This is a genomic window from Bradyrhizobium sp. PMVTL-01 (assembly GCF_051861855.1).
In the GTDB taxonomy this organism is placed as follows: Bacteria; Pseudomonadota; Alphaproteobacteria; order Rhizobiales; family Xanthobacteraceae; genus Bradyrhizobium.
Window position 1 is genome coordinate 7,287,765 of record NZ_CP193982.1, and the last position, 112,857, is coordinate 7,400,621.

108 protein-coding genes and 2 pseudogenes (2 of these 110 running past the window's edge) are annotated in these 112,857 nt (G+C 64.7%); 40 read left to right on the plus strand and 70 right to left on the minus strand.

The genetic code is table 11. The annotated features are described in order from the left end of the window. On the minus strand, positions 1-145 hold the 5' end (the start) of the coding sequence (locus tag ACRQ5Q_RS35095; protein WP_439370183.1) for a hypothetical protein. The gene continues 275 nt to the left of window position 1, outside the view; 145 of the gene's 420 nt are visible here — the first part of the coding sequence; its start codon is at positions 143-145; its stop codon lies off the left edge, out of view. 579 nt (positions 146-724) lie between these two features. Here ACRQ5Q_RS35095 and ACRQ5Q_RS35100 point away from each other — a divergent pair. Further along, positions 725-1,021 (plus strand): hypothetical protein, encoded by a 297-nt coding sequence (locus tag ACRQ5Q_RS35100; protein ID WP_439370184.1) that lies wholly within the window; start codon positions 725-727, stop codon positions 1,019-1,021. A gap of 214 nt (positions 1,022-1,235) precedes the next feature. Continuing rightward, complete coding sequence (locus tag ACRQ5Q_RS35105; RefSeq protein WP_439394484.1) at positions 1,236-1,451, plus strand: hypothetical protein; 216 nt, start codon at positions 1,236-1,238, stop codon at positions 1,449-1,451. 97 nt (positions 1,452-1,548) lie between these two features. Here the strand turns inward: ACRQ5Q_RS35105 and ACRQ5Q_RS35110 are convergent, their stop codons facing one another. The 5 genes and pseudogenes from ACRQ5Q_RS35110 to ACRQ5Q_RS35130 all read right to left on the minus strand — a co-directional run. Next, entirely contained in the window at positions 1,549-2,805 is a 1,257-nt protein-coding gene (locus ACRQ5Q_RS35110; RefSeq protein ID WP_439394485.1) for a trypsin-like peptidase domain-containing protein, read from the minus strand. A gap of 164 nt (positions 2,806-2,969) precedes the next feature. After that, positions 2,970-3,305 (minus strand): hypothetical protein, encoded by a 336-nt coding sequence (locus tag ACRQ5Q_RS35115; protein ID WP_439370188.1) that lies wholly within the window; start codon positions 3,303-3,305, stop codon positions 2,970-2,972. Between the two features lie 88 nt (positions 3,306-3,393). Then, the gene (locus tag ACRQ5Q_RS35120; protein ID WP_439394487.1) at positions 3,394-3,885 is read right to left on the minus strand and encodes an Hsp20/alpha crystallin family protein; all 492 of its coding nucleotides are present in this window, start codon (positions 3,883-3,885) and stop codon (positions 3,394-3,396) included. 75 nt (positions 3,886-3,960) lie between these two features. Continuing rightward, a complete protein-coding gene (locus ACRQ5Q_RS35125; protein ID WP_439370190.1) occupies positions 3,961-4,422 on the minus strand; it encodes an Hsp20 family protein in 462 nt (153 codons plus the stop codon). A 367-nt stretch (positions 4,423-4,789) separates the two neighbouring features. Then, positions 4,790-4,834, minus strand: a pseudogene (locus ACRQ5Q_RS35130) (hypothetical protein); the annotation flags it as partial. A 156-nt stretch (positions 4,835-4,990) separates the two neighbouring features. Between ACRQ5Q_RS35130 and ACRQ5Q_RS35135 the strand changes: the two are divergent. Beyond that, a complete protein-coding gene (locus ACRQ5Q_RS35135) occupies positions 4,991-6,514 on the plus strand; it encodes a hypothetical protein (RefSeq protein ID WP_439394488.1) in 1,524 nt (507 codons plus the stop codon). A 9-nt stretch (positions 6,515-6,523) separates the two neighbouring features. Here ACRQ5Q_RS35135 and ACRQ5Q_RS35140 read toward each other — a convergent pair whose 3' ends face one another. Further along, positions 6,524-7,822, minus strand: a complete 1,299-nt coding sequence (locus ACRQ5Q_RS35140) for an MFS transporter (protein WP_439394490.1) — start codon at positions 7,820-7,822, stop codon at positions 6,524-6,526. Positions 7,823-8,187: 365 nt separating this feature from the next. Here ACRQ5Q_RS35140 and ACRQ5Q_RS35145 point away from each other — a divergent pair, with 365 nt between their 5' ends. Genes ACRQ5Q_RS35145 through ACRQ5Q_RS35155 form a run of 3 tightly spaced genes read left to right on the plus strand, consistent with a single transcriptional unit; the run spans position 8,188 to position 11,959 of the window. Continuing rightward, on the plus strand, positions 8,188-9,402 hold the full coding sequence (locus ACRQ5Q_RS35145) for an ABC transporter substrate-binding protein (RefSeq protein WP_439370193.1): 1,215 nt from the start codon (positions 8,188-8,190) through the stop codon (positions 9,400-9,402). 8 nt (positions 9,403-9,410) lie between these two features. Continuing rightward, positions 9,411-11,144: an FAD-dependent oxidoreductase gene (locus ACRQ5Q_RS35150; protein WP_439370194.1), complete on the plus strand. Its 1,734-nt coding sequence runs from the start codon at positions 9,411-9,413 to the stop codon at positions 11,142-11,144. 20 nt (positions 11,145-11,164) lie between these two features. Then, positions 11,165-11,959, plus strand: coding sequence for an IclR family transcriptional regulator (locus tag ACRQ5Q_RS35155; protein ID WP_439370195.1), 795 nt, complete (start codon positions 11,165-11,167; stop codon positions 11,957-11,959). A 27-nt stretch (positions 11,960-11,986) separates the two neighbouring features. On the opposite strand, the gene ACRQ5Q_RS35160 is transcribed toward ACRQ5Q_RS35155, so the two are convergent. From ACRQ5Q_RS35160 to ACRQ5Q_RS35190, 7 genes are all read right to left on the minus strand, one after another. Further along, entirely contained in the window at positions 11,987-12,166 is a 180-nt protein-coding gene (locus ACRQ5Q_RS35160; protein ID WP_439394492.1) for a hypothetical protein, read from the minus strand. A 127-nt stretch (positions 12,167-12,293) separates the two neighbouring features. Next, entirely contained in the window at positions 12,294-12,998 is a 705-nt protein-coding gene (locus ACRQ5Q_RS35165) for a GntR family transcriptional regulator (RefSeq protein WP_439370196.1), read from the minus strand. 108 nt (positions 12,999-13,106) lie between these two features. Then, positions 13,107-13,850, minus strand: coding sequence for an aspartate/glutamate racemase family protein (locus ACRQ5Q_RS35170; RefSeq protein WP_439370197.1), 744 nt, complete (start codon positions 13,848-13,850; stop codon positions 13,107-13,109). Between the two features lie 10 nt (positions 13,851-13,860). Further along, positions 13,861-15,126 (minus strand): NAD(P)/FAD-dependent oxidoreductase, encoded by a 1,266-nt coding sequence (locus ACRQ5Q_RS35175; RefSeq protein WP_439394494.1) that lies wholly within the window; start codon positions 15,124-15,126, stop codon positions 13,861-13,863. Positions 15,127-15,129: 3 nt separating this feature from the next. Next, a complete protein-coding gene (locus ACRQ5Q_RS35180; protein ID WP_439370199.1) occupies positions 15,130-16,791 on the minus strand; it encodes a thiamine pyrophosphate-binding protein in 1,662 nt (553 codons plus the stop codon). Between the two features lie 129 nt (positions 16,792-16,920). Beyond that, positions 16,921-17,274, minus strand: a complete 354-nt coding sequence (locus tag ACRQ5Q_RS35185) for a RidA family protein (protein ID WP_439394496.1) — start codon at positions 17,272-17,274, stop codon at positions 16,921-16,923. A 141-nt stretch (positions 17,275-17,415) separates the two neighbouring features. Continuing rightward, positions 17,416-18,333 carry an NAD(P)-dependent oxidoreductase gene (locus ACRQ5Q_RS35190; protein ID WP_439394497.1) on the minus strand — a complete coding sequence of 306 codons (918 nt, stop codon included), beginning with the start codon at positions 18,331-18,333 and terminating at the stop codon, positions 17,416-17,418. A 199-nt stretch (positions 18,334-18,532) separates the two neighbouring features. Between ACRQ5Q_RS35190 and ACRQ5Q_RS35195 the strand changes: the two genes are divergently transcribed. Further along, on the plus strand, positions 18,533-19,369 hold the full coding sequence (locus ACRQ5Q_RS35195) for a transporter substrate-binding domain-containing protein (RefSeq protein ID WP_439394499.1): 837 nt from the start codon (positions 18,533-18,535) through the stop codon (positions 19,367-19,369). A gap of 12 nt (positions 19,370-19,381) precedes the next feature. Here ACRQ5Q_RS35195 and ACRQ5Q_RS35200 read toward each other — a convergent pair whose 3' ends face one another. Further along, positions 19,382-19,843: a hypothetical protein gene (locus tag ACRQ5Q_RS35200; protein WP_439394500.1), complete on the minus strand. Its 462-nt coding sequence runs from the start codon at positions 19,841-19,843 to the stop codon at positions 19,382-19,384. A 361-nt stretch (positions 19,844-20,204) separates the two neighbouring features. On the opposite strand from ACRQ5Q_RS35200, the gene ACRQ5Q_RS35205 reads away from it, so the two are divergent. The 4 genes from ACRQ5Q_RS35205 (at position 20,205) to ACRQ5Q_RS35220 (ending at position 23,378) form a co-directional block, all read left to right on the plus strand. Further along, a complete protein-coding gene (locus ACRQ5Q_RS35205) occupies positions 20,205-21,290 on the plus strand; it encodes an AraC family transcriptional regulator (protein ID WP_439370204.1) in 1,086 nt (361 codons plus the stop codon). A 384-nt stretch (positions 21,291-21,674) separates the two neighbouring features. Then, positions 21,675-22,103 carry a universal stress protein gene (locus ACRQ5Q_RS35210; protein ID WP_439394502.1) on the plus strand — a complete coding sequence of 143 codons (429 nt, stop codon included), beginning with the start codon at positions 21,675-21,677 and terminating at the stop codon, positions 22,101-22,103. Positions 22,104-22,178: 75 nt separating this feature from the next. Then, positions 22,179-22,571, plus strand: coding sequence for a hypothetical protein (locus ACRQ5Q_RS35215; protein ID WP_439394504.1), 393 nt, complete (start codon positions 22,179-22,181; stop codon positions 22,569-22,571). A 156-nt stretch (positions 22,572-22,727) separates the two neighbouring features. Further along, positions 22,728-23,378 carry a TetR family transcriptional regulator gene (locus ACRQ5Q_RS35220; protein ID WP_439370208.1) on the plus strand — a complete coding sequence of 217 codons (651 nt, stop codon included), beginning with the start codon at positions 22,728-22,730 and terminating at the stop codon, positions 23,376-23,378. 150 nt (positions 23,379-23,528) lie between these two features. Here ACRQ5Q_RS35220 and ACRQ5Q_RS35225 read toward each other — a convergent pair whose 3' ends face one another. The 6 genes from ACRQ5Q_RS35225 to ACRQ5Q_RS35250 form a co-directional block, all read right to left on the minus strand. Continuing rightward, complete coding sequence (locus ACRQ5Q_RS35225) at positions 23,529-24,314, minus strand: ABC transporter permease (RefSeq protein WP_439370209.1); 786 nt, start codon at positions 24,312-24,314, stop codon at positions 23,529-23,531. Next, positions 24,311-25,123: an ABC transporter permease gene (locus tag ACRQ5Q_RS35230; RefSeq protein WP_439375680.1), complete on the minus strand. Its 813-nt coding sequence runs from the start codon at positions 25,121-25,123 to the stop codon at positions 24,311-24,313. The genes ACRQ5Q_RS35225 and ACRQ5Q_RS35230 overlap by 4 nt, the downstream gene beginning before the upstream one ends. Before the next feature lie 70 nt (positions 25,124-25,193). Beyond that, positions 25,194-26,240 (minus strand): ABC transporter substrate-binding protein, encoded by a 1,047-nt coding sequence (locus tag ACRQ5Q_RS35235; RefSeq protein WP_439394506.1) that lies wholly within the window; start codon positions 26,238-26,240, stop codon positions 25,194-25,196. 21 nt (positions 26,241-26,261) lie between these two features. Next, positions 26,262-27,566: an NAD(P)/FAD-dependent oxidoreductase gene (locus ACRQ5Q_RS35240; RefSeq protein ID WP_439394508.1), complete on the minus strand. Its 1,305-nt coding sequence runs from the start codon at positions 27,564-27,566 to the stop codon at positions 26,262-26,264. 14 nt (positions 27,567-27,580) lie between these two features. Then, entirely contained in the window at positions 27,581-28,297 is a 717-nt protein-coding gene (locus ACRQ5Q_RS35245; protein WP_439370212.1) for an HAD family hydrolase, read from the minus strand. A gap of 33 nt (positions 28,298-28,330) precedes the next feature. Beyond that, positions 28,331-29,413 carry an ABC transporter ATP-binding protein gene (locus tag ACRQ5Q_RS35250; protein WP_439394510.1) on the minus strand — a complete coding sequence of 361 codons (1,083 nt, stop codon included), beginning with the start codon at positions 29,411-29,413 and terminating at the stop codon, positions 28,331-28,333. Positions 29,414-29,624: 211 nt separating this feature from the next. Between ACRQ5Q_RS35250 and ACRQ5Q_RS35255 the strand changes: the two genes are divergently transcribed. Then, positions 29,625-30,563, plus strand: a complete 939-nt coding sequence (locus ACRQ5Q_RS35255) for a LysR family transcriptional regulator (RefSeq protein ID WP_439370214.1) — start codon at positions 29,625-29,627, stop codon at positions 30,561-30,563. A 223-nt stretch (positions 30,564-30,786) separates the two neighbouring features. Here the strand turns inward: ACRQ5Q_RS35255 and uxuA are convergent, their stop codons facing one another. From uxuA to ACRQ5Q_RS35285, 6 genes are all read right to left on the minus strand, one after another. After that, positions 30,787-31,977 carry a mannonate dehydratase gene (gene uxuA, locus ACRQ5Q_RS35260; RefSeq protein ID WP_439370215.1) on the minus strand — a complete coding sequence of 397 codons (1,191 nt, stop codon included), beginning with the start codon at positions 31,975-31,977 and terminating at the stop codon, positions 30,787-30,789. A gap of 71 nt (positions 31,978-32,048) precedes the next feature. After that, positions 32,049-33,098, minus strand: coding sequence for an L-idonate 5-dehydrogenase (locus ACRQ5Q_RS35265; protein WP_439370216.1), 1,050 nt, complete (start codon positions 33,096-33,098; stop codon positions 32,049-32,051). After that, the gene (locus ACRQ5Q_RS35270) at positions 33,095-34,501 is read right to left on the minus strand and encodes a TRAP transporter large permease (RefSeq protein WP_439370217.1); all 1,407 of its coding nucleotides are present in this window, start codon (positions 34,499-34,501) and stop codon (positions 33,095-33,097) included. Before ACRQ5Q_RS35270 ends, ACRQ5Q_RS35265 begins: the two co-directional genes overlap by 4 nt. Before the next feature lie 4 nt (positions 34,502-34,505). Then, a complete protein-coding gene (locus ACRQ5Q_RS35275; RefSeq protein ID WP_439394512.1) occupies positions 34,506-35,084 on the minus strand; it encodes a TRAP transporter small permease in 579 nt (192 codons plus the stop codon). A gap of 190 nt (positions 35,085-35,274) precedes the next feature. After that, a complete protein-coding gene (locus ACRQ5Q_RS35280; RefSeq protein ID WP_439375681.1) occupies positions 35,275-36,234 on the minus strand; it encodes a sialic acid TRAP transporter substrate-binding protein SiaP in 960 nt (319 codons plus the stop codon). A gap of 89 nt (positions 36,235-36,323) precedes the next feature. Then, the gene (locus ACRQ5Q_RS35285; protein WP_439394514.1) at positions 36,324-37,130 is read right to left on the minus strand and encodes a FadR/GntR family transcriptional regulator; all 807 of its coding nucleotides are present in this window, start codon (positions 37,128-37,130) and stop codon (positions 36,324-36,326) included. Between the two features lie 142 nt (positions 37,131-37,272). On the opposite strand from ACRQ5Q_RS35285, the gene ACRQ5Q_RS35290 reads away from it, so the two are divergent. The 4 genes from ACRQ5Q_RS35290 (at position 37,273) to ACRQ5Q_RS35305 (ending at position 41,845) form a co-directional block, all read left to right on the plus strand. Next, positions 37,273-38,742 (plus strand): mannitol dehydrogenase family protein, encoded by a 1,470-nt coding sequence (locus ACRQ5Q_RS35290; protein ID WP_439394516.1) that lies wholly within the window; start codon positions 37,273-37,275, stop codon positions 38,740-38,742. Between the two features lie 110 nt (positions 38,743-38,852). Next, entirely contained in the window at positions 38,853-39,260 is a 408-nt protein-coding gene (locus ACRQ5Q_RS35295; RefSeq protein ID WP_439394518.1) for a nuclear transport factor 2 family protein, read from the plus strand. 347 nt (positions 39,261-39,607) lie between these two features. After that, positions 39,608-40,456 (plus strand): SDR family oxidoreductase, encoded by an 849-nt coding sequence (locus ACRQ5Q_RS35300; RefSeq protein WP_439394520.1) that lies wholly within the window; start codon positions 39,608-39,610, stop codon positions 40,454-40,456. A gap of 120 nt (positions 40,457-40,576) precedes the next feature. After that, the gene (locus ACRQ5Q_RS35305) at positions 40,577-41,845 is read left to right on the plus strand and encodes a serine hydrolase domain-containing protein (RefSeq protein ID WP_439394522.1); all 1,269 of its coding nucleotides are present in this window, start codon (positions 40,577-40,579) and stop codon (positions 41,843-41,845) included. A gap of 448 nt (positions 41,846-42,293) precedes the next feature. Here the strand turns inward: ACRQ5Q_RS35305 and ACRQ5Q_RS35310 are convergent, their stop codons facing one another. Together ACRQ5Q_RS35310 and ACRQ5Q_RS35315 are read right to left on the minus strand one after the other, a co-directional pair. Continuing rightward, complete coding sequence (locus ACRQ5Q_RS35310; protein WP_439394524.1) at positions 42,294-42,479, minus strand: hypothetical protein; 186 nt, start codon at positions 42,477-42,479, stop codon at positions 42,294-42,296. A 272-nt stretch (positions 42,480-42,751) separates the two neighbouring features. Then, positions 42,752-44,335 carry a porin gene (locus tag ACRQ5Q_RS35315; RefSeq protein ID WP_439370225.1) on the minus strand — a complete coding sequence of 528 codons (1,584 nt, stop codon included), beginning with the start codon at positions 44,333-44,335 and terminating at the stop codon, positions 42,752-42,754. Positions 44,336-44,839: 504 nt separating this feature from the next. On the opposite strand from ACRQ5Q_RS35315, the gene ACRQ5Q_RS35320 reads away from it, so the two are divergent. Beyond that, positions 44,840-45,319: a MarR family winged helix-turn-helix transcriptional regulator gene (locus ACRQ5Q_RS35320; protein ID WP_439370226.1), complete on the plus strand. Its 480-nt coding sequence runs from the start codon at positions 44,840-44,842 to the stop codon at positions 45,317-45,319. A 134-nt stretch (positions 45,320-45,453) separates the two neighbouring features. On the opposite strand, the gene ACRQ5Q_RS35325 is transcribed toward ACRQ5Q_RS35320, so the two are convergent. After that, the gene (locus tag ACRQ5Q_RS35325; protein WP_439370227.1) at positions 45,454-46,524 is read right to left on the minus strand and encodes an alpha/beta hydrolase; all 1,071 of its coding nucleotides are present in this window, start codon (positions 46,522-46,524) and stop codon (positions 45,454-45,456) included. An 896-nt stretch (positions 46,525-47,420) separates the two neighbouring features. Here ACRQ5Q_RS35325 and ACRQ5Q_RS35330 point away from each other — a divergent pair. The 3 genes from ACRQ5Q_RS35330 (at position 47,421) to ACRQ5Q_RS35340 (ending at position 51,225) form a co-directional block, all read left to right on the plus strand. Then, positions 47,421-48,485 (plus strand): ketopantoate reductase family protein, encoded by a 1,065-nt coding sequence (locus tag ACRQ5Q_RS35330; protein ID WP_439394526.1) that lies wholly within the window; start codon positions 47,421-47,423, stop codon positions 48,483-48,485. A 301-nt stretch (positions 48,486-48,786) separates the two neighbouring features. After that, positions 48,787-49,605: a YkgJ family cysteine cluster protein gene (locus ACRQ5Q_RS35335; RefSeq protein ID WP_439370229.1), complete on the plus strand. Its 819-nt coding sequence runs from the start codon at positions 48,787-48,789 to the stop codon at positions 49,603-49,605. 105 nt (positions 49,606-49,710) lie between these two features. Beyond that, positions 49,711-51,225, plus strand: a complete 1,515-nt coding sequence (locus ACRQ5Q_RS35340; protein ID WP_439370230.1) for a helicase HerA domain-containing protein — start codon at positions 49,711-49,713, stop codon at positions 51,223-51,225. 56 nt (positions 51,226-51,281) lie between these two features. Here ACRQ5Q_RS35340 and ACRQ5Q_RS35345 read toward each other — a convergent pair whose 3' ends face one another. The 8 genes and pseudogenes from ACRQ5Q_RS35345 to ACRQ5Q_RS35380 form a co-directional block, all read right to left on the minus strand. Continuing rightward, positions 51,282-52,019 carry an ABC transporter ATP-binding protein gene (locus ACRQ5Q_RS35345; RefSeq protein WP_439370231.1) on the minus strand — a complete coding sequence of 246 codons (738 nt, stop codon included), beginning with the start codon at positions 52,017-52,019 and terminating at the stop codon, positions 51,282-51,284. Beyond that, positions 52,016-52,864: an ABC transporter ATP-binding protein gene (locus ACRQ5Q_RS35350; protein ID WP_439394528.1), complete on the minus strand. Its 849-nt coding sequence runs from the start codon at positions 52,862-52,864 to the stop codon at positions 52,016-52,018. Before ACRQ5Q_RS35350 ends, ACRQ5Q_RS35345 begins: the two co-directional genes overlap by 4 nt. Continuing rightward, entirely contained in the window at positions 52,864-54,687 is a 1,824-nt protein-coding gene (locus ACRQ5Q_RS35355; RefSeq protein ID WP_439394530.1) for an ABC transporter permease, read from the minus strand. The genes ACRQ5Q_RS35350 and ACRQ5Q_RS35355 overlap by 1 nt, the downstream gene beginning before the upstream one ends. A gap of 139 nt (positions 54,688-54,826) precedes the next feature. After that, positions 54,827-55,984, minus strand: a complete 1,158-nt coding sequence (locus ACRQ5Q_RS35360; protein ID WP_439370234.1) for an ABC transporter substrate-binding protein — start codon at positions 55,982-55,984, stop codon at positions 54,827-54,829. 53 nt (positions 55,985-56,037) lie between these two features. Next, on the minus strand, positions 56,038-56,613 hold the full coding sequence (locus tag ACRQ5Q_RS35365; protein WP_122401784.1) for an alkylhydroperoxidase domain protein: 576 nt from the start codon (positions 56,611-56,613) through the stop codon (positions 56,038-56,040). A 12-nt stretch (positions 56,614-56,625) separates the two neighbouring features. Next, complete coding sequence (locus tag ACRQ5Q_RS35370; RefSeq protein ID WP_439394532.1) at positions 56,626-57,225, minus strand: CMD domain protein; 600 nt, start codon at positions 57,223-57,225, stop codon at positions 56,626-56,628. A gap of 33 nt (positions 57,226-57,258) precedes the next feature. Then, positions 57,259-58,297, minus strand: a pseudogene (locus ACRQ5Q_RS35375) (putative FMN-dependent luciferase-like monooxygenase). Between the two features lie 140 nt (positions 58,298-58,437). Then, positions 58,438-59,232 (minus strand): MetQ/NlpA family ABC transporter substrate-binding protein, encoded by a 795-nt coding sequence (locus ACRQ5Q_RS35380; RefSeq protein WP_439375682.1) that lies wholly within the window; start codon positions 59,230-59,232, stop codon positions 58,438-58,440. 187 nt (positions 59,233-59,419) lie between these two features. Here ACRQ5Q_RS35380 and ACRQ5Q_RS35385 point away from each other — a divergent pair, with 187 nt between their 5' ends. Continuing rightward, positions 59,420-59,554, plus strand: a complete 135-nt coding sequence (locus ACRQ5Q_RS35385; protein WP_439394534.1) for a hypothetical protein — start codon at positions 59,420-59,422, stop codon at positions 59,552-59,554. A gap of 7 nt (positions 59,555-59,561) precedes the next feature. On the opposite strand, the gene ACRQ5Q_RS35390 is transcribed toward ACRQ5Q_RS35385, so the two are convergent. Continuing rightward, a complete protein-coding gene (locus tag ACRQ5Q_RS35390) occupies positions 59,562-61,007 on the minus strand; it encodes an MATE family efflux transporter (protein WP_439394535.1) in 1,446 nt (481 codons plus the stop codon). A 140-nt stretch (positions 61,008-61,147) separates the two neighbouring features. Between ACRQ5Q_RS35390 and ACRQ5Q_RS35395 the strand changes: the two genes are divergently transcribed. After that, on the plus strand, positions 61,148-61,726 hold the full coding sequence (locus ACRQ5Q_RS35395) for a TetR family transcriptional regulator (RefSeq protein ID WP_439370239.1): 579 nt from the start codon (positions 61,148-61,150) through the stop codon (positions 61,724-61,726). Positions 61,727-61,947: 221 nt separating this feature from the next. Here ACRQ5Q_RS35395 and ACRQ5Q_RS35400 read toward each other — a convergent pair whose 3' ends face one another. Beyond that, positions 61,948-63,135: a CaiB/BaiF CoA transferase family protein gene (locus ACRQ5Q_RS35400; RefSeq protein WP_439394537.1), complete on the minus strand. Its 1,188-nt coding sequence runs from the start codon at positions 63,133-63,135 to the stop codon at positions 61,948-61,950. 166 nt (positions 63,136-63,301) lie between these two features. On the opposite strand from ACRQ5Q_RS35400, the gene ACRQ5Q_RS35405 reads away from it, so the two are divergent. After that, positions 63,302-64,186 carry a VOC family protein gene (locus ACRQ5Q_RS35405; RefSeq protein WP_439394539.1) on the plus strand — a complete coding sequence of 295 codons (885 nt, stop codon included), beginning with the start codon at positions 63,302-63,304 and terminating at the stop codon, positions 64,184-64,186. Positions 64,187-64,198: 12 nt separating this feature from the next. Here ACRQ5Q_RS35405 and ACRQ5Q_RS35410 read toward each other — a convergent pair whose 3' ends face one another. The 3 genes from ACRQ5Q_RS35410 to ACRQ5Q_RS35420 form a co-directional block, all read right to left on the minus strand. Continuing rightward, entirely contained in the window at positions 64,199-65,854 is a 1,656-nt protein-coding gene (locus ACRQ5Q_RS35410; RefSeq protein WP_439394541.1) for a copper resistance D family protein, read from the minus strand. Position 65,855: 1 nt separating this feature from the next. After that, complete coding sequence (locus ACRQ5Q_RS35415) at positions 65,856-66,218, minus strand: copper resistance CopC family protein (protein WP_439370242.1); 363 nt, start codon at positions 66,216-66,218, stop codon at positions 65,856-65,858. A gap of 173 nt (positions 66,219-66,391) precedes the next feature. Continuing rightward, positions 66,392-67,489 (minus strand): HoxN/HupN/NixA family nickel/cobalt transporter, encoded by a 1,098-nt coding sequence (locus ACRQ5Q_RS35420; RefSeq protein ID WP_439394543.1) that lies wholly within the window; start codon positions 67,487-67,489, stop codon positions 66,392-66,394. Positions 67,490-67,687: 198 nt separating this feature from the next. Between ACRQ5Q_RS35420 and ACRQ5Q_RS35425 the strand changes: the two genes are divergently transcribed. Further along, positions 67,688-69,481: a peptide ABC transporter substrate-binding protein gene (locus tag ACRQ5Q_RS35425; RefSeq protein ID WP_439394545.1), complete on the plus strand. Its 1,794-nt coding sequence runs from the start codon at positions 67,688-67,690 to the stop codon at positions 69,479-69,481. Between the two features lie 251 nt (positions 69,482-69,732). On the opposite strand, the gene ACRQ5Q_RS35430 is transcribed toward ACRQ5Q_RS35425, so the two are convergent. From ACRQ5Q_RS35430 to ACRQ5Q_RS35450, 5 genes are all read right to left on the minus strand, one after another. Continuing rightward, positions 69,733-70,680, minus strand: coding sequence for an ABC transporter substrate-binding protein (locus ACRQ5Q_RS35430; protein ID WP_439394547.1), 948 nt, complete (start codon positions 70,678-70,680; stop codon positions 69,733-69,735). Between the two features lie 100 nt (positions 70,681-70,780). Beyond that, positions 70,781-71,821, minus strand: a complete 1,041-nt coding sequence (locus ACRQ5Q_RS35435; RefSeq protein ID WP_439394549.1) for an ABC transporter permease subunit — start codon at positions 71,819-71,821, stop codon at positions 70,781-70,783. Then, a complete protein-coding gene (locus ACRQ5Q_RS35440; RefSeq protein ID WP_439394551.1) occupies positions 71,814-73,337 on the minus strand; it encodes a sugar ABC transporter ATP-binding protein in 1,524 nt (507 codons plus the stop codon). Before ACRQ5Q_RS35440 ends, ACRQ5Q_RS35435 begins: the two co-directional genes overlap by 8 nt. A gap of 128 nt (positions 73,338-73,465) precedes the next feature. After that, positions 73,466-74,911, minus strand: a complete 1,446-nt coding sequence (xylB, locus tag ACRQ5Q_RS35445) for a xylulokinase (RefSeq protein ID WP_439394553.1) — start codon at positions 74,909-74,911, stop codon at positions 73,466-73,468. A gap of 13 nt (positions 74,912-74,924) precedes the next feature. After that, positions 74,925-75,848 carry a LysR family transcriptional regulator gene (locus tag ACRQ5Q_RS35450; RefSeq protein ID WP_439370249.1) on the minus strand — a complete coding sequence of 308 codons (924 nt, stop codon included), beginning with the start codon at positions 75,846-75,848 and terminating at the stop codon, positions 74,925-74,927. A gap of 106 nt (positions 75,849-75,954) precedes the next feature. Between ACRQ5Q_RS35450 and ACRQ5Q_RS35455 the strand changes: the two genes are divergently transcribed. The 12 genes from ACRQ5Q_RS35455 (at position 75,955) to ACRQ5Q_RS35510 (ending at position 87,079) form a co-directional block, all read left to right on the plus strand. Beyond that, the gene (locus tag ACRQ5Q_RS35455; RefSeq protein ID WP_439370250.1) at positions 75,955-76,278 is read left to right on the plus strand and encodes a Dabb family protein; all 324 of its coding nucleotides are present in this window, start codon (positions 75,955-75,957) and stop codon (positions 76,276-76,278) included. Then, the gene (locus ACRQ5Q_RS35460; RefSeq protein ID WP_439370251.1) at positions 76,275-77,354 is read left to right on the plus strand and encodes a maleylacetate reductase; all 1,080 of its coding nucleotides are present in this window, start codon (positions 76,275-76,277) and stop codon (positions 77,352-77,354) included. Before ACRQ5Q_RS35455 ends, ACRQ5Q_RS35460 begins: the two co-directional genes overlap by 4 nt. Before the next feature lie 4 nt (positions 77,355-77,358). After that, entirely contained in the window at positions 77,359-78,723 is a 1,365-nt protein-coding gene (locus tag ACRQ5Q_RS35465) for an amidohydrolase family protein (RefSeq protein WP_439394555.1), read from the plus strand. Positions 78,724-78,743: 20 nt separating this feature from the next. Then, the gene (locus ACRQ5Q_RS35470; RefSeq protein ID WP_439394557.1) at positions 78,744-79,646 is read left to right on the plus strand and encodes an NAD(P)-dependent oxidoreductase; all 903 of its coding nucleotides are present in this window, start codon (positions 78,744-78,746) and stop codon (positions 79,644-79,646) included. A 15-nt stretch (positions 79,647-79,661) separates the two neighbouring features. Further along, a complete protein-coding gene (locus ACRQ5Q_RS35475; RefSeq protein WP_439370254.1) occupies positions 79,662-80,546 on the plus strand; it encodes an intradiol ring-cleavage dioxygenase in 885 nt (294 codons plus the stop codon). 60 nt (positions 80,547-80,606) lie between these two features. Next, positions 80,607-82,001, plus strand: a complete 1,395-nt coding sequence (locus tag ACRQ5Q_RS35480; protein WP_439394559.1) for an FAD-linked oxidase C-terminal domain-containing protein — start codon at positions 80,607-80,609, stop codon at positions 81,999-82,001. A gap of 10 nt (positions 82,002-82,011) precedes the next feature. Continuing rightward, positions 82,012-83,535, plus strand: coding sequence for a sugar ABC transporter ATP-binding protein (locus ACRQ5Q_RS35485; protein ID WP_439370256.1), 1,524 nt, complete (start codon positions 82,012-82,014; stop codon positions 83,533-83,535). Next, on the plus strand, positions 83,528-84,478 hold the full coding sequence (locus ACRQ5Q_RS35490) for an ABC transporter permease (RefSeq protein WP_439370257.1): 951 nt from the start codon (positions 83,528-83,530) through the stop codon (positions 84,476-84,478). The genes ACRQ5Q_RS35485 and ACRQ5Q_RS35490 overlap by 8 nt, the downstream gene beginning before the upstream one ends. Next, entirely contained in the window at positions 84,475-85,452 is a 978-nt protein-coding gene (locus ACRQ5Q_RS35495; RefSeq protein ID WP_439370258.1) for an ABC transporter permease, read from the plus strand. Before ACRQ5Q_RS35490 ends, ACRQ5Q_RS35495 begins: the two co-directional genes overlap by 4 nt. Positions 85,453-85,493: 41 nt before the next feature. Beyond that, positions 85,494-86,468 carry a sugar ABC transporter substrate-binding protein gene (locus ACRQ5Q_RS35500; RefSeq protein WP_439394561.1) on the plus strand — a complete coding sequence of 325 codons (975 nt, stop codon included), beginning with the start codon at positions 85,494-85,496 and terminating at the stop codon, positions 86,466-86,468. Between the two features lie 77 nt (positions 86,469-86,545). After that, the gene (locus tag ACRQ5Q_RS35505; RefSeq protein ID WP_439370260.1) at positions 86,546-86,833 is read left to right on the plus strand and encodes a YciI family protein; all 288 of its coding nucleotides are present in this window, start codon (positions 86,546-86,548) and stop codon (positions 86,831-86,833) included. Between the two features lie 123 nt (positions 86,834-86,956). Next, entirely contained in the window at positions 86,957-87,079 is a 123-nt protein-coding gene (locus tag ACRQ5Q_RS35510) for a hypothetical protein (protein ID WP_439370261.1), read from the plus strand. A gap of 108 nt (positions 87,080-87,187) precedes the next feature. On the opposite strand, the gene ACRQ5Q_RS35515 is transcribed toward ACRQ5Q_RS35510, so the two are convergent. The 10 genes from ACRQ5Q_RS35515 to ACRQ5Q_RS35560 all read right to left on the minus strand — a co-directional run bounded on the left by ACRQ5Q_RS35515 (position 87,188) and on the right by ACRQ5Q_RS35560 (position 96,365). After that, complete coding sequence (locus ACRQ5Q_RS35515) at positions 87,188-88,201, minus strand: formate dehydrogenase subunit gamma (protein ID WP_439370262.1); 1,014 nt, start codon at positions 88,199-88,201, stop codon at positions 87,188-87,190. Between the two features lie 38 nt (positions 88,202-88,239). Further along, the gene (fdh3B, locus tag ACRQ5Q_RS35520) at positions 88,240-88,836 is read right to left on the minus strand and encodes a formate dehydrogenase FDH3 subunit beta (protein ID WP_011088224.1); all 597 of its coding nucleotides are present in this window, start codon (positions 88,834-88,836) and stop codon (positions 88,240-88,242) included. A 12-nt stretch (positions 88,837-88,848) separates the two neighbouring features. Next, positions 88,849-91,791, minus strand: a complete 2,943-nt coding sequence (locus ACRQ5Q_RS35525) for a formate dehydrogenase subunit alpha (protein ID WP_439394563.1) — start codon at positions 91,789-91,791, stop codon at positions 88,849-88,851. 2 nt (positions 91,792-91,793) lie between these two features. Further along, positions 91,794-92,012: a twin-arginine translocation signal domain-containing protein gene (locus ACRQ5Q_RS35530; protein ID WP_183244631.1), complete on the minus strand. Its 219-nt coding sequence runs from the start codon at positions 92,010-92,012 to the stop codon at positions 91,794-91,796. Between the two features lie 30 nt (positions 92,013-92,042). Next, complete coding sequence (locus tag ACRQ5Q_RS35535) at positions 92,043-92,825, minus strand: molecular chaperone TorD family protein (RefSeq protein ID WP_439394565.1); 783 nt, start codon at positions 92,823-92,825, stop codon at positions 92,043-92,045. Between the two features lie 121 nt (positions 92,826-92,946). Continuing rightward, positions 92,947-93,561, minus strand: a complete 615-nt coding sequence (locus ACRQ5Q_RS35540; RefSeq protein WP_439394567.1) for a DUF3306 domain-containing protein — start codon at positions 93,559-93,561, stop codon at positions 92,947-92,949. After that, the gene (locus ACRQ5Q_RS35545) at positions 93,558-94,073 is read right to left on the minus strand and encodes a DUF3305 domain-containing protein (protein WP_439394569.1); all 516 of its coding nucleotides are present in this window, start codon (positions 94,071-94,073) and stop codon (positions 93,558-93,560) included. Before ACRQ5Q_RS35545 ends, ACRQ5Q_RS35540 begins: the two co-directional genes overlap by 4 nt. Next, positions 94,070-95,077: a DUF6352 family protein gene (locus ACRQ5Q_RS35550; RefSeq protein WP_439394571.1), complete on the minus strand. Its 1,008-nt coding sequence runs from the start codon at positions 95,075-95,077 to the stop codon at positions 94,070-94,072. Before ACRQ5Q_RS35550 ends, ACRQ5Q_RS35545 begins: the two co-directional genes overlap by 4 nt. Then, complete coding sequence (locus ACRQ5Q_RS35555; protein WP_439370268.1) at positions 95,074-95,613, minus strand: DUF6505 family protein; 540 nt, start codon at positions 95,611-95,613, stop codon at positions 95,074-95,076. Before ACRQ5Q_RS35555 ends, ACRQ5Q_RS35550 begins: the two co-directional genes overlap by 4 nt. After that, positions 95,610-96,365: a biotin/lipoate--protein ligase family protein gene (locus ACRQ5Q_RS35560; protein WP_439394573.1), complete on the minus strand. Its 756-nt coding sequence runs from the start codon at positions 96,363-96,365 to the stop codon at positions 95,610-95,612. The genes ACRQ5Q_RS35555 and ACRQ5Q_RS35560 overlap by 4 nt, the downstream gene beginning before the upstream one ends. Before the next feature lie 151 nt (positions 96,366-96,516). Between ACRQ5Q_RS35560 and ACRQ5Q_RS35565 the strand changes: the two genes are divergently transcribed. After that, the gene (locus ACRQ5Q_RS35565) at positions 96,517-98,487 is read left to right on the plus strand and encodes a 4Fe-4S binding protein (protein ID WP_439394574.1); all 1,971 of its coding nucleotides are present in this window, start codon (positions 96,517-96,519) and stop codon (positions 98,485-98,487) included. A 158-nt stretch (positions 98,488-98,645) separates the two neighbouring features. Here the strand turns inward: ACRQ5Q_RS35565 and ACRQ5Q_RS35570 are convergent, their stop codons facing one another. Beyond that, positions 98,646-99,938 (minus strand): c-type cytochrome, encoded by a 1,293-nt coding sequence (locus ACRQ5Q_RS35570; protein ID WP_439394576.1) that lies wholly within the window; start codon positions 99,936-99,938, stop codon positions 98,646-98,648. Positions 99,939-100,081: 143 nt separating this feature from the next. Here ACRQ5Q_RS35570 and ACRQ5Q_RS35575 point away from each other — a divergent pair, with 143 nt between their 5' ends. Beyond that, on the plus strand, positions 100,082-100,315 hold the full coding sequence (locus ACRQ5Q_RS35575; RefSeq protein WP_439370272.1) for a hypothetical protein: 234 nt from the start codon (positions 100,082-100,084) through the stop codon (positions 100,313-100,315). A gap of 604 nt (positions 100,316-100,919) precedes the next feature. Here ACRQ5Q_RS35575 and ACRQ5Q_RS35580 read toward each other — a convergent pair. After that, the gene (locus ACRQ5Q_RS35580) at positions 100,920-101,168 is read right to left on the minus strand and encodes a hypothetical protein (RefSeq protein ID WP_439370273.1); all 249 of its coding nucleotides are present in this window, start codon (positions 101,166-101,168) and stop codon (positions 100,920-100,922) included. Between the two features lie 260 nt (positions 101,169-101,428). Between ACRQ5Q_RS35580 and ACRQ5Q_RS35585 the strand changes: the two genes are divergently transcribed. Continuing rightward, positions 101,429-101,593: a hypothetical protein gene (locus ACRQ5Q_RS35585; RefSeq protein ID WP_439370274.1), complete on the plus strand. Its 165-nt coding sequence runs from the start codon at positions 101,429-101,431 to the stop codon at positions 101,591-101,593. Between the two features lie 1,262 nt (positions 101,594-102,855). Beyond that, positions 102,856-103,074 (plus strand): hypothetical protein, encoded by a 219-nt coding sequence (locus ACRQ5Q_RS35590; RefSeq protein WP_439370275.1) that lies wholly within the window; start codon positions 102,856-102,858, stop codon positions 103,072-103,074. Between the two features lie 113 nt (positions 103,075-103,187). On the opposite strand, the gene ACRQ5Q_RS35595 is transcribed toward ACRQ5Q_RS35590, so the two are convergent. The 10 genes from ACRQ5Q_RS35595 to ACRQ5Q_RS35640 form a co-directional block, all read right to left on the minus strand. Beyond that, the gene (locus ACRQ5Q_RS35595) at positions 103,188-103,397 is read right to left on the minus strand and encodes a PRC-barrel domain-containing protein (protein WP_439394577.1); all 210 of its coding nucleotides are present in this window, start codon (positions 103,395-103,397) and stop codon (positions 103,188-103,190) included. Between the two features lie 806 nt (positions 103,398-104,203). Continuing rightward, a complete protein-coding gene (locus ACRQ5Q_RS35600) occupies positions 104,204-104,611 on the minus strand; it encodes a DUF2934 domain-containing protein (RefSeq protein WP_439394579.1) in 408 nt (135 codons plus the stop codon). Positions 104,612-104,640: 29 nt separating this feature from the next. Beyond that, complete coding sequence (locus ACRQ5Q_RS35605; protein WP_283024385.1) at positions 104,641-104,826, minus strand: hypothetical protein; 186 nt, start codon at positions 104,824-104,826, stop codon at positions 104,641-104,643. Further along, a complete protein-coding gene (locus ACRQ5Q_RS35610; RefSeq protein ID WP_439370277.1) occupies positions 104,823-104,984 on the minus strand; it encodes a DUF2934 domain-containing protein in 162 nt (53 codons plus the stop codon). Before ACRQ5Q_RS35610 ends, ACRQ5Q_RS35605 begins: the two co-directional genes overlap by 4 nt. Before the next feature lie 417 nt (positions 104,985-105,401). Next, positions 105,402-107,630, minus strand: a complete 2,229-nt coding sequence (locus ACRQ5Q_RS35615) for an EAL domain-containing protein (RefSeq protein WP_439394580.1) — start codon at positions 107,628-107,630, stop codon at positions 105,402-105,404. Position 107,631: 1 nt separating this feature from the next. Next, positions 107,632-108,987, minus strand: a complete 1,356-nt coding sequence (locus tag ACRQ5Q_RS35620) for a protoglobin domain-containing protein (RefSeq protein WP_439394582.1) — start codon at positions 108,985-108,987, stop codon at positions 107,632-107,634. A gap of 405 nt (positions 108,988-109,392) precedes the next feature. After that, a complete protein-coding gene (locus ACRQ5Q_RS35625; RefSeq protein ID WP_439370280.1) occupies positions 109,393-110,388 on the minus strand; it encodes a PAS domain-containing protein in 996 nt (331 codons plus the stop codon). Between the two features lie 145 nt (positions 110,389-110,533). After that, positions 110,534-110,800, minus strand: a complete 267-nt coding sequence (locus tag ACRQ5Q_RS35630) for a DUF3551 domain-containing protein (RefSeq protein ID WP_439370281.1) — start codon at positions 110,798-110,800, stop codon at positions 110,534-110,536. Between the two features lie 80 nt (positions 110,801-110,880). Further along, positions 110,881-111,249: a hypothetical protein gene (locus ACRQ5Q_RS35635; RefSeq protein WP_439394584.1), complete on the minus strand. Its 369-nt coding sequence runs from the start codon at positions 111,247-111,249 to the stop codon at positions 110,881-110,883. 138 nt (positions 111,250-111,387) lie between these two features. Further along, on the minus strand, positions 111,388-112,857 hold the 3' portion of the coding sequence (locus ACRQ5Q_RS35640) for an efflux RND transporter permease subunit (protein WP_439394586.1). 1,680 nt of this gene lie beyond the right edge of the window; only the last 1,470 of its 3,150 coding nucleotides appear in the window; its start codon lies off the right edge, out of view — the gene reads right to left on this strand; it ends in the stop codon at positions 111,388-111,390.

Below are 112,857 nucleotides of genomic sequence, written 5' to 3' on the forward strand. Positions count from 1 at the left end.
GCGCGCCGGCGACGGCGCCGATCGGCCCCAGCACCACGGCGCCTGACACGGCTCCGATTGCCGCAGCGCCGGCACGCTCCTGTGCGGCGGCGCCCGCAGGCACGCCAGCTAACAGAACGACGGCAGTGATCAGAGCTTTCTTCATCGGAGCGCCTCCCTCGAGGGGAGATCACTCTTACTCAAATATGGCCAGAGGACGTTTGTCCGTTGCCCAACACGGGGCAATCGCCGATGGAACTCCGGCAATTCGAGGGCCGCAGCCGAAGCGATCAGCGCAACCACGGCGCGACGCCGGCAGTGAGTTACCTCGCACAGCTTGTGGGGCCGCGGAGCTTCGCTCACGCTGTGAGGGCCGGGAGCAAGCCTCTCTCCACACGCGAGATCGTCGATAGACCTGTACCCCCTCATCCGGATCGCGCCGGAGGATGTTTCGCATCGCCGGGGGCGATCCGCCCTCTCCCCCATCCGGTTCGCTTTAGCTTCGGCGGACAAGCGCAGGGAGAGGTGAAGAAAGAGCCTCAGCGGCCGCGGCGCCCCGATTGAGCTTTCCTGGCGTGTATCGCGGAGGTGGTCAAAAATATCCGAAGCCCGACTGCGTCCACCCATCGCGCGGCGGGTCCGACATTGCTTCGTTTTTGATCCATTTCATAAGTACGGCCTAGTCCGGCACCGGCCCGGTATGCTTTGATGTGTCGAGCAGGAACCGAGACGCAAGGGTGGCCTGATGTTCATACTCATTCGAAAGTACACCAAGGTTCGTTCGGTCGCGGATGCTGCCCGCCGCGCGAAGAGCGGCGTCGGTCAGATCCTGAGGGAGTCGCCCGGCTTCAAGTCATATTATGTGTTGGACGGGGGCGAAGGCGTTGGTGTCGCGGTGACCATATTTGAGGACCGCGAAAGCGCGAATGCGGCGAACGCCAAAGTGATGGGGTTCATTCAAGCAAGCTTGCATGACCTCGATCTTGGCGATCCAGAAATCATGGCCGGAGAAGTTTTGGTGAATATAGAGTCTGCTGCATAGATACGCGCATGGCTCCTTGTCAGCTCGCTGCGCAAGCGCCGCGATTTCGCCCGCGGCGCACCGATCGAGCTGTCGTGACTCCTGCGACAGGTGGTCGACGACGCGCCGCAATCCTCTTGACACGGAATTCCGGCTGCATATTTTTTCGCACCGAGAAGCTCTTTCTCGGCCTCAAAAATCGAAGGACTCAACGCGACCGTCTGGAGAGACGACGATGCTCGATGAGAATTTGGCCCGCATTCGTGCACACCGTAACAACATCCAGCGCTACCGGCGTCTCCTGAAGACCAGGCTGTCGGAGCTTGAGCGCCAGTTCATCGAAAGACGTGTCGCAGAAGAACGCAGCGCGCTCGATAGCCTGACCGCGGCGATCTTCCCGGTTTCCTTCGGCTGCGCGAATACGCCGGCCGAGATCAGGGCGGGGCAATGAACGGCTACCGGGAGCTGCTCATTCGGGGCAGCGAGAAGGTGATCGGTCACTACGAACTGCTCCTTGCAAGCGCCAGGACCGAGCACGAGCGCGAGTTCTACCGCCAGCGCATCGAGCGCGAGCGGCGATTGATCAGGGACTTGCAGGGCGAGTTGGACGACCGCGCGGCGTGAGCCGGAAAGCCACGCGGCCATAACCTTCGCAGGCGACTGAACCACCGATGTTTCGGCAGCCCCTGCGTGCGGTTTAGCGGACCAGGCGATTCGGGGCCCGCAAGCGCACTGCTGGATTCACTCGCGGGCGCGATTCTCACGCTGACGCTGAGCGGCGCACCGTTGCGCAGGACCGAGAGCCTCACATCCTCGCCGACCCGGGCAAGACCAATCGTGTTGCGGAGCTGGGCGGCGGTGCGGATCGGGCGGTCGTCGGCTCCGGTGACGACATCGCCCTTGCGCAAGCCCGCCCTTTCTGCGGGCGAATCCGCGGCGACATCGGCGACGAGGGCGCCCTGGATCAACCCCTTGTTGACCGACGGATGCGGGTCCTTCAGCGAGATGCCGACACGGCCCCGCTCGACGCGGCCGCTCACGATGATCTGCTCCATCACCTTGCGCGCCATGTTGACCGGAATAGCAAAGCCGATGCCGACGTTCCCGCCAGCGGGCGAGATGATGGCCGAGTTGATGCCGATCAGCTCGCCGCGCAGGCTGACCAGCGCGCCGCCGGAATTGCCGGGATTGATCGCGGCATCCGTCTGGATGAAATCCTCATAACCCTGCTTGCCGATGCCGGTGCGGCCGAGCGCACTGACGAGGCCCGATGTCACGGTCTGGCCGAGGCCGAAGGGATTTCCGATCGCAAGCACGAAATCGCCGACTTCGAGCGCGTCGCTGTCGCCGAAGGGAAGCGCCCTGAGGCCGGCCGGGTTCTGGATCTGGAGCACGGCAACATCGGTCGGCGGATCACGCCCGACCACCTTGGCGGAAAACTGCCGGCCGTCCTTGGTCGTGATCTGAACGGCGGCGGTGCCTTCGACCACGTGATTGTTGGTCAGCACGTAGCCGCGCTGGGCATCGACAATCACGCCGGAGCCGGTCGCGTTGACCTCCTTCTCGATCTGCCGGGGAACGTCGAAGAATTCGCGGAAGAGCGGATCGCGATAGAGTGGATTGTCCTCACGCACGCGGCCGTGCACGGAGATGTTGACCACCGCCGGCGTCACCTGGCGCACCAGCGGCGCCAGGGTCGCCACCGAGCCGCCGGTCTTCAGATCGGGGATTTGGCCTGCGGCAGGCTGTGATGCCGGGAGGGTCAGCAGCAGCAGCGCCAGCAAGAGCAGACGCACAGCATTCATGTTCGTTACCTGCCGCTATGTCTTGGATGGGAAATCGGACAAGTCGGGGCTTCACTCTACGTCGCGTGCCGCGACGATCCGGCCCTGCAGGGCCAGGAACGGAACGGTGCAGGCCGCCGCGGCCTGACCGAGCAGCACGAGCCCCAAGACGGTCTGCGTGAACATCATGCACCTCGCCCCTCTGCGGCGGCCCAGGGCCGCCGCAGCCGCATCGGGACGCCGCCACCCCGCGGCGGGTCGTCATTGTCATTGTCGCCGTCGAGCTTGCGCAAGGAGGCCAGGATATCGGCGAGCCGAACCGTGTGGCTCATGCCGGGGATTTCGCGCAAGGCTGGATAAGACTCGACCGCGTACATGTCGGACGCCCAGGACGACAGAATAATCCGCTTCTCCGGCGCAGAGAGTTCTGTCGCATTCAGGACGTCGGCAGGCGAGTCGTAGTGGGCGGCGGGATGAAACAGCGGATCGAGAGTAACGGCATTGGCATTCACATTGGTCATTGATGGTACCTCCCCTCATGCTCCTTTCCAAGGGACGGGCTTGTTGACGATGAGACGGCGGCGGCATTCGCCGCCGTCGCGCTCGACGCTAATGGGTGTTGATCGCGATGCGCTTGACGCCCTCGCGCGCCTTTTCGGATTTCGGCAGCGACACCGTCAGCACGCCGTTGGCGAACGACGCCTCGGCCTTGTCCTCTTCAACGCCCTCCAGCGGGATCTGCCGCTCGAAGGCGCCGTAGTAGCGCTCGGTGAAGTACCTGCCTTCGCCGTTGCGCTCCGCCTTCTTCTCACCGCGGACGGTCAGGACGCCATTGGCGATCTCGACCTGCACGTCCTTCTCCGTCAGGCCGGGAAGCTCCGCCGAGACGGTCAGCGTCTTGTCGGTCTCGCCGAGCTCGACCTTCGGCCAGCCGAAACGGCCCTCCATCAGCGGCGACAGGCTGGTCCCGCCGAAGCCGCGGAAGACATCGTCGAACAGACGGTTCATCTCGCGGTGAAGCGTCAGGAACGGATCAAAATTCTCGCGCGCCGGCGCAAGATCCTGGTTTCTCGACCAGGGAATGAGATCACGAAAAGCCATGATTCCCTCCTACATGCATCGGGAGCGCGGCCCGCGCATCCGCGCGCCGCGTTCCGCATTGGATCGATCGAGCGCTCAGGCCGCTTTCTTCTGCTCGATCTGCGATGCCGCAGGAGCGCCGTTCGTGATTGCGATCCGGCGCGGCTTCATGGCTTCCGGGACCTCGCGGACCAGATCGATGATCAGCAGCCCGTCCTGGAACGAGGCCTGCTTCACCTGGACATAGTCGGCGAGATTGAACACGCGCCGGAACGGACGCGCGGCGATGCCCTGGTACAGATATTCATGCGCAGCAGTCTCGGGCTTCCGGCCCTCGATGGTGAGCGCGTTCTGCTCGGCCGTCACCGTGATGTCGCTGGCGCCGAAGCCCGCCACCGCAAGGCTGATGCGGTAGTGGTCCTCGCCGGAACGCTCGATGTTGTAGGGGGGATAGTTGTCCTCGGTCGCCTGGCGCAGCGTGCTGTCGACGAGGTCGGCCAGATGATCGAAGCCGATGGTGGAGCGCCACAGGGGCGCGAAGTCGAAACTGGTCCTCATAACCAAGTCCTCCAAAGAGCAAGATGGATACGAAGGAGCGCGGACAGGGTATCAGACAGATCCGACGACCAGTCCGGCGCCCGCGCCGGACCCGATCTGGCGCCCGGCACACCGCTCTCGCGGCGAAAAACGACTTAGAACAACCGATATCGATTTCAAGGGGGCGGCCCGAAAAAAAATTTCGCCGCGGGACGAGGCCGTCCGGTTCCGGCCCCCTAAGCTTTTGCCCGTGCTCGATCAAGGCCATCGACGGCCGGAACTTCGCCCAGGGCTGCGCCTGCTTGAACGCTGCCGCGATGCGGAAGATCGCGGGCTCGTCCAGCCATGGCGCGACGATGTGCAGGCCGATCGGCATGCCGTCGCGGTCGAAGCCGCATGGCAGCGTCGCGGCCGGAAGCCCGGCGAGATTGATCGGCCAGGTGAAGGGCGACCAGCCGAGATGCGCGGCCGTCGATTATGCCGACGCCGATCTGGCGCGCCTCGAAGGCAGTCACCGCGATATAAACGCGGCCAATGGATCAGACCGCTGCATTTGGTTTTGGCCGCGCGCGTAAGAAGGTGTCAGGACGTGCATACAAGGCTGGCGGTTGGACGATGCGGCAACGTCCGCATCGTCAGCATGATCGGTGTCGCAGTGCTCGTCGCAGCGACAGGTCGCGCAGCGCGGGCGAGCGAAGCCGCGATCGCGCCGCCGCGCATGACGGCGATCGGCACGATCGACGCGCGCTTCCAGTCCTACAATGTCGAGATGGTGGAGGTGACGGGCGGGCGCTTCTGGAGACCTTACGCGCAAGGCGGAATGCAGCGCGATCGCTACAGCGACAGGCCTCCGATCGATCTCGCCACCCCTCGCCTGCGCAAGCTCGCGGCGGCGCTGTCGCCGGCCTATATCCGCATCAGCGGCACCTGGGCAAACGCGACCTATGTCGCGGACACCGAGACCGCGCCGTCCGCAGCGCCTCCTGGCTTCAACACCGCGCTCGGCCGCGCGCAATGGCGCGGCGTCGTCGATTTCGCCCGGGCGGCCGATGCGGAGATCGTGACGTCCTTTGCCGTCAGTCCCGGCAGCCGCGACACAAATGGCGTGTGGATGCCGGACCAGGCGCAGCGCCTCATCGATGCCACACGCGCATTCGGCGGCCGCATCGCCGCCGCCGAGTTCATGAACGAGCCGACGCTGGCGAACAACGGCGCGCCGCCGGGATATGACGCGGACGCGTATGGCCGCGACTTCAGGATCTTCCGCGACTGGATGCGGCGTTCGTCCCCGGAGACGTTGATCCTCGGCCCAGGCTCCGTCGGCGATTCTCCGTCTCCGGCAATGGGCGGCATCCGCACGCGCGATCTGCTCGCAGCAATGGGACCAGGCCTCGATCGCTTCTCCTATCATCACTACAACACACTCTCGCCCCGCTGCGGCGTCCATGACGATCCGATGCAAGCGCTGTCGGACGGCTGGCTGGCCCGCACCGGTGCGGCACTCGCCATCTATCGCGCGGTGCGCGACGCGTTCGAGCCGGGCAAGCCGATCTGGCTGACGGAGACGGCGGATGCCGCCTGCGGCGGCAATCCTTGGGATGCGACCTTCCTCGACACTTTCCGCTATCTCGACCAGCTCGGCCGCCTGGCAAAAGCCGGCGTGCAGGTGGTGATGCACAACACGCTCGCGGCCAGCGACTACGGCCTGCTCGACGAGCGGTCGTTTCGTCCACGGCCCAACTATTGGGCCGCCCTGCTGTGGCGGCGCCTGATGGGCACGACCGTTCTCGAGGCAGCAACGACCTCGATGCGCGGCCTGCGCACCTATGCGCATTGTCACCCCGCGACAAAAGGCACAGTCACCGTGCTCCTCATCAACAATTCGCGAAACGCACCGCATGTCGTGACCTTGGCGGGCCCTGCCGAGCGCTACACGCTGCAAGCCGATCGCCTGCAAAGCGCGACCGTCCGGCTGAATGGCAAGCCCCTGCAATTGGCCGCCGACGACGATCTGCCGCGCCTCGTGGCGCGTAACGCGCCGGCAGGCCGGCTCCAGCTGCCGCCGGCCAGCATCACCTTCCTGGTGATGCCGGACGCCGCTGCCTGCGGCTGAAGCAACCCGCTATTTCAGGCCGTCGCGCGCCGTCTCCGGCGCCAGCAAGGTCGCGATGATCGTGATGATCGAGAGCGCGATGATGTAGACCGACACCGGCCAGTACGATCCGGCAAATGCCAGCAGCGCGGTTGCGATCAACGGCGAGAAGCCGCCGCTCAGCGCGGCCGCGACGTTGGCGCCGAGCGATGCGCCGCTGTAGCGTACCTGGGTGCGGAACAGTTCCGGCATGAAGGCGGCCTTCGGCCCGAACAGCAGCGCATGGGTCAGCGTCATCGTGACGACGAGCGCGAGCGTGATCAGCGCCGGCTCCCTGGTGGCGAGGAACCAGAACAGCGGAAACGCCAGCGCCACCGAGAACACGCCGCCGGCGAGGTACAGCGCCCTGCGGCCGAAGATGTCGGACAGCCAGCCGGCGAGCGGCAGCGTCGCGAACTCGACGATCGCGGCATAGACCACCGCGTTCAGGATCACCTGGCGCGGCAGGCCGAGTTTCGTGGTGGCATAAACCACCGTGAAGACGGTGAGGAGATAAGCAAGACCCACCTCCGAGACCGTGATGCCGATCGCCAGCAGAAAGCTGCGCCAGTCGCGCCGCAGCACCTCCAGCACCGGCTGCGCCAGCACTTCCTTGCGCTCCACCACCTCCTTGAAGTGCGGCGTCTCCGCAAGCTTGAGCCGCACGATGAAGCCGACACCGACCAGCAGAATGCTGAGCCAGAACGGCACGCGCCAGCCCCAGCTCAGGAAGTCGGCCTCGGGTAGCTGCGTCATCAGCGCAAAGATGCCGGTGGAGGCGGCGACGCCGACGGGAAAGCCGATCTGCACCAGGCTGCCGTAGAAGCCGCGGCGGTTACCGGCATGCTCGATCACCATGACGACCGCCCCGCTCCATTCGCCGCCGAGCCCGATGCCCTGGACGAAGCGCAAGGCGATCAGCAGGATCGGCGCCCAGGCGCCGATCTGGCTGTAGCTCGGCAGGCAGCCGATCAGGAAGGTGCCGAGCCCCATCGCGATCATGGTTGCAACCAGCATGGTCTTGCGGCCGAGCCGGTCGCCGTAATGCCCGATGATCGCGCCGCCGATCGGCCGTGCCACGAAACCGACCGCATAGGTCGAGAACGCGACCAGCGTGCCGACGAACGGATCGAAGCTCGGAAAGAACAGCTTGTTGAAGACCAGCGCGGCGGCCGTGCCGTAGATCAGGAAATCGTACCACTCGATCGCGGTGCCGAGCGCGCTCGCCCACACCACATGCGCCGTCGTCGATCTCTCCGTCGCCGCGGAGACGCCCGTTGCTGCCGTCATGCCATGCCCCAAGATTCCAGGCGGCATCATGGCCAAGAAGGATGAGGCTTGCAACCTGCGGACGTGGAAGCTCTCACAGGACAACGACGCGAGCTTCGCGCGCTGCTCTATCAACACCGTCATCGCGAGGAGCCCTTGCGACGAAGCAATCCAATCTGCCTCTGCGGAGAAAGTCTGGATTGCTTCGCTTCGCTCGCAATGACGGCGTTTAGGCAGTTGTTTGCGACTCTGCGCGACGGCGCCTCGGCGATCACGGAACTCGTCCATCTGGCCTCATTCGCTATTGACAAACTAATTTGCTAATATCTAACTTATGTCCGAACAGCCCGCCGCACCTAGCGGCCCATAAAAGCGAGGGAACGACGATGAGAGGGTTTCTGGCCCGCGCCATGCTCGCGGCCATGACTTCGGCCGCCATGACCACAATTGCCGCCGCTCAAGTCTCCGACGATGCCGTGCGGATCGGCGTGCTGACGGATCTGTCGAGCTGGGGCCGCGACAACAGCGGACCGGGATCGGTCGAGGCCGCGAAGATGGCGGTGGAGGAATTCGGACCGACGGTGCTCGGCAAGCCCATCGAGATCATCAGCGCCGATCACCAGATGAAGACCGATGTCGGCGTGCAGATCGTGCGAGGCTGGTTCGACAACGGCAAGGTCGACGCGGTCGTCGACATCCCCAATTCCGGCATCGCGATCGCCGTGCACAACATGGTGCGCGAGCGCAACAAGATCGCCCTGCTTTCCGGCCCCGGCGCGAGCTCGCTGACCGACGAGCTGTGCAGCCCGAACACCGTGCACTTCACGTACGATACCTATGCGCTGTCGAAGGTGACGGCTTCCGCCGTGATCAAGGAAGGCGGCAAGTCCTGGTACTTCATCACGGCGGACTACGCCTTCGGCCAGCAGCTCGAGAAGGACGCCACGCGCTTCATCAACGAGATGGGCGGCAACGTGCTCGGCGGCGTCAAGCATCCGACCAACACCGCCGACTTCTCCTCCTTCGCGCTGCAGGCCCAGAGCTCGAAATCCGACGTCGTTGCTTTCGCCAATGCCGGCCAGGACACCGACAACGCCATCAAGCAATCCGGCGAGTTCGGCCTCGTCCAGGGCGGCCAGAAGCTGGTGGGCCTGTTGATGTTCGACACCGACGTGCATGCGATCGGCCTCAAGGCCGCGCAGGGCACCTACATGACCACGGCCTCCTACTGGAACATGGACGAGGCGACGCGCGCCTGGTCGAAGAAGTTCTACGAGCGCACCAAGGTGATGCCGACCATGATCCAGACCGGCGTCTATGGCTCGGTGCTGCATTATCTGAAGGGCATCAAGGCGGCTGGCACCGACGATCCGGCCAAGGTGATGGCCAAGATGCGCGAGCTGCCGATCGAGGATATCTTCGTCCACGGCGGCAAGTTGCGCGAGGACGGCCGCGTCATTCGCGACATGTATCTGGCCAAGGTGAAGACGCCCGAGCAGTCGAAGGAGCCGTGGGATTATCTGGATATCGTCAAGACCGTGAAGGGCGAGGACGCCTTCCGCCCGGTCTCCGAGTCCAAATGTCCACTCCTGAAGAAGTGAGGTGAACGATGACGGGCAACGAGCACAGCACGATTGAGACCTACGAGTGCGACGTGCTCGTGGCCGGATCGGGTTGCTCCGGCATGTCGGCCGCGATCACCGCGCGCTATCGCGGCCTCGACGTCCTGATCGTCGAGAAGGAGCCGCGCTTCGGCGGCACCACCGCCCGCTCCGGCGGCTGGCTGTGGATTCCCGGCACCTCGCTGGCGAAGGCCTATGGCATCGAAGAAACGCCGGAGCAGGCGCGCACTTACTTGCGGCACGAGGCGGGCAACAACTACGACGCCGCGCGGGTCGACGCCTTCCTCAGCGCCGGCCCCGAGGCGGTGGATTTCTTCACCACCAGGACGGCACTGCGCTTCGACATGCCGCTGGTGTTCCCGGACTATCATGCCGAAGCGCCCGGCGGCGCGCAGGGCGGCCGCTCCATGGTGACGCGCCCGTTCGACGGCCGCGAGCTTGGCGAGCAGATCAAGACGCTCGGCATGCCCCTGCCCGAGCTCACCGTGTTCGGCATGATGCTCGGAAGCGGCAAGGAGATCATCCACTTCATGCGGGTGACGAAGTCGCTGACGTCGGCGGTTTACGTCGTCAAGCGCCTGTCGCGTCACTTGATGGACGTGCTGCGCTACGGCCGCGGCATGACCTTGACCAACGGCAATGCGCTGGCCGGGCGTCTCGCGAAGTCCGCGCTCGATCTCAAGATTCCGATGTGGCTGTCCTCGCCGGTTCGCGAGCTGACGGTCGAGAGCGGCACTGTCACCGGCGCCATCGTCTCGCGCGAAGGGCGCAATGTGCGCGTCCGCGCGCGACAAGGCGTCGTGCTCGCCTGCGGCGGATTCCCGCATGATGTCGAACGTCGCAGGAAGATGTTCCCGCACGCACCGACCGGCAACGAGCACTTTTCGCCGGGACCGACCGGCAACACCGGCGACGGCCTGCGCCTTGCGGAAAGCGCCGGCGGACGCATCGAGGATCGCCTGCCGAATGCGGCGGCGTGGGTGCCGGTGTCGCTGACCACGCGCAAGGACGGCTCGAAGGGCGTGATGCCGCACTTCATCGACCGCGCCAAGCCCGGCGTGATCGCGGTGATGCGCGACGGCAGGCGCTTTGCAAACGAGGGCAATTCCTATCACGACTTCGTCCAGGCCATGATCAAGGCCGCCAGGCCCGGCGAGGAGATCGCAGCGTATCTCGTTTGCGATCACCGGACGCTGCGCAAGTACGGCCTCGGCTGCGTGCCGCCCTTCCCGATGCCGCTGGGTCATCACCTCGGTACCGGCTACCTCTTGCGTGGCGACACGCTCGAGGCGCTGGCGGCGAAAGCCGGCATCGACGCAAAGGCATTCGTCGAGACGGTCAAGCAGTTCAACGCGACCGCGCCGCAGGGCCAGGACGCCGCCTTCGGCAAAGGTTCGAAAGCCTATAACCGCTACCAGGGCGATGCGCTGCATGGCCCGAACCCCTGCATCGCGCCGATCGAGAACGGCCCGTTCTACGCCATCAAGATGGTGGTCGGCGATCTCGGCACCTATGCCGGCATCGTCACCGACGAGAACGCGCGGGCGCTCGACGGCGAAGGCCGGGTGATTCCCGGGCTCTATGCCGCCGGCAACGACATGGCGAGCATCATGGGCGGCAATTATCCCGGTGCAGGCATCACGCTTGGGCCGGCGCTGACCTTCGGCTACATTGCGGGCCGTCATCTCGCCGACAGCGCCGCGAGGCGCAACGCGGCGTAAGCCAAGCGCATCGGAGGCGCATGAAGAGAGAAAGCCGCGGCATCCAGTCGATCGAGGTCGGCGGAGAATTGCTCCGCGCGCTTGCCCGCAGCGGCGAGCCGATGATGCTGCGCGATCTCGCGCGCGAGGCCGGCATGACGCCGGCCAAGGCGCATCCCTATCTCGCCAGCTTCTCCCGCATCGGCCTGATCGAGCAGGACGAGATCACCGGCCGCTACGAGATCGGCGCACTCGCGCTGGAGCTCGGCCTGATCAGCCTGCGCCGTCTCTCCGGCGTGCGTATCGCGGGACCGAAGATCGCTGGCCTCGCGAGCCAGATCGGCCACGCCGTGTCGCTCGCGGTGTGGGGCACGCATGGCCCGACCGTCGTGCAGCTCGAAGAGCCGGGCCAGCCCGTACACATCGTGATGCGTGCGGGCTCAGTGATGGCGCTGCTGGAGACCGCCACGGGGCGCGCCTTCGCGGCCTTCCTGCCCGAGAAGACCATCAATGCCGCACTCGAAAGCGGCCTTGACCGCCATGGCGTCGGCTACAATCCGAAGCGGGCGATAAAGGGCCCGAAGGTCGCCGACATGCTCGCCGAGGTCCGCAAGCACGGCCTCGCCCGTGCGCTCGGCGATCCCCTGCCCGGCGTCAACGCGTTCTCGGCGCCGGTGTTCGACCATTCCGGCCACGTCGCGCTGGTCATCACCGCGATGGGGCCGGAAGGCACTTTCGATGTGCGCTGGGACAGCCCGATCGCACATGCGCTGCGCGACTGCGCCGGCGGTATTTCGAAGCGGCTGGGCTACGGGATGACGGTCGCCGCGGAGTGAGTTCGCAGCCCAATACGAACACCGCTGTCATCCCCCGCGCAGGCGGGGCATCCAGTACGCCGCGGCGAATGTGGCGAGAGCGAGCTCTCCAACGCCCGCCGCTGGAATACTGTCGAATTCCGCTTCGGTAATCTCGAGGATGTCCCGGTTGCGAGCGACGCCGGCGTTGTTGACCCTGATGTCGAGCCGGCCGAATTCCCTCACCACGGTGCGGGCTCACCTGGGTGAGGGTCTGTCTCGGCGCATTTCATAGGCATCTTTGCACGCGGACGGAGGCCCCTCATCCGGCGCTTCGCGCCACCTTCTCCCACAAGGGGAGAGGAAGAAGAGAGCGTCAATTCGCCGCCGTTCGCGCCGCCGCCGGCATGTAGATCTGCGCGTAGCCTTCCTTGATCGCGGCGGTGATGCGGTCGAGGCGGCGGTCGATGTGCTTTTCCAGCACCGACACGCAGGTCTCCTCATTGCGCGCCTTCAGGCCCTCGACCACGGCGCGGTGCTCGGCCTGCGTGTTGGAGCGGTTGATGCGGTCCATGTCGATCCAGCGCACGAAGCGGATGCGGGCGTTGACGTTGCGCAGCACGCGCAGCATCTCGGCATTGTTCGACATGCCCATCAGCCGCTCGTGAAAGGTCTCGTCCAGCTCGACCAGCTCCACCGAGGTGCGCTCGCCGGGATCGGGGCCGGTGGCTTCGAGGAATTTCAGCAGCGCGTCGATGTCCTCGTCCCTGGCGCGCCTGATGGCGAGGCGGATTGCGGCGACCTCGATCGACTTGCGCAGCTCGTAGAGGTCGAAGATCTCGTGCGCGTCGAGCTCGCGGCAGAAGAAGCCCTTGCCCGGCGTGAAGCGCAGGAAACCTTCGGTGTTGAGGCGGTTGAGCGCCTCGCGCAGCGGCGTGCGGCTGACGCCGAGGCGCTTGGCCAGCTCGCCTTCGTTGAGCCGCTCGCCCGGCTTGAACTCGTAGCTCACGGCCATCGCCTTGAGCTGCTCATAGACGCGATCGACAATACTGTCGGAAGCCAGTTCCACGTTGCTCATCATCAGCTGCATTCATGCCCGAACACAGCTCAATATACCGGGGCGGCTTGGCCGATGGCAATGTAAACCACGGTCTGGCCGAGCTTGTTCAGAGCTTTGCGACCGCCGGAATCAGGCGAAGACGCGCGGGCGCAGTCCAGCATGAAACCATGTGATCATGGAATAGATGTCGTAGACCGGCAAGCCGACCTCGGCCTGCAAGGCCGCCGCGTAAGGCGGCATGTTGGTGCATTCGAGCACGATGGCGCCGACGTCAGGGTTTTTCGCGACAAGCTCCTTGCCGGCCTCGACCACGTCGCGCTCGGCCTGCGCGACGTCCATGTCGTCCTTCTCGGCCTTGATCAGGACGCGGAAAAATTCCTTGCCGTGCTCGGTGCCAACCAGCGGCGTATCGAGCGGCACGCCGGCGCCCTCGAGATGGGCCGGCGTCAGGGTCGAGCCCGAGACCGTGACGAGGCCGACGCGTTTGCCGGGAGGCAGCGTCGCTTGCACCCACGGCACCTGCATCAGTGACGAGGTCGCGACGGGCACGCCGACGGCGGCGGCGATCTCCTTCTGGAACAGCGAGAGGAAGCCGCAATTGGTGGTGATGGCCTCCGCCCCCAGCCGCACCAGATCCTTCGCGGCATCGATGAAGTCGGGCAAGAGGCCGGCCGCGCCCTTCAGCACAACCTTCTCCGGCGAGGCGCCGCTCACGACGCGATAGAGCACCGGGAACGGCCAGGTCGTGCCATTGCCCATATCGCCGGGAATGCGGGGAAAGCGCGCCTCCAGCATCAAGATGCCGAGCGGCGCGCCGTAGATGGCCTTGCCGCCGCGGGCAATACGAGAAGGCGAGTTGGCAGGATAGGTCATGGGTGCGATCTCAGAGGAAACGATCAGGAGAGAACGGCGCGAGCGGGATTTCGGGCGGCTTGCCGCTCAGGAGCTGGGCGACGAGACGGCCGGTGCGGGCCGAGCCGACCAGGCCGACATGACCGTGGCCGAAGGCATAGACGATGTCGCGCGAGGCGCGCGCATGGCCGATGCAGGGAAGTCCATCAGGCATGCTCGGACGATGGCCGAACCATGTCTTGATGCGCGAGGCCGGAATGTCCTTGGGCAGTTTCGGGAACATGCCGAGCAGGTGGTTGCGCAGGATCTCGGCGCGTTTCCAGTTCGGCGCGGCCTCTAGGCCGGCGATCTCGACCGTGCCGGCGGCGCGCAGGCCCTTGTTGGTCCAATTCACCACCATCTTGGCGTCGGACGCCATCATCGAGCTGCACGGACCTGATTCCGGATTCTCGATCATGACGTGATAGCCGCGCTCGGTCTCGAGCGGCAGGGGATCGCCGACCGATGCGGTGAGCTGCTTCGATCTAGCACCAGCTGCGACCACAGCAGCATCGCAAGCGATCTCACCGGTTTCGGTGAGCACGGCCACGAGCTTGTTGCCGGACAGTTTTAGGCCGGTCGCCTTGGCTCGCACGTGCTTCGCCCCGTTCGCCAGCGCATGATTGGCGAGGGCCGCAACGTAAGCGCCGGGATCGCGGCAGCGGCCGGCCTCCTCCACCACGACACCAAAGGTGTAGCGCGGATGCAGCTCCGGCTCGCGCTGCCGCATCTCGTCGGCATCGAGTTCCAGCCACTCGACGCCGACCTTCCTGCGCAGGCGCCAGCCGAGATCGCTGTCGAAATTGCCGCGCGACGGGAACACATGCATCACACCGTTGCGCTCGATCAACTCAGGCACGCCCGCTTCTTCCGCGAGCTTTCGATGCAGCAGCGGCGCGTCCTTGAGGAGATCGCGCAGCGCAAAGGCCGTCTTCTCCACGCGCGCCGCGGTCCAGCCCGAGAGCAGATACTTGATCAGCCACGGCAAGGCCTTAGGCAGATAAGACCAGCGGATCGCGAGCGGGCCGAGCGGGTCCATCAGATAGCCCGGCACCTTCTTCCAGACGCCGGGCTCGGCCGGCGGGATTACCGAATGCGAGGACAGCCAGCCGGCATTGCCATAGCTCGCCGCCTGTTCGCCGCCTGGCTCGCCCGGATCGATCAGCGTGACGCGATGCCCCTCGCGCAGCGCCTCGATGGCGCTGATCACGCCGACCGCGCCGGCTCCGATGATGGCGACGTGGCGGCCTTCGGGCATCGCTTACGCCTTCACCGCTGGCGTGAAATCCTTGCCGACCGAGATCGCGCGCGGATCGATGATGCAGTGGAGGATCGACGGCTTGCCCGAAGCCAGCGCGCGCTCGAAGGCCGGCGCGAACTCTTCGGTGCGCTCGACGCGCTCGCCATGGCCGCCGAACGCCTTGGCGTACATCGCAAAGTCCGGGTTCTTGAGCTGGGTGCCGACGACGCGGCCGGGATAGTCGCGCTCCTGGTGCATGCGGATGGTGCCGTATTGCGAATTGTCGACGACGATGACGACCAGCGGCGCGTCGTATTGCACGGCGGTCGCGAATTCCTGGCCGTTCATCAGGAAACAGCCGTCGCCGGCAAAGGCGACGACGACGCGATCCGGATATTGCCGCTTGGCCAGCACGCCTGCCGGCACGCCATAGCCCATCGAGCCCGAGGTCGGCGCGAGCTGCGACGCAAAGCTGTGGAAGCGGTGATGGCGATGGATCCAGCCGGCATAATTGCCGGCGCCGTTGCAGACGATGGCGTCCTTCGGCAGGCGGTCACGCAGCCAGGTCATGACCTGGCCATACTGGAACGTGCCCGGCAGCTCGCGCGCCTTGTCGGTCCAGGCGAGGTAATCGGCATGCGCCTTTGCTGCCTCGCCCTTCCAGGCAACGGCACCGGGAGGCTTGAGCGTCGCGACGGCCGCCGCGAAGGCGGCGGGCGTCGCCTGGATCGCCAGCGCCGGCTGATAGACCCGGCCGAGCTCTTCCGAGCCCGGATGGACATGGATCAGCTTCTGCTTCGGCGATGGAATGTCGAGCAGCGTGTAGGACGAGGACGGCATCTCCGACATGCGGCCGCCGATGAGCAGGATGACATCCGCATCGTCGACGCGCGCCTTGAGGCCCGGGCTCGGCCCGATGCCGAGATCGCCGGCATAGTGCGAATGATCGGCGTCGATCAGCGAGGCCCGGCGGAACGAGGTCGCGACCGGCAGATCGAAGCGTTCGGCAAAGCGCGCGATGCTCTTGGTGGCCTCGTCGGTCCAGCGCGAGCCGCCGAGGATGACGAGCGGCGCCTTGGCGCTCGCGAGCATCGCGCCGACGCGCTCGATGTCGGATGGTGCCGGCCAGCTCACCGCCGGCTCGATGCGCATCGCGTCGGCAACGGCAGCGGTCTCGGTCAGCATGTTCTCCGGCAGTGCGATCACGACGGGACCGGGACGGCCCTGCATGGCGACGCGGAAGGCGCGCGCGACCAGTTCCGGAATGCGGTCGGGACGATCGATCTCGACCGCCCATTTCGCCATGGAGCCGAACACCGCCTTGTAGTCGAGCTCCTGGAACGCCTCGCGCTCGCGCATGCCGGTGTCGACCTGGCCGACGAACAGGATCATCGGCGTCGAGTCCTGCATCGCGATGTGAACGCCGTGGCTGGCATTGGTGGCGCCGGGTCCGCGGGTGACGAAGCAGACGCCGGGCCGGCCCGTGAGCTTGCCATAGGCCTCCGCCATCATCGCCGCGCCGCCCTCGGCGCGGCAGATCACGACGTCGATCGGGCTGTCATGCAGCGCGTCGAGTGCCGCGAGATAGCTCTCGCCCGGCACGCAGGTGACGCGCTCGACGCCTTGGGCGACGAGCTGATCGATCAGGATCTGGCCCCCGGTGCGGGTGTTGCGAACGGTCATGACGGCTCCCTGCAGGCTTTGGCGATGCGCTTCAAGGCCTCGCGCAAGTTTTGTTCCGGGGTGGCGTAGGACAGGCGGACATAAGGTGCAAGGCCGATGCAAACAGTGCAGCCGGCATCGGCACGCATGTCAGCCGCGCGCGGCAATCGCGATCACCTCGATGCGATAGGCGGGATCGGCGAGCTCGACCTTGCCGCAGGCGCGCGTCGGTGCGTTGCCCGGCACGACCCAGGCGTCATGGACCGCGTTCATGGCGTCGAAATCGTCCATCGTCTTGAGCCAGACCTGCACGCTCAGCAGGCGCGACTTGTCGGTGCCGGCGCGCGCCAGCATGTCGTCGACCTTGGCCAGCGCTTCCTTTGTCTGCTGGGTGATGTCGGCGGTCTTGATATCCGCGACCTGGCCTGCGAGGAAGACGAGATCGCCGAACACGGAAGCGCGGCTGCGGCGGGCGTTCTGGTCGATGCGGGTGATATCAGACATCGGGCTTCCTTCAAGTCTCAGGCGGAGTCTCGTTCACCACTCCCGCAGGGAGAGTTCGGATAGCTGCGCGCCATAGCAATCCGATCTCTCCCCGTTGGGGAGAGCTGAACCTGGGTCGAACCTGGTGCATCGGTTTCATCTTCACTTGCCGGTGGCGATGATGCGGCGGCAGTGATCGAGCGCCGCGCCAATGAGGTTGTCGCTCGCCTCGGGCGTGCGGAACGCCGAATGCGCCGACAACGTCACGTTCGGAAGCTTTGTCAGCGGATGCCCGGCCGGCAGCGGCTCGATGGTGAAGACGTCGAGGCCGGCGTGGGCGATGTGGCCCGAGCGCAGCGCCTCCAGCATCGCGTCCTCGTCGACCACGGCGCCACGCGCGGTGTTGATCAAAATGCTGCCCTTGCGCATCTGCGCGATGCGCTCGCGCGACAGGAAGCCCCTGGTCTCGTCGTTGAGCAGGAGATGCAGCGAGACGACATGGCTCTCGGCGAGCAGCTTGTCCAGCGAAAGGAACGTGACGGCGGGATGCGTCTTCGGCGTCCTGTTCCAGGCGATCACCTTCATGCCGCAGCCCGCCGCCATGCGTGCGGTTTCCGCGGCGATGCCGCCGAAGCCGATCAAGCCGAGCGTCTTGCCGGTGAGCTGCATCGCGTCACGGCGCAGCCAGTTGCCCTCGCGCATGCCGCGGTCCATCTCGCCAAAATTTCGCGCGGAGGCCCACATCAGCGCGATCGCGCATTCGGCAACGGCCGTGTCGCCATAGCCCTTGATGGTGTGGACGGAGATGCCGCGCTGGCCAAGCTCTTCCGGATTCATGTAGCTGCGCGCGCCGGTGCCGAGGAAAACGACATGCTTCAGCGCCTTGCACGTTCCGGCGATCGGCTTCGGCACGGCCGCATGATCCACGATCATGATCTCGGCATCGCCGAGCAGGCCGGGCAGATCGTCGGGCTTGATGGAGGGATTGCGGTTGATGCTGACAGGCAGTTTCGCCGCGCCCAGCAACTTCTCGGTGACCGCGGCCAGCGTGTCGTTGGCGTCGACGAAAACAGCACGCACAGACTTTCTCCTCTCATCCCGGATCGCAGACCGGACCGCGGCCCGGCCGGTATCACCCAGTTTTCTCTCGCGGTGCCAACGGACCAGGCTCCGAACTGCCTCGTCGCTCAAGGGCGCAATACCATATTGCATTACGATCTGAATACAGAAATAGTCCGCGAGCCGGAGCTGTTGATCATTCCCGAGGGGAGCACTGACCATGAACCGCAGGGACGCATTCACCACCGTCGCGCTGGCGGGCGCCGCCATGGCCGCAACCGTCTCGGCCAAGGCCGACACCGCGCCGACCTCCACGCTCGATCGCATCAGGAAGACCGGCGTGCTGCGGATCGCGGTCATTGCCGGTCAGGACCCCTACTTCCACAAGGACCTCGCGACCAATCAATGGTCGGGCGCCTGTATCGACATGGCGAACGACATCGCGGGCAAGCTCGGCGCCAAGGTCGAGCCGCTGGAATCGACCTGGGGCAACCAGATCCTGGATCTGCAGGCGGACAAGATCGACCTGGCCTTTGCCGTGAACCCGACGCCCGAGCGTTCGCTCGTGATCGACTTCTCCACCCCGATCCTGGTGCACTCCTTCACGGTGATCACCAAGAAGGGCTTTGCCAAGCCTGCGACCTGGGCCGAGCTCAACAAGCCCGAGGTCAAGATTGCGGTCGACATCGGCTCGACGCACGAGACGATCGCGCGCCGCTACTGCCCGAAGGCGGACATCCTCGGCTTCAAGACCCGCGACGAGGCGATCCTCGCGGTCTCGACGGGCCGCGCCGACTGCAATGTCTCGTTGGCGGTGCTATCCATCTTCACGCTGAAGAAGAATCCGACGCTTGGCGAGCTCGCGATCCCGCGGCCGCTGCTGACGCTGCCGACCAATCTCGGCATCCGCGCCGAATCCGATCGCCGCTACAAGGATTTCCTCAGTGCCTGGGCCGATTACAACCGGTCGATGGGCCAGACCCGCGAATGGCTGCTGAAGGCCTATGAAACCGTCGGGCTCAGCGCCGACGACATTCCGGGCGAAGTGCAGTTCTGACGCGACCCGCATTCAGGGGTTGCGCGGGTTCTCGCCGAGCCGGCGCCAGCGAGAATAATCGTGCGCGCCGTCCCATCTATGGACCGGCCAATAGCATACAGTGCAACGAAAGATCCCCTTCGCCGCCACGAGGACCTGCACCGCCTCGTAGGCGGCATTGCAGGCCTCGCAGGTGAACGCCACCATGATCCTGGAGCGTACCGCCGTCCGACGCACGACCTCCGGGTGGCTTTGCGTTTCTGGCGCAGGCGAGGCCCGTTCTTCTCTCGACGCGTGGTGCTTGAGCGCCCGGTCTATCTTCATCTTGACGCGGCGCGCTGCCAGCAGCCCCAGAATCGCCTGCACCCTGCCCGACAAGTTGCGATTGCCGATCGCGAAACAGTAGTCCCAGAGCCCGGAATTCGCGGCCTCGGTGATCTCGAAATGAACTGACCGATGAATGCCGGCGTGCCGAGCGGGCCGCTTACCAGCCATGACTTAGCTTGTCCGGGCGTCCGCCGTAGCGGCGATCGGCCGCTCCGCCTCTCCGGCCAATGTGCCGGGGTGTTGATCCGGCTGCGTCAGCTGAAATTCGTTCCGATGCGCAATCATGTCCCCCCATTGACTCACCCTCGTGCGTCCAGTTTGGAAACGTCCATCGTCGGTTCGAAATGCAAAATTGCCGTGGCCGCAAAACAATCAGCTAGACGAATGCTTCCGTCACGTCTTGTGGTTCTGGGCCACTCAATTGCGAGTTGAGGTCACACTGTCCGTCTCAGACACATCGGTCTTGACATAGGTCAAGCTACGACCCGTGCAGCTCCCGAGGTTTGCCGAGACCACAACTCGGTGCCGAATGAGAACCGCCAAACACCCGTCGAGCGCCTTGCCATTGATCCCAACCTCGACCGGAGGGATAGCTCGCCTCGCATGCGCCAGACTTCGCGATGCGAGGATCGACCTGGCTCCGATCCTCTCGGCGGCAGGCCTGTTGATAGAGGACATCGAGAATCCCAAGCGCCGCATCGACGCGAGCGCGCAAATCAAGCTCCTTGAACTCGCCGCGAAGGAACTGCAGGACGACAGCTTCGGATTTCACCTGGCTCAAGGCTTCGAGCTGGGGGAGATTGGGCTGCTGTACTACGTCATGGCCTCATCAGAGCGACTCGTCGACGCACTACGCACTGGCGAACGCTACTGCGCGATCAACAACGAAGGAGTACGGCTGCGGACGTCCCTGGAGCAGGGATTCGCGATCGGTTTCGAGCATGTCAACATCGCTCGACGAGCGGATCGACACCACACGGAATTCTGGCTCGTTGCGCTTGTCCGTATCTGCCGCGCATTGACCGGCGCCAGGCTCGCGCCAAGGCAGATCAAATTGACGCACCACAGACACGAAACTCCTTCGGATGTCCGATCCCAGTTGGGATGCGGCATCACATTTTCGGCCGACAGGGACGAGGTGCTGTTTGCCGCGCAGATCGGCGCGTTACCCCTCTTAGGAGCTGATCCTCACCTCAACAAGCTGTTGCTTCGATATGCCGATGAAGCCTTGGCCAACCGGCCCTCGAGGCGGGGCAACTTACGGTCTCGCGTCGAGGATCAGATCGCACAATTGCTCCCGCACGGAAAGGCCAACGCTGCGGAGGTCGCGCGCCGTCTCGGCATGAGCCGGAGAACGCTCGCTCGGGCGCTATCGTCCGAAGGCGTGGGCTTCTCGAACATTCTCGAAGAGTTTCGAGATGCAATTGCCCGCCGTTATCTCCGAGAAGCGGAATTGCCAATTTCCGAGATCGCATGGTTGTTGGGCTACAGCGAGGTCAGTTCCTTCACACACGCTTTCGTTCGTTGGACCGGTGTCAGCCCAAGGATGTATCGCGATTCGAACGGTACTCGCATATACGCCGGCACAAGGCCTCAAAACCCTGGCACAGACTAGCAAGACCCGGCGGATCGTATTCCGCTAGACCTGCGCCATGCCTTCAAAGCTCCTGGCCAAGCTCACATCTCGCTGTTCCGAAGCCTGGGACGCGGCTTTCGGCCCCATGACCGGGCTCGACTGGTTTTTCCTGTTTTGCGTTGCCTGGCTCGCCAGTCTTTTGGCGTCGCTGGCCTGGGTCCTGTTCGCGACCTGAGCCTCACCCCATTGCGACCAGGGCGTCGCCGAGTTCGCCTCGACAGACGTCGAGGTTGCGCCAATTGCGGACAGCCTGATCGCGGTACAGTGAACCAACAGGTTGATTTATCTCAAGACTGCATTCGGAACGCGAGCTAGCTTATCTTTGCAAGGCAGCGATACGTCCGGGCAATCGGGAGATAGAGCATGTACCGGCACATTCTCATTCCGACAGATGGGTCTCAGCTAGCGGAGCGCGGGGTGGCGCACGGATTGGCGCTGGCGAAATCCCTTGGAGCCACCGTATCCTTCATCTTCGTCGTGGAAGCCTTTTCCGAAGTGTCGGGCCGGTTCCTCGAAGCAGTCGCAACATATGCCGAATTGCGCAAGGAACAGGCCGCGAGCGTATTGGAGGGGGTGGCAAATGCAGCCAGAACGGCCGGCGCTTCCTGCGAGACGATCCAAACGGAGAGCGGGCAACCCCATCAGGCCATCATCGCAGCAGCCACGGACAAGGGCTGCAATCTCATCGTGATGTCATCGCATGGGCGCAGCGGACTTGCCGCGCTGATCATCGGGAGCGTGACGAACAAGGTGCTTACGCATGCAAAGACTCCCGTCCTGGTCTGTCCATGAATGCGAGGACCCTGTTGAAGTCAAACCATCACACCGGAAGACGGCGACAGGGTCGTCGAGAAAGGGAGCCGCCAAATGTACACCCGGACTCTCCTGAGCACGGACGGCTCGGACGTCGCGAGAAACGGCATTAGGCATGGGATTGCTTTGGCAAAGGCGTTGATGGCCAAGGTGACGGTCATCGCCGTGACGGAATCACTGCCAATTGACTACGGGAGCGGCCACGCCTCGGGATGGATACCGTCGCAGCAGGAAATCGATGGCTTCGATGGGGCCTGCAAGGAACGTGCGGGCAAAGTCCTCGAACTGCGACTTGATTGTCATGGGCTCCCCATGAGATATCCAGCTGTGTCCCGACCATCCTTCCGCTGGGCCGCCGAAATCGCTGGCGATCGAGAATGCGAGCGAGCGCGTGATCCTTACTGCGGCCTTGCAGGAAAGCTCAGGCCCATGGCGATGGCGGACTGAGCTTCGGCGACATCTGAGCTGAAGTCGACATCAGGGCTGCGAGACTCTATCACCACTTCCTAGTACGTTTGTGCAATACGTGGATTGACCGTCGGGACGGACCAAATTTGCCTTCACCCTCAAGGGGATCCATGGAAACTGGCGGGACAAACAGCAATGCTCGAGCGCATGCCGCCCCCATCGAAGCGCATCAACGATCCCGAGCGCACCAAGCGCGACATCCTCGAAGTGGCGATGGCCGAATTCGCCTCGGAAGGCTATTCCGGCGCCCGCGTCGATGCGATCGCGGCGCGGACGCGCACGTCCAAGCGCATGATCTATTACTATTTCGGCGGCAAGGAGCAGCTCTACCTCGCGGTGCTGGAGGAGGCCTATCGCAGCATCCGCGCGCTGGAGGACCAGCTCGACATCGAAAGCTGCGACGCCCGCGAGGGCCTGCGCCGGCTGATCGAGGCGACATTCGACCACGACGAGCGCAACCCGAACTTCATCCGCCTCGTCTCAATCGAGAACATCCACCATGGCAAGCACCTGAAGCAGAACCTGCAGCTGCGCCAGCTCAACGCCAGCGTGATTGCGACCCTTGACGGCATCCTCGAGCGCGGCCGCACGGAAGGCGTCTTCCGCGACGACGTCGACGCGATCGACCTGCACCTTGCCATCTCCTCCTACTGCTTCTTCCGCGTCGCCAACCGCCATACGTTTGGGGCGCTGTTCGATCGTGACCTCAGCGAGCCCAGGGTGCTGGCGAAGAGCCGGACGCAGATCGTGGAGATGATCCTGGCGTGGCTGGGGGCGAGGAAATAACGGCTTTCGCCGGGGTGACGGTGGGAGACATTTGCACGCAACTGCCTCAACATCGTCATTGCGAGCGAAGCGAAGGAATCCAGAGTCTTTCCGCGGAGACAGTCTGGATTGCTTCGCTACGCTCGCAATGACGGAGGACGGGGCGCCCCCTCATCCAGCCTTCTTCTGCCGCGTGCCCGCCAGCAGCACCAGCATGAAGGACGCCGCCGTCATCAGCGTCGAGATCGCGGCAATCGTCGGATCGATCTCGTCGCGGAGCGCGGTGAACATGCGCTTGGTCAGCGGCTGATACTGGCCGCCGGAGATGAACAGTGCGACGATGGTTTCGTCCATCGCCGAGATGAAGGCGAAGATGCCGCCGGCAACCACGCTGGATTTGATCTGTGGCAGCGTCACCGCGAAGAAGCTGCGCAGGCGGTTCATGCCGAGGCTGCGCGCCACCATCTCCTGCGCGGGATCGAAGCTCTGCAGGCCCGCCAGCACGGAGATGACGACATAGGGCAGGCCCAGCATCACGTTCGCCAGCACGAGGCCGGGCATGGTCGCGACCAGGCCGACCCTGGCATAGACGAAGAAGATGCCGACCGCGGTGATGATGATCGGCACCACCAGCGGCAGCAGCAGCGCCATGTGGATCAGCCGCATGATCCGCAGCTTCGACTGGCTGATGGCGTAGGCAGCGGCCACGCCGAACGGTGTCGCGATCACCACGGTGAGGAGCGCGACCGTCAGCGTCACCCGCGTCGCCTGCATCCAGGCGGGGTTGGCGAAATATTGCTGGTACCAGCGCAGCGAGAAGGACGGCGGCGGGAAGGTCAGGAAGCGCGCGCTGGAGAACGAGATCGGTGCGATGATCAGAACGGGAAGGATCAGATAGACCAGCACCAGCGCGCTGATCGCGTAGAGGGCCATTCGGGCGGGCGAGGCGCGCATCATTTCTGCCCCAGCACACGATCGAGCGAGATGAAGCGGCTGACGACGAAGAAGATCGCGAGCACGCCGAGGAGCAGCACCACGGCAACCGCGCTCGCCGCGCCGAACTGGTTGTAGAGCTCGACATTGCGACTCACCAGCATCGACACCATCACCGTGCGTCCGCCCCCGAGCAACTCCGGCGTGATGTAGAAGCCGAGGCAGAGCACGAACACCATGGTGCAGCCGGCGAGCACGCCCGGCAGCGACAGCGGGAGGAACACGCGCATGAAGGTCAGTGACGGGCTCGCGCCCAGGCTGGCTCCGGCCTGCATCAGATCGTTCGGGATCTTCTGCATGGTGGCATAGAGCGGCAGGACCATGAACGGCAGCAGGATGTGCACGGTCGCGACCACCGTGCCGAAGGTGTTGTGGACCAGCGCGAGCGGCTCGCTGATGACGTCGAGATAGCGCAGGAATTGGTTGATCACGCCGGTGCGCTGCAGCAGCGCGAGCCAGGCATAGGCGCGCACCAGCACGCTGGTCCAGAACGGCAGCACCACCAGCGACAGGATCAGGATGCTCCATCCCTTCGGCACCGAATTGGCGAGATAGGCCACGGGATAGCCGAGCAGCAACGCGATCACCGTGACCGCGAGGCTGATCTCGAAGGTCAGCGCAAAGCTGCGCCAGTAGACGTCTTCGGTGAAGACGCGGCGATAGTTCTCCAGGGTGAAGCCGTCGTGGTAGATCGACTGCCAGGCGAGCCAGCCGACCGGCAGCACGACCAGGGCCAGAATCACCAGCAGCGCCGGCGACACCAGTGCCAGCATCAGGCCGTGCTCGCGGCGCTGATGCTTCTGGGAAGGATCTGGCACGGATGTCGTCAACGCTGACCTCGCCTTACTTCTGCATGAACGATGCCCAGCGCTTCTCGGCGGCTTCGCCAGCCGGCGAGGACCACCAGGCGTAGGACATCAGCGCCTGCTTCGCCGCATTGGCCGGCTCGCTCGGCAGCTGCGCGGCGCGCTCGGGCTTGATCACGCCCGTCTCGAACGCCTTGGGGTTGCCCGGACCGTAGTCGATGTGCAGCGGCAGATTGGCCTGGTGCACGGGATCGACGGCCTCGTTGAGGAATTTCACCGCCGTTTCCAGGTTCGGCGCGCCCTTGAGGATGCAGAGCGAGGTGCTCTGCAAAATGCCCTCGTTATAGGTGAAGGCGACCTTGGCGCCTTCCTTCGCGACGGCGCTGACGCGACCGTTCCAGGCCATCTCCATGTCGACCTCGCCGTCGTTGAGCAGCTGCGCCGATTGCGCGCCCGAGGTCCACCACACCGTGATGTGCGGCTTGATCTCCTCCAGCTTCTTGAACGCGCGATCGACGTCGAGCGGGTAGAGCCTGTCGGGTGCGACGCCGTCCGCCATCAGCGCCGCCTCGAGCGTCGCGAACGGATGATTGCGCAGCGCGCGGCGGCCGGGGAATTTCTTGACGTCCCAGAAATCGGCCCAGCTGTTCGGCGCGTCCTTCGGGAAGGTCTTCTGGCTGTAGGACAGCACGCTGGAATAGAACTCGTAGGACACCGAGTATGGGCTGCGATAAGCCTCCGGCATCGCCGCGCCGTTGGGTATCTTCGAAAAGTCGAGCTTCTCGATCAGCCCCTGCTCGCCGCCGCGCAGGCAGTTGCCGGTCGGGGTGTCGACGACATCCCAGATCGGCTTGCCGCTGCCGACCTGGGTCTTGATCGCGGGCCAGGCGTCGGGAATGGAGTCCTGGTTGATGGTGATGCCGAGCTTCTTGGCGGAGGGATCGAGGATCGCCACCGTCTGCGCCTGCTGATAGGCCCCGCCCTGCGAGACGAAGGTGATCTGCTCGGCGGCATCGGCCGCACTGGTCAGTCCGATTGCGCCCAGCAGCGCGCAGCCCAATCCAAAGCTTCGTTTCAACGTCATCCTCACCTCCTCCAAATGATCTCACTGACCGATCGCATCGAGAAACTGGTACCAGCCGGCGACCATGCGCACGGCGGGCTCGCGCAGCGGATAGAACGGAATGGCCATCGGCCGTGCATCGAGCAGGCCCAGGTCGGGCGTCTCGCCGCGCACGAAGGCGGCGAGATAACGGCCCATCAGGCTCGACATCGCGACGCCGGCGCCGTTGTAGCCGACCGAGAACAGCGTGCGATCGTCGAGCCGGCCGATATGCGGCACCGAATCCAGCGTCATCGCCACGAGGCCCGACCATTTGTATGCGAGCGGGACGTCGGCGAGATCGGGGAAGATGCCGACCATCGCCTCGCGCAAGGCATCGAACGCGGCTTGCGAATCCTGCTTGCCGAAGGCGCCGCGGCCGCCGAAGATCACGCGGTTGTCGACCATGCGGAACCAGCGCATCATGCGCTTGGTCTCGGTGTAAGTGCGCCCCGTCGGCATCAGCTTCCCCGCGAGATTGCGCGGCAGCCGCTCCGTCGCGATGATGGCGCTGCGGAACGGGATCAGCGTGCGCTGCAGACGTGCGGTGGCGCCGGTCAGATCCGAATAGCTGTTGGTGGCGATGATCGCCTGCCTGGCGCGCACCGCCCCTCGCGGCGTCTCGGCGACGACGCCGTCCTTGTCGCGCCGAAGCGTGACGACCGGCGACTGCTGGAAGATGGCGACGCCGCGGCGCGCCACACCGTCGGCGAGGCCGCGCAGATAGTTCAGCGGATGGATGCCGCCCGAGCCGGGATTGAGCACGCCGCCGACGAAGATGTCGGAGCCGGTCTCCTCGCGCACGCCGTTTTTGTCGAGGATGCGGACTTCGGCAGAGCCCATCTCGCGCGTCATCCAGTTGGCTTCGTCGATCGCGGCCCTCAGCGTCGTCTCGTTGTGGGCAGCCTTGACCTGGCCGGTACGCGTGAGGTTCGCGCTGGTGATGCCGAATTCGGAGACGAGCTCCTCGACCATGTCGGTCGATTCATGCGCGATCTCGTACATGCGCCGCGCCATGGCGCGGCCATGCGCGGCGTCGATCTCGCGGAACGAGAGGCGGAATTTTGCGGTGATCACGCCGCCATTGCGCCCGCTCGCGCCCCAGCCGGGGTGGTTGGCCTCGAGCACGACGGGGCTGAGCCCGCTCTTGGCGATGTGGTGCGCGGCGGAGAGGCCCGTATAGCCCGCGCCGATGATCACCACATCGGCCTGTTGCTCGTTCGACAGCACGGGATAGTCGCGCGCCGGCGCCGCCGTGGCTTCCCACAGCGAATTGACCGACGGCAGCGCGCTCCAGTCCCGTGTCATGCCACAGCTCTCCGTTATGCCGCCGGACCGATCGCAGCGTCCGCGAGCGCCTTCAGCGTCGGGAAATGGAAGTCCGGCTTGGTCAGCGTCTCCACCGCCGGCGTGCCGCCAAAGCCGGCCATGCCCTGGCGCCGCTCGATCCAGCACACTTGGTAACCGAGCTTCCGCGCGATCCCGATGTCGTGATACTGGCTCTGCGCGACGTGCAGGATGTCGGACTGCTTGTAGCCGAAGGCGGACTGGCGGCCCTTGTTGTAGGCGAAGAACTCCGGATTGGGTTTCGCAACGCCGGTATCGTCGGCGCAGACGGTGTCGTCGAAGGGATTGCCGAGCGCATGCGCGTAGCACGACAGCGCGACCCGGTCGGCATTGGTCATCGCCACCAGGCGGAACTTCGTGCGCAGGCGCTTGAGCGCCTCGACGGAATCGGCGAACGGCCCCCAGCGCAGCACGGCGAGCTGGAACACGTCGCATGAGGCGTCATCCGCCGGCAGCCCGAGCTCTTGCGCGAGGTGGCGGTAAACGTAAAACATCACCTCGCTCGAGCGCTCGTGATGCTTGTCGCGGCCACGCTTGTAGGATTCGAAGATCTTGTCGTCGCTGAGCTCGGCCGGCGTCTTGCCGGAGATCTTGCGCACCGCGGACAGCACGCCGGTCTCGAAATCGATCAAGGTACCGACGACGTCGAAGGTGAGGACCTTGAAATTGCTGAACGCGGCTTGGGTCGACATTTTGGCTTCTCTCGGGTTGGATGAGGCTGAAGTTCAGTCCCCCACCCTGGGGACGACAATGGTGTCCTCGGGGTGGAGCGTGACGGTGAGGCTGCCGCCGAGCGGCGGAATGCGGGTGTAGGCCTGGTGGTAGCTCGGCTGGCGCAGGCTGAGCGCGATGCCGTCGGCGAGCGCGAGGAATATGCGCAGGCTCTCGCCCTGGTAGACGATGTCGGTGACCGTCCCGGTCAGCCGGTTGCAGGCGGCGTCCTGCGCGCCGTCGTCGATCAAGAGCTTCTCGCTGTGTACGGCCAGCATCAGGGCATCGCCGTCGGGGATGGCGCGGGCGCTGCGCAGCAAGGCATTGCCGAGCGCGACGCTGGACCCGTCGACGCGGCGGACCGGCAGCATCGTGGCTTCGCCGATGAAGCTGGCGACGAAGGAATCGGCGGGATGATCGTGCAGCCGCGCCGGCTCGTCGATCTGGACCAGCCGGCCGTCCTTCATGACGGCGACGCGGTCGCTCATGGTCAGCGCCTCGCGCTGGTCGTGAGTGACGTAGATGATGGTGGCGCCGATGCGCTTGTGCAGCGCGCGCAGCTCGATCTGCATGGATTCGCGCAGCTGCTTGTCGAGCGCGGAGAGCGGCTCGTCCATCAGGATCAGCCGCGGCTCGAAGATCATCGCGCGTGCGAGCGCGACGCGCTGGCGCTGGCCGCCGGAAAGCTGCGCGATGCCGCGCTCCTCGTAGCCGGCAAGGCCGACCATGCTGAGCGCCGCGCGCACCTTGTCCGGCCAGGAGGATTTCGGCAGGCGGCGCGCACGCAGGGGAAAGGCGACGTTCTCGCCGACGCTCATATGCGGAAACAGCGCGTAGTTCTGGAACACCACGCCGATGTCGCGCTTGTGCGGCGGCATGTAAGAGACGTCGCGGCCGCCGAAGAGAATGGTGCCCGACGTCGGCAGGATGAAGCCGCCGAGGATGCCGAGCAGCGTGGTCTTGCCGGAGCCGGAGGGGCCGAGCAGCGAGACGAATTCACCGGCGCCGACATTGAGCGAAACGTTGTCGAGGGCGCGAACGGCGCCATAGGCCTTACTGGCGGACTTGATCTCGACGCTTTCCGCTCGCTTGTCCAACGACCGACCTCGCCATGTCCCTGCGCTGGGGTGCCTCGCTGCACGCCATAAGCCTGCTTTATAGACAGGGGTTTGGAGCACTCGCGACCGAAGCGTGCGCCGCACCAAATCTCCGCTCGAAGGCCCTGTCTTTCGGCTGTCATCCCAATGACACCAGACTTGCGAAAACTCGGCAATTGCCAAATTCTCACCGCGCACATAACATGACGTTATGCCTGAGCTTCGCCGCATGCTGCCGTCCAGCAACGCCCTGTTCGTCTTCGACGCAGCAGCGCGCAATGGCAGCTTCACGGCGGCGGCCGCGGAATTGAACGTGACGCAGCCGGCGGTGAGCCGGATGCTCGGCCAGTTCGAGGAGCATCTCGGGGTTCGCCTGTTCGACCGCAAGGCGGGCCGCGCGGTGCTCACCGAGGAAGGCGAACTCTTGTATCGCCGCGTCCTCGAAGGCTTCCGCAGCATCGAGAGCGGGCTCGTCGAGATCGAGCGGCGACGCAAGGGCACCGAGACGGTGACGTTGTCGGTCTCCTCCGCCTTCACCACGCATTGGCTGATGCCGCGCATCGACAAGCTGCAGAAGCAGTTCCCGCAGGTCGATCTGCGCTTCCAGCTCATCTCAGGCGCGCTGCGCGGGCCGGTGGAGAATGTCGATCTCGGCATGCGCTTCCGCGATCGCGACGAGCCCTCGTCCGGCGGCACGCTGATCATGAAGGAAGTGATGCTGCCGATGTGCAGCCCCGGCTATCTCGGCGAGAGCGATCCCGCCGAGGGCAACACCATCATCCGCCTCGCCGAGACGCCGGGCGACTGGGCCGCCGATTACGCCTCGCTGCTCACCGGGCGCTGCGGCGCGGCCAAGGCGCTCAGCTTCACCGACTATGCCGTCGTGGTGCAGGCCGCGCTGCTCGGCCAGGGCATCGCGCTCGGCTGGCTGACGGTCGCCTCGCACTGGCTGCTGACCGGCGCGCTGGTGCCGGCCTCCGACACGCTCACCACCACCCGCCGCGTCTGCGAATTCCTGCCGCCGCGTAGCCGCCCGATGCGCCCGATCGCCGCCGAGATCCGCGACTGGATCATCGCGCAGATGAAGAGCGAGATCGCCGCCATCGACCGGCTCTATCCGAAGCTCGGCGCGATGGAGGCGTGTTACTAGGCAGGCGGTGTCGAGGTGAGGCGCCTCTCTCCACGTCATTGCGAGCGCAGCGAAGCAATCCAGAGTCTTTCCGCGGAGGGATTCTGGATTGCTTCGCTGCGCTCGCAGTGACGATGTGGATGGGGCTTTCGTATAGCAGGCTCACTCGCGGAGAGTCCCCCTCACCCGGAATTTGCTCCGCAAATTCCGGCCCCTCCCCGCAGGCGGGGAGAGGCGAAGAGCCTCACCGATGCTCGATCGCGCGGATTGCGCCGCGCAGCTCCGCGAGGCCGCGCAGGCGGCCGATCGCGGTGTAGCCGGGATTGGTGCGCTTGGTCGCGGCGAGATCGTCGAGCATGCGGTGGCCGTGGTCGGGCCGGAACACGATTCGCCTGTCCGGCGAGCGCCGCGCGTTCTCCTTCAAGAGCGCCTTGAGCACCGCGATCATGTCGACGTCGCCGTCGAGATGGTCGGACTCGTAGAACGACAAGCCGTCCGCCTCGCGCTTGGTCGCGCGCAGATGGGCGAAGGCGATGCGCGGCCCGAAGCGTTCGGCCATTTCGGGCAGGTTGTTCTCCGCGCGCACGCCGAGCGAGCCCGTACACAGGCAGATGCCGTTCGCCTTCGACGGCACGGCGTCGAACAGCGCCTGATAGTCTTCGGCGCTGGACGCGACGCGCGGCAGGCCAAACAACGGCCGCGGCGGATCGTCGGGATGCAAGGTCAGGGAGACGCCAAGCTGCTCGGCGACCGGCGCGACACGCGCGAGGAATTCCGCGAGATGCTGCCTCAGGATTTTTGGCGTGATGTCGCGATAGGTCTCCAGCCTGTCGCGGAATTGCGGGATCGTCATCGGTTCCGTCGTCGAGCCCGGCAGCGCGCTGGCGATGACCATGACGAGGTAGTCGATGTCGGCCTGGCTCATCTGGTCGAACAGTTTTTTCGCGCGTGCCTGCTGCTGGGGCGAATACTCCTGCACCGCCGCCGGACGCTTGAGGATATGCAGCTCGAAGGCGGCAAAGCGATCCTGGTCGAAGCGCATGGCGCGGGCGCCGTTCGGCAGCTCCCATTCGAGGTCGGTGCGGCACCAGTCGACCACCGGCATGAAGTTGTAGCAGATGATCTTGATGCCGGAAGCGGCCACCGCCTCCAGGCTCGCGATCCACGCCTCGATCGACTTGGTCGCCTTAGCCCCGAGACGCTTGACGTCGTCAGGGATTGGAATCGATTCCACCACCGACCAGGTCAGCTTTGAGCGGCCAGGCTGGCCGTGCTCGATGAAGTTCTTGCGCTCCTCCACCGCCTTGCGCGTCCAGGCCTCCCCGATCGGCACCTGATGCAGCGCCGAGACGATATCGCTCGCCCCGGCCTGCCTGACGTCATCCAGCGAGACCGGATCATCGGGCCCGTACCAGCGCCATCCCTCGAGCATCATGAGACTCTCCTAAAGCGTTTTCGAGCGAAGCGGGTACCGGTCGCGTGAAGAAAACGCGTCAAAACAAAAAGTCAGTTCGCGGTCAGCACCACCTTGACGCTCTGCGAGCGGTCGAGCGCCAGCCGCAGCGCGTCCGGCGCGGCCGACAGCGGCCGCTCGGCGGTCACGAGCGACAGCACGTCGACGCTGCCGGCGGAAATCAGTTCCACCGCGGTCATGAACTCGAAGCCGAAGCGGAACGATCCGCGCAGGTCGATTTCCTTGGCCATCACGGCGTTCGACGGCGTCGGAATCTGGCCGCCCGGCAGATTGCCGATCTGCACCACGACGCCGCCGCGCCTGACGATGCCGATCGCGCTGGCAAGGCCCGCAGCCGTGCCCGAAACCTCGAAGGCGACGTCATAGGGGCGTGCAGCGGCCTGCGGCTTCAGGCCCTCCTCGCCGGCTGCGACGTTCTCGACATGCGAGGCGCCGAGCTTGGTCGCAAAAGTCAGGGGCGCCGGCGCGATGTCGGCGACCGTGACGTCGGCCATGCCGGCGCGGTGCGCGGCGAGCATGGTCAGAAGCCCGATCGGGCCGGCACCAAAGATGATGCCGCGCTTGCCTTCGATGTTGCCGGCGCGCGCAACCGCGTGCAGGCAGACCGCGAGCGGCTCGGCGAGCGCCGCGGCCTGGTAGGAGACGTGATCCGGGATCTTGACGCACTGCGCCGGGACCGCATCGAAGTAATTGGCGAAGCCGCCCTGCATGTGCGGCGTCTTCGACGCCGAGCCCATGAAATAGATGTTCTCGCACAGGTTCGGCCGGCCCTCGCGGCAGGCGACGCAATGGCCGCACCAGCGCGACGGGTTGACCGCAACGCGGTCGCCTACCTTCAGGTTGGCGGCGGCGCCGGAGATCTCCACCACCTCGCCGGAGATCTCATGTCCCAGCACCAGCGGCGACTTCACCACGAAGTCGCCCGTGCGCGCATGGCGGAAATAGTGCATGTCGGAGCCGCAGATGCCGCCGGCGCCGAAGCGGATACGCACCATGCCGGAGGCGAGCTTCTCGAGCGGATACTCGATCATGCGCAGGTCTTCGGGGCCGAACAGGGTTGCGGCGAAAGCAGTCGAGGTCATTTGGAGAGTCCCATGTATTTAGGCAGCCAGAGGGTCAGTTCGGGAATGTAGGTGATCGCGATCAACGCGAGCATCAGCGGCACCAGCCAGGGCAGGATCGCGACCGTCGTGCGCTCGACCGAGAGTTTTGCGACGCGGGCGAGCACGAACAGCACCATGCCGAGCGGCGGATGCAACAGGCCGATCATCAGATTCAGCGTCATGATCAGGCCGAAGTGGATCGGATCGATGCCGAGCTTGAGCACGATCGGCAGCAGGATCGGCACCAGGATGGTGATCGCCGCCGTGGTGTCGATGAAGCAGCCGACGAACAGGATCAGCACGTTGGCGAGCGCCAAAAACACCCATTTGTTGTGGGTGATGCTGAGCATCCAGTCCGACAGCATCTGGGCGGCCTGCGACACCGTCAGCAGCCAGGCGAAGATCGAGGCTGCGGTGACGATGAACAGCACCGAGGCCGTGGTCTCGATGGTGTCGAAGGTCGCCTTCGCCACCGTCTTCAGCGTCATGGTGCGGTAACGGATGAGGCCCAGGAACAGCGACCAGATCACGGCTGCGACGGCCGCTTCCGTCGGCGTGAACCAGCCGAGCGTCATGCCGCCGATCAGGATCACGGGCGCCATCAGCGCCATCACCGCCGAGAAGTCGAAATACCAGTCGATCAGGAGCAGCGTGCCGAGGCCGATGACGACCGCCATGTTCACCGACATGCCGGCAACCACCATCAGCCAGATCGCGAGCGGGAAAGCGAGCACGATGGCGATCTCGAGCCCGGCCGAGCCGAGCTGCGGCCAGGAGAACGGCGTGTCGCTGCCCCACTTGTTCTTGTGAGCGAAATAGGTGACGGTCGCCATCATCAGCAGCGTCATGACGATGCCGGGAATGACGCCGCCCAGGAACAGCGCGCCGATCGAGACATTGGCCATCATGCCGTAGATCACGAAGGGCAGAGACGGCGGAATGATCGGCCCGAGCGTTGCCGACGCGGCGGTGACGCCGACCGAGAATTCGGTGGAGTAGCCGTGATCCTTCATCGCCTTGATCTCGATGGTGCCGAGACCGGCAGCGTCCGCGATCGCGGTGCCCGACATGCCGGAAAAGATTACCGAGCCGATGATGTTGACGTGGCCTAGACCGCCGCGCATCCAGCCGACCAGCGCGACCGCGAACTTGTAGATGCGGCCGGTCACGCCGGCGATGTTCATGAGGTTGCCGGCCAGGATGAAGAAGGGCACGGCGAGCAGCGGAAAGCTCTCGACGCCGGCGATCATGCGCTGGGCCAACGTGACGTCAGGGGTCACGCCGCTGACCAGGATGTAGAGCAGCGACGACGCGGCCATGGCTATCGCCACCGGAACGCCGAGCAGCATCAGGACGAGGAAGCCTCCAAGCAACAGCAACATGGCATTACCCTTCGAAACCGTCGTAGGCGCCGGGACGCTCAAGGATCGAATAACCCTGGCGCAGATGCTGCAACGCGACCTGCACCGAGCGCACGAACATCAGCACGAAGCCGGCCAGCACGGCGTAATAGACGTAGTCCTTGGGAAGATTGATCGTGGTCATCGATTCATCACCGATGATCTGGATGTAGACCCAGACCAGCTTGATGGCGTAGCCGAAGAAGGCGATCCGGATCAGATCGATGATCGTCGACAGCACACGCGCCACGAGGCGGGGCAGATAGCGGTAGACGAGATCGACCTGGATATGGCGGGACAGCCGCACGCACATCGAGGCGCCGATGAACACCACGCCGATCAGGCAGTAGGTCGCGATCTCCTCGGTCCAGGCATAGCTGTCGTTGAGCACGTAGCGGGTGAAGAACTGGAGGAAGACGGCAAGCGCCATCACCCAGAAGATCGCCAGCGCCACCCAGTCCTCGAAAGCGTAGACGCCGAGATCGACCTTGGGCGTCGCCTCCTCCTCGAAGGTATGCGCGATCTCGTCCGCGGTGATCTGCCGGTGTATTTCGGCGGTCGACATGGCTGTGCTCCTCAAACCTCGCTCACGTGGTTCCGGGGCGACGCGTCAGCGTCGAACCCGGAATGACGTCTTTGTTCCACCAACTCCGCTCCTCATTCTGAGGAGCTTGCGAAGCAAGCAACTCGAAGGATGGCCCCGGGCGAGATCGGGGCCTTCATGGTTCGAGACGCGCGTTCCGCGCCCGGCTTGCTTATTTCACGTCCTGGATCCGCTCCCAGTCAGCCTTGCGGTAACCGAACGTCTCGAACGGAACGTTCTTCAGAACGATGTCGCGGAACTCGTTCTTGTCGACCTCGGTCACGGTCAGGCCCTTCTCCTTGAAGAAGGCGACCAGCTTGGCCTCGTTCTGCTTGATCTCGGCGGTCGCCTTGGCAGCGGCCTCCTGCGCGACCTCGGTGAAGATCTTCTTGTCTTCGTCGGAGAGCTTCTTCCAGAGCGCGCCCGCGACCACCGTGTTGAGGTGGTCGACGATGTGGCCGGTCAGCACGATGTGCTTCTGCACCTCGTAGAACTTCTTGGCCTCGATCGTGGTCAGCGGGTTCTCCTGGGCCTCGACGGTGCCGTTCTGGAGCGCGAGATAGACTTCAGCGAAGGCGATCGGGGCAGTGTTGGCGCCGCAGGCGCGCGGCATCGCGAGGTAGGCCGGAACGTCGGGCACGCGCATCTTCAGGCCCTTGAGGTCGGCGCAGCTCTTGATCGGCTTGTTCGACGAGGTCTGGCGCACGCCGTAATAGGTCACCGCGACGATGTGGTGGCCGCTCTTGTCCTCATAACCCTTGGCGAGCTCCTTGAAGATGTCGCTCTTGGTGTAGGCGAGGAGATGGTCCGAGTCGCGGAAGGTGTAGGGATAGTAGGTCACGCCGATCGGCGCAAAGCTCTTGGCCGCGAAGCTCGAGCCGGAGATGATGATGTCGACCGAGCCGAGCGAGAGGCCCTGGTTGATGTCGGCTTCCTTGCCGAGCTGCGAGGCCGGATAGACGTCGACCGTGTAGCGTCCGTTGGTGCGCTTGCCGATCTCCTGCGCGGCCCAGACCGAAGCGGTGTGGAACGGCTCCGAGGTCTCGTAGACATGGGCCCATTTGAGCTTGGTCTGCGCCAGGCCGGCATGGGTCGTGGCAAGCATCGCCGCGGCGGACACCGCGAGCATCATCGTCATCTTCTTCAACACTGACTTTTCCTCCATCGTTCAAGTCTGCTTCGTGTTCGCCCGCTCCTTAGGCGGATGCGGGCCGCCCAATTTCATCGCCGTCGCCCGCTGCCGCTTTTGGCGCGTTCCTTGGCCTGCTTCTTCGGTGGCCGCTCTGGCTTTGCCGGCGCCGTCCGACTGCGGGCCGGCGATCCGGCCGCGGTCTCGGCGCCAAAGTTCTGCGCAAAGCGCTCCTGCGAGCGCACCAGATGCTTTCGCATGGCCTCGCGGGCGGCGTCGGGATTGTGTGCCGCAATCGCATCGCGCACGGCGCGATGCTCGTCGAGCGCGGTGCGCCACGTGCCGGGGCTCTCGAAATAATGCGCGAGGTGCGCGAAATAGGGATTGAGACGCTGGTCGAACAGCTCACCGACCACGCGCACCAGCACGGCATTGCCGAGGCTTCCGGCGATCGCGACGTGGAACGCGCGGTCGTGGACCATCGAGGCCTCGCCGGGATGCTCGACATTCTCCATCGCGACAAGCGACGCATCGATGCGGGCGACATCGTCCTTCGTCGCGACGCGCGCGGCCTGTTCGGCGATGGCACTTTCCAGGAATTCGCGGGCGCGCAGCAGCTCGAACGGACCCTCGATGACGGCGGCAGCCGGCGCGGGCGCGGCGTCCGCAGCTTCGATCACATAGATGCCGGACCCGACGCGGATGCGGACGCGGCCTTCGACCTCGAGCGCGATCAGCGCTTCGCGCACCGTCGGCCGCGATACCTTGAGCTGCTCGGCGAGCTCGCGCTCGGTCGGCAAGCGGCTGCCGACCGCGTACTCGCCGCTGTCGATCAGGCTTCGCAATTGATCGGCGACCTGGCGATAAAGCCGTCTCGCCTCCACAGCTTCCAGCGGCACGCTGGTCCTCCCGGAAGGGTCGCGCGAGGTCGTCGTAACCCGCTGCCCGCCAATTTTGGAAAATTGGTCTTACCAATTGACCGGAGCATTGACCGAGGACTGGCACCATGTCAAGCAGCGGCAAAGCAAAGGGGACACGTCCATGCGCCTTGGCAGCGCCAATCTCGACCGCTTGCCGCCGGCCATCCGCCGCCCGGCCTATGACCGCTCGCGCGTTACGCCGGGTGTCGTGCATCTCGGCCTCGGCGCCTTTCACCGCGCGCATCAGGCCATCGTCCTCGACGATTGCATTGCTGGCGGCAGCATGTCCTGGGGTATCGTCGGCGCCAGCCTGCGCAGCCCGGATACGCGCGACGCCCTCGCCCCGCAGGATCATCTCTATACGGCTGCCGTACGCGCCGCCGAAGGCACCGAGCACCGCGTCGTCGGCGCCCTGCTCGACAGCGTCGTCGCGCGCGAGAAGCCGGCTGCGCTGGTCGAGCGGATGGCCGATCCCGCCATCCGCATCGTCTCGCTCACGGTCACCGAGAAGGGCTATTGCCACACGCCGCAGACCGGCGATCTCGACGAGCGGCATCCCGATGTCGTGCACGACCTCAACAATTTTGACGCGCCGCGCTCGGCACCCGGCTTCATCGTGGCTGCGCTGGCGCGCCGGCGCGCACAGGGCCTAGCGCCTTTCACAGTGCTGTGCTGCGACAACCTCGCCGCCAACGGCCACACCGTGCAGCGGATCGTAGCGCAGTTCGCCGCGCTTCGCTCCAAGGATCTCGGCAAGTGGATCGCGGACAACGCCGCCTTCCCTTCGACCATGGTCGACCGCATCGTGCCGGAGACAACGGATGCCGACCGCGATGCGGTGTCATCCGCGCTCGGCATGCGCGACGCCTGGCCCGTGATGACCGAGCCGTTCACGCAATGGGTGGTCGAGGATCGCTTCACCGCGGGCCGGCCCGACCTCGCCGCTGCCGGGGTCGAACTCGTCACCGACGTCAAGCCGTTCGAGCTGATGAAGCTGCGGCTGCTCAACGCCAGCCATTCGGCGCTGGCCTATCTCGGCTATCTCGGCGGCTACGAGACTATCGCCGACACGATGCGGGATCCGCACTTCGCGCGCCTCGCCGCGCGCGTGATGGAGGAGGCCGCGGTGACGCTGACGATGCCAGCAGGAACGGACCTCGCCGCCTATCGCGCCTCGCTGCTCAAGCGCTTCGCCAACCCGGCGCTGTACCATCGAACCTGGCAGATCGCGATGGACGGCTCGCAAAAGCTGCCGCAGCGCCTGCTCGGCGCGATGCACGATCGTCTCGCGAGGGGCCTGCCGATCGCAACCCACGCGCTCGCGGTCGCCGGCTGGATGCGCTACGTCACCGCAACCGACGAGCACGGCCGCGCCATCGACGTGCGTGATCCCCTCGCCGCCGAGTTCGCGGGCCTCGCGCGCGATGCTGGTCCCGTGGCCGAACGGCTCGCGCCGGCCCTGCTCGGAGTCAAGAAGGTGTTCGGACCCTTGGGTAACGAGCCGCGCCTGCGTGAGGCCGTCACAGCCGCGCTCGGCCGTCTCTATCAGGATGGCGCGCGGCGGGCGGTGGAGACACTCCTTTCCGCCTGATCACAAAGCAGGCAGCGGCCTCCTCAATGCTGCACTGCGGTCAAAATCGAGTGCAAAATCAAACGCAAGTCGCGCTTGATTTTTACCTGTCATTGCCGCACCCGAGAGGCATGGCAAAGGACAGCAAGGTCATCGCCGCGAACGCGGCCTTCTATGCCGCCTTCTCCACCGGTGACGTCGCCGGCATGGAGCGGATGTGGGCGGACGACGACGGCATTTCCTGCATCCATCCCGGCTGGCCGGCCATCATCGGCCGTGCCAAGGTGATCGGAAGCTGGCGCGACATCCTGCGAAACCCGCAGCGGCCGCAGATCGCCTGCGCCGAACCGCAGGCCATCATCGACGGCGACAGCGCCCGCGTGCTCTGCATCGAGATCGTCGACGGCACTGCCTTGGCGGCTACGAACCATTTCCGGCGCGTCGGCGACGGCTGGCGCCTGGTGCATCACCAGTCGAGCCCGATCGCCCAGATTGTCGAGCAGGCTGAGGACGATAGAACGAGCCGCCGCGTCCACTGAACGGGGCGAACACGCAAGCGTGATCTACTGTGCATGGGGTTGTTTTCCGACTTTCTTGTTGGCGGCCGCATCCAAGCCCGGACAGATCGTCCAGCACGACCCGCGTCTCGGCCAGCGTGCCGTCGACATCGAAGATCAGCGCGGCCGCGCGCCGAATCAGAGCCGTGGGCGCCAGAGCGACCGCATCTGCCGGCATGATCGACGCCTCCCTTGACGATGACGTCTGACCATCGCCTGCACTGGAGGCCGGGACAAATCGCAATATCTTTTGCCGGACTCAGAAATCTCTTATGAGCGACTGGCGCGCATCTGGCGCGACGGGAACTCCGGACCTGCACGGGAGACGCATGCGGCTCTTCATCCTCGGCCTCGGCTACAGTGCCCGGCATTTCGTCCGCAAGTTCGGCGGGGCCTTCGCGCACGTCGCCGGCACCGTGCGCGATCCGGGAGCGCGAAACGACCTGCCGGATATCGAAGTGCACGCCTTTTCCGGCAGCCCTCCAGCTGACGCGACGCTCGAACGGATCAGCGACGCCGATGTCCTCCTGGTATCGATCCCGCCCGGCAGTGGCGGCGATCCCGCGCTGGCGGCCTTCGCAGACGTGCTGGCGGAGCGCCACCGCAAGATCATCTATCTCTCGACCATCGGCGTGTATGGCGATCACGCAGGCAGCTGGGTGGACGAGAGCACGCCGCCCCAGGCCGCCTTCGAGCGCACGCGCCTGCGGCTCGCGGCCGAGCAGGCCTGGACCAATGGCGGGTCCGGCCATGTCGTGATCCTGCGGCTTGCCGGCATCTACGGTCCCGGCCGCAACGCGCTGGTGACGCTGCGAACCGGCACGGCGCGGCGGATCATCAAGCCGGGGCAGGTCTTCAACCGCATCCATGTCGACGACATCGCGAGCACGATCATGGCCGCCATCCAGCACGGGCGCGGCGGCACCTTCAACGTCTGCGACGACGAGCCCGCGCCGCCGCAGGACGTGATCGCCTATGCCGCGCAGCTCATGGGCGTTGCGCCGCCGCCGGAAGAGTCGTTCGAGATTGCCGAGATGTCGCCGATGGCGCGCAGCTTCTATGCCAGCAGCGCCCGCGTCTCCAATGCGAAATTGAAGCACGAACTCGGCGTCACGCTGGCTTATCCGAGCTATCGCCAGGCCCTGGATGCGCTGTGGCGCGCAGGCGAAGGCCGATAGGTTCCGCTACGCCCGGCGCCTCCCTGACATGCCCTGCCCGCGCTTGACTTCGCTCCAGCGCGGTCGTGATCTAGGGCTTGAGCGAGCCATTCGCATAACGCGCTCGCCTGGGAGGATCAAATGAACAAGACGATCACCATGATCGCGGCGGCGGCTGCCGCGATCACGCTCGGTGCCGCGCACGCCGCACCGCTGCCCGAAGCCAATCCCGATGACGCCGGTTTCTCGAAGCAGGGTCTTGCGCGGCTCGACAGCTTCTTCGCGCGCGAGATCGCCGCCAAGCGCGTCCCCGGCGCGGTGGTCGCGATCGCGCGGGACGGCAAGCTCGTGCACTACAAGGCCTACGGCATGCTCGATCCCGACAAAGGCACGCCGATGCCGGTCGATGCGATCTTCGCACTCGCTTCGATGACCAAGCCGATGGCAGCGGTCGCCGCCCTGACACTGATGGAGAAGGGGCAGCTACCGCTCCAGGCCAAGCTGTCCGATTACTATCCCGGCTTTGCCGACATGAAGGTCGGCGTGCCCCAGAGCGACGGCTCGCTCAAGCTCGAGCCGCAGGCCTCGCCGATCTTCATCCACGATCTCTACCGGCACACGTCCGGATTGATGTATGGCGGCCGGCCGGACTCATCGAGCCCGGTGGCGCGGCAATATCCTGACGGCGTCGCGCCGGCGATCGAGGGCGACACCCAGGCCTTCATCGACCGCATGACGAAACTGCCGCTGGCGCATCAACCCTCGACCGAGTTCGAATACGGCTTTTCGATCGACGTGCTCGGCGCCGTCGTCGAGAAGGTGAGCGAGCAGAAGCTCGGCGACTATCTCGCCGCCAATGTCTGGCAGCCGCTCGGCATGAAGGACGCGACCTTCTACCCGACCGACGCGCAACGCCCTCGTCTCGCCCGCCCGTTCGCCAACGATCCGCTGACCGGCAAGCCGCAGGCCATCAAGCTGCTCGACACGCCGACGAAGTTTGATTGCGGCGGCGCCTGCTCGTTCGCGACCATCGGCGATTACGTCCGCTTCGGGCAGATGCTGCTCAACGGCGGCGAGCTCGAGGGACAGCGCATCCTCGGTCCGAAGACCGTCCATCACATGACGAGCAATCATCTCGGCCCCGAGATCAAGAACAACGTGGCGAATGTCGAGCCGCATCGCGGTGGATTCGGCTTCGGCCTCTCGGTCGCGGTCCGCACCAGCGAGGGCCTGTCGTCGGTGCCCGGCAATCCCGGCGAGTTCACCTGGAATGGCGCCTACGGGACGCAGTTCTTCTGCGATCCGAAGGAGCGTCTCGTCGTCGTCGTGGGCACGGCGGCGCCTGGCGAGCTCCGGAAATATTATCGCGAGCAGGTCCAGGACATCGTCTATGGCGCGATGGTGAAGTGACCGTGCCTCGGTCAGGAAGGGCGGCCGCTCGGGCCGCCCTTGTAAAGTGCAGCGTCAGGCGGGCAATTTGCGGGCGACTCGCTTGATCATCGTCGTTGCGAGCGCAGCGAAGCAAGGCCGGAGTCTGTCCGCGGCGGGATTCTGGATTGCTTCGCTACGCTCGCAATGACGGAGCATGCGGCAGCAGCGTCGCTCGTTCGGCTCGCGTTTCGAATCGCAGACATGCCTTCGCATCCTCGCGGCTGATTTCACCCGAGCTTTGCTTGATCGTTCCGCCCTCTCGATCCAAGAGCAACTGTGCTGGAAGTAGCCCGGTGACCGGCCGGCCTCAAGGCTGGCGCTGGCGCGCCCCCGCCTGCGGCGGCTGACGGCCTTGCCCCCGTCCGCTCACCGGTCTTTTGGCTTTGCAAGCGCTCGGTCGAGGACCGAGCGCGGTAGGCACGCTCGCTCAGCTCAGCGCGTAGCGGCCAGGATCCCATTTTTGGCGTCGTGCGATCATGGTGTTGAGGATGCTGATCAGCTTGCGCATGCAGGCGATGATGGCAACCTTCGGCTCTTTTCCCATGGCAATCAGGCGCTGATAGTAGGCCTTCAGGACGGGATTGTTGAGCGTGGCTGCGCCAACACAGGGCATGTAGATGGCGTTACGGACCCAGCGGCGGCGGTAAAGCGGAATGTTTTTGACGCAGCAGATTGACAGCGGGCAACACAGGCCCGGTGCCGTAGCCCGGATGGAGCGGAAGCGAACTCCGGGACGGCCGTTCGGCGAGACGACTTTCCCGGATGATACTGCGCTTCATCCGGGCTACGGGGCTTCGCTGCCCCAGCCTCAAATCATCGGCCTCACACAACAAAAAACACCCGGCGGTTTCCCGCCGGGTGCTCTCCTGGATCTTTCGACAGATTTTACCAGTTGCGCTGAGCGCGGAGGATCATGGCGATCGAGTCCTGATCCTTCAGCTGGTAGGTCGCGGTCGGCTTGGCAGTCACGACGTTCGGAGAGAAGGTCACCGTACCGTCGTACTTCTGGTCGAGGTGGGTCCAGGACACGTCAGCCGAGAACGTCAGGTTCTTGACCGGGGTCCAGCGGGTGACGAGACCGAGCTGACCGATCGCGAAGTCCGGGTTGCACGAGGTGACGCCAGCCAGGCCGCCGAACACGCCGCCAGCACCACCGGCGCCGCAGATCGTGGTCTTGGCCAGCGTGCCGAACTGGGCCTGAGCGTAGGCACCGTAGATCGCGGTGTTCCAGTAGGGATCCCAGTTGTGCGTGTAGGCGCCACGGAAGCCCCAGGTCTTGACGGTTTCCTGCGAGCTGCCGGTCACGTACACCGTGTCCGGAGCGTTGGCGAAGCCGACGCTGCCATAAGCACCAGCAAGACCCGAGCTGCCGTACAGCGCGTAGCTGCTGCCCGACAGGTTCTGGAAGTTGTAGCGGGTCGCACCGTCGGTGTAGACGCCCTGGATGTTGATCGTGTCACCCGCGCCGGTCGGGATGTTCTTGATCGACAGAGCGAGCTGAACCGCCCAGCCCCACTTGTCGTCGGGGTGGCCGGTGACTTCGGTCGCGCCGTAGTAGCCGACGTGGTTGTCATGCGCAGCGACCGACGCCTGGAACAGGCCCCAGGCCTGGTCGACACGGACCTGACCGACGAGGTTCGGCGAACGCGAGCCGCCGAGAGCGTTGGTGCCGTACGAGCCACCGGCGATGCCAGCGACGGACGCGCCGGTCATGTTGAGGTTGCCGGCCTGATAGTACTGGGTCGCATCCTCAGCCGAGAACGAGGCCGTCACGCCCTGGCCGAAATCGGCCGTGTAGGTGAACTGGGTGACGCCGGTCACGGTGCCGCTGCCGCCGACGAGGTTGTCGGTGATGTTGCCGGGATAGTTGGTCCAGGGCGCGTCGAACTGCGACACGGCCTTACCCATCGTGAAGCCGGCGAACTGGATGAAGGCGTAGTACACGCCGAGCCCACCACCCCCGGTGTTGCCGTCGGTGCCGTTCACCGCGCCAGAGCCGTTCGAACCGACGAGGCCGGTGCCCGCAGCGTTGAGACCGAGCGTACCGCTGTACTGGGTCCCACCCGTTGCCGAACCGGTGGGCGTATAGTTGCCGGTCGTCCAGGTGAACACGCCGTCGAAGAAGGTGCGGACCACGCCGTACTCGGTCGCGGTGCGCGTGTCGATGTTCAGGTCTTCACGAGCGCGGAAGGTGTAGTAGTTCATCAGGCGGTTGCGAGCACCCGCAGTACCGCCCTGGTTCGGATTGAAGTCCGAGTTAGTGTTCAGGTTTGCGTCGGCGCGCAGGTAACCACCGAGCTTGATGCAGGTGTCGGTGCCCGGGATGTAGTAGAAGCCGGCGCCGTAGAGCGAGCAGATCTTCACGTATTCGACCGCCTTGGCCTTCACGGGAAGATCGGCTGCGAACGCACCGGAGACGGCCATCAGGCCGGCTGCCGAGCCGAGAAAGAGCGTCTTCGTCAACTTCATTAGATAAACCTCCAGGTCGGTTCAGGGGGCTCGGCTCCTCGATGGAGGCCGCTTGACCCTCTCAATTTCCGTTCAATTCAGGTCGGCACTGACGTTCCGGACTGAAACGACAGCGAGGTGCCCCCCCTCCGTCGTGGATTCACATATAGTTTATAAAAACAATGGCCTCAATTCATTGATTTGCTGAAGCGCAACTTCGGAAAAGGCTGTTGCCTGCGCGCAACAGGAGACAAATGCCGCAAGCCAACCGATTGAAACCAAAGAAAAAGCCCTCAGGGGGCATCCCGAGGGCTTTCTTGGAGGTCTCACATCGCTGGTCATTGACATTGGGTCAAGAGCAGCAAATTCTGAGTAGGTAGAGGCGTAACTTAATCAATTGCTTTCTGCAAGCATTAAATGACGACACGTTTTTCCAAATGAAGCGATCTGTGCGAGACGGCCTGCCAATATCCCGGTAAAAGGCTGATCAGAGCCAAAACAAAAATGGCCAACGGGGGAAGCCACATGATCGAGAAGAAGCTCGACCGGGCGATTACGGACTTCATCTGGAATATCGTTGAAATCCACTCGCAGCTCGAGGACATCCACAGCAGCTGGGCTGGACTGCTCGGTATTACCGAGCCGCAATGGCTGATCCTGATGGCTATCACCGAGCTGGACGAGGGACGAGGCGTCGCCGGAATCGACATTGCGAACAAGCTGCGGATCCACCCCGCCTTCGTAACCAACCAGACCAAGAGTCTCGAGAAGGGTGGCTTCCTGTCGCGACGGCCGGCGGCCGACGACGCCCGCTTCGTTCTGATGTCGCTGACCGAAAAGGCGACAACGGACATCGAAAAACTGTCCAAGCGGAAGCTCGCCCTGAACTCGACCATGTTCAACGACCTCGACGAGAAGACCCTCGCCGATCTGAATGCCGCGCTCGGGACCATTGCCAAGAATGCGCGGCTCGCTGCACGGCTGCTGGCCATCGACGTTTCATGATCCTCGGCCCTTGGCGATGCGGCCAAAGCGCGACGGGAAGAGAGAACGAATTCCAGGTCCGTCCAGCGTTGTCTCGGGATGACTGCGCCGCGCTCGTCGCGAGAACGGCGCGGCGTCCCGTCGAGGATCCTGTGCTAGAGATAGGTTACGGGGTCGAGGCGACGGACAGCTCCAAGCCTGGCGTCGAGCCACTCGAAAATGAAGTCGTCTACCGCGATGAAATTCTCGACCTCGCCCTGAGGATATGGGATGAGGTTCGGCACGACGACCGAGCAGTCGGCTCCGGCCTGGCGATAGCCGGCTTGCAGTTCGAGAGCCTCCTGTTCGCGCACCATCGAGCGGCTCCCGACCACCATGAGAAGCGGGCAGTCCATTCGGCGCGACGACGGCAACGGACACATCGAGGCTACGCCCTCGACGCCTGTGATCCAGTCAACCGATGCTTGGCGCGTAATCGACCGCAAAAGACCGCCGTCACACACGGCGGCGGCGACCCTGCAATCCGAAAGCACGAGGCGCGAGGCATGGCTGGCGCCCGCGCCTTCGCCGTAGATCCCGATCCGCTGCGCGTCGACATCCGGGCGCGCCTCCAGATAGTCCAGCCAGCATTGGAGGATATGCTCCTGTCTGAGCGGAGGACGAGCAGGCGAACTGCCGGGATCGATCAGCAGAAGAGACATGTTCCGGCGCAGCGACGCGGGCAAAAGCCTGCTCATCATCGAGGCCAGGGTGATGTCCTCGTCGGCGATGCAGATGACCGCGGGCGCGGAAGGCCCGTGACGGAGCGCCGGCAGGAAGAAGCCGGTCAACGTCCCCTGACCGTAGCCGTCGGTTTCGACGCGCTCTATCGCTTGAGCCGCATCGTCCGCGAAGCTTCGCAGGCTGAAACCGACCCTCTCGGCGAAGTCGGTACTCGCGAGATCGTCCGGACAAGACAAGCTTCGCGCGACCTCGAACGCCATCAGCGCGCACATCCACGCCTCGTGCGCAATCCGGCCGGCACCATCTGCGCGCGCGGATTCGGCGGAGCTCCGATAGTCTTCCGCGAGCCTCAACCAGTCTGAGACCCACAGATGCCTGTGCGCCTCACGCGCAAGCTCCGCGACAGACAGACTTTCAAAAAATTCAGACGCGCGCTTTCGCAAGCGTACCAGGCTTCCACCGGCGCCATCGCTGGCGCCGTGAGGCCAATGATCACCTTCCATTTTTTTCCCCGAACGGCGCGTCAGCGATTGGCCAGGTTTGCCGGCTGCGCTCTCAGCGCAACGCCGTGCACGCCTGCTCGATGCCATCCCAGGCGTACCTGGTCGCATGCATCGCGCTTGCGTCTGCTGAGGCCGTCCGTCTCGTCGATCTGTCTCGCGGCGATCTCGACTCCGCGCAGGGACGAGACACCGTGCCCCGCGAAGGATCGGGGCTTTGCTGCAGCGAGACCCCATCCGATTTTCGTTTCGTCTTCGCTTCGTGCGGGCGGGGGCACTTGGCCAAGCGGTGTGCAGCCCCCATCGGCCGGTCTCAACACAAGTTGCACGCCGGCTCCAACTCAATCGTCACGCCTCAGCTCCGTTGCTGATCTACAGTTACGGCCCCGCGCCATTTTGCCATTTTTTCGGTCTCGCGTTTGCAGTTTTTTGTTGCGGCTGACGACTAAAATTTGGCTCCCATTTGCTCACAGAAGAGGCATGACTGGTATCGACCTTTCATGAAGGTCTTATGGGCGCATCCGCCGCGCTGCCAATCACCGCAGCAATGACGGTGCGGGCCGCTTCATCGACGAGACGACCACCCCGCCCCGCACGTTTGCGCACCGCGCGACGGGCGCACGATCGCCTCTCCCCGACGAGCCGGATGCATTCGGGATTTCGGGACATAACGGGACATAATTTGACTTGGGCAACGAACCGGATCTGCAGAGCCCTGGCCGGATGGGATTCCGTCGCATTTCGGTCGTCAGGGCACGACCCGCCGCCCCCGACCTTCCGCATCTTGTATGCATTATCCCAGTTGCCATTGCCGGCCGGTTCGCTTTACATGCCGACCAATCGCTCCTCGGACCAAAGCCAGGGCGCAAAAATCACACGACATCTCCAAGGGACGAAACATGGCGCGTAACATTCTGATTCTCGGGGCTTCCTACGGCTCCCTGCTGGGCACGAAGCTGCTGATGGCGGGGCACAATGTGACCCTGGTCTGCCGCGCCAAGACCGCAGAGCTCATCAATCGCGACGGTACCGAGGTGCGCATCAAACTGCGCGACGAGGCGGTGCACCGGGCGATCTTCTCGCGCCACCTGCCCGGCAAGCTCGACGCCGTGACGCCGGCCAACGTCGACCTCTCGCGTTACGATCTGGTTGGGCTGGCGATGCAGGAGCCGCAATACACCAACCACACGGTGCGCGTCCTGATGGTCAAGATCGCGGCGGCGAAGCTGCCATGCCTGTCGATCATGAACATGCCGCCGCTGCCCTATCTGAAGCGGATTCCGGCGCTCGCCGACATGGACCTCGAGGAGGCCTACACCAATGCGCAGGTGTGGGAACGGTTCGAGCCGGGGCTGGTGACGCTGTGCTCGCCCGACCCGCAAGCGTTCCGCCCGCCGGAGGAAGCCGCGAACGTGCTTCACGTCGGCCTGCCCACCAACTTCAAGGCCTCGGTGTTCGCCGACGAGAAGCACAACAAGCTGCTGCGCGAGTTGGAGGCCGACATCGACGCGGTGACGCTCGACGGCCACGAGGTGCCGGTGAAGCTGAAGGTGTTCGATTCGCTGTTCGTGCCTCTGGCGAAATGGTCGATGCTGCTCACCGGCAATTACCGCTGCATCACCCCGAACGAGCCGCAATCGATCCGCGACGCCGTGCATAGCGACCTCGCACGCTCGCAGACGATCTACGACCATGTCGATGCCCTCGCCCGCCGCCTCGGCGCCGATCCGCAGGACCAGGTGCCGTTCGCGAAATACGCCAAGGCCGCCGAAAGCCTGCTCAAGCCGTCGTCGGCCGCGCGCGCGGTCGCAAGCGGCGCGCCCTTCATCGAGCGCGTCGATCTCCTGGTGAAGCTGATCTCGCATCAGCTAGGCGTGCCCAATGCCGAGATCGACCGCACGGTCGACACCGTCGATCAGAAGCTGAACGAGAAGATCGTGCAGGGCGGATCGGGCGCACAGTAAACGCGCCGCGTCCGTCGCACGCGCCGAGGTCGGCCTGATCCGTGTCATTTCACGCGGGAGACGCGGTTCGCGCAGCACCGACCCGTCGCATCCCCTCAATCGCGCAAAAGAGCTTACGGTTCCCGGTGCCGCGCCAACGCAACGAAGGCATCGCGCGGCCCTGATCACGCGATCGTGTCGCCGCGCGCGTCCCGTCATCTTGCTTCGCACATGGGCGTCAGCAACATAGTTTTTCAAATCAGCTTTCCGGCATTGGTTTGCACGACCTGCGTTGGGTATCCACACAAGAACAGAAGATGTCATGGACCAGGCGATGCTGAGCGTCGTCCGCGCGGTGGAGGCGGGCGCGACGACGATGAAGGGCGTGATCGATGCCACCGGGCTCTCCCGTCTCAAGATCGAACGTGCGCTGACCGCGCTGGAGAAACAGAAGCTGCTGGTCCGCGATGGCCAGGGCTTTCGCGCGACCGGCCTGCCCAAGAGCGCCGCTCCCACGCGGCAATGCGGATCGTGCAATGCCTGCTGCGACATCCTCGAAGTGGCTGGGGTCGACAAGCCGGTCAACCAGCTCTGCCGGCATTGGCAGGCCGGCACGGGATGCACGATCTACGAACGCCGTCCGCAGATGTGCCGGTCATTCGTCTGCGCCTGGCTGCAGGGCCATCTCGACGACGACTGGTTTCCGGCGAAGTCGGGCATCGTGGTGCATTTCAGTCAGGACGCCGTCAACGTCACGGTCGATGACGATTGTCCCGACCGCTGGCGCGAGGAGCCGTATTTCAGCAAGCTCGCCGAATGGTCGCTGAACGGGATCAGGCGGATCGGAAATCGCGGCTACGCGACCCTTGTCGTCTCCGGCGCCGAGAGGTTCCTGCTGCTCGGACGCACCGTCGTGCCCGAGCCGACATTGTTCGGCACGGCGTTCCTGCCGCTCACGGCCGACACCTTCCGGTTCTGGCGGGCGAGGTCGCCCGAGCATCTGCAGCGGCTGCACGCGCGCATCGCCGAGATCGAGCGGATCCGGCAGGAATTCGGCTCCTGCGCGATTCCGGAGAACGAGGACGACGATCCGCAGGCGCCCTACCGGCCCGCACTTCTGCGGCTGTCGAATCACGCCTGAACGACGCCGTGGGCAACGCGGCCTGATTTGCGCTGCAGCGCTCGACGCGCCGCGGCGGGATTGATAAGCCCCTGTCCGCAGATGATGGGGACTTGAGTCGGGGACATGACGGTTGCGATCGAGATGGGGCAGACCACGGCAGGCGCCGCGGCGGCCATGGACCTCGAGGAACTGCTGGCGACCCGTCTCCTGGTGCAGGGCAATTCGGGCTCCGGCAAGTCGCATCTGCTGCGGCGCCTGCTGGAGCAGAGCGCGCCCTGGGTGCAGCAGGCCATCATCGATCCCGAAGGCGATTTCGTCACGATGGCCGAACGCTTCGGCCATCTCGTGATCGACGCCGAGGACCACACCGAGCGCGGCCTCCAGGTTGCCGGCGAACGTGCGCGGCTGCATCGCGTCTCCACCGTGCTCAATCTCGAGGGGCTGGATGCCGAGAACCAGATGCGGCGCGCCGCAGCCTTTCTCGGCGGCATGTTCGATGTCGACCGCGACCATTGGTACCCGATGCTGGTGGTGGTGGACGAGGCGCAGCTGTTTGCTCCCGCCGTTGCCGGGGAGGTTTCGGATGAAGCGCGAAAACTCTCGCTCGGCGCGATGACCAATTTGATGTGCCGCGGCCGCAAGCGCGGGCTCGCCGGCATCATCGCGACCCAGCGCCTCGCCAAGCTCGCCAAGAACGTCGCGGCGGAAGCGTCTAATTTCTTGATGGGCCGCACCTTCCTCGACATCGACATGGCGCGCGCCGCCGATCTGCTCGGCATGGAGCGGCGGCAGGCGGAAGCCTTTCGCGATCTCGAGCGCGGCCAGTTCATGGCGCTGGGACCGGCGCTGTCGCGCCGTCCGCTGCGTCTGAACATCGGACCGACCGCGACCTCCCCGCGCAATTCCACGCCGCGGCTGATGCCGCTGCCGGAGGCCACACTTGAAGACGCCCGCGCGGTTATCCTGGCCGCGCCGCCGCCCGATGCCGGCCGGCCGCAGCGCCGTGCGGCGCCGGATCTGCTCGAGCAGCTCCGCGCCGCGAAAGCCGCAGCCGTGCCGGAAGCCCGCACGGAGCCGATCGAGGTGCCCGTCAGCGCCGAAGAGCTCGGCGAGCGGCGCGAGCGTGTCGATCGCACGCTGAGAGCCGTGCTCGCCGAGCCCGATGCCGGCTTCCGCGCCATCGGCGTGCTCTATCAGGAATTCGTGGTCCGCTGCCGCATCGAGGGCCTAGGGGCGGCGGTGCCCGATCTCAACGAATTCCGCCGCATGCTGACGCATGCGCGCGCCGGCGTCGGCACGGATCTCACTGAAGACGACGCCTGGCAGGACGTGTCGCTGCGCGCCTCGATCCTGCCGGACGACATGCAGGGTGTATTCATGATGATCGCGCGCGCCGCCAAGGAGGGCTGGCCCTGCCCCGGCGATGCCGCGATCGCGCGCGCCTATGGCTCGCATTCGCTGCGCCGGGCGCAGCGCCTGCTCAGCTACATGGAGGAGCAAGGGCTGATCGTCTGCCAGCTCGACGGCGGCGGACGCAGGATCGTGACGCTGGTGGAGCTCGCCTGGGCGACGGCGCCGGGCGATCCCCATGCCGACGGGCTGCCGGCCGGGCCGGCGCAGAAAGCGGCGTCGGCCTGATTGTTGCCACGAATGAGATGCGCTCCCTCTCCCGCGTGCGGGACAGGGTGAGACCGCTACGCCGCCTCGGAGCCGCCGAGATAGGCGTCGCGGATGCGCGGATCGTCCTTCAGCGCGCGGGCCGGACCTGACAGCACGATCTTGCCGGTCTGCAGCACATAGGCCTCGTGCGCGATCTCGAGCGCGAGGCTGGCGTTCTGCTCGACCATGAAGACCGACACGCCCTCCTGGTTGATGGCGCGGATGAGCTCCAGCACGCGATCGACATAGAGCGGCGACAGGCCCATGGTCGGCTCGTCCATCACGATCATCCTGGGACGGCTCATCAGCGCGCGCGCCATCGCCACCATCTGCTGCTCGCCGCCGGAGAGGGAGCCCGCGCGCTGCGACAGCCGCTGGCCGAGTTTGGGGAACAACGTGAGCATCCTGTCGAGATCCTGCGCCACCGCGTCGCGGTCGTTGCGCACGAAGGCGCCCATCAAAATGTTCTCGCGGACGCTCATGTCCGCGAACAGCCGCCGCGCCTCCGGCACCGAGGCGACGCCGCGGCGGACGATCTGCGGCGTCGTCAGCCCGATCAGCGAAGCGCCGTCGAACGTCACCTCGCCCGAGCGCGGCTTCACCAGTCCCAGAATGATCTTCATCGTCGTCGACTTGCCGCTGGCATTGCCGCCGAGCAGGCAGACGATGTGGCCTCGCGCGACCGTGATCGACAGGTCGAAATGCACCTGCGCCTGTCCGTAGAAGGTGTTGACGTTGGATAGCGCCAGCAGCGGTTCGGGTACGCTCGTCATGCCGCGCTCTCCTGCTCCGCCGTCCCGGACAGCCCGTGGCCGAGATAGGCCTCGATCACCTTGGGATCGTTCCGCACCTGTTCGCCCGGCCCTTCCGCGATCTTCTTGCCCTCGTCCATGACGATGACGCGGTCGGACAGGCGCATCACCATCTCCAACTTGTGCTCGATCAGGAGGATGGTCAGCCCTTCGGCTTTCAATTCGGCGACGAGCGCCTGCATCTCCGCGGTCTCGGTCGGGTTCATGCCGGCGGTCGGCTCGTCGAGCAGCAAGAGGCGCGGCTTCAGCGCGAGCGCGCGGGCGATCTCGACGCGGCGACGGTTCGCGTAGGAAAGGCTATAGGCCGGCTGATCGATGCGCGGCAGCAACCGTTCGCCAAAGCGCGCGAGGATGGCCTTCACCTCCTCGCGCAGCCGCTCCTCCTCCGCCTTAACGCTCGCGGGACGCAGCAGCGCGAGGCCCAGTTCGAGCAGCGGACCGATCACCGGCACGGCCGGCTTCACCGCGCGCAAGCGCGTATGCGCGCCGATCAGGACGTTGTCCATGACGCTGAGATTGCCGAAGACGCGGCCGAGCTGGAAGGTGCGCGCGATGCCTTCGGCGGCGAGACGCTCCGGCGAGAGACCTGTGATGTCCTGGCCTTCGAAGCGCACGGTGCCGGCGTCGGGCCGGTCGAGCCCGGTCACGAGGTTGAACAGCGTGGTCTTGCCGGCGCCGTTCGGGCCGATGATGCTGATCAGTTCGCCCTTGGCGAGATCGAGATCGATGGCATCGACGGCGGTGAGACCGCCGAAGCGGCGCGTCAGCCCGCGCAGGGACAGCATGGGATTGTACTGCTCCGCCATCAGAGCGTCCCCAGCAGGCCCTGCGGCCTGAACCGCACCAGCAACAGCAGCACGATGCCGTAGATCAGGATGCGATACTCCGCCGCGATCCGGAACACCTCGGGCAGGCCGACCAGCGCCACCGCCCCGACGATCGCACCGACCACGTTGCCGAGGCCGCCGAGGATGACGACCGTCAGCGCCAGGATCGATTGCTGCGTGTTGAAGGTCTCGTGGTTGATGTAGGAATAGAGATGCGCGGCGATGCCGCCACTGACGCCGGCCGCAAAGCCGCCGAAGACGAAGGCGAGCGATTTGTAGCGGTTGAGGCTGAGGCCGTAGGCGCGCGCGGCGATGTCATCGTCGCGGATCGCACGAAAGCTGCGGCCGAGATGCGACGTGAGCAGGCGTCCTTGCAGCAGCGCCAGCACGACCATCACCGCAAAACTGAACCAGTAGATCGAGGACGGGCTGATCAGGTCGTAGCCGAACAGCGACAGCGGCGGGATGCCGGAGACGCCGATCGGACCGCGCGTGACGCTCTCCCAGTTCAGGATCACCAGCGAGACGATCTCGCCGATGGCCAGGGTCGCGATCGAGACATAGTGCCCGCGCAGGCGGAAGGACGGCGAGATCAAGAGCGTGCCGAGCGCCGCGCTCGTCAGGCCGCCGGCGATGATGGCCAGGCTGACCGGGACATTGAGAGTTAGCGACAGCAGCGCGGAAGTGTAAGCGCCGATCGCAAGCAATGCGGCGTGCCCGAGCGAGACCTGTCCCATCGTGCCTGCAACCAGCGTCAGGCTGAGCGCGAGCATGCCGAGCAGCCAGGCGTTGATCAGCGTCTGGAGCACGTAGAACGACACCGGGAAGAACGGCAGGACGGCAAAGCCGGCGGCGGCGACAGCCAAGGTCCAGCGCGGAATGCGCACGGGGCGGCTCGGCGCGATGAAGGTGCCGGTGAGCGGCTCGGGCGGCGCCTGCCGCGCGCTGGCGAACAATCCGTTCGGCCGCAGCACGAGCACGACGACCAGCAGCAGGAACGCGAACAGATTGCGGTAGCTGGTGCCGAACACGGCGACGCCGTAGCTCTCGACCAGGCCCAGCAGCAGGCTGCCGATCACCGCCCCCGGCACGTTGCCGGCACCGCCGACGACCTCGGCGACGACGCCCTTCAGGGTCGCCTGCAGGCTCATCGCGGTGTCGATCTGGTTGTAGTACATGCCGACCAGCATGCCGGAGACGCCGCCGAGCGCAGCCGCAATGCCGAACACCGCCTGATTGACGCGGTTGACGTCGACGCCCATCTGCATCGCGGCGTCGCGGTCCTGCGAGGCCGCGCGCACCGCCCAGCCGAGCTTGCTGTAGCGCAGGAACACGAACAGCAGGAGCGCGCTGGTGAGGCCGACGCCGGCGATCAGCAGATCGAGCGGACCAATGGTGCCGCCGCCGAGCTGGAAGCGCACGTCCGGCAGCTGGCTCGGCAGCGCGCGCGGATTGGGCGAGAAGGTCAGCATCACCAGCTGATCGAGCACGAAGCTGATGCCGATGGTCGCGAGCAGCGGCGCGATGCGCACCGAGTTCTGCAGCGGACGCAGCCCGAACCGCTCGATGATCAGTCCGACCACCGCCGCGGCCGCCGCCACCACGACGATGGTGAGCGGCAGCGGCGTATGCAGCTGCACCACCGCGACCCAGCCGATATAGGCGCCGACCAGATAGATCGAGCCTTGCGCGAAGTTGATCAGGCGGCTGACGCCGAAGATCAGCGCGAGCCCGACCGCAACGAGGGCGTAGACATTGCCGACGATCAGCCCGTTGATCGTGTAGTCGAGCCAGGAAGACACGCGATGGTCCCACTCAAGAGGAAGCGGCCGGAGCCCGAAAGCGCGATGAGACCATCGCGCTTTAGTTTGTTTTTACGCATGATCTTTCCGGATAACCGCTTCGCACTTTTCCGGATCATGCCTTGGCCCGGCCATCAGGTCAGGTCGGCTTGCCGTCCCAGAGCGTGAACTGGCCCTTGCGCACGACCAGCTCGGCGTTCATGGCACCCTTGACGCGGCGGGTCGCGACGTCGAACGTCGCGGTGCCGAAGATGACGCTCGGAACGTCCTTGACCTTGGTGAAGGCGTCGCGGATCGCCTTGCGGTCGGTGCCGCCGATCTTCACCACGGCGGCCGCCATGTTCATGGCGTCGTAGGCGTAGGCGTTGAAAGCGTCAGGTTCGATCCCGTTGTACTTCCTCTTGAAGCCGGTGATGAATTTCTGCACCTCTGGCCGCGGGTCTTCCGGGAAATAGCGCGTGCCGACATGCACGTCCTCGACCGCCTCGCCGCCAAGCTCCAGGAATTTCGGCGAGTAGACCGAGCTGGCCGCGCAGATCACCTGCTTCAGGCCGACTTGTCGCGCCTGCCGCGCGATCAACGCGCCGTCGGAATAATAGGAGATCAGGATCAGCCCATCCGGATTGGCGTCGCGCACGCGCACCAGTGTGGAGCGGAAGTCGCGCTCTTCGGCAATGTAGCCTTCAGTGACCGCGATCTCGGCGCCATATTCCTTGGCGGCGTTGACGAAATAGTCGCGGCTGGTCCGGCCCCAATCGGTGTTGAGATGCAGCACAGCGAGCTTCTTCAGGCCAAGGCGCCTCACCGCATAGGACGCTAGCAGCGGCTGCTCGTCGGCCTGACTGACCGAGGTGCTCCACATGAAGTCCCCTCCCTTGGTGAAGTCAGGATGCGAATTGGTGAAGCCGAACTGCACGAGGCCGGCACGCTGGTAGATCGGCGATGCCGCCATCGAGGCGGGACTGGAGAAATCGCCGAGCTCCATGACGATGCGGGGATCGGACACGAACTTCTGCGCGATCGCCACCGACTGGCGCGGGTCGCTCTGGCTGTCCTCGAACTGGTAGGCCAGCTTGCGCCCGTTGATGCCGCCGGCAGCCGTGATCTCGTCGAGCGCGAGGTCAAAGCCCTGCTTCCACTGCGTGCCATATTGCGCATTCGGTCCCGTCAGGGGTCCGCTGACGCCGAGCAGGATCGGCTCGGAAGATTGCGCAAACGCGCTACGCGAGAAGGCCGCGCCCGCCATCATGGCGGCGAGCGAGCCCTTGACCAGGGTACGACGATCGATGTTGCTCATGCACGGCTCCATCCACTTCAGTTGTTACAAGCAGCAATTTCTATGCCGGTTCCCTATTTCGAGGGTTCACCGAGCGACAGCATCAGCCGGTTCGCCCAGTTGAAGAACGAGGCGCCATTGATGACGTCGACGATCTCGGCATCGTCGAGACCGGCGCGGCGCAGTTCCGCGATATTGTCAGGGCCAAAGGCGATCGGCGTCTCGGCCAGTGCCACCGAGGCCTTGACCACGGCATTCCAGCGCTCGCCGAGATCGGCACCAACGCCTTCGTCGAGCAGGCGCTGCACGTCGTCGCGGCGCTTGGAATAGGTGCTGGCAAAGCGGGCATGAACGGAGGCGCAATAGATGCAGCCGTTGTAGCGCGAGGTCGCAGCCGCTGCGAGCTCGCGCTCGGCGCGGGGCAGGCCGTCGGCAACGTTGTAGAAGATGTCCTTGTCGGTCTTGGTACGGGCCTCCAGCACTTCGGGGTCGCGTACCAGCAGACGGAAATACTCCGACTTGGCGCGGGCGCGATCGACGAGACCGGCGAAATGCCGCTCCGTCAGCTCGGCTTCGGGCAGCGGGTCGATCCACGACACCCAGCCGAGCTCGTCCTGGGTGAAAACGACCGGCGGATTGACGGTGCTCATGATTGCTGCCTCCTACGCGCTTGCCGCTGCGAGCGTGCGCAAGCCGCTGACGACGCGCACCTGGAACGACAGGAACGCAACGAGCTGCGACAACGTGACGATGCCGGTCTCCGACCAGCCGGCGGCCAGCAGCGCCTTCATGTCGGCGGATGTGGCATCGCGCGGGCGGAAGACCAGGAGATGCGCATGCTCGAACGCCGCAACCAGCCGGGCACCGAGCTGCGGTTTACGTTCCGCGCTGACGCGATAGATCAAGCCGGCCTTGTTCTCGACCGACAACGGTCCGGCCGGAAAGGCGCCATAGGGACCGGAGGTCTTGCCACGCCCGATCTCGATCTGGATCGGCTCGACCAGCCCCGCGCCATCCGCATTCGCTGCAAGCTTGTCGCGATAGAAGGCGGCGACGGGGGACTCGCCGTGGAGCCCTGTCACGAAGGCTGCGACCGCGGCGCGTTCGGCACGCGAAAAATCCCCGGCGTCGATCGGCTCGAACAGCGAGAGATAGCTCTTCTGCGCGTTCTCGCGCGCCTGCAGGCGACGCGCGCGGATGGCATCCAGAGCCGATCCCGGCTCAATGCCGGCGAGCGTGTCGATGATGTCGTTCGTGCTCATCAGTCAGCCTTATCCAATTCCGTCGAGCCGGGGCTAGCCCGCCAACGCCACGTCGGGTGCGGCGGTCCTGACCCAACCCAGCGCGGGCGCGACCTTCTCCGCGACCAGCTCGATCGAGCGCAGCACGTAGGGATGCGGCGCGTCGACCGAATGCACCTGGAAGACCAGATCGGTCACCCGCTCCAGCGTGCCATCGGTGCGGAGCGAGACGATCACCTCGTCGGCAGCGCCGACATGGGTGTCGAACGCCGCGATCATCTCCTCCAGCGTCTCGCCCGGCGGAAGGTGACCGCCCTTCATGAATTGCGGCAGAGCGCGGCGCAGTCCGATATCGGCAAGCCGCATCGCCTCGCGATGATCGTCGGCGACGAAGACGCTGCGCGAGGCCATGATGCGCGGCTCGCGGCCCGGCGGCAGCGCTTCGAGATAGGCGTCGATGATCGGGTTCTGGATCTCGGCGAGCGTCGCCTTCGGCGCGTCCTTGGATCGCGGCTGGGTGCGCGACAGCAGGAGGCCATCCCCGGCCTTGCCGGCGCGGGCGCCGCCGGCGACGGAGAATGTCGCCTGCCAGATCCGCTTATCCAGTTGCGGCCGCTGCGGATAGAGCGTGTCGCCGCCGTCGAGCGGCTTTCCGGTCAGTGCCTTGCGGACGATGCCCAGATTGCGCGCAAAAATCTCGTTGCGCTGGGCGCCGTCGAGGCCGAAGGCGGCGAAGGCCGACGGGTTGCCGCCCGGTGCCGACGCCAAGCTCGAAGCGGCCGTTGCACAGGAGATCGAGCACCGCAGCGTCCTCCGCCACCCTCACCGCACTCTCCAACGGCAACGTGACGATGCCGGTGCCGAGGCGGATGCGCGAGGTTCGGGCTGCGACATAGCCGAGGAAGGTGAAGGGCGACGGCAGACCGCCCTCGCGCTCGTGGAAATGATGCTGCGCGATCCACGCGGAATCGAGCCCGGCCTTCTCGGCGCGCACGATCTGCTCGGCCGCGAAGCGATAGCGGTCCGCCGCCGGCGCCTCGTCGAGCAGCCGCGTGAAGAAGCCCAGGCGTTTCAGGTTTGCAAAGCGTTTCATACGATCCCTGTCGGGCGAGGATTGCCACGCCCCCGATGATGTCGGTTGCCGCAGTTCCAGACAAGCGGGCATTGCGCAGGGCTCATACGCACGGCTGCCCCTCGGATCGCCCTTGCACCGGACTCCGGGGGGCAGACTGCCTACCAGCTCGGCAGCACCGCGCCCTTGAACTTGGTGAGGACGAACTCCTTCACCTCGGGCGTGTGATAGCTGTCGACGAGGATCTTGACCCAGGGCTTGTCCTTGTCGGCGGCGCGAACCGCGATCAGGTTGACATAGGGCCCCTTCGGGTCCTCGCGCAGGATCGGGTCCTTGACCGGATCGAGGCCCGCCTGGGTTGCATAGTTGGTGTTGATCGCGGCTGCGTCGACGTCGTCGAGTGCGCGCGGAGCCTGCGCCGCATCGACCTCGATGAACTTCAGCTTCTTGGGATTCTCGGTGATGTCGAGCACGGTCGGCTTGAAGCCGGTGCCGTCCTTCAGCTTGATCACGCCCTTGTCGCGGAGCAGCAGCAGCACGCGGCCGCCATTGGTCGGATCGTTCGGGATCGAGACCTTGCCGCCTTCGGGGATATCGGCGAAGGACTTGTGCTTCTTCGAATAGACGCCGATCGGGAAGTTCACGGTGAGGCCGACGGCCTCGATCTTGTAGCCGCGGTCGGCCTTCTGGTTGTCGAGGTAAGGCTGGTTCTGGAACGAATTGGCCTGGATCTCGCCGGCATCGAGCGCGGCGTTCGGCACCACGTAATCGGAGAACTCGAGCAGCTGGATGTCGAGGCCCTGCTTGGCGGCGATCGGCTTCACGGCTTCGAGGATCTGCGCATGCGGCCCCGGCGTCACGCCGATCTTGATGGTCTCGGCTGCGGCTGCGGCGGACCATGCGGCAAGCACGGCCGAAAGGATCAGCGGAAGGCGAAACGACATCTTGGTCTCCATCACTCAACGACAGTCATTGGAACCGTATTCGCTTCTCCGCAGCGCGAAATCAATGAAAAGGAAATCCATATTGGCACGGCACGGCGAAGAACACCTTCTCCATTCGGCGCAAAATAGGAAACGAATTCACGGCCCACAACGGCGCCTCCCGCCAGCCTGAGGCGGATCACGGCGGGACAGCGCACCGATGTTCGCCGATGCGATACTCTCATTCGCCGAAGAGGTCTCGCGCTGGCTGGCTGAGCCGAAGGCGGCGGTGGAACTGCTGACCAACGTGCTGCTGATGTCGGTGCTGGCCATCGGCGTCACAAGCACCAGGTGAACGGCCTCTATTCGGATTGCCAAGTCGATGGCGATAGCATGATCAGCGCGCAAATCGCCGCATAGGCGAGCAGCGAGATCGTGATCATGGCGGCGAGTCCCGCCATGCCGGCACCAAAGCCTGCCACCGCGATCCAGCCGCCGCCGGCCGCGATCAGGATACGCACGACCGAGGACGCGAGCGGGCCCATGGCTCGACCGGTGCCCTGGACTGCGAAGGACGTCACGAAGCCGAAGCCGAGCACGGCATAGGCGGGCGCGACGATGCGAAGATACGTCATGCCCTCGCTCACCACCTCGGCTTCGTGGCTGAAGAGGTGCAGCCAGGCGGTCGGGACGATCGCGACCAGGAGGCCGATCGTGCCCGTCATGGCCATGCCGACGACGCCGCTAATCCAGCCGATTTTCCGCGCCCGCGCCAGCTGCCCGGCCCCCATGTTGACGCCGACCATGGTCAGCGTCGCCGTGCTGATACCGAACAGCAGCGGGATCATGATGTAGTCGAGCCGCGAGGCAATGCCATAACCGGCAAGCGCAGAAGTGCCGAACAGGCCGACCGCGCCGGTGACGAGGATAACGGTGAGATTGGTCAGCACGGCATTGAGCGCGGTGGGAATGCCGACCTTCAGCATGTCACCGAAGATTCTTGCACGCAACGGTACGACGTGGAGTTTCAGGCCGGTCGCTCCCGACGCCATGTAGCGCAGCAGGAACAGCATAGCCGCGCCGTAATAAAGACCGAAGGCGACGCCGGCGCCGCCAATGCCGAGCCGCGGAATCGGCCCGAAGCCGAAGATCAGCGCTGGCGAGACCGGAATGGTCACGATCGCGCCGACCAGCGTCACCAGCGCCGGCACCCTGACATTGCCGGAGCCGCGCAGCGCCGCCGCCTGGAGGTTGACGATCCACACCGGGATGGCGCCGGCGAACAGATAATTGGAATAGGTGGTGGCGGCAGCGAGCGCACCGTCCGTGCCGCCGAGGGCGTGATAAAGATGTGGCCCCCCGAAGGTCACGCCCAACATGAACACGCCGCCCGCGATGATCGCGAGCAGCACGGCATGAAACAGCGCCGCCTCCGCGTCGTCGCGGCGGCCGGCGCCGACCGCGCGGGCGACGGAGGATGCAACGCCGGAGCCGAACCCGCCATTCGACATCATGGTCATCAGCATGAAGATGGGGAACACGAGCGCGGCGCCCGCCAGCGCGTCGGTGCCGAGGAAGCCGACATAGTACGCCTCCGCGATGTTCACCGCGGTCTGCGCCACCAGGACCGTGACGGTCGGCGCGGCGAGACGGAGCAACGTCGGAAGAATGGGCGCGGTGAGCAATGCCGCGCGCCTCTGCTCGGCCACGCTCGGGGTCGCTACCGCCGCCTGGCGAAGCGGCGCTGCAGCGCGGGCCACGAACTTCGGAGCGGACAAGGGCCGCGCGGCGGCATCCTCGACTGACATGGGCGCGATCCCTTTTTATCTCTCGGACCGCCGGTCGGCCGCCCATTGCATTATGACCATAATGTATTATTATGATCGTAATGCAATGAGGCCCTGCCTCACGATTTCGTGGCCGGCGCGAAAGGCCACAAGGAGGCGCGATGGCGCGTTACGACAAGGGACACAGGAACGCGACGCGGCGACATATTATTGACGTCGCATCGGCACAGTTCCGCGAGAGCGGCATCGCCGCGGTCGGGCTTGCCGGCATCATGTCGGCGGCCGGCCTCACCAACGGCGCCTTCTACACGCACTTCGAATCCAAGGAGGATCTGGTGCGCGCGGTGCTGCTGGATGCGCTGGAACGGCGCGAGCAACGGCACAAGGACAATCTCGCGAACGGGATCACGCTCGCCACCACGATCCGCGACTACCTCTCGCCGCGCCATCGCGACCGCGCGGCGACCGGCTGCCCGACCGCGGCGCTCGTATCCGAGATCGCGCGGCACCCGAAGACGACACGCGAGGCCTTCACCGCGAAGATGTCCGACATCATCGCGCTGATGGCCGAGCAAATGCCGGACGGACCGGCCACGGAGCGGCGCCGCAAGGCCATCGTGGCCTATGCGACCATGGTCGGCGCGCTGCAATTGTCGCGCGCCGTGAACGACAGGCGATTGTCGGACGAGATTCTGGAGAACGCGGTCGAGGCCGCGCTCACGCTTGCGAATGGGCCTTGATGCACGCGCAATCGACGGTCTCGGACGCCCATGTGTGGTCATTTGCGGGCCGCGGCAACGAATCTGGCGCCGGAGCAACGCTACGAAACTTGATGCGTTTGCACGGAGCGGGTTAGCGTTGCCTCGCAGCCCTAGAACTTCCCCAAGCTCCTCTAGATCGCCCTGGACCGCCGCCTGAACGTTTCAGCCGGCGGTCCAGTCCATCCGCCGCGCAACATCCGCTAAACGATGCCGCTCCGCCGAAGTGCTTCAATGGCAGCTGCGTCGTAGCCGAGCTCGGCGAGGACGCGATCGGTATGTTCGCCGAGCGTGGGCGGGCGCGCCGCGATCTCTCCCGGCGTTTCCGACAGCCGCACGGCGGCACGCATCACCGGCGCAGGTTTCGGCAAGCCGGGATAGTCGACGTCCTGCATGAAACCGGCGGCACGGATGTGCGGATGATCCAGCGCCTGTTGCGGGCTCAGCACGGGCCCGGAGGGAATCATCGCCTTGCCCAGCGTGTCGACGGCTTCCTGCATGGTGCGCTCGGCGCACCAGCGCGCCATTCGTTCGCTGATGACGGCGCCATTGTTGCCGCGGCTGATGTCGTCGGCAAAGCGCGGGTCGTTCAACCACAGCTCCTCCTCGCCCATCAGCTTCGCCCAGCGCTTGAACAGCGGATGTCCCGTGACCTGGCACAGCACCCAGCCGTCCCTGGTGCGGTAGATGTCGGCGGGCGCTGCGGTCTGACCGAGATTTCCGGTCGGCACGCGGTTGACGTTGATGACGGCCTGCTCGATCAGCGTGGCATTGGTAAAGGACAGCGCGGTGGCCAGCAGCGCGCCCTCGACGATCTGCCCGCGGCCGGACTTTCCGCGCTCGATCAGCGCGGCAAGCGTCCCGAACGCGCAGTGCAGCGCGGTTCCGAAATCGACCCAGTTCACCGCGGCCCGGTAAGGCGGATCGCCGGCGCCGGTCATGTACACCGAGCCCGACATGACCTGACCGACGCCGTCGAAGCCGACGCGATCGGACCACGGTCCCGGCCCACCGAACGCCGTTGCGGTCGTCAGGATGATGTCCCGCTTGATCGCGCGAAGCGAGTCGTAGTCGAGCTTCATCGCGCGCAGGGTCTGGGGCGGCAGATTGGCGACGACGACGTCGGCGGTCGCGATCAGACGGCGCATCACCTCCTGCCCTTCCGATTTCATCGGATCGAGCGTGATGCACTTCTTGTTGCGGTTGATCTGAAGAAACAGCGCGCCTTCGCCGCCCTCACCGACCGGCGCGACGAAGCGGTCCTCGCTGCCGTCGCGCTTCTCCACGCGAATGACCTCGGCGCCGAACTCGGCCAGCAGGGTCGCGCAATACGGTCCCGCGATATAGCGCCCGAAATCGAGGACGCGCACGCCTTCCAGAACTCCCCCCATCAATCCCTTCCTTGATGTCTTTTGCCCAGATTACAGGGACTGGTCGCCGCGGCAAGGTGGCGAAGGCGTGATGGCCGCCCTCGATATGCGATCGCCGAATTGTTTCGGCTGACGGAAATTGTGCTCTACTATGGCCCGCCCGTCCCCTCACCCAGAGCACACAGCCATGCCGCAACAATTCGATCGATCCGCAGAAGATCTCGGCAACGCGATTCATTTCGAGCACGTCAACATCCAGGTCCCGGACCAGCGCCTGGCGACACTATTCTACGTCACGGGACTGGGGCTCACCCGCGATCCCTATCTGATGGTGTCCGACACCAACATGTGGATCAACGCCGGACGGAGCCAGTTCCACCTGCCGAGCGGCAGGCCGCAGGTGCTGCGCGGCCATACCGGGCTCGTCATCGAAGGACGCGAGGCACTGCTGGCGCGACTGGCATCGGTCGCGAAGAAACTCGAAGGCACGGCCTTCACCTTCGCCGAGCACAACGACCATGTCGAGGCCGTGTGCCCGTGGGGCAACCGCATGCGCGTTTACGAGCCGGACGCGGTGCGCTTCGGCCGTATCACGCTCGGCATCCCCTATGTCGAGTTCGACGTGCCGATCGGAACGGCGCCTGCGATCAGCACCTTCTATCCGGAGGTGATGGGCATGCCCGCCAGCTTGCGCAATGGCGACGGCGCGGTTGCGGCGGTGAAGACCGGGCGCGACCAGCACCTCTTGTTTCGCGAGACCGACCGGCCGCCGGGCGACCATGACGGGCACCACGTGCAGATGTACATCACCGATTTCTCCGGCCCCTACCGCAAGCTGCTCGCGCGCAATCTGATCTCGCGCGAGGACAACCAGTATCAATATCGCTTCTGCGACATCGTCGACCTCGACAGCGGCAAGCCGCTGTTCACGGTCGAGCACGAGGTGCGCAGCGCGACCCATCCGATGTTCATGCGGCCGATGGTCAATCGCAACCCTGCGGTCAACAACCGCAATTACGCGTACGGGCACGACCAGACGTCGTGGGCAATGGGGCCGGATCAGTACGACTGATACGGAGCGGCCTTACGCTTCGCGGTATTCCAGCAGGATCAGCCCGACCAGGATGAAGGCGACCGGCCAGATCCAGGCCGCCGCACGGCTGACTCGTCCCTCGAGTCGGAGCTCGAGCCAGCGCGCCCAGCCGGCGCCGACGCCGCACAGCGCAAGGGGGGTGTGGCTCATCTCGATGAGCAACTGGTCCTTGATGTTGGCGATCGCATGGGAGTGCGTGAGCAGCAGTGCGCCGCCGAGCGCCGTGGTCAGGGGAAACACCAGGGCCGCCGGCCCGGCCTTGCTGCCGCGCAAGCGCACGCGCCATTCGAACAGGCCGAACACGGCGATCAGCAGCACGAAGATGCGATGCTGCGCCACTTCGGGATCGCGCAGCGACTCGAAGAAGCCGGCTGGGCCGAGCGGCCAGGCCTGCTCGTCGGCGCGGAAGAACAGGAAGGCGGCCATCGCGAGAAAGAGCAGCGGCCAGTGCCGCGCCCAGCGGCCCCAGCGGAAATGCTCGATGAGCGCCAGGAGACCGATCAACACCACGAAGACGCCGGCCCAGTGGTGATTGTACTCCGACCAGGCGATATCCTCTGCGTTGCGCGGCAGGATCGTGCCCTCGCCGGGAACGTAGGCCGCCTGTGCGTTGGCGCGCCCGGCATCAGCAAGCGTGATCCTGGCCTGGAGCTGCGCGACGGTGAGCTTGTCGTAGTCCGGGCTGGCCAGGCGCGGTGGCCATTGCGGCGTGGCGCGCTCGACGATCTCATGCCAGGCGAGGCGATCGTGCGGAAGATCCACGCCGGGCGGCAATGAGGTGAGCGACGCGGCGGCAAGCAGCACGGTGAGTCCGATGCCGATCTCGACCTCGGCGAAACGCTTCAGGCGGAAGATCGGCGTCGTGGGGTCGCGGCGCAGCCGCTCGACGAGGAAGTAGTTGCCCGCGCCAAGCATCAGCAGCATCAGGAGCAGGCCGAGCTTGGCCAGGGTCATGACGCCATAGGCTGTGCCGTAGATCGCAGCAACCGAGCCGATATAGTTCGCCGCCACGACGAGGCCGCCGCAGACGATCGCCGCGACCGCGGCCATCGACATCAACGAATAGCGGCGCGCGATCAGGCGCCAGTCGCCGGCATCCTTGCAGCCGTTCAGCGCGATCAGGAAATAAGGCAGACCGCCGATCCAGACCGCCGCCCCCGCCATGTGGCCGGCGTCGGACAGCAGCAGCGGCCAGCGCACTTCCGGCCGGCTCGCCGCATGCGTGAGCCGGGTCTGCATCGCCAGCGCCAGCATCGACAAGGCAACAAGCGCGGCCGACCGCAGCCGGTGCGCCGGACCGTTGGCCAGGATTGCCATGCCCAATGCGCAGGCCGCGATGACGAGGTCGGCGCGGCCGAAATCGGCACCGACGGCCTCGCTCCAGGGCACCTGGAGCGTCCCGACCAGCGCAGCCGCGTTGAGCGCGAGGGACGCGACGGTGAGGAACGCCCATGCAAAGGCGCTGAACCGCAGGAACGTGCGGCATCTCTCCTCGATCATGAGGCCATAGACCGAGAGCTTCGGCTGCAGCGGCCCCCACAGCAACAACTGAAAGGCAAGCCCGCCAAGCGTGAACGATTGGGCGATCAGGATCAGGCCCCGCAGGACAACCGACAGATAGCCGAAGATGTCGAGGAGCAGGTACACGTCAGTGGATGGTGAACGGAATGTCGCCGCGGGTGATGTGACCGTCGACGCTGAGCACCTGCCAGCGCAGGTGCCATGCCCCGGCCGGCAGCAGCGTCGCATCGGCATTGAGCTCGTCGGCGGGCGCATCGGGCGCCGGCGTCAGGGCGCGCGCCGCACCGTCCGGAGCCAGCAGCGTCAGTTTGGAGCGTGCGCGATCGATCCGGCTGTTGAAGTGCAGGCGGATCGCGACGGTGTCGCCGGATATTGTCGCGCCTGATACCGGCGAGGACGAGACGATGATCGCGTGGGCCCGGGATGCGTTCGGATGAGCAGAAAACCACAGGGCGGATAGAACGAACGCGATTCGGAAGAACGCGCGCATGATGCTCTCTCGCTGTCGACAGCCGTCTGTTTCACCTGCCCTCTTGGCGGGTGATCTGTACCGGAGGCTATGTTGGCGCGAGTTGGCTGTTCGCAAGGGCGCCGGGAATTTTGATCTGGCCACGGATCGCGGAAAGCTGCCGATTGTTGCCGCAACGACACACTGAGGTGCGATCACCCCGGCGCGGCATCCCTGCTCAGCTCGTCAGGATCGACCATGCGCCGCCGGTCGTTGGGAGCCAAGCGGTGATAGAGCACGACCGAGAGCAGCCATGCGATCACGAACAACGTGATTACGGCAAAGCCGACATTGGCGAGCGAGTCGTTGAGGGTCTCAACCAGCGACCACGGCCCGTCCGAGAGGCCGAGCCGATCCGCGATCAGGCCGAGCGCCTCGATGCCGCCGATCAGCAGCGCGACCGCGACGGAGGCGCCGGTGATGGTGAGGTTGTACCAGAGCTTGCGATAGGGATCGACGAAGGCCCAGCGATAGGCGCTCACCATCAGCGCGGAGTCCGCCGTGTCGACCAGCGCCATGCCGGCGGCAAACAGCGCGGGAAAGACCAGCACCTGTGCAAGCGATACGCCGCGCGCGGCTTCGGTGGCGGAGATGCCGAGCAGGCCGATCTCGGTCGCAGTATCGAAGCCGAGCCCGAACAGCAGGCCGAGCGGATACATGTGCCAGGTTCTTGTGACGAGGCGGAACATCGGGCGAAGCAATCGCGCCGTGAAGCCGCGGGCGGCGAGCATCGCCTCGAGCTGCGCGGCGTCATGGATGCCCCGCTCGCGCACCTCGCGCAGGGTCCGCCACAAGCCGGCGAAGATGGCGAGATTGATGGCCGCGATCACTAGCAGGAAGAGCGCCGACACCGAGGTGCCGATCAGGCCGCCGATCTGCTTGAGCAGGCTGTCGCCGCCGAGGCTCACGACGCCGAGCGCGAGCAGCATGGTCGCGACCAGGACCACGGTGGAATGGCCGAGCGCGAAATAGAGACCGGCCCGGCGCGGCGTATCGCCCGCCTGCATCAGCTTGCGCACGACATTGTCGATCGCGGCGATGTGGTCGGCATCGACGGCATGGCGCAGGCCGAACACCCAGGCCAGCAGCGCGGTCGCCATCACGGCCGGCCGGTCGCCGAACGCTGCGAAGGCGAAGGCCCATGCGGCGAGGTTGGCGGCGATCAGCCCACCGAACAGCACGCCGGGCTCGAACGCCCGCCTAGCGACATCACCTGACCGAACCACGCCACCTCCAGTATGATGTTTATACATATCCGTCATACTGGCCGGCAAGAGCCGGGCCATGTTCGTGCGACGCAGCCGGTCACCCCGGAACGCGCACCTCACGTGGGGGTTCGTCATTTCGCCGCAGGGGATGGCTTTGACTCCACGACATCAGACGTCCCAGGCTAGAGTGCACGTAACTTGCATGCCGGTAACGACTTTCTGTGTGAAGGTGGAGGTCATCTGATGAACGAAAACGACATCCGGGGTCTGATCGCGGAGGTGAAGCAAGGCACACTGTCGCGTCGCTCGTTCATCCGGACCATGGCTGCGGTCGGCATCGCAGCGCCGGTCGCAAGCCAGATCCTGCTCTGGAACGACGTGGCGATGGCGGATGCTACGCTCGAATACAAGCCGACCAAGGCCGGCGGCGGCGGCGCGCTCAAGATCCTGCTCTGGCAGGCGCCCACCCTGCTCAATCCTCATTTCGCGCTCGGCACCAAGGACCAGATCGCCTCGCGCATCTTTTTCGAGCCGCTCGCCGGCTGGGACAAGGACGGCAATCTCGTCCCCTGCCTTGCCGCAGAGGTTCCGACCAAGGCGAACGGCGGCCTTGCGGCCGACGGCATGAGCGTGATCTGGAAGCTGAAGCAGAGCGTCAGATGGCATGACGGCAAGCCCTTCACAGCCGACGACGTCATCTTCACCTGGCAATACGCAGCCGATCTCGCAACCGCCGCCTACACCACGGGCTCCTACAAGGACATCAAGGTCGAGAAGATCGACGACCACGCCGTCAAGGTGATCTTCAGGGCGCCGACGCCGTTCTGGGCCGACCCGTTCGTCGGCGGCCAGGTCGGCCAGATCCTGCCGAAGCATCATTTCGGCGATTATATCGGCGCAAAATCACGCGAGGCTCCCGGCAATCTGAAGCCGGTCGGCACCGGCCCATACAAATTCGTCGAGTTCAAGCCGGGCGATTTGATCCGCGCCGAACGCAATCCCGACTATCACATCAAGAACCAGCCGCATTTCGACACGCTCGAGGTCAAGGGCGGCGGCGATGCGGTCTCTGCGGCGCGCGCCGTGCTGCAGACCGGCGAATACGACTTCGCCTGGAACATGCAGGTGGAGGAGGAGGTCCTCAAGCGCATGGAGGCGGGCGGCAAAGGCAAGCTCGACATCACGCCTTCCGGCAACGTCGAGTTCATCATCCTCAACACGACGGACCCCTGGACGGAGGTCGACGGCGAACGTTCGAGCGTCAAGACCAAGCACCCGACGCTGTCCGATCCCGCCGTTCGCCGCGCGATCAATCTCCTGATCGACCGCGATTCGATCCAAAAGTTCATCTACGGGCGCGCCGCCCTCGCAACCGCGAGTTTCGTCAACGCGCCCAAGCAGTTCAAGTCCCCCAAGCTGAAATACGAGTTCGACATCGACAAGGCAAACAAGATCCTCGACGAGGCGGGCTGGAACAGGGGTGCGGATGGCATCCGCGAGAAGGAGGGCAAGAAGCTCAAATACGTGTTCCAGACCTCGACCAATGGCCCGCGGCAGAAGACGCAGGCCATCATCAAGCAGGCCTGCCAGAAGGCCGGCATCGAGATCGAGGTCAAGGCGGTCACCGCATCGGTGTTCTTCTCCTCTGATGTCGGCAACCCCGACACCTATTCGAAATTCTACGCCGACATGGAGATGTACAACACGACGCAGCCGCAGCCCGATCCGGAGCGCTTGCTGAACCAGTGCGTTTCCTGGGAGATCGCCACCAAGGACAACAAATGGCTCGGCCGCAACAATTCGCGCTATTCCGATCCGGAAGCCGACAAGGCCTACAAGGCCGCGCAGAACGAGCTCGACCCGGTCAAACGCGCCGCGCTGCTGATGAAGGTCGACGAAATCTTCTGCGAGGCCCACGTGTTCCTGCCGCTGCTCTCGCGCCACGTCGTCAACGCCGGGGTCAACAGCCTGATGACCGACATCTCGGGCTGGGACACCATCACGTGGAATCTGGCGAGCTGGTATCGGAGTTCGTAGCTCGCAAAGGATCTGGAATGCCTCGAGCCGCGGCCCGCATTTCCCGCTCGGCGGTATCGACGGCATCGCGAAACGCATCCAGCCATTTGCGTCCGCCGGCGTGAACATGACGACGCGCGCACACCGGAGGCGCGGCGGGCCACGCTAACACAACAGGCGGCCTGGCAAGCTCGACCGGCCGATCAGAGGACGCGTATCGACGGCGGGCGCCGTCGATCGAACGCCGCCCGTCATCTCGTGCGGACCGCGTCTTACTGCGAGCGATCCGACGTCCAGCCCTTGTACTCGGCGACGTTATCCCTGGTCACGAGCTTGGACGGCAGGAGTTCGACGGTGGAGGCCGGCTTCTGGCCATTGAGAATGCCGACACCAATCTGCACGGCCCGCCGCGCCATGAAGAATGGGTCCTGCGAAGCCGAGGCCTGGATCTGCGGCGATTGCGGATCTTTCAGCGCGGCCTCGATATCGGGCGCGCCGTCCACCGCGGTGATGACGATGCCCGTGCGGTTCTGCTGACGCGCAGCAAGGTCGGTGCCGATCGCCTGCGGATCGTTGATGGCGAAGATGGCGTCGATCTTGGGGAAGCGGGTCAGATAACCCTGCGCGACGGTCAGGCCGCCCTCGCGCGAGCCCTTGCCGTCCTGGTCACTGGACAGCACCTTGATGCCGGGATTCTTCGAGAAGACGTTCTTGCAGCCGACGACGCGGTCGATCACGGCGGAGACCTGCGGTCCGTTCTCGATGATGACGTCGCCTTTGCCGCCCAGCTTGTCGACGATGTACTGGCAGGAGATCTCGCCGGCCTGCACGTTGTTCGTGGTCACGGTGGCATCGGCGCCTTCGGCCGCGGTGTCGACGGCGACGACGACGATACCAGCCGCCTGCGCCTTCTTGATCGCGGGCCCGATCGCCTTGGGATCGCCGGGGTTCAAGAGGATCAGGTCGACGCCGGCGGCGATGAAATTGTCGATCTGGGTGACCTGCTTGCCAAGGTCGTATTCGAAGCCGACCGCCGTGATCTTCACATTGGGATTGGTCTTCTTCGCCTCGAACTCGGCGCCCTTCGACAGCGCGACGAAGAACGGGTTGCCCATCGATCCCAGCGAGACGCCGATCGACTTGAGCTCCTTGGCGAAGGACGGCGCGGTGGTGAGGGCGAGCGCCATCGCGGCGCCGGCGAACGTGATCGTCTTCAACATGGACTTCCTCCCTGGTCGGTCTTCGTCCCCGGCGCGGCAGACCAGTTGCCGCAACGGAATCTCGCATCAAGGCATCGTCCCTCGGGTGCGCACCGAACCTTCAGGTTCTGGCAGAGCCCTGCAACCGGTACCGGTCCAGCGCCACGGCGCCGATGATCACCAGGCCCTTGATCACATATTGCCAGATGTCGGAGACACCGATGAGGATGAGCCCGTTCGACAGCACGGCAATGATCAGCGCGCCGACCAGCGTGCCCCAGATCGAGCCGATGCCGCCGACGAAGGAGGTGCCGCCGAGGATCACGGCGGTGATCGCATCGAGCTCATAGGACTGACCGAGCTGCAGGCCATTGGCCGCATAGAGCCGCGCCGCCTGCATGGCGCCGCCGAGCCCGGCGAAAAGGCCGGAGACACCGTAGACGAAGATCAGCACCGCCCAGACCTTGATGCCGGCGAGCCGCGCCGCGCTCTCGTTGCCGCCCACCGCGTAGATGTGCACGCCGAGCACGGTCCGGCGCAGCACCAGCCACGAGACGAGGATGACGAGCAGGGCGATCACCGAGAGCCACGGGATCGACGCGACGCCGGGAACGAGCGTCAGCGAGCCGTTGCCGATGAAGGCATAGGGAATGGAGGGATTGAACACGGTGGTGTCGGCGCCGAGCAGTCGCGCCAGGCCGCGCACGGCGGTGAGCGAGCCGAGCGTGACGATGAAGGGCGGCAGTCGGAGCAGGGCAATCAGCGCGCCATTGACGATACCGAAGCCGAGGCCCGTGAGCAGCGCAGCCGGCAGCCACAGCAACCCGAGTTCCGGCATCTTGGAGAGTGTCAACCCGACCATCGCGGAGGCCGCCAGGATCGAGCCGACCGACAGGTCAATGCCGCCGGTGAGGATGACGAAGGTCATGCCTGCGGCTAGCACCGTGTTCACCGCGGCCTGCTGCAGCACGATGCCGAGATTTTGTCCGGTGAAGAAGCGGCCCTCGGACAGCACGTGGAAGCCGATGCAGAGGATCAGCAGCACCGGCAGCATGCCGAGTGCGCTGATCAGCATCCGCATCCGCTGGCGCCTTGTCTCTGCGGCAGCGCCGTTGGTCGTCGTCGGGGCGGGCTTGGCCTCCGAAGCAGCATTGTCAGGCATCGAGATGCTCCATCCCCGTGGCAAGCGCCATGATGTCTTCCTGGTTCAACGGCGCCGTCGCGGTTCGCCTGACCTCGCCGGCGATGTGCCCGCTACGCATGACCACGACGCGGTCGCAGATGCCGATGATCTCGGGCAGATCGGACGAGATGACGAGAATCGCGGTGCCGGCCTTGGCGAGATTGTCGATGATCGAATAGATTTCGGACTTGGCACCGACGTCGACGCCGCGCGTGGGCTCGTCGAGGATCAGCACCTTCGGGGCAATGGCAAGCAGCCGCGACAGCAGCACCTTCTGCTGGTTGCCGCCGGACAGGCCTCCGGCGGGAACGCCGACATTGGCGGCGCGGATGCTGAGGCCTGCGAAGGCCCGGTCGGCGCGCTCACGCGCCTTGTCGCGATCCAGCACCCAGCCGAGCTTCGCATCGCGTCCGAGTACGGCGAGATTGATGTTGTCGAGGCACGACATGTCGAGAAACAGGCCAAGCGCCTTCCTGTCCTCGGTCAGATAGGCGATCCCGGCATCGAGCGCCTCGCCCGGCGTGCGGATCTCGACCGGGCCTCCCTCCAGCTCGAGCCGGCCGGAGGTTTTCGACGCCGCGCCGATGATGAGATGCGCAAGCTCGGTGCGGCCGGCGCCGATCAGGCCGGCAAGCCCGACCACCTCGCCCGCATGCACGGTGAGCGAGCAACCCTTGACGCGCTGGCCGTCGGCCATGTCGATCGCGGCGAGCACGGGATGTCCCCGTCCCGCCTCCGGATCGTGATCCTTCTTGTAGAACGAGGAGACGTCACGCCCGACCATCAGGCGGACGATGGTGTCGGCGCGGATCTCAGGCTTGTCGAGCGAGCCGACCAGCCGGCCGTCGCGCAGCACGGTGACACGGTCGCCAAGCGCGTAGACCTCGTCCATGCGGTGCGAGATGTAGATGATCGCAAGCCCCTCGGCGCGTAGCTGGCGGATCAGCGCGAACAGCCGCTCGCTTTCGGCAGCCGACAACGAGGTGGTCGGCTCATCCATGATCAGGATTTTTGATCGGGCGTGCAGCGCCCGGGCGATCTCGACCAGCTGCCGCTGGCCCATGGACAGGTGCGCCACCAGCGTCGACGGCAGGAAGTCCGCTCCCAGCCGCTTCAGGATCGGCCCGACGCCGTCACGCATCTCGCCGCGGGCCAGCAAGCCTGCGCGCGACATCTCCCGTCCCAAATAGATGTTCTCGGCAACACTGAGATTGGGCGCCAGCGACAGTTCCTGATAGATGATGGAGATGCCGGCGGCGCGACCGCCGAGCGGACCTTCGATCCGAACCGGGTTTCCTTCGATGCGGATCTCGCCGCCGGGATCGGGCCGGTAGGCGCCGGACAGGATCTTCATCAGCGTCGACTTGCCGGCGCCGTTCTCCCCCATCAGGGCATGAATTTCGCCGGCATAGACGGTGAGATCGACGGCACGCAGCGCCTTGATCCCGAAGAAGGTCTTTGACACCCCGCGCATCTCGAGGATCGGATCGTTCATCGTGCCTCCCGGCGCACAATGCGTTTCCTTCCCGCGTCTCGATTATTGTCCGCGCGGTTCACGCATTAAACAAAAGGCCGCAAGCCAGGGCAATACCGAACAGACGGGAATGCAGCTTTAAGGCGAAACTAATGGCGCGGCCGATACAGTTCACGCCAGGCCGGAAGCCGCTCGGCATAGGCATCGACCAGCCGAGCGTCGGGTTCAAACGTCTCCACGCGCCGAGGCCGCGTGCACACGGCCGCGATCGCCTCACCCGTGACAGCAAGCCGCCCCAATCTTGCCGCACCGAACGCCGCGCCGGTCTCGCCTCCGGCGAAACGATGGCTCGGAATATTCAATACATTGGCCAGCACCGCAAGCCAGAATGAAGACCTTGAACCGCCGCCAATGACATCGGCTTCCGCAATCGGAATGCCGGCATCCGCGAGCGCGTCGCGGCAATCGGCGAGCGCGAACGCAACGCCCTCGAGCACCGCCTGCACGATCGCACCGCGATCGGTGCCGTGGCTCAAACCATCGAGAATGCCGCGTATGGCGGGATCATCGTGGGGCGTCCGCTCGCCCGCGAGATACGGCAGGAAGCTCACCGGCGACGGCGCCAGCGGGCGAGCTCCAAGCGGCGCCAGCAACTCGGCCTCGGTGACGCCGAACAGTCGCGCGGCCCAGGCGAGGCAGGAGGCGGCCGAGAGGATCGCGCCGGCCTGAATCCACATGCCGGGAACGGCGTGACAAAACGTGTGCACGACGCGACCGGGATTGGCGGCTATTCTGTTGGTCGGCGCCAGCAAGGCACCCGAGGTGCCCAGCGACACGAATGCGGTTCCCGGCTCGATCGCGCCGATGCCGACGGCGCCGGCCGGATTGTCGCCGGCCCCGCCCGCGATGATCGGCGGTCTGGCCATGCCCCAACGCCGCGCGAGTTCGCTGCGCAGCGTCGTTGCCGGCGCGCATCCTTCGACCAGACGCGGCATGTGATCGCGCGACAGACCGGTCGCCGCCAGGGCCGCGTCCGACCAGTCCCGGCGCGCGGCGTCGAGCCACAGCGATCCCGATGCGTCCGAGACATCTTCGATGGCCTCGCCTGACAGCACCAGGCGCAAATAGGCTTTTGGCAGCAGGACGAGTTTCGTCGCCGCAAAGATGTCAGGCTCGTGCGTCGCGATCCAGAGCAGTTTTGGCGCGGTGAATCCAGCCATCGCCTTGTTGCCAGTCGTCGCGCGCAGGGCGGGCCAGCGCTGCTCCAGGATACGGCACTCGGCGGCAGAGCGGCCGTCGTTCCAGAGGATGCAGGGCCGCAAGGGTCTCGAGCTCGCATCGAGCAGAGTGGCGCCATGCATCTGGCCGGACAGTCCGATGCCTACGACCGCCGCCAGCTCTTTTCCATGCGACGCCTTGAGGGCGTCCAGCGTGGCAAAGGTCGCATCGATCCACTGCGCGGGGTCCTGCTCGGAATAGCCCGATTGCGGCGAGGCGGTCGCGAGCGGCCGACTCTCGCTTGCAATCACACGCTGGGCATCGTCGACGAGAACGGTCTTGACCGCCGAGGTGCCGAGATCGACTCCGACATACATGAATGCGCCCCGCTCACTTGGCCGCGTCGATCCATATCCCCGGCTCCGAATGCTCGCGGATGTGGGTGACGAGGAAATCGGAAAAGACCCTGATCTTGGCGGGCAGCCGAACGCGGTTCTGGTAGGCGATGTTCATGGTGAGCAGCGGCAGCTCCCAGCCCCTCAGGACGGGCACCAGCCGGCCGGCCGCGATGTCGCTCTGCACAATGTAGAGCGGCTGGATCAGGATGCCGAGCCCCGCGCGCGCCGCGCCGCAGATGATCTGGCCGTCATTGCTGTCGAGCGTGGGCGCGATCCGGACGGTCTGCGTCGTGTTGCCCTTGCTTAGCCGCAGCGAATAGGGATCGTTGGCAAGGTTGTAGATCAGCATGTTGTGGCGGGCGAGATCGGCAGGGTGCTCCGGCAGGCCGTGCTTCTCCAGATATGAGGGGGCAGCCGCGAGAACACGGTGCATCTGGCCGATGCGGCGCACGACGATGTTGGAATCCGGCTCGTGCTCGCGCGTGCGGATCGCGACGTCGATGCCGGCTTCGATGAAGTCCAGATAGCGGTTCGCACTGATGATCTGCACGCCGAGATCAGGATAGAGCGCGCGGAAGGCGGGCAGCATCGGCGCGAGATAGATCATCGCGAAGGAGAGCGAGCTCGTCACGCGCAGCATGCCCTTCGGCGACAAGGCGCGATCGGAGACGGCGTCTTCTGCCTCGGCGAGCTCGTTCAGCAGCGTGCTGCAGCGCTGCAAAAGCTCCTGCCCTGCCTCGGTCAGCCATTGTCGGCGCGTGTTGCGCTCGATCAGCCGCACCGCAAGGCGCTCCTCCAGCGCACTGAGATGGCGGCTGGCGGCCGCGTTCGACATCCGCAGCATTTCGGCGGCCTTGGACAGGCTGCCGAGCTCGGCTGTTTTGGAGAAGACTTCGAGTTGGAGCAGCCGGTCCATTTTTTCGAAAACAGGAAAAGAGACTTACAAATTTTGACCTTTATTTCCGATTTCTGCAAGGCAAAATGGCTTCAACAAAGCACAATGCAGGCGAGGAAATCAGGAAATGTCGGGCCCGATCAGGCACATCGTGATGTGGCGGCTGCGCGGGGAGACCCCAGAGGAGCGGTCCGCCGCCCGGATCAAGGTCAAGTCCCTGTTCGAGGGCCTCAAGGGCCGGATCGACGGCCTCACCCATATCGAGGTCGGCATGGACGTCAGCGCTGTCGACTACGCCTGCGACGTGGTTCTGTTCTCCGAGTTCACCGACCAGGCGGCGCTCAGCGCCTATGCCAATCACCCTGAACATTTGCGCGTGCGCGAGGCGCTTGGCGACTTGCGGATCGGACGCTTCCAGGTCGATTATCCCATCAAAGAGACCGGCGCATGATCGGTTCGTTCACCTTTGAAAACCTGCCGTGCCGCGTCGTGTTCGGCAGCGGAACGCTGGCCAGCGCCAAGGCCGAGGTCGAGCGGCTCGGCGGCAAGCGCGCGCTGGTGCTGACGACGCCGCAGCAGGAGGCTCAAGGCAAGAGCCTGGGGGCGGCGCTCGGCCCGCTCTACGCCGGCATCTTTCCCGGCGCCACCATGCATACCCCGGTCGAGGTCACGGAGCGCGCGCTCGCCGCGATGAAGGCGTGCGAGGCCGACTGTGTCGTCTCGCTCGGCGGCGGCTCGACCACCGGTCTCGGCAAGGCGCTCGCGCTGCGCACCGGCATCAACCAGCTCTGCATTCCCACCACCTATGCCGGCTCGGAGATGACGCCGATCGTCGGCCAGACCGAGAACGGCCTGAAGACCACGGTGCGCGACGCGGCGATCCTGCCGGAGACCGTGATCTACGATGTCGACCTCACCCTGACGCTGCCGGCAAGCCTGGCTGCGACATCGGGCATCAATGCGATCGCGCATGCCGTGGAGGCGCTTTACGCGCGCGATTTCAATCCCGTGACGTCGCTGATGGCGGAAGAAGGCATCCGCGCGCTGGCGCGTGCCCTGCCCGCCATCGCCGCCAAAAGCGACGACCGCGAGGCCCGCACCGAGGCGCTCTATGGCGCCTGGCTGTGCGGCGTCTGCCTCGGCACCGTCGGCATGGCGCTGCATCACAAGCTCTGCCATACGCTCGGCGGCACTTTTGATCTGCCGCACGCCGAGACGCACACGATCGTGCTGCCGCATGCGCTGGCCTACAACGCGCCGGCTGTCCCCGATGCGATGTCGCGTATCTCCCGCGCAACCGGTGCGGCCGATGCTTCGCAAGGACTTTATGATCTCGCCAGGCGGCTGGGTGCAAAGCTGGCGCTGCGCGATGTCGGCATGCCCGAAAGCGGCATCGACAAGGCGGCCGATCTTGCCGTCACCGACGCCTACTGGAATCCGCGCCCGCTGGAGCGCGACGCCATCCGCGACCTGATCGCACGCGCCTGGGCCGGCCAGCCGCCGGGCGCGGTCAAAACAGCGGCTTGAAACGATGCGGCGCACGCTGATCAAATCGGCCACCGTCATCAGCATGGATGACGCGATCGGCGACCTCGGCACCGGCGACGTGCTGGTCGAGGGCAGCCGCATCGCCGGCTTGGGGCCATCGATCGACGTTGCGGCCCACACCGAGATCGTCGACGGCAGGGGCCGCATCGTCATCCCCGGCCTGATCAATGCGCATATGCACACCTGGCAGACCGGCTTGCGCGGCTTTGCCGCGAACTGGACGCTGCTGGAATATTTCCGCCGCATGCATGCCGGGCTCGCGACGGCGTTCCGGCCCGACGACATCCATATCGCGACGCTGGTCGGCGCATTGAACCAGATCAACCACGGCGTCACCACGCTGGTCGACTGGTGTCACAACAATCCGACGCCTGCACACACTGACGCCGCCGTCCGCGGCCTGATCGAGAGCGGCATCCGCGCTGCGTTCTTCCATGGCTCGCCCAAACCGGAGCCGAAGCCGGGTGAGCCGCATTTCTCGGAAGTGCCGCATCCGCGCCGCGAGGTCGAGCGGCTTTTGGCTGGCCCCCTCGCCGACCGCGAGGGCCTCGTCACGCTCGGGCTCGCCATTCTCGGCCCGCATTATTCGAGCCTCGACGTCGCCATGCACGATTTCCGCCTGGCGCGGGAACTCAACCTGATTGCATCGATGCATCAGGGCGGCGGTCCGGCCAAGACGCCGGGCGGCTGGGAGAAGCTGATCGAGGCCGGCCTCGTCGGCCCCGGCATCAACATCGTGCATGGCAATGACCTGCCTGACGATCTGCTCGATCGTCTCATCGATCTCGGCGTGTCCTTCTCAGTGACGCCCGAGAACGAGATGATCCAGGGCCACGGCTTTCCGATCACCGGGCGCCTCTTGGAGCGTGGGGTGCGGCCGACCATCGGCATTGACCTCGAATCCGTGCTGGCCGGCGACCTTTTCTCCGCCGCCCGCGTTGCGCTGTCGATGCAGCGAGCGCTCGACAATGCGGAGGCGCGCAAAGTGAGCGGCACCATTCCGGCGACGACCACGATCCCCGTGCGCGAGGCGCTGCGCTGGATCACGACCGAAGGCGCCCGCATGCTCGGCCGCGAGCATCAAATTGGTTCGCTGACGCCGGGCAAGCTCGCCGACCTCGTCATCATCAACGCCTCCGATCTCGATCTCTGTCCGGTGCACGATCCCGTCGCGACCGTGGTGATGCAGACGAGTCTCGCCAATATCGAGTCCGTCATGATCGGCGGCGCCTGGAAGAAACGGAACGGCCGGCTGCTCGTCGAGGGGCTGGAGGCGAAGAAGGAACTGCTGGCGCAATCCGGCCAGCGACTCGTTCAGGACATCGAACGACAGGGACGCGCCGCCTGAAGGCCAACGGACAAAAACAAATGACAGATGCTTCGAAGACTGTTGCTTTCATCGGGATCGGCAAGATGGGTCTGCCGATGTCCTTGCTCATTGCCAAGGCCGGCTACGCCGTCACCGCGTTCGACCAGAGCCCCACGCGCATCACCGAGGCACGCACGCAAGGCATTGCGATCGCAACCTCGCCCACTGATGCCGTGAGCGGCAAGGCCGCCGTCATCACCTCTCTGCCCGACGACGCCGCGCTGCGCGGCGCATTGCTCGGCCCCACAGGCCTTATTGCGGCGATGGCTGCTGGATCTGTCTTGATCGAAACCAGCACCGTGAGCGTCGAGGCCTCGACCGAAGTTGCGGCCGCCGCGCAGGCGCGCGGCGTTGCCTATCTTCGCTCGCCGGTCTCCGGCAATGCCAGCATCGTTCATACCGGCGCGCTGACCTGCTTCGTCTCGGGGCCGAAGGACGCCTTCGAAAGCGCAAGGCCGCTAATCGCCGCCTTCACCCGCGCCCAGACCTATCTCGGCCCCGCCGAGGAAGCGCGCTACGCAAAGCTCTCGGTCAACCTGATGATCGCGGTGTCGGCAGCGATGATGGCGGAGAGCCTGGCGCTCGCGCGCAAGGGCGGCATTGCCTGGGAGGACATCCTGAAGGTGCTCGACGACAGCGCGGTTGCCTCGCCGATGGTGAAGTACAAGACCGCGCCGCTGCGCACCCGCGATTTCGAGTCGACCTTTTCCTGCAAGCAGATGGCCAAGGACCTCGACCTGATCCTGGGTGCCGGCCACGCGGTCGGCGTGCCGCTGCAGCTCGCCGCACAGGTGCGCGAGACCTATGGCGCGCTGGTCGCGCAGGGCGACGGCGACACCGACTTCATCGCCACCGTCAAGCATCTGGAACGGTTGTCGGGCCTCGGCGAGCCGAAGCCGTGATCAACGGAGACACTCATGCGTAACTTCAACGAGAACACGATCACGGACGCGGTGCTGGAGCGGATCGCGGGCGCGACCGATCCACGCATCAAGCAGGTCAGCGAGGCGCTGGTTCGGCACTTGCACGCCTTCGTCCGCGAAGTGCGCCCGACCCAGAAGGAATGGGAATATGGCATCGACTTCCTGACCCGCACCGGGCACATGTGCGACGACAAGCGCCAGGAGTTCATCCTGCTGTCCGACACGCTCGGCGTCTCCATGCTGGTCGACGCGATCAACCATCCGGTGCCGGAGGGCGCGACCGAGACGACCGTGCTCGGCCCGTTCTTCGTCCAGGCCGCGCCGGAGAAGGATAGCGGCGCCGATATCTCCGGTCCGATGGAAGGCGATCCGATGCTGGTCACCGGCTCGGTCTCGAGCGTCGACGGCAAGCCGCTCGTGGGCGCGACCGTCGATGTCTGGCATTCCGACGACCACGGCTATTACGACGTGCAGCAGCTCGACGACATTGGCGATCTAGCGATGCGCGCGCGCTTCCACACCGACGCCAACGGCCGCTTCCATTTCTGGTCGATCAAGCCGGCCGCCTACCCGATCCCGCATGACGGGCCGGTCGGCGAGATGCTGGAGGCGCAGGGCCGCCACCCGTGGCGGCCGGCGCATGTGCATTTCCTGATCTCGGCGCCCGGCTTCGAGCAGCTCGTCACGCACGTGTTCGTTGCCGGCGATCAGTATCTCGATAGTGACGTGGTGTTCGGGGTCAAGGACAGCCTGGTCCGCGAATTCGTCCGTCAGCCGGCCGGCCGTGCGCCGGATGGTCGCATGGTGGACAGTGACTATTTTCATCTCAACTATGATTTCGGCTTGAAGCAGGTTGCGAGCGCCGCGAGAGCCGCCTAAGCCGAACGACAACGCAGCGGACCGGCAAGAGTTCGCGATCGGGGCAGACAGGGAGCAAGGATGGGACCGCGGGTCAGCACGAGCATATTGGCCGATCGCCTCACCGGCATGATCGGCCCGCGCGCAAGCGTTGCGCGCGGCGTGCTCGATCAGCATGGGCAGAGCGAGTCGCATTATCGGACCTTGCCGCCCGACATCGTCGTCTTCCCTGAAACCACGCAGGAGGTCGCCGAGATCGTGAAGCTGTGTGCAAGCGCGGGCATGCCGATCGTCCCGTTCGGCGCCGGAACCTCGCTCGAAGGTAATGCGGCCGCGATCGAAGGCGGCGTCTGCTTCGACTTCGCGCGCATGAACAAGGTGCTCAGCGTGCACGACAGCGACATGGACGTCGTCGTGCAGCCCGGCATCACCCGCAAGCAACTCAATGCCGAGCTGCGCAATACCGGCCTGTTCTTCCCGATCGATCCCGGCGCCGACGCCTCGATTGGCGGCATGACGTCGACCAGGGCCTCCGGCACCATGGCCGTGCGCTACGGCACCATGAAGGACAATGTCATGGCGCTGGAGGTGGTGCTGGCGGACGGCCGCGTGATCCGAACCGCGAAGCGCGCACGGAAGTCGGCCGCCGGTTATGACCTGACACGCCTGTTCGTCGGTGCGGAAGGCACGCTCGGTGTCATCACCGAGATCACGCTGAAGGTGCATCCCGTGCCGCAGGCGATCTCGGCCGCGGTTTGCAGCTTCGACACGCTGCACGATGCCGTCGACACCGCGATCTCCGTGATCCAGTCCGCGATCCCGGTGGCTCGCGTCGAGCTGCTCGACGACGTCATGATGCGCGGCATCAACGCCTACGCCAGGCTTGGCTACCGCGAGGCACCCACTCTGTTCTTTGAGTTCCATGGCTCGGAAACCTCCGTCGCAGAGCAGGCCGAGGCCGCGCAGGCGATTGCCGCCGATCATGGCGGCCATGGCTTTGCCTGGGCGAAGGCACAGGAAGACCGCAGCCGGCTCTGGCACGCCCGCGACAACACGCTCTATGCCGGCCTCGGCCTGCGGCCCGGCGCGCGCGCCGTCATCACCGACGTCTGCGTGCCGATCTCGCGGCTCGCGGAATGCCTGATCGAGACGCGGCGCGATGCGGACGAGCACGGCTTCACCGCGCCGATCGTGGGTCATGTCGGTGACGGCAACTTTCATATGCTGATCCTGATCGACCCGGCAAAGCCCGAGGAGGCGGACGGCGCCAAGATGCTTCAGGCCCGCATGGTCGCCCGTGCCATCGCCATGGACGGCACCTGCACCGGCGAGCACGGCATCGGGCTCGGCAAGATCGATTATCTCACCGATGAGCTCGGCGAGGCCGTGGACGTGATGCGATCGATCAAGACGGCGCTCGATCCGAACGGCCTCATGAATCCGGGAAAGATCTTTTCTGGCGGAGCCAAGACATGAGTGAGATGGCATGAGCGACGCGCTCCCGATCGAGGTCACCTCGCCCACCCCGCTGCTGGAGCTGCGCGGCATCAGCAAGGAGTTTCCCGGCGTCAAGGCGCTGGATGACGTGTCCTTTGCCGTCTACCCCGGCGAAGTCCACATGCTGCTGGGTGAGAACGGCGCCGGCAAGTCGAGCCTGATGAAAGTGCTGTGCGGCGCCTATCGCTCCGATGCCGGGGAGTTCTATCACAACGGCGAGAAGGTCGCGATCTCATCCACCGCCGATGCGCAGAAGCTCGGCATTGCCGTGATCTTCCAGGAATTCTCGTTGGTCCCCTACCTCGACATCGCCCAGAACATCTTCCTCGGCCGCGAGCCGAAGGGCCGCATCCCCGGCACCATCGACCGCCGCAAAATATTGGCCGATGCGAAGCGCGTGCTCGACACGATCGGCTTCGACATCGATCCCTCCACCACCGTCGAAAAGTTAGGGGTAGCGCAGCAGCAGATGGTCGAGATCGCGAAGGCCATCAGCCAGAACGCCCGCATCCTCGTCATGGACGAGCCGACCGCCGCGCTGTCCGACCGCGAGACCGAGCTGCTGTTCGCACTGATCGCGCGGCTGAAGGCCGATGGGGTCTCCATCGTCTACATCTCGCACCGGATGGCCGAGGTGTTCGCGCTCGGCGACCGCATCACCGTGCTGCGCGATGGCCGCCGCATCGACGGCGTCCGGCCCGCCGACGTCACGCCGGACCAGCTCGTGCGCATGATGGTCGGCCGCAATGTCGACATGACCTATCCGCGCAACTTTGCCGACAAGCCAGGCGAGCTGCTGCTGGAGGTCAAGGGCCTCTCCGCTCCCACCGGCATCTCGGACATCAACATCGAGGTGCGCCGTGGCGAGATCGTCGGCCTGTGCGGCCTGGTCGGCTCGGGCCGCAGCGAGGTCGCGCGCGCCATCTTCGGCGCCGATCCCGTGACCTCGGGCGAGATCATCTTCGACGGCAAGAGCATTTCCGGCGAGCCGGATCTCGCCGCCCGCCGCGGTATCGCGCTGATCCCGGAGAGCCGCAAGAGCGAAGGCCTCGCGCTGCTCCGGTCGGTTGGCGATAATCTGGTCGTATCCGCACTCAAGAAGCTTTTTCCGAGCGGCCTGTTCGATCAGCGCACTGCACAACGCACCTCCGATGGCTTGATCCGTCAGCTCCGCATCGCAACGCCGAGCGCGCGACAGACCGTCGGCCTGCTCTCGGGCGGCAACCAGCAGAAGGTTGTGATCGGAAAATGGCTGGCAGCCGGCTCAAAACTCTTCATTTTCGACGAGCCGACACGGGGCATCGACATCGGTGCCAAGTCCGAGATTTTTGCGCTGATCGACCGGTTGGTCGCGGAAGGCGCGGCGGCACTGATGATCTCGTCCGAGCAGGTCGAGATCTGCCATGTCTGCGACCGCGCCTATGTGATGCGCGAGGGCCGCATCGCCGGGCACCTGACACGCAACGAATTGACCGAGGAGAACATCGTGCGACTGGGGATGCATCATGCGTGAAGCCGCGGTCGTTTCACAACCCAATCCACTGCAGCGCATTCCCGGCGTTGCCATCGTGCTGGTGCTGCTGATTGCGCTGTTCAGCGCCATCGCGCCCGGTTTCCTGTCGGTCGCCAACCTCTCCAACGTGCTGGTGCAGTCGACCATCCTGACCATGCTCGCGCTGCCGATGACCCTGATCATCATGACCGAAGGTCTCGATTTGTCGATGGGCGCGGTGCTGACGCTGACCTCGCTCTGCGTTGCCATCGTCTCGCTCGCGACCAAGTCGATGCTGCTCGGCCTTGGCGCCGGCCTCCTCGTCGGCGCCGCGTTCGGCGTCGCCAACGGCTGGCTCGTTGCGATTCTCGGCATCCCGCCCTTCGTCGCGACGCTCGGCACGCTCGGCATGGCGCAGGGCCTGTCGCTGATCGTCAGCGACGGCCAGAGCGTGGTCGGCATTCCCCACAGCGTGCGCGACATCTATTCGGCGACGCTGCTCGGCGTGCCCGTGCCGATCGTGATGGCGCTCGTGACTTATGCGGCGTTCCACGGCCTGCTCTATCACACCCGCTTCGGCACCTACATTTTCGCACTCGGGGGTAACCGCGAGGCGCTGCGCTACGCCGGTCTCTCGCCGAACCGGCTGCTGATCGCGGTCTATGCGCTCGGCGGCGCCATGGCCGGCATCGCCGGCCTGCTGATGACTGCGCGAATGAATTCCGGCCATCCGACCGCCGGCCTTGGCCTGGAATTCGATGCCATCGCCGCCGTTGCGGTCGGCGGCACCTCGTTCGAGCGCGGCAATGGCTGGCTGCTCGGCACGCTTCTCGGCGTTCTCTCCGTCGGCGTGCTGCGCAACGGGCTGAACCTGATCTCGCTGCCGTCCTCGGTGCAGGTCGCAAGCGTCGGCGTCCTCGTCATCGTTGCCCTGTTCCTCGACGGTCTCAGGAGCCGCGCATGACCGACATCAGCAAAGAGGCGATGATGCCGCCCCGCTCGTTCCTGTCGCAGGATGCGATCCAGCTGTTCTATCGCCTGCTCGCGGCGCTCTTGATCTGTGCGGTGCTCGCCGTGCTCAGCGATTCCTTCCTCAGCCTCGGCAACATCCTCAATGTGCTGAGGCAGGCGAGCCTGACCTTCTTCATCGCCTCCGGCCTGACGCTGGTGGTGCTGACTGCCGGCCTCGATCTCTCCGTCGGCGCCAACGTCGCGCTGTCGGCCTGCATCGCCGGCACCGTGATCCACAAGACCGGCTCGCCGGCACTCGGCATCCTCACCGGGCTCGCCTGCGGCGGCATCGTCGGACTTCTCAACGGCATCATGGTCACCGCGCTGCGCATCCCCTCCTTCATCGCCACCTATGGCATGCTCTGGGTGCTGAACGGCCTCACCTACTGGTACATGGCGGGCGAGACCCTGCACGGTTTCCCCACAGGCTTCCGCCAGATCGGAAGCGGCTATCTGTTCGGCCTGCCGATCCCGGTCTATCTGCTGCTGGTGTTCCTCGGGATCGGGACGCTGTTCGCGCAACGGACGATCTGGGGCCAGGAGATCTATGCGATCGGCGCCAATCCGGTTGCGGCCCGTCTCTCCGGCATTCCGGTCGCGCGCCGCCTGCTGCTGGTCTACGCGGTCTCCGGCACCATGGCGGGGCTCGCCTCGATCATCTTCCTGTCGCGGCTCAATTCGGCCGAGGCCGACATCGGCGAAAGCCTGACGCTGCCCGCGATCGCGGCCGTGCTGATCGGCGGCACCTCGCTGTTCGGCGGCGTCGGTACCGTGTTCGGCACCTTCATCGGCGCGCTGATCCTGACGCTGGTGCTCAACGGCATGAACCTCTTGTCGGTCAGCGCCAATTGGCAACCGCTGGTGACAGGCATCATCGTCATTCTCGCGGTCTGGCTCGACATGAAGACCCGCCGCCGCGCACAATGAGTTCTTGAAATCCAACAAGCAAAATCAGGGATGGAGGCAATATGAAATCGAGACTGGACTATCTGGCGCTACCGCTGCTGATGGCGGCTGCATTCACCACCGAGGTGCGCGCTGACGGCGAAACCATCGCGGTCTTCACGAAGAACCAGACCAACCCGTTCTTCCAGACGGTGCGGGTCGGCGCCGACAACATGGCGAAGTCGCTGAATGCGAAGACGCTGCAATACATTCCGACGAAGCCGGACTCGATTCCCGAGCAGCTCAGCCAGATCGAGGACGTCGTGGTGAAGAAGCCGAGCGCGATCGTGTTCACGCCGGTCGACTACAAGGCGATGGTGCCCGGCGTCGAGAAGATCAACGAGGCCAAGATCCCGGTCGTCAACATCACCGACCGCTCCGCCGGCGGGAAATTCCTCTCCTTCGTCGGCGCCGACGATTACAGCCTCGGGCTCGAGACCGCGCGCTTCCTGCTGAAGACGCTCGGCGGCAAGGGCAACATCGTCATCATCGAGGGCGTCAAGGGCTCGCTGACCAATGTCGATCGCGTACGCGGGTTCAATGACGCGCTGAAGGAAGCTCCCGGCGCCAAGCTGCTGGCTTCGCAGCCCGGCAACTATCAGCGGCTCCAGGCACTTCAGGTGATGGAGAACCTGATGCAGTCGAATTCGCAGATCGACGGCGTGTTAGCGGCAAATGACGCCATGGCGATCGGCGCGATCGAGGCGCTCGACGGCGCCAACCGCAAGGCACAGGTGATCGGCATCAACGGCACCAAGGAGGCGATCGACGCGATCAAGTCCGGCAAGCTGCTCGCCAGCGGCGACTACAACGGATTTGCTCAAGGCTGCCTCGGCACCATGATGGCCGTGCGCGCCTTGCGCAATCAACCCGTCATCGGTGAGCTCGTGCTGAAGCCGACCGTCATCACCAAGGACAATTTTGGGCCGTTCGACGTCCCGCTGGAGCAGCGGACCTGCCCGACCTTCGAGGAAGCCGGCAAGCTCGGCGCCAAGTAGATCAACAGGTCACGACAAATCCGGACGGCCGCCCCTCGCGGCCGTTCCAAGAGCCAAAGCAAGAAGATGGAGACACCATGCTGTTCGCCATTCACGCCCTCGACCGCACCGGCGCGTTGCAAACCCGGCTCGCCAATTACGAGGCCCACAAGGCCTTCCTGAGCGATACCTCGCGTTTCGGCATCAAGATCGTGATGTCGGGGCCACTCGTCTCCGACGACGGCGCGACCATGATCGGCAGCCTGTTCCTGGTCGAGGCCCCCACGCGTGCGGAAGTCCAGGCCTTTAACCGCGCCGATCCCTTCGCAGCCGCCGGCATCTGGGAGACGGTCACGATCAGCGGGTTCCTCCGGCGACAAGGATAGACTGCCAGCTGTGCCATGGATGAACGGACGCGGGCCCGGGCTGGCGGTCCGCATCCCCTTGCACGATCCGCGGCCTTTGTCCGTGGCCCGAGGTCCTGTATAATGCGCGCGAGGAGGATCCCGATGAAGGCTTTCATCCTTGCCTGTATTGCGACGATCGTCATCGCGATGGCTGGAGTTGCCGTGCTCGACAGCGTACAGCTCCCCGTTGCAGAGGCCTTCTCGACGACGGGCGTCCGGCTGTAAAGCGCGATGAGATTTGGATGAATCGTCGTCGTGCTTTGGGTCATGATCTTTCCGGAAGAGCGCTTCGCACTTTTCCGGATCATGCTTCAGGCAATACTCCCATCAGCTCTATTCGGCTGCGGACGCAGCATGGCGAGGCTGCGGCTGAGAATCGTTCGGGCCGGTCCGTCCCAACTCCTGGTCGAGCCACAGGCTATGGTGCTCGCGCGCCCAGTTGACGTCCACCTCGCCTGACCCCATCGCCTCGAAGGCACCTTCCATCCCGATCGTGCCGATGTAGATGTGGGCGAGCATCGCGGCGATGAACAGCACGGCCACGACGGAGTGAACGATCTGGGCCATCTGCATGCCCTCGATCCCCGTCAGGTAGAACGGGAACATCAGCACGTAGCCCGTTGCCGCCACGAGGCCCCCGCCGATCACGACGATCCAGTAGATCCCCTTTTGACCCGCGTTGAAACGGCGAGCCGGCGGATGATCGTGACCGATCAGGCCGCCTCCGCGCTTGATCCACTCGAGATCGAGCTTGCTTGGGATGTTGCCGGCGATCCACATCAGAAAGATCAGCACGACGCCAATCGTGAAGGGAAAGCTCAGGTAATTGTGCGCGAATTTCGCCCATTGCGACCATTCCGAGAAGGCCTCAAATCCAATCAGCGGAAGCAGCAGCGGCCGGCCGAACGTGACGTTCAATCCCGAGATCGCCAGGATGACGAAGCAGGTCGCGGTCATCCAGTGCACGAAACGCTCGAAGGTGTTGAACCGCACGATGGTGCGGCCGGATCGCCCGCTTTCGAGTCGGACCATGCCGCGCGTCAAATAGAAGATGACCAGCACCGCCAGCATGCCGAGTATAGCGACGCCGCCGATCCACCGCAGCGCAACGTTGCGGAATTCACGCCATTCGCGGCCGGCAGGTTGCATCAGCACGCCGGAGCGCTGGTCGGGGATGCTGACGCGTCCCTGGATCCGGTCCATCTCCTGCAGCAACTTCTGCTCATTGACGGAGCTCGCCGTCGGATTGATCTGCTGGGCCGGCGACGCTACCGGAGCTGCCATGACCAACAGAAGCAACGCCCACGCGCCGATGGCTGGTCGAATGAACCTTGCAAATGAGGACATCTGCTCCTCCCGGCATTGTGTCCCGGCGCGCGGCGCCTTCAGGATTCGATTGTCTCGCGATAGGCAGTCTTCCAGCCCCATGCGCCCGAGCCATAGCCGCGCTTCAACACGCGCTCCTTGTAGATCTGGGCGATGATCTCGCCGTCGCCGGCAAGCAGCGACTTGGTCGAGCACATCTCGGCACACAGCGGCAGCTTGCCCTCGGCGAGGCGGTTCGCGCCGTATTTTTCGTATTCCTCCTTGCTGCCGTCGGCCTCGGGACCGCCGGCGCAGTAGGTACATTTGTCCATTTTTCCGCGCGAGCCGAAATTGCCTACCTTCGGATATTGCGGCGCGCCGAACGGACAAGCGTAGAAGCAATAACCGCAGCCGATGCAGAGATCCTTGGAGTGCAGGACCACGCCATCGGCGGTGGTATAGAAACAGTTCACCGGGCACACTGCCGCGCACGGCGCATCCGTGCAGTGCATGCAGGCCATCGAGACCGATCGTTCGCCCGGCTTGCCATCGGCGATGGTGACGACCCTGCGGCGGTTGATGCCCCAGGGGACCTCGTGCTCGTTCTTGCACGCCGTGACGCAGGCGTTGCACTCGATGCAACGGTCGGCGTCGCAGAGAAACTTCATACGTGCCATCGTCGTTGCTCCTTATGCCGCCGCGATCTGGCAGAGAGTGACCTTGGTTTCCTGCATGTTCGTCGCGGGATCGTATCCGTAGGTGGTGATCGTGTTCGCGCTTTCGCCGAGCACGATCGGGTCGGTGCCTTTCGGGTAGTTGCCGCGGAGGTCCTTGCCCCCTAGCCAGCCGCCGAAGTGGAAGGGCATCCAGGCAACTCCCTTGCCGACGCGCTCGGTGACGAGCGCCTTCATCCTTGCCCGGGAATTGCTCTCGGCGCCCGTGACCCAGACCCAGCCGCCATCCTTGACACCGCGCTCGGCGGCGTCGGCAGGGTTGATCTCGATGAACATGTCCTGCTGCAATTCGGCGAGCCACGGGTTGGTCCGGGTCTCCTCGCCGCCGCCCTCATATTCCACCAGGCGGCCGGACGACAGGATGAGCGGGAACTGCTTTGCGATTCCCTTCTCGACCGCCGCCTTCTGTACGGAGAAGCCGATATTGGGCATCCGGAATTGCTTGGCATCGGGCAGCGTCGGGTATTTGGCAACGAGATCGACGCGCGGCGTGTAGATCGGCTCGCGGTGAACCGGGATGGGATCGGGCAGGCCGAACGCATGCATGCGCGCCTTGCCGTTGCCATAGGGAACGCAGCCATGCGCCAGCGCGACGCGCTGGATGCCGCCCGACAGGTCGAGCGCCCACGACACCGCGTCAGGCGTGGCGGGGTTGACCTTGTTGATCACGGCCATTTCCGCTTCGGTCAGCTCGGAGTCCCAGCCGAGCTTCTTCAGGCTCGCGAGCGTGAATTCCGGATAGCCGTCCTGGATGCCCGACCCCAGCGAGTACGAGCCATCCGCGAGCAGGCTCACCTTGCGCGTCGTGCCGTCCGGCAACTTTTCCTCGCGCTCGATGCCGAACCGCGGCCGGAACGTGCCGCCACCATCCATCACGTGCAGATTGGTATTGTAGAGCAGCGGCGTGCCGGGATGCTTGACCTCCGGCGATCCCCAGCACGGCCAGGGCAGGCCGTAATAGTCGCCGCCGACCTCGGGATCGTCCTTCGGCGCGCGCATCGTCAGCATGTCGAACTTGGCCTGGTTCTTCATGTGCGCCTTGAGGCGCTCGGGCGATTGCCCGCAATATCCGGTCGACCAGCTGCCGCGGTTCATCTCGCGCAGCACATCCTCTGCTTCAGGGAGATTATTCTCGACCTTGATCTTCTTGAACATCTGGTCAGCGACGCCGAGCTTCTTCGCCATCAGATAGATGATTTCGAGATCATCCTTCGACTCGAAGATCGGCTTCACGATCTGCTCGCCCCACTGCAGCGAGCGATTGGAGGCGACGCGCGAGCCCTTGCACTCGAATTGCGTGGCGACCGGCAGAATGTAGACGCCATCCTTGCGCCCCGCTTCGACCGCCAGCGAGGCCCAGGTCGTCGGATGCGGGTCGGCGATGACGAGCAGTTCGAGCGCCTTCAGGCCATTGAGGGATTCGGGGATACGGGTGATGCTGTTGGAGGCGTGTCCCTGCACGAACACCGCCCTGACATTGTCCTTCTGCGCGAGCTGATCCTTCGGCAGCGTTGCCGCTTCGAACCAGCGGGTCAGCGGGATGCCCGGCGTTTCCATGATCTGCTTGGAATCGAAGCGCGACTTCAGGAAGTCATAGTCGACTTCCCATACCCGCGACCAATGCTTCCAAGCGCCCTCGGCGAGGCCGTAGTAGAACGGCAGCGTTACGATATCGAGCCCGACGTCGGTCGCGCCCTGCACGTTGTCGTGGCCGCGGAAGATGTTGGCTCCCTTGCCCTGTCCGCCGACATTGCCGGTCATGAGCAGCAGGATGCAGCTGGCGCGCACGTTGGCGGTGCCGACGGTCTTCTGGGTCTGGCCCATGGCCCAGATCAGCGTCGCCGGCTTCTCGGTGGCGAACATCTTGGCGACGCGCTTGAGCTGCTCGCCGGGAATGCCGGTGACGCGCTCGACTTCTTCCGGAGTCCACTTCTCGACCTCCTTCTTGAGGTCGTCGAATCCGTAGACCCGCTGCCGGATGAACTCCTTGTCCTCCCAGCCGTTCTGGAGGATGTGCCACATCATGCCGTAGAGTATGGGGATGTCGGTGCCCGGCCGCATCCGCACATATTCGGTCGCGTGCGCGGCGGTGCGCGTCAGGCGCGGGTCGATGACGATGAAGTTGGCCTTTTGCAGCTCCTTTCCCTCGAGCAGGTGCTGCAGCGACACCGGATGCGCCTCCGCCGGATTGCCGCCCAAGATCATCTGCGTCTTCGCATTGCGGATGTCATTGTAGCTGTTGGTCATCGCGCCGTAGCCCCAGGTGTTGGCGACGCCGGTGACGGTGGTCGAATGGCAGATGCGGGCCTGGTGATCGGTGTTGTTGGTTCCCCAGAATGCGCCGAGCTTGCGGAACAGGTAGGCGCCTTCATTGGTCATCTTGGCCGAGCCAAGCCAGTAGACGGCATCGGGGCCCGACTTCTCGCGCACATCCTGAAGCTTGTCTCCGATCTCGTTGATCGCGGTATCCCAGGATACGCGGGTCCACTGACCACCCACCAGCTTCATCGGATAGCGCAGCCGCCGCTCGCTGTGCACGAGCTCGCGCACGGAGGCGCCCTTGGCGCAGTGCGAGCCGCGATTGATCGGCGAATCCCAACTCGGCTCCTGGCCGATCCATACCCCGTTCAAGACCTCGGCGGTGACAGTGCACCCGACCGAGCAATGCGTGCAGATGCTCTTGCGCACGGTCGCACCTGCGGTGAGCGGACCGGCCGTCGCTGCTTCCGCTTTGCGCACGCCGCCGACCTGCAGCGTGCCGAGCGCGGCGAGCGCGCCGCCGGCAACACCGGATTTGCGCAAGAAGCTGCGGCGGTCGAGGCCGCCCGCCTGCCCCGCGAGGGACTCGGCAACGGAACCATGGCGCAGGGAATGCTGGTTTGTTCGCTTGATCAGCACGGTCAACCTCCCTTGGCCGGATAACGATTGACGCGATAGAACGCCTTCACGTGATCGGTTTCCTTGTAGCGCGCCTTGCGCTTTTCATCGTTGGTTTCGCTATCGGCCTGCGCGGACCCGACCAGCGGTGTCGCAAGCGTCGCGCCGGCGCCCACCGTGCCGACGCCGACCTTGCGCAGGAAGGCGCGGCGCCCGACTGTGGTTTTCCTGTCTTCACTCATCGCATCCTCTCCTGGACCTGCAGGTGCAGATCAGTTGGCGAACGTGAATGCTTCCGTCTCGATCTCGACAAAGGCGCGGCCGAGCGCGCCGACCGCACGATAGAAGATGGCGCTCTCCGCATGCTCGATGTCGGCAAACAGCCGCCCCATCCACGGCACGATGTGCTTCTCGAAGAAGTCGCGCTGCGAGTCGGACGTCGCCGCGAAGCGGCCTCCCGCGAGCCCTGCCATGATCTCGCACAGGATGGCCGCGTGATCCTCCGGCTCCGGATTGTTCGCGACGCGCTCGATCCCAAGCGCAGCGAGATCGGCGCGCAGGCGCGACAGCGGCCGCTCGTTGAGGAATCCCGTCAGGTAGTAGGAGGCGTAGGGCAAGAACTCGCCGCGGCCGAGGCCTGTGAACAGATCGAAATATTCGCGTTCGACCTTCGCGGCGACGGCATTGTCGGCGGCTGCCGCCAGCGCGGCATGTGCGCGCCCGAGCGGCGTCGCATCACCAGTCAATGCGGACAGTTGAGCGAGCAACTTTCCTGACGGTGCTGCGGACAAGAGGGTAGCGAGCAGCAGATATTCCTGCGCACGCGCCGCATCAACGGGATCGATCGGAACTTCGGACAAAAGCGGCTCCGTGTACAGATCAGGCCGCAGATCATTGCGCGATACGCCAGTGGCCGCTTCGACCGCGATCACCCGTTGTGCGGGCACCTTCGTCCAGTTCGAAACGGAGGGTTGGCTGACGCCGATTTTGCGCGCAAGCCCGGCAACGCCGCCAGCGGCGCAAATGGCTCGTTCCAGGCCATCATCATCACCCACATGGACCTCCCATCCAAGTCCCAGGTGCTGATTTTTCTTTTCCTACAAAGCGCTAGGCGAAGCCTAGTCCCGGCGGAACCGAGGGTCAATCGCCTCCCATAGTCTCTTTCGTCGAGTAGACCTAGCTAGGCAGTGCGCCGCCATGGGGGCGGCGAGGGATCGACGGCTGTTCGCTTCCAGTGCTCTCGGCAACCGTTCGTTGCGTTGCAGCAGAAGCGTCCGCGGGCTCGATACGCGCTTCGTCTTCGGCGACGATCTCGACACTTGATCTCTCGACCTCGCGCGGTTCCGGCGACGAATCCGCGACGTCAACCAGCGCCTCGGCCGACTTGCTGATGCCGCCGATGATTCTCTCCACGAACGCAGCCAGTTCTGCTTCCGAACAATCCAGCGGCCCAAAGCCCGGCATTGCGGAGGGGTCGTTGAAGTCCCATGCGTTTTCGGCAAGTCCCACGAAGTCGCGTATGGCGGGATCAGCGCTCCAGGCGCGGCGAAGCGCCGCACGTGTCAGGTCCTGCGGTATCCCTTCGCGCAAGAACGCCTTGATATCGGTCGCTGATGTGATCGAGTCGATCGAAGGCAGGCTCGAGAGGTCGAACTCCACCTCTTCGTCTTTCGCAGCGCGCGGCGGGGCCGACTGGGCCTTGTCATTCATTGCCGGATGCGGTTGCGCAGCGCTCGCGTTTGCCTCCTGCTTGAGCCTGGACCAGCGCGCCAGGAACTTGTCCTCGCTCATTTGTGTCCGCCTTCATGCTGCCGGCGTGCGAGCGCCTCCGGATCGGCCTGCCGCCGCTGGCGTTTGAAGAACTCCCGTTCGACGTGGTGCTCGGCAACGAAGCTTTCAATGTGCTCGCGCAGCACCTCCGGCATTGGAACGGCCTCGACCAGATTGTCAGCGGCCTCGGTGAACGCTTCGCCTTCGGCAGGATCGGCGGTGACGGCAGCCACCGAATAGGGCCAGGCGCCTTCGGCAGGCGACAACACTGTCCAGATGCTCGGACTCCCTGACGCGAGGTTATCGCGATAGCGCGCGGTCTCGGAACTGTAGAGATCGACCATCGCGCTGCCGGCATAAAACAGTGTCCCGCCTCCCTCTTCACGGAGCACCGTCCAGGACCTTGTCTCCGGCTCGTCCGGCAGCACGGCGACAGCGCGCCAGACAAAGTCCGTCCACGGCGAGGCCGCCTTGTGCCGCTCGACCACGACGCCGACGGGAATGCGCACGAGCGGCAGCGCAGCCGGTCTCATGTCGCCATCTCCAGATGTTTGATCGGCAACCCCGTCAGCAAATTCTGCGGCTTCATCCGGAGCTTCCGATCGGAGTTCATCGACAGAATGAGATAGATCGGCTCGCCCTGAATCTCGTCCGCGGCCGCACTCTTGTCCGCAAACGTCAGGCGGAACAATGATAGCACACGGCTGGCGCTGCGGTCATCGAGTTGCTCCCCGTGCCAGAGACGGTCACCCAGCCTGGTCGCATCGGCGTCGAGCCCGACATACCAGGTGAGCCGCGCATCACGCAATTCGCGCAGCGGCTCAATCTCGACGTCGAGCCCGAGCAGATGGGATATCCAGCACGTCATCGCCTGCGCCAGCGCCCTCGGCCCGCGCTCCCCCGCGGTGAGATCGAACGCCATGTCGAAATCGTCGCTTCGGTGCCAATAGTCGTCGGCATTGTCCGTGCTGAGGACGTCGAGCTGGGCATCGGTCGCTGCCCCCAGCATTGACATCAGCGACAGCACCGGGGTCGGGCTCTGCGCGCCGACAACCTCTTCGTCTCCGAGCAGCAGGACCTGCTCATGCGGCAGGATACGCTGCGGGCGGAAGAACAGCTCGGCGGCGCGCAGCACGAAAGGATCGTCGCAGCCATCGAGCGCATTGCGCAGGATCACATGCACGAGTTGATTGACGAACAGCGGCGGCAGATCATTGGACCGCGACCGGACGGCTGCAACATAGGCGGCCTCGAGCGTCGGATGCCGCACCAGGAGATCGCGAAAGGCGAGCACGAACCGCCAGTTCTCACGGGCATCCGCGTCGATAATTGCTGCAACCTCGTCGGCGTCGACCGGCCGGCGGGGGGCGGCGAGCAGCGTCCGGTGCAGCCGCCGCTCGACCGGGCATGCTTCGTCCGGCGGAATCAGCTCGGGACGGGCAAAATAGGCCTTCAGGAACTCGTCGGTGACGCAAAGCCCGCCGCTCTCATTGCGATCGAGCAGATGGTGGCCGCACGCGATCCAGAAATCGTTCATCGGTGCTGCGGCTCCCGGCTCATATCGGCAAGCCTGATATTGCTGTCGGGTTCGACATCCTCCTCGACTTCCATGAACGAGAACGCCTTGCTGTGCCCCTGCCCTTGCCGCAGCTGCAGCCTGCGGAACGATTCGCGGACCTCGCCGTCGCTCACCGAGCGGTGGACGGCAATGAGCGAACTGATCGGATGCATGCAGAGCGACTGCACAAAGGCAACCTCCTCTTCGGCAGCCATCCGCGCGCTTGCCGAATCCGGCGCGCCGAAACGATCGATGAGTTGGCCGGCAAGGAGCTCGATCAGCGCCCGGCAATCGCTCTCGGTTGCCGGCACAATCTGCGCCAGCGTCGACCAGCCCCAGGATTGCACCCCGAGGAAGCCGCTGCGAAACGCCGCGCGCGTCTTGCCGGTCAGCGTCGCGGGATCCTGGTCGCAGAAGCGGAACACGCCTGAGACGGCCCATTCGCCGGGCTCTGCCGCCGCATCGAAGACGAAGGTATCGGAGGGATCGAGCGCGATGGTGCGCAGCAGTTTCATAGCCGCGGCCCCCCGAGTTTGGGATCGAGCCAGCAGGGGCTGGCGAGCGCCTTGACGAGCTCGCTCCGCTCGACCCTGTCGGTTCCGACGCCGCGCGTGAGGAGATCTCCGTTCTCGTCGATCTCTAGGACAGTCCGCCGCTCACGGGGAACCCGGCTGAGATAATCGCGTGCGACACTATCAAAGCCATCGACCTGCCAACTATCGATCACCCGCATCAGGTGCCGTGCAAAACTCTCGGTCACCTCCGCGGCTCCGGCTTCGCCAAACCCCTCCTCATCCAGCGCGGACGCGAGCGGATGAATACCGGGCCCTTGGTCGCCCATTGCGACGGTCCGGATCATGGCGCCGAACACCAGCCATGCCGGGGCCTCGTCCTCGCGCACGGGCGACGGCCATCCCATCCGCGCACCGCCGACCAGCCCGCCATCGATCTCGACGGCGTCGGGCCAGCCGATCGCGACGGTCTTGTTCGGCGGCGCGTAGGCGCGAAGGGCATCGGTGAGCGCGACCATGCCGGCGTAGAAGGCGCGCCGAGCGGTTCTCAACTGTTCGCCCGGCTCGAGCACCACGGCGAATTCGGCAAGATCAAACCGCCCGACATACACCAGCGTGCCAGCACCGCTCTTGGGTGCAATGCGGCAAGCGTGGGCAAAGGCGTCTCCGCTCTCACGCAAGCGGACGAGCGTGAAAGGCGGCGGCAGCTGGACCGGCTCCGCCAGGGAGACGTGGCTCGTTGGGGTCGACCGCAAGGCCGTCCTCCACTTTCCTTTTCTTCCCGATAGTGAATATCTATACGAGGTGCAGAAATGGCGCGAGTCCGCAAGTCGGCGCCGCACTGGCGGAGGGATTGACCTGGAGCAGCCAGCGAAAACCGTCCTGATCTGCTCGTGTGAAGACACGATGCGCCTTGACGTGGCCACGATCCGGCGCGGATGCTCCAACTGCGAGATCAGGAACTATCGTCATCTCTGCGGCGCGGAGCTCGAGCATTTCCGCAACGCGGCAAAAGCCGAAGGGCCGCTGACGGTCGCCTGCACGCAGCAGGCTGCGCAGTTCACCGCTGAGGCAGGCGAACGCCCCGGCGGAATCAGCTTCGTCAACATCCGCGAGACGGCCGGCTGGTCTCGCGACGGCGCGAATGCCGGCGCGAAGATGGCGGCGCTGCTTGCGGCGGCCGAGATTCCCGCACCGGATTATCCGCTGCTCACATTATCGGGTGACGGCATCATCCTGATCTATGGGCGCGACGAGGCTGCGATCGAAGCCGGGCGGCTGCTCGCCGACCATCTCGATGTCACGGTCATGCTCAAGCAGCCGGCAGACGTGACGCCGCCTGCCGCGGCGGTGTTCCCGATCGTGAAGGGCACGGTCCGCAACGCGCGGGGCCATTTTGGCGCCTTCGAGCTCACGATCGATGACTACGCGCAGCCGCGCCCGTCTTCGCGCGACCGCTTCGTGTTCGAAACCCCGCGCAGCGGGGCGACCTCGCGCTGCGATCTCGTGCTCGACCTCTCCGGCGATCCACCGCTATTCCCTGCGCCCGACCTGCGGGACGGCTATCTCCGTGCGGATCCGCGCGATCCCGCGGCCGTGCTGCGCGCCGTGCTGACCGCTCGCGATCTCGTCGGGAGTTTCGACAAGCCGAGATATGTCGACTTCACACCCAGCCTGTGCGCGCATTCGCGCTCGAAGCTGACCGGATGCCATCGCTGCCTCGATCTCTGCCCGACCGGCGCGATCACGCCGAACGGCGACCATGTCGCCGTCAACGCAGATGTCTGCGCAGGTTGCGGGCAATGCGCGGCCGCCTGCCCGACGGGGGCAGCGTCCTACGCACTGCCACCCGCCGACACCCAGTTGCAGATCCTTCGCGCCATGTTGCTCGCCTATCGCGAGGCCGGCGGCGCGGATCCGAACCTGCTGCTGCACGACAGCGGCCACGGTACGCCGCTGATCGATGCGCTCGCCCGTCATGGCGACGGATTGCCGGCCAACGTGCTTCCCCTCGCCCTCAACGAGCTGACGCAGGTCGGCCTGGAGGCCCTCGTCGGCGCATTCGCGTATGGCGCGGCGGCCGTGCGGCTCCTGGTGCGCGCCAAGCCGCGACACGACATCACCGGGTTGTTGCAGACGATCGCCATGGCCGAGACGATTCTTGACGGTCTCGGATTCGACGGTGGCCGCGTGGCCACGATCGAAACAGACGATCCCGACATTCTGGCTGAACGACTCACAGAGGTTGGTCCCCTCGCCGGGCTCGCCACTCCAGCAACCTTCCGGACGGTCGGCAAGCGCGGCGATCTGCTTCGCTTTGGCCTCAGTGAATTGCATCGCCTCGCGCCCAGGCCGGTCGACGTGATCGCCTTGCCCGAGGGCGCGCCGATCGGCGCGGTCACGGTTGACACCAGCGGTTGCACGCTGTGCCTGTCCTGCGTTTCGGCCTGCCCCACCGGCGCGCTTCGCGCCGATCCCGAGCGTCCCGTCCTGAAATTCGTCGAGGACGCCTGCGTGCAGTGCGGCCTGTGCCAGAGCACGTGCCCCGAGAAAGTCATCACGCTCACCCCGCAGATCGACTTCCGGGCGAGGCGCGCGCCGGCGCGGGTGATCAAGGAGGAAGAACCGGCCCTGTGCGTTCGCTGCGGCACGCCTTTCGGCGTCAGGAGCACGATCGATCGGATCGCGACAAAGCTCGAGGGACGGCACTGGATGTATCCCAGCGGGGACCGCCGGACCGAGGCCTTGCGGATGTGCGCTGATTGTCGCGTCATCGTCATGAGCGAACAGCAGTTCGATCCGATCCAGGATGTTCCGAAGCGCCCGCCGCCACGGACGACAGACGACTATCTGCGCCAACGCGAGAACAAGGACTAGAAGCATGGCTCGTTTCATGATGGGTAGAAGATCAAGTGGCTGTCTCGCCGGCTCAAGGAGCATCCCAGCACCGACGTCGCCCGCATGCTCAATGAGAAGCCGGAGCTGACAAATATTCCCGTGGAGCAATGGCCGGGGTATTAGAGCGTTGCTGCCAGCTATTTCGACGTCGCCCGGGCCAGAAAGTCCGTGAGCGCGCGGCGATCCTCGGCCGAACCGATGTGCTGCTCCGGCATCTTGGTGCCGGGCGTGTAGGCGTTCGGCCCGATCTCGAACAGTTTTGAGACGGTCTCCGGCGTCCAGACGATATCCATGGCTTTGAGCGCGTCGGAGAAGCGATAACCCGGCAGCGAGGCGATCTTCCGGCCGAACAGCCCCGCAAGCGTCGGCCCGGCACGCTGGACCTCGGTTTCCGACAAGGTATGGCAGGCCACGCAAGCCCTGAAGATTTCGGCGCCGTGATCGCCGGCATAGGCCGCGAGCGGATCCGCCGGCGTGCCCAGCACGTCCGACCCGATCACAGCGCCGGTCAGCGCGTTCCAGCGTCTGATCTTGCCGTCACTCCCGCCCGTCAGGAGCGTCGCGCCATCGGGCAAGAACGCAACCGACCAGACCGGCGCGGCGAGCCCAGCGAGCGTGCGCATCACGGTGCGCGCCTTGCGATCAATGATCGCGACGGTGCCGTCGATTGCCCCCGTGGCTAGCAAGGCGCCGTCTCGCGAGATCGCCAGGGCCACGACCGGCCTGGCGGCGACCATGACCTCGCCTGTCTCACGGCCGTCGGCAGTCATCATGCGCAACTTGCCATCTGCCGCGCCGGTGACGATTTCGCCATCAGGCGAGATGGCAACGACGTTCAACGGTGCCGGCATCACGATGGTCTCGGGGCTGCCGTCCGGCAGCGGCCAGAGCCGCACCGTCAGGTCGTAGCCAACGCTCACCAGCGATCGTCCATCCGGGGCAAAGGCCACGCCGTTCACAGCTTGCGAGTGGCCATGCAGCACGCGCGTCCCGCCGTCGGGGAGCGATGAGATCCGCACGGTGTGGTCCCATGAGGCTGATGCGAGCTTCGATGCATCGGGAGACACTGCGAGCCCGACAATGGGTCCCGCATGCCCCTCGACAACCCGGTCCGGCTGCGGCCGGCCCGGCGTCCAGATCGCAATGTGGCCGTCCACACCGGCCGTCGCCATGCGTCCGTCTCCGAGGAAGGCAGTCGCGTTCACCGCGCCCGAATGGAAGCGAAGGACCTGCTCGGCGGACTCGGTGGCGAGGGACCATCGGATGGCTGCCGTGTCGAAGCTGCCCGACAGTACGGTCTTGCCATCGACAGAAACGGCGAGCGCGCGGACAGGCCCGCCGTGCCCCGCCAGTTGCGCCTGCGCGGGCCGCAGCGGGAGAAGCAGCGATGCCGTCAGAAGGACGGTGGCAAGACGCGGGCGCCTCGACATTGGCCTTTTGGACAAAACGCCCCCCTTTGATCCAGCTCAACGAGCGCAGCTCTATCCGGTTCCAGGTGCGACAAGCGGCGCCTTGAATGGCAACCAGCGTGGTCGCAGTCTCCCCAGTGGCGCCTCATGGACCGAGGCCGGCTATGCAGCTTCGCCCGAAAGCCTATCTGCAATTCATCTCGCGGTTGTGGCACTTTCGCGCGCTGCCGCCGCGAAACCGCGATCCCGGCAGGCAGGGCGCATCGCCCCTGCTCATCTACATCGCCGTCGTGCTGGCGCTGCTCCTGGCTATCCTACAAGCCGACGTCCACCGGCTTACATCCCTGGCGTTGCCCGGCGATCCCAACGGGATCAACCCGGTTTTCCTCAGTCCTTGAGACCACGCGTGCAGCAATTGCGGGGCACGCGCTACTCGATCAGCCGCACGGCGGGCTGTTCGAGGACATGCGAGCCGCGCAGGACGTCCAGCTCGATCAGACGCGAGAGCAGATTGTCTCTACGGCTGCGTTCCCCCTGGAAACACAAGAGATCGATCTGCGAAGTCTTGAACCGGAAGCCCGCCCTGTTGCGCCTGCCTTTGCATCTCTTGCACCGAAGGCATCCTTGCCCCCGATGTGCTATTCAACGGTAACGGATGCAATCGCGGCATGTTCGACGCGGCGACGACAGCTGTCAGCGCGGCCAAGGCAGAGATCATCAGGAGCTTCATGCGAACCTCTGTTGCTTCGAGGAGAGTCGAAGCCCTGACTAGTCCAGGACGCGAGATCGCGGTGTGAGATCGCTCACATCTCTCGTTCTCTTGATCGTCGCTGGAGCGGCCTGCGCCCCGCTCGCCAGACGCAGTGCTGCATTCTCGCGGCTGCTTTCACCCGAGTCTTGCTCGATCGCACCACCCTCGAAGCCGAGAGCAACTGTGGCGAAGTAAGCCTACCGGCTGTGGGCCATCAAGCAGCAGAGCGAGTAAGCCGTGCCGTCGAAGGATCAGCGCGATACTCGCTTGCGACGTGTTTGTTTGCGGCTGAGCCGTTTGGCATTGGCCGCGACCTTCCTTCGGTATTGCGCAACAATCTTGTCTCCGGATGCGCCAGCCATCAGGCTTTTACCGGCCTTCGCCGCCGCAAAGATTTTTTCACCCACCATCAGTTGGGCTTCACGTTGAGCGGCCTCGCCGCCGCGCATCAGCTTCGCGATCCGCAGGCCGATCACGCGGTTGCTTTCCAGCCCGAGCATTATCCAATTCCACATGCGGCGATATCCCTAACAAGCAATAGCCTCGGCTCATGAACGACCCCGGCGTGCGCGGGGTCCAATCAAAGCGGGTGGCTTATCACGACGGCATCGCTGCGGATCGTTCTGCCAGCAACGCGCGTCCCTACGAGCTAAAGGGTTCCTTCACCTTGCTTTAGGGAACACCCGAACTGGTAATAGCTCGGCCCCATTTCGCGCTAAAGATCAGACCGCCGCTGCTGGGGGCCAAACGGAGATGTCCGATGGGTGTGGCAGGCTTACGTTTCGCGCAGCTGAAACGATCGTCCCGTGTTCGAGCGGCCGTCGTCGGCCTGCTCCAAGAGTTACCGTTTGTCTGCCCGGTGGTCGTCGCAATCGGCTCGATGATCATGATCGTGATCAAACTCTGCAAGGATTTGCCGCAGTAACGCGGGCGGAGCTCGAGATGAAATAAAACCGAGATTGCGCGCCTGCGAGTGCGGCGAGTTGGTCTGGGGCGATTGACGCCACCATCGCCCGTGCGCATCGCCAAAAGCAGCTTGAGGCTCTAGCCGAAGAATTCGCTTTTAGGCCGGAAAGAACGGGCGGCGACAAACGAGAGAGCGGGCGGCGAGAGCCTTTAGCGGAGCGCCGTCCGCGCTCGATCGATCTCGTCAGTACCGATAGCCATAAGGATACTGACCTGGGCAGACGTAGTTGCCGTAAGTGTCGTATGTGCAGTTGTTGTAACCGCCGTAATAGCCATAAGCCCCGGCCGCGGCCGCCCCTACCGCTGCTGCGCCCAAGCCATAGGCCGCGCCCCTGTACGCGCCCCGATACGCAGCATTGCGGTACACTCCTCGGGCGACTGCTGTACGCGCCACCGGCCGACCCGGTATGGGCCGATAGCCGTAACCCCGTCCAGCAACGCCGTAACGGCCTCCCGCAACCCGGTATCCTCCGCCTCGTACATGAGCGACACGCGCGCCACCGCCATGGAAACCTCCGGCGCGCATGCCGCCCCCATGGAAGCCTCCGCCACCGCGGAACCCACCACCGCCGCCGCGTCGGGCATATGCATCATCCGGGACGAGACTGACGGCTATCAGAGTGAGCGCTGCAAGAGCAGCGACAACATATCGAAGCATGGCGTTCCTCCGTTGCTTGAGGTGCCGTGGAGCGTTGCACCAATGCCAAGCGCTTACAGGTCGGCACCTGGAGAGAGCCTTCGCCTCGCGTCACAATCAGTTTTGACCTAGATCAAAGTCGATGATCCCTCGATTATTGATCCCGCGTGCTCCCGACGGGAACCGGGGGCATTTGCTCGTAGGCATCCGCGAGGAAATGGTCGAAGCTCTCGATGCGAATAAGGCCAAGGCGGGGGAATTCCAGTGACGATCTAGAGTGCGACGGCCAGCGTTCCAGCGAATATCAGCATGTGTAGTCAACTGCGCCCGCGCTTGCACATACCGAACCCAGCGAGCAGGAGCAGGGAGCAGACCAAGGCCGAAAAGCATGAACAAGATGATCTGCGGGGGATGTTTTTCGGCCGCGCCCGCTCGCAGGCGCGCGACCTCGAAGAGGCTATTCAGCGCCGGAAGCGACAACGCGCATGCGGGACGGCAGGCAGCGGCACGGCAACTTGCCAGAGCCAAATCGCGGGCGCGCGCTCGTGGGCCAGCCTGATGCGGCCACTCGGCGAGGAGCCACCATGGATCGGTCCCGCCAACTGCATCATCTGGAACAAGCCGAACGTGACGTGTTGCGCGGCGAACAGAACGTCTTCGAGCAAGAGCAGCGTATCGAGGAACTTGAAGATCACAGGCCTGACGCGAGCTTGGCCCGCGCAGTCTTGGAGACGCGCCTCAGCACTCAAGCGCAATTTGTCGCGCACCGCGATCTGATCCTTCAGGAACTAAATCAGACCTGAACGAATGGCTATAAGCCCGGGGCATTCTGGCCTCACCATTGGCAGCGATCTTGATGATTGCCCTTATGGACGCAGCAGCGGCGGAGGTCCATGAGGCCCCGTCGGTAGGCCCGTCACTTCTCCGCCAGCTTGATTGTCGAGACAGGCCATTTGCCGGGATGCCCGGCTATGGAAAGACGCAAACCATGCGCCTCGTCCAAGTGTAATTCCTCAACGGTCCCCGCCTTGCCGTCCGTGAGCACGACTGCCTTGCCGATCAATTCCGCCTCGGCTTTGTGATATTCCCGCAGGATGGCGGCGGCATGCGCTTTAGCTCGGGGCATCTGCCTGAGGCCTCGTCCTACAGCGACGGTCCAGATTGCAAAACTGGTCAGATTGGGCCGCGTTCCGAATCAGCAACTGAGCCACCGGCCCCCGCGGCAACGCGGCACTTCGGCTACCCCCGGGGGATTACAAGGCAGTCGCGCGCCCCTCATCGGAAATAGGGCCTAGAGGGCCCCGGCGAGTTTCCGGAGAGCCGGTCCGCCAGTTCGCCGCAGCCCGGCCCGTCGACACAGCCGGAAACTTACAGACGAGACGAACCTGTCAGCGCCGTTCGTCCGCACGAGGCCTTGGGCTCACGGAAGCAATCCGCCCTGCCCTTAGGCTTTCGCGCCCGACGCTGCCCTAGCCCGGCTCGCGAAAATGACGATCATGATCGCCCCTCAAGGATGAGCCGGGATGGGCGAGACATACGACGATCCGAATTCCGGTAAGGTGGAATATTTTTGCGGAGAGGGGTTGACGGGCTAAGAGGCTGTTTTGCCCGACGGGCGGTCCTTACTTAAGTCGAAGCCTCAGAGGCAAAACAACGGTGATAGCTCTATCGCGCCATCATCTTATCCACGGTGTGACGCAGGCCACAGCAGAATCAAGCGCCTGCCCCTACAAAGACCAAGCATGGCCGCAAACAAGGTAACGGCGGTACGCACCGGCTGCGGAGGCGATCAACAGCTTAAGGACTTTTCGAAGCCGCAAGGGTGAAGAACCCGGCGGCTCTTTTCTTTCTCGCCAGGGAAGCGACAAAGCAAAGCCGACATGCGGCCTGCGGCCGATCCGGGTACCGGCCAGACTCGGGGGCTTCGCTCCGTCAGGCTCCCGAGCCCTTCCTCTCCTCGCGTTCCACCTCGATTTCCCGCTCAGCTTCGAGCCAGAAGTCCAGGTCACGATCGGTCGGTCGACCGGCCTGCTCCCAGAGCTCGTACGCACGCGCGCGGACCTCGCCGCGCCGCATCATGCGAAAAAGCTTTCGCTTCAGTTCTTCCGCGAAGCTTCTGAAGCGCTGTCCCGTGGTCTCGTCCTTCACGAGCGCGGCCGCTCGCGTTGCGAATTCGATCTGGCGCTCGATCTTCTGCTGCTCGTCCACTGCAAACACTGCCGTAGGAACAGGTTGTTCAGAACCCGTGCTGTTCAGACACACAAATCGTTTCAGCCGAATTCTGTTCCCTGGGATGCAGTTCGCAGGAGGATGGGCGAAGCGAAACTCGAGCTTCGGCAACGAAGCAGCATGGCAGCGGCGGGCGCCGCCTAGTGCCACGTCGTATCGGCTTCGACGATCACCACCCTCGTTTCGGGATCTTCGGTCGTGTTGCAGGTGCAAGGCATCCCCTCGCCGCAGCGGCAGCCGCCGAGCTTTTCGCTCCAGACCCGGAGCGGATGGTTTTCGCAGACCCATCCCAGACCCTGGCAGAATGGGCAGGTCTTGTCAGTCACAGCGTATCCGGCGTCCGCTGCGTATTGGACTTGTCCTCGTTGCGCAACTCCTGCTCGGCCGCGTGCCAAAACTCTTCTTCGCGGCCTTCGGGCTTACCGGCCTGCTTCCACAAGCGGTGCGCGCGTTCCCTGATCTCTTGCTGCGTCGGCTCGGACAATTGCATCTCCTTGTGAAGCACGGCCCGCCCTGGGGGGTATGGGGACTTGGAGGCGGGCCGTGCGGGCCAGCGATCGGCGGCGACCCTGGCCTGCGGATTCAAGCGTCGACGGTTCGCAAGAGTTCCTAGCCGGACCTACCGACCCGGCGCGCCCTGGGCCCGACGCGCTGCCCCTCGCGACCCATTCCCCTCGCGAGCGCGACGACGTCGAGCCCGCAACGGACCCGTGGCGATCAAGGATCTCGGCAACCTGAAGACGAACGCCGCCGGCCGTGTCGTTCCGATCCACCCCTCCCCTGGAATTGGGGCTGCTGGATCGGATGCAGGACCTGATGGACCCGCAGGAGGAGCGGCTCTTCCCCCTGGGACGCCTATACCCGCGGGCTGCCACTCGGACGGCGCAGCGATGCGCGTCCCTCATTTTTTGAAGCAACTCGCGTCCGGCAAACCGGAACGTAGTGGTGCCCCAGTCAGGTCGAGCGCGTCGGATGGGACTGGTCTGCCCAGAAGATAGCCCTGAACGAAATCCACCCCCTGATTGCGCAAAAACTGGAGCTGCTCCATCGTCTCAACGCCCTCCGCGGTTACCTGCACATTGAGCCCCCTGGCCAATGTCATAATCGATGCGACGACTGCCCTGCTCGCGGGCTTGCTCGGCAGCTCGCTCGTAAACGATCGATCCACCTTCAGTTTGTCGAATGGAAATGCCACGACGGAACCGAGCGACGCATAGCCAACGCCGAAGTCATCCAGTGCAAAGGATACTCCAATGTTCTTGAGTTGGCGGAACAAGAGAAGATTCTCTTCTTCGTCCTGCAGCAGCATTGATTCCGTCACTTCGAGCTCAAGCCGATGCGGCGGCAGCCCCGTTTTCATCAGCACGCCGATGATCAAGTCGAAGAGAAATCCTCCTCGGAACTGAGCCGGAGACAAATTGACCGCCACCTTGATCTCTCCGGGCCACGATACGGCATCCGAGCAGGCCCTTTCCAGGGTCCATCGCCCCAACGCCTCCATGAGCCCGGTTTCTTCTGCGACTCCGATGAACTCATCTGGATAAAGCAAGCCTCGAGAGGAATGGCGCCAACGCACCAACGCTTCCGCACTGCGCGGCCGCAGGGATCCTGCCTCGCAGATGGTCTGATAGTGTAACTCGAACTCACCACGCGCAACCGAAGCACGTAGCTCATTGACGAGCTGATTGCGGTCTTGCGCGCGGCTGCGCATTTCATCTTCAAAGACATGATATCCGCTCCGACCCTCCGATTTGACCCGATAGAGAGCCAAATCGGCTTTGTAGAGGAGTTCTGGAGCCGTAAGACCGTGCAACGGTGCGATCGATATTCCGATGCTAACGCCGACCGTCGCCTGCTGCGACTCTATCGCGAACGGTATGGCGATCGTTTGCAGGAGATCGACCGAGAGCGCTTGGGTCTCCTCACGCTCATCTCCCGCACTGATCTGCACGATCGCGAATTCGTCCCCGCCCAGACGTGCGATCAGGGCAGTCTCCGGAACAACCGAGATCAGACGTCCACTTAGCTGCTTGAGCAATGCATCTCCGGCGGCATGTCCAAGCGTGTCATTCACATGCTTGAAACCATCGAGATCAAGCAGGTAAACGACAAGGGTCTGCTGCTTTGCCTGCGTTTGGGAAAGCCATTCCGAAAGACTCTCCAGCAGAGCTGCCCGGTTCAGAAGACCAGTCAGCGCATCGTGGCGGGCTGCGTGACAGAGCTGCGCCTCGGCCTTCTTTCGCGCGGTAATATCGACCCGAATGGCCATGTAGGCGACCGGCTTCCCTTCCGGGCCGAGCTGGGGCGTTATCACGGTGTCGACCCAGTAGAGCTGCCCGCTTTTCGCCCTGTTGCAAAGCTCGCCCCGCCATACGCCTCCTCGGGCCAGGCAACGGTACATCTGTCGAAAAATATCCTGCGAATGGACCCCCGATTTCAGGAGGCGATGGTTGTTTCCAACCAGCTCCTCCCGGGTGTACCCGCTGATGTCGCAAAATCGATCGTTGGCGTAAGTAATCGTTCCGCGAATATCGGTGATCGCGACGATGACGGCCTGATCGATTGCGTACTGCTTCTCGATCAGCTCCTGCCTTGCTTCCTCGGCCCGGACCTCAGCAAGGCGAAGCTCCGTGACATCCCGGTGCCGTTCGACGAAGCCACCGCCGGACATGGGATGCATGTCGAGCTCGACGAACGACCCATCCTGCAATTCATACGTGGTCTGGAACTCTTCGCCTCGCCGTATCGCCGACAGGTAATGGGACAACTGGCCATTCGCATTCGCCCCGACTACTCGGGCATGGCGGCCCTTGAGAACATCCTCCACCGGGCGGCCCGGCGAAACCTCGGAAGATGCCAGCGAATAGAGGCTGCGGTGCTGTTCATTCCCTATCACCAGCCTTGATTGATCGTCGAAGACACACAGGCCATGAGCGCTGCTTTCGATCGCCGTATGCAGCAGGTGCTTCCAGTTCACCTCAACCCTTCGCTGACGATCGGTTTCGCCGCTCGCAGGCTGACGAGATCGGCACGTATCGCATGAAGCGGGAAACCCGTTATTCATGTCAACATTCGCGATCTCGAATTCGATCGTTGGTTCGATCATCGTGTCGCCAAGCCTTGATGACATGCTAGGCCGCCCGGATGTCGGCAAAGAATGCCTCCACTTCCGAGCGAAGAGCCGCAGCCTGAATGGACAGCTCTTCGGACGCGCTCAGAAGCTTTTCCGCCGTCTGCCGGGTTTCGGCGGCGACCTGGCTCACGCCGGTGATGTTGCTTGATACCTCGTGCGTGCCCTGGGCTGCTTGCTGGACGTTGCGCGCGATCTCGGCGGTAGCCACGCCCTGCTCTTCGACGGCCGCCGCTATGACGGTGGCGATCTCGCTGACCGACCCGATCGTTCGGCCGATGTCCTGGATGGCCCCGACCGACTCCTTCGTAGCCGCCTGAATCGAGAGGATCTGCTCACTGATTTCACCAGTGGCCTTCGCAGTCTGCTCCGCCAGGGCTTTGACCTCGGAGGCTACGACGGCGAAGCCTCGGCCGGCCTCGCCCGCCCGCGCCGCTTCGATCGTGGCATTGAGGGCGAGCAGATTGGTCTGCCCCGCAATGGTGCTGATCAGTTCCACCACATCGCCAATTCGCTGGGCCGCTTTCGCAAGGCTCTGGACCGTGTCGCCGGACCGGGCCGACTGCTCCACCGCGGTCTGGACGATCTTCGTCGATTCGGACACCTGGCGGCCGATCTCCCGAATTGAGGAGGTAAGTTGCTCGGTCGATGCGGCAACCGCCTGCACATTCGTCGACGCTTCTTCCGAGGCAGCGGCCACCGCGCTGGACTGCTGGGTCGACTGGGACGAACTCGCGGCCAGCGCATTGGCTGCGCCCTGAAGACTGCCAGCCGAACCACCGATCGTATCCACCACCGTCTTCATCCGGGCATCAAAGCTTCGAATGGCAGCGCGGATCGTCTCCTGACGCTTTTCCCGCTCGGCAAGCATTGCCTCCTGGTAGACCGAGATGGCGATCTCCATGTCGAGCATCACGGCGCAATTCACGGCGCTCAAGACCTCACTGAGATGCCTTGGCCTCCAGCGGTAGCGTCGAACAGCAAGAGCGACGAGCTCATTCAGGACAAAGTTGTATCCGCCGATGTACCAACGCGGCTCCAAGCCGATCTTGTTGTGGACCATGCCGATGGCACGGACCCCCTTCAAGTATTCATCGTCGAACCGCCCATTGAACAATCGCGCCCAATGGGTACCCTGGGCCGTTTTCAATCGGGGAATATCATTCCCGATCAGCGCGGCAAGCTGAGGCTCGCTCGTGACATGCCGGTAGAAGCCGTCCAGAATATGCGCGACGGCAGGTTCGGCGATCGCCCAGAACTCCCGCAACAGTTCCCCGCTGCGGGATGTAATTCCCATGAACCGCATTCTGGCCATGCGGTGCTGATCGGAATTGGTGCATGCAGGCAAGTCCGTCATTTGCTATGCCCTTTCAAAAAACTGATTGTGAGAAACGTGACTGGGAATCCGGTATCAAGCGGCTAATCAACGAGCCCAGTCGGAGCTGCTTGAAAGCGTAAGCGCCCGATCGACGCCCCGTATTCTTCAAGCGTGCGGAGCTGAATGCGCCTGTCGATTCCGAGATACCGATTGATTTGTGTCATCATGCCCGCACGCCTTGCCGAAGCCCGACATGCAGAACAATAATGCCGACCCTGCTAACCTTCTGTTAGGCAAAATTGGCCCGTGCGGTTGGCCTTATGCGGCCATTGCGATTGGCGATGCACGATGTCGCGACCATGGAAAGCCAGAATTGCGGGATGCAGCGTTGGCGCTTCGAATATCCGACCAATTTTGCTGGATCAGTGCAGGTGAGGTGCCAATTTAGCGAGGACGCACGCCAGGCTTGCCTGCTTCTGGAAACAGGAATTCGACACCCGCTCTTGCAAGCGCCGATTCGATCAGGCGAAGCACCGGATCGTTCTGCAACGGGGCGCCGTCCAATTCCTCGAGGCGACGAATGGTCGAACGCGTGGTGCCGGCAGCCTGCGCAAGATCCATCACCGACCATCGCAAGAGCCCGCGTGCGGCCCTGATTTGCGCCCCGGTGATGCGGTGGGCACCAGAACGCGATGTATTGCGGTCGAGATCAACACTGATACCGAGCCACTCCTTGATATTTCCTCCATCATCGAGCACCGGCTGTCCGGTCGATCGCTTCCATTTGAAACTGCCATCGGGCTGAATGATACGGTGCACGACATCGTAGCCACGCTTTTCCCGGCTTGCCTCGTCGCGAACTCGGATCATCTTCTCCTGGTCATCCGGATGAATGAGCTGCAGCCAACCCGATTGCGACGCAACCGCCTGGCTGCCATGGTCGCAGTTGACGAACTCGTGGATTCGACCGTCCGATTTGGCGATCCATACCACTGCTCCGGCTGCCTTGATCAGGGCACGGTACCGCTCATCGGCAATCCGCAGCTGGTTGAGCTGGTCCTCGCGAGCCGTGATATCCGTGCAGATGCCGATGGCCTTCTCTGCGGCCCCTTCCGGATCGACGAAGATGATGATCTGGCAATAGATCCAGGCGATGTTACCGCCGCGGCGTATCACGCGAAATCTTCGTTTGATGGTCGACGCCTTCTGGATGACGCGCTCGACCTCGCCCTGCGCACTGCGATCATCCGGGTGGGTCACTTGGAGAATGGCCGCAAAGGATGGTGTTACCATTCCCGGCTCGATACCCAGAAGATCATAATACCCGCGCGACCACCTCATCGCGTTCGCACGCAGATCCCAGCACCACAGGCCGCACCGCAGTTCACGCTCGATAACGCCGAAGCTTTCTTCGGTACCCTCCTTCAAGAGGTCCAACATTTTTTTGCTCTTGATGATCCAAAGACCTAACAGTTAGCGAAGTTAGGAATGTTGTCCAGCCTTATGCCAGCCTGGTCTGACTTGCGTTGAATGGCGGTGACATCGATCGAGATCGATATGGCGGAAGCCACCGCTCGCCGACAGATCAGTGGCGATGACCAGCATGCATCTTCCGAGCATGGGCAAATGATGCGTTCGCCTCGCTGCTGGGGCTACGAAAGCAGCTACCGCCGCGTCCAGCGATGGCTGAAACGCACTGATCGATAGTCTCGAATGCGCAGCTGCGCACCCCCGAGTCATAGTCTAGTCGGCAGAACGCGTATTCCTGTGTCGCGTTCAGCTCGGCAGGGATTAGAATCGCCGCGACTGTTGACGCTGCGACAATGGCGGCGAGGCCGAAAGTTCTGTCCATACTTGTTCCGTAATCCGATCGGTGCTGGGATGCACGGCACCCTCAGCGAGAGTGCCTCATATCTAGGCTTGCTCGCAGGGCTAGTCGCAGACCAGGTACCTGCGATGGCGGCTGTAAACGTAACGGCAATCACCGCTCGTATCGTAGCTCGAGCGCGCCCCGCCGTAGGCGTAGCCGGTGTAGGCGCCGGCTGCGTAGGCGCCGGCATAGGCCGCCGCGCGCGCTCCATAGCCATAGCCATAGCCGTGCTCACCGCCGTAGCGATTGCCGGCTCCACCGATATTGACCGCCGTGGTCCGCGCGGCGCCCACTACAGCCGGCCCGCCACCGGCACCTCGCGTTGCGAGATCAACGCGGGGCCCGGCTGCTGGACCGAGGCGAGGGCCGGGACCGGCGACAGGGGCGGCGGGACCGGGAGCCGCGATCGCGGGGGGACCTGCTGGAGCCATCGGCGGAGGGCCGGCGGGCGCCATCGGTGGCGGCGGCGGAAATTGCGCAAATGCAATGGACGGAGCGAGCGAACTCACCGCGACCGTCACGTGACAGCAAAGGCTGATAGCGTCTTCGAGAGCATCGTCGTCTCCGTTCTAGATTTGGGGCTCGAGCACACGCTGCGGGGCATGGTGAGCGGGCCGGTGTTCGGCGGGCGCATCGTTCGCAACGGCTTCGACCTCATGTGAAGGTGCTTCATCCGCATGATCCGGACGGATCCGGAACCACGCCACATACAGCGCCGGCAGGAACAGCAGCGTCAGCAGCGTGCCGACGATGATGCCGCCCATCATGGCATAGGCCATCGGGCCCCAGAAAATCTCGCGCGCGATTGGAATGAGCGCGAGGCTTGCCGCGGCCGCTGTAAGCAGGATCGGCCGCATGCGATGCTCGGTCGCTTCCACGACGGCATCCCAAGCCGGCCTGCCCTCCTTCTTGAGATCCTCGATCTGCACGATCAGGATCACGGAGTTTCGGACCAGGATGCCGATGAGGGCGAGCACGCCGAGGATTGCGACGAAGCCCAGCGGCGCACCGCTCGGCAGCATGGCCACGACGACGCCGATCAACGCGAGCGGCGCGACTGCGAATACCAGGAACAGGCGCGAAAAGCTCTGCAGCTGCACCATCAGCACGGTCGCCATGACGAACAGCATCAATGGCACGACCGCGATGATCGGCCCCTGGCTCTTGGCGCTTTCTTCCACTGAGCCGCCGATCTTGAGCGCGTAGCCCGCGGGCAGCTGCTTTGCAAACTCCGCTACTTTCGGCGCGAGCTGGTCGACGACCGTCTTCGGCTGAACGTCGCTGACGACGGCGGCCTTCAGCGTGATCGTCGGAATCCGCGCGCGCCGCCAGATCGTGGGCTGCTCCAGCTCGTAGCGCAGATTGGCGACGGCCCCGAGCGGGACCGATTGGCCGCCAAGCCCGGTCATCTGCAAGTCGCGTAGCGTGTCGATCGAGGCGCGTTCCGGCGCAGTCGCTCGTCCCGTGACATTGACCAGATAGATGCTGTCACGCACCTGCGTGATCGGCGACCCCTGGAGCACCGAGTTCAGGGTGGTGGCGATGTCTTCCGAGGTGACGCCGAGCTGGCGCGCCTTGTCCTGGAGCACGTCGACCTTGACGACGCGCGCGGGCTCCATCCAGTCGAAAACCACGTTGCCGAGGTCAGGACTGCTGCGAATGACGCCTGCAAGCTTCTGCGACAGTGCGCGGACCTCGGCGACGTCGGGGCCGCTCAGGCGGTATTGTACCGGACGTCCCACGGGAGGGCCGACCTCGAGCAGCTTGACGTAGGTGTCGGTGCCCGGAAAGGTCTTCCTCAAATAGTCCTCGAACTGCGACTTGACCTTGTCGCGCGCGGCGATGCCGCCTTTGGTCACGATCACCTGCTGGCCGAACCAGGTGTTGGCGGTCTGCAGATCAAACGAGAGCACGAAGCGGGGCGCACCGGTGCCGACATAGGTGGACCAGTGCTCGACCGAACTATTGCCCTGCAACTGATCGCGCTCGAAGCGAGCCATCTGCGCGTTGGTCTCGGTGATCGAAGCGTTCTGCGGCAG

Bases quoted from the DNA above. Each gene is read 5' to 3' on its own strand.
- ACRQ5Q_RS35100 (WP_439370184.1), top strand. From the start codon at position 725: ATGTTCATACTCATTCGAAAGTACACCAAGGTTCGTTCGGTCGCGGAT.
- ACRQ5Q_RS35105 (WP_439394484.1), top strand. From the start codon at position 1,236: ATGCTCGATGAGAATTTGGCCCGCATTCGTGCACACCGTAACAACATC.
- ACRQ5Q_RS35110 (WP_439394485.1), bottom strand. From the start codon at position 2,805: ATGAATGCTGTGCGTCTGCTCTTGCTGGCGCTGCTGCTGCTGACCCTC.
- ACRQ5Q_RS35115 (WP_439370188.1), bottom strand. From the start codon at position 3,305: ATGACCAATGTGAATGCCAATGCCGTTACTCTCGATCCGCTGTTTCAT.
- ACRQ5Q_RS35120 (WP_439394487.1), bottom strand. From the start codon at position 3,885: ATGGCTTTTCGTGATCTCATTCCCTGGTCGAGAAACCAGGATCTTGCG.
- ACRQ5Q_RS35125 (WP_439370190.1), bottom strand. From the start codon at position 4,422: ATGAGGACCAGTTTCGACTTCGCGCCCCTGTGGCGCTCCACCATCGGC.
- ACRQ5Q_RS35140 (WP_439394490.1), bottom strand. From the start codon at position 7,822: ATGACGGCAGCAACGGGCGTCTCCGCGGCGACGGAGAGATCGACGACG.
- ACRQ5Q_RS35145 (WP_439370193.1), top strand. From the start codon at position 8,188: ATGAGAGGGTTTCTGGCCCGCGCCATGCTCGCGGCCATGACTTCGGCC.
- ACRQ5Q_RS35150 (WP_439370194.1), top strand. From the start codon at position 9,411: ATGACGGGCAACGAGCACAGCACGATTGAGACCTACGAGTGCGACGTG.
- ACRQ5Q_RS35155 (WP_439370195.1), top strand. From the start codon at position 11,165: ATGAAGAGAGAAAGCCGCGGCATCCAGTCGATCGAGGTCGGCGGAGAA.
- ACRQ5Q_RS35165 (WP_439370196.1), bottom strand. From the start codon at position 12,998: ATGATGAGCAACGTGGAACTGGCTTCCGACAGTATTGTCGATCGCGTC.
- ACRQ5Q_RS35170 (WP_439370197.1), bottom strand. From the start codon at position 13,850: ATGACCTATCCTGCCAACTCGCCTTCTCGTATTGCCCGCGGCGGCAAG.
- ACRQ5Q_RS35175 (WP_439394494.1), bottom strand. From the start codon at position 15,126: ATGCCCGAAGGCCGCCACGTCGCCATCATCGGAGCCGGCGCGGTCGGC.
- ACRQ5Q_RS35180 (WP_439370199.1), bottom strand. From the start codon at position 16,791: ATGACCGTTCGCAACACCCGCACCGGGGGCCAGATCCTGATCGATCAG.
- ACRQ5Q_RS35185 (WP_439394496.1), bottom strand. From the start codon at position 17,274: ATGTCTGATATCACCCGCATCGACCAGAACGCCCGCCGCAGCCGCGCT.
- ACRQ5Q_RS35195 (WP_439394499.1), top strand. From the start codon at position 18,533: ATGAACCGCAGGGACGCATTCACCACCGTCGCGCTGGCGGGCGCCGCC.
- ACRQ5Q_RS35200 (WP_439394500.1), bottom strand. From the start codon at position 19,843: ATGGCTGGTAAGCGGCCCGCTCGGCACGCCGGCATTCATCGGTCAGTT.
- ACRQ5Q_RS35205 (WP_439370204.1), top strand. From the start codon at position 20,205: ATGAGAACCGCCAAACACCCGTCGAGCGCCTTGCCATTGATCCCAACC.
- ACRQ5Q_RS35210 (WP_439394502.1), top strand. From the start codon at position 21,675: ATGTACCGGCACATTCTCATTCCGACAGATGGGTCTCAGCTAGCGGAG.
- ACRQ5Q_RS35215 (WP_439394504.1), top strand. From the start codon at position 22,179: ATGTACACCCGGACTCTCCTGAGCACGGACGGCTCGGACGTCGCGAGA.
- ACRQ5Q_RS35220 (WP_439370208.1), top strand. From the start codon at position 22,728: ATGCTCGAGCGCATGCCGCCCCCATCGAAGCGCATCAACGATCCCGAG.
- ACRQ5Q_RS35225 (WP_439370209.1), bottom strand. From the start codon at position 24,314: ATGATGCGCGCCTCGCCCGCCCGAATGGCCCTCTACGCGATCAGCGCG.
- ACRQ5Q_RS35230 (WP_439375680.1), bottom strand. From the start codon at position 25,123: ATGCTGGCACTGGTGTCGCCGGCGCTGCTGGTGATTCTGGCCCTGGTC.
- ACRQ5Q_RS35235 (WP_439394506.1), bottom strand. From the start codon at position 26,240: ATGACGTTGAAACGAAGCTTTGGATTGGGCTGCGCGCTGCTGGGCGCA.
- ACRQ5Q_RS35240 (WP_439394508.1), bottom strand. From the start codon at position 27,566: ATGACACGGGACTGGAGCGCGCTGCCGTCGGTCAATTCGCTGTGGGAA.
- ACRQ5Q_RS35245 (WP_439370212.1), bottom strand. From the start codon at position 28,297: ATGTCGACCCAAGCCGCGTTCAGCAATTTCAAGGTCCTCACCTTCGAC.
- ACRQ5Q_RS35255 (WP_439370214.1), top strand. From the start codon at position 29,625: ATGCCTGAGCTTCGCCGCATGCTGCCGTCCAGCAACGCCCTGTTCGTC.
- uxuA (WP_439370215.1), bottom strand. From the start codon at position 31,977: ATGATGCTCGAGGGATGGCGCTGGTACGGGCCCGATGATCCGGTCTCG.
- ACRQ5Q_RS35265 (WP_439370216.1), bottom strand. From the start codon at position 33,098: ATGACCTCGACTGCTTTCGCCGCAACCCTGTTCGGCCCCGAAGACCTG.
- ACRQ5Q_RS35270 (WP_439370217.1), bottom strand. From the start codon at position 34,501: ATGTTGCTGTTGCTTGGAGGCTTCCTCGTCCTGATGCTGCTCGGCGTT.
- ACRQ5Q_RS35275 (WP_439394512.1), bottom strand. From the start codon at position 35,084: ATGTCGACCGCCGAAATACACCGGCAGATCACCGCGGACGAGATCGCG.
- ACRQ5Q_RS35280 (WP_439375681.1), bottom strand. From the start codon at position 36,234: ATGATGCTCGCGGTGTCCGCCGCGGCGATGCTTGCCACGACCCATGCC.
- ACRQ5Q_RS35290 (WP_439394516.1), top strand. From the start codon at position 37,273: ATGCGCCTTGGCAGCGCCAATCTCGACCGCTTGCCGCCGGCCATCCGC.
- ACRQ5Q_RS35295 (WP_439394518.1), top strand. From the start codon at position 38,853: ATGGCAAAGGACAGCAAGGTCATCGCCGCGAACGCGGCCTTCTATGCC.
- ACRQ5Q_RS35300 (WP_439394520.1), top strand. From the start codon at position 39,608: ATGCGGCTCTTCATCCTCGGCCTCGGCTACAGTGCCCGGCATTTCGTC.
- ACRQ5Q_RS35305 (WP_439394522.1), top strand. From the start codon at position 40,577: ATGAACAAGACGATCACCATGATCGCGGCGGCGGCTGCCGCGATCACG.
- ACRQ5Q_RS35310 (WP_439394524.1), bottom strand. From the start codon at position 42,479: ATGCCCTGTGTTGGCGCAGCCACGCTCAACAATCCCGTCCTGAAGGCC.
- ACRQ5Q_RS35315 (WP_439370225.1), bottom strand. From the start codon at position 44,335: ATGAAGTTGACGAAGACGCTCTTTCTCGGCTCGGCAGCCGGCCTGATG.
- ACRQ5Q_RS35320 (WP_439370226.1), top strand. From the start codon at position 44,840: ATGATCGAGAAGAAGCTCGACCGGGCGATTACGGACTTCATCTGGAAT.
- ACRQ5Q_RS35325 (WP_439370227.1), bottom strand. From the start codon at position 46,524: ATGGAAGGTGATCATTGGCCTCACGGCGCCAGCGATGGCGCCGGTGGA.
- ACRQ5Q_RS35330 (WP_439394526.1), top strand. From the start codon at position 47,421: ATGGCGCGTAACATTCTGATTCTCGGGGCTTCCTACGGCTCCCTGCTG.
- ACRQ5Q_RS35335 (WP_439370229.1), top strand. From the start codon at position 48,787: ATGGACCAGGCGATGCTGAGCGTCGTCCGCGCGGTGGAGGCGGGCGCG.
- ACRQ5Q_RS35340 (WP_439370230.1), top strand. From the start codon at position 49,711: ATGACGGTTGCGATCGAGATGGGGCAGACCACGGCAGGCGCCGCGGCG.
- ACRQ5Q_RS35345 (WP_439370231.1), bottom strand. From the start codon at position 52,019: ATGACGAGCGTACCCGAACCGCTGCTGGCGCTATCCAACGTCAACACC.
- ACRQ5Q_RS35350 (WP_439394528.1), bottom strand. From the start codon at position 52,864: ATGGCGGAGCAGTACAATCCCATGCTGTCCCTGCGCGGGCTGACGCGC.
- ACRQ5Q_RS35360 (WP_439370234.1), bottom strand. From the start codon at position 55,984: ATGAGCAACATCGATCGTCGTACCCTGGTCAAGGGCTCGCTCGCCGCC.
- ACRQ5Q_RS35365 (WP_122401784.1), bottom strand. From the start codon at position 56,613: ATGAGCACCGTCAATCCGCCGGTCGTTTTCACCCAGGACGAGCTCGGC.
- ACRQ5Q_RS35370 (WP_439394532.1), bottom strand. From the start codon at position 57,225: ATGAGCACGAACGACATCATCGACACGCTCGCCGGCATTGAGCCGGGA.
- ACRQ5Q_RS35380 (WP_439375682.1), bottom strand. From the start codon at position 59,232: ATGGAGACCAAGATGTCGTTTCGCCTTCCGCTGATCCTTTCGGCCGTG.
- ACRQ5Q_RS35385 (WP_439394534.1), top strand. From the start codon at position 59,420: ATGTTCGCCGATGCGATACTCTCATTCGCCGAAGAGGTCTCGCGCTGG.
- ACRQ5Q_RS35390 (WP_439394535.1), bottom strand. From the start codon at position 61,007: ATGTCAGTCGAGGATGCCGCCGCGCGGCCCTTGTCCGCTCCGAAGTTC.
- ACRQ5Q_RS35395 (WP_439370239.1), top strand. From the start codon at position 61,148: ATGGCGCGTTACGACAAGGGACACAGGAACGCGACGCGGCGACATATT.
- ACRQ5Q_RS35400 (WP_439394537.1), bottom strand. From the start codon at position 63,135: ATGGGGGGAGTTCTGGAAGGCGTGCGCGTCCTCGATTTCGGGCGCTAT.
- ACRQ5Q_RS35405 (WP_439394539.1), top strand. From the start codon at position 63,302: ATGCCGCAACAATTCGATCGATCCGCAGAAGATCTCGGCAACGCGATT.
- ACRQ5Q_RS35415 (WP_439370242.1), bottom strand. From the start codon at position 66,218: ATGCGCGCGTTCTTCCGAATCGCGTTCGTTCTATCCGCCCTGTGGTTT.
- ACRQ5Q_RS35420 (WP_439394543.1), bottom strand. From the start codon at position 67,489: ATGTATAAACATCATACTGGAGGTGGCGTGGTTCGGTCAGGTGATGTC.
- ACRQ5Q_RS35425 (WP_439394545.1), top strand. From the start codon at position 67,688: ATGAACGAAAACGACATCCGGGGTCTGATCGCGGAGGTGAAGCAAGGC.
- ACRQ5Q_RS35430 (WP_439394547.1), bottom strand. From the start codon at position 70,680: ATGTTGAAGACGATCACGTTCGCCGGCGCCGCGATGGCGCTCGCCCTC.
- ACRQ5Q_RS35435 (WP_439394549.1), bottom strand. From the start codon at position 71,821: ATGCCTGACAATGCTGCTTCGGAGGCCAAGCCCGCCCCGACGACGACC.
- ACRQ5Q_RS35440 (WP_439394551.1), bottom strand. From the start codon at position 73,337: ATGAACGATCCGATCCTCGAGATGCGCGGGGTGTCAAAGACCTTCTTC.
- xylB (WP_439394553.1), bottom strand. From the start codon at position 74,911: ATGTATGTCGGAGTCGATCTCGGCACCTCGGCGGTCAAGACCGTTCTC.
- ACRQ5Q_RS35450 (WP_439370249.1), bottom strand. From the start codon at position 75,848: ATGGACCGGCTGCTCCAACTCGAAGTCTTCTCCAAAACAGCCGAGCTC.
- ACRQ5Q_RS35455 (WP_439370250.1), top strand. From the start codon at position 75,955: ATGTCGGGCCCGATCAGGCACATCGTGATGTGGCGGCTGCGCGGGGAG.
- ACRQ5Q_RS35460 (WP_439370251.1), top strand. From the start codon at position 76,275: ATGATCGGTTCGTTCACCTTTGAAAACCTGCCGTGCCGCGTCGTGTTC.
- ACRQ5Q_RS35465 (WP_439394555.1), top strand. From the start codon at position 77,359: ATGCGGCGCACGCTGATCAAATCGGCCACCGTCATCAGCATGGATGAC.
- ACRQ5Q_RS35470 (WP_439394557.1), top strand. From the start codon at position 78,744: ATGACAGATGCTTCGAAGACTGTTGCTTTCATCGGGATCGGCAAGATG.
- ACRQ5Q_RS35475 (WP_439370254.1), top strand. From the start codon at position 79,662: ATGCGTAACTTCAACGAGAACACGATCACGGACGCGGTGCTGGAGCGG.
- ACRQ5Q_RS35480 (WP_439394559.1), top strand. From the start codon at position 80,607: ATGGGACCGCGGGTCAGCACGAGCATATTGGCCGATCGCCTCACCGGC.
- ACRQ5Q_RS35485 (WP_439370256.1), top strand. From the start codon at position 82,012: ATGAGCGACGCGCTCCCGATCGAGGTCACCTCGCCCACCCCGCTGCTG.
- ACRQ5Q_RS35490 (WP_439370257.1), top strand. From the start codon at position 83,528: ATGCGTGAAGCCGCGGTCGTTTCACAACCCAATCCACTGCAGCGCATT.
- ACRQ5Q_RS35495 (WP_439370258.1), top strand. From the start codon at position 84,475: ATGACCGACATCAGCAAAGAGGCGATGATGCCGCCCCGCTCGTTCCTG.
- ACRQ5Q_RS35500 (WP_439394561.1), top strand. From the start codon at position 85,494: ATGAAATCGAGACTGGACTATCTGGCGCTACCGCTGCTGATGGCGGCT.
- ACRQ5Q_RS35505 (WP_439370260.1), top strand. From the start codon at position 86,546: ATGCTGTTCGCCATTCACGCCCTCGACCGCACCGGCGCGTTGCAAACC.
- ACRQ5Q_RS35510 (WP_439370261.1), top strand. From the start codon at position 86,957: ATGAAGGCTTTCATCCTTGCCTGTATTGCGACGATCGTCATCGCGATG.
- ACRQ5Q_RS35515 (WP_439370262.1), bottom strand. From the start codon at position 88,201: ATGTCCTCATTTGCAAGGTTCATTCGACCAGCCATCGGCGCGTGGGCG.
- fdh3B (WP_011088224.1), bottom strand. From the start codon at position 88,836: ATGGCACGTATGAAGTTTCTCTGCGACGCCGACCGTTGCATCGAGTGC.
- ACRQ5Q_RS35530 (WP_183244631.1), bottom strand. From the start codon at position 92,012: ATGAGTGAAGACAGGAAAACCACAGTCGGGCGCCGCGCCTTCCTGCGC.
- ACRQ5Q_RS35540 (WP_439394567.1), bottom strand. From the start codon at position 93,561: ATGAGCGAGGACAAGTTCCTGGCGCGCTGGTCCAGGCTCAAGCAGGAG.
- ACRQ5Q_RS35545 (WP_439394569.1), bottom strand. From the start codon at position 94,073: ATGAGACCGGCTGCGCTGCCGCTCGTGCGCATTCCCGTCGGCGTCGTG.
- ACRQ5Q_RS35550 (WP_439394571.1), bottom strand. From the start codon at position 95,077: ATGAACGATTTCTGGATCGCGTGCGGCCACCATCTGCTCGATCGCAAT.
- ACRQ5Q_RS35555 (WP_439370268.1), bottom strand. From the start codon at position 95,613: ATGAAACTGCTGCGCACCATCGCGCTCGATCCCTCCGATACCTTCGTC.
- ACRQ5Q_RS35565 (WP_439394574.1), top strand. From the start codon at position 96,517: ATGCGCCTTGACGTGGCCACGATCCGGCGCGGATGCTCCAACTGCGAG.
- ACRQ5Q_RS35570 (WP_439394576.1), bottom strand. From the start codon at position 99,938: ATGTCGAGGCGCCCGCGTCTTGCCACCGTCCTTCTGACGGCATCGCTG.
- ACRQ5Q_RS35575 (WP_439370272.1), top strand. From the start codon at position 100,082: ATGCAGCTTCGCCCGAAAGCCTATCTGCAATTCATCTCGCGGTTGTGG.
- ACRQ5Q_RS35580 (WP_439370273.1), bottom strand. From the start codon at position 101,168: ATGCTCGGGCTGGAAAGCAACCGCGTGATCGGCCTGCGGATCGCGAAG.
- ACRQ5Q_RS35585 (WP_439370274.1), top strand. From the start codon at position 101,429: ATGGGTGTGGCAGGCTTACGTTTCGCGCAGCTGAAACGATCGTCCCGT.
- ACRQ5Q_RS35590 (WP_439370275.1), top strand. From the start codon at position 102,856: ATGGATCGGTCCCGCCAACTGCATCATCTGGAACAAGCCGAACGTGAC.
- ACRQ5Q_RS35595 (WP_439394577.1), bottom strand. From the start codon at position 103,397: ATGCCCCGAGCTAAAGCGCATGCCGCCGCCATCCTGCGGGAATATCAC.
- ACRQ5Q_RS35615 (WP_439394580.1), bottom strand. From the start codon at position 107,630: ATGTCATCAAGGCTTGGCGACACGATGATCGAACCAACGATCGAATTC.
- ACRQ5Q_RS35620 (WP_439394582.1), bottom strand. From the start codon at position 108,987: ATGACGGACTTGCCTGCATGCACCAATTCCGATCAGCACCGCATGGCC.
- ACRQ5Q_RS35625 (WP_439370280.1), bottom strand. From the start codon at position 110,388: ATGTTGGACCTCTTGAAGGAGGGTACCGAAGAAAGCTTCGGCGTTATC.
- ACRQ5Q_RS35630 (WP_439370281.1), bottom strand. From the start codon at position 110,800: ATGGACAGAACTTTCGGCCTCGCCGCCATTGTCGCAGCGTCAACAGTC.
- ACRQ5Q_RS35635 (WP_439394584.1), bottom strand. From the start codon at position 111,249: ATGGCTCCAGCAGGTCCCCCCGCGATCGCGGCTCCCGGTCCCGCCGCC.